Raw genomic sequence first — 108,018 nt, forward strand, 5'->3', positions numbered from 1 at the left:
CACGTGGGCGCAGGTCCATCCTAAAGGGGTGGTCCCACGTTTTGACGTGTACTGAGGGGCATGGGCTATCTTTCGCTTTCCAAGGCCATAGAGGGGGTTCTCCTCCGAAAGGCGGAGGCTCCGAGAAGGCAGGTCCTTCCCATCCCGGGAGGACAGTTCTTGGTGATGCCCGCCGCAGACCAGGAGGTGGTCCTGTGCAAGCTGGTCACGGTGGATGCCTCCCGAAGGGAACAACCTGGGCCTAACCGCCAGCCCGCGGTGCAGGCGGAGGTGTGGGCCAAGAGGCTGGATACCGGGGAGGTCTTTCACCTGCCGGGGGAGGAGATCACGAAAAGGCGCACTGCCGCCCTTTCCCTTCTGGCGGCCCGGCTCCTTGCCCCAAGGCAAGAAGGAGCCCTTCTCCTGGTGGGGCCTGGGGCTCAGGGAGAGGCCCACCTCGAGGCCTTCGCCGAGGGATTCAGCCTGGAGCGGGTGTGGATCCGGGGAAGGAGCAGGGAAAGAACCGAGGCCCTCTTGGCCAAGGCCAGGGGCATGGGCCTCGAGGCGGAGGAGTGGGCGTCCCCTGAGGTGCCAGAGGGGGTGGCCTTCATCGTCACAGCCACCTCGAGCCCCACCCCGGTTTTACCCGAAAGGGTGCCGGAGGGTGCCTTTATCGCCGCCGTGGGAGGCTTCCGCCCGGAAATGCGGGAGGTGCCAAGGGCCTTGGTGGAAAGGGCAGCGGTTTACTGCGATACGGAGGATGCCCTTGTGGAGGCGGGGGAACTTCAGGGCCTGTCTAAGCCCGTGGTAACCCTAAGGGAAGCCCTTTTGGGCAGGCGCTCGGAAGGGGACCCCGTGCTTTTCAAGAGCGTGGGCCACGCCCTTTTTGACCTGGCGGCGGTGCGGCACCTCCTGGGCTTGGACTAAAGGCGGATGACGACCTTGCCCACATGGCCTCGGTCCAGAAGGACTTGGAGGGCGGCCTTGGCCTCAGAGAAGAGGAAAATCCATCCCACCTCGGGCTTGAGCTCCTGGCCCAAGCGGGGCAGGAGAAACGTTAGGGCCGCCTGCACCAGGGCTTCTTCCCTGAGGAGGGGAGCCAGCCAAAAGCCCATTGCCGTAAGGTTCCTGTGCATGCGGCGGAAGGGATTCAGGGGCGCCATCTACCCCTGGGCGGCCCCGATAGAGACCAGCCTTCCCCAAGGGTTTAGAAGGGAAAGACGTCCCTCCAGGTGGCTACCGCGCGCATCCAGAAGGACCTCCACCCCGCCGAATGCTTTGACCTTTTCGGGGGCTCCGCATAGGTGGCGGAGGTATCCGCCAAGGCGTGTGAGGTAGTCGGCAAAGTTCAGGCCCTCCACTTCCAACAGCACCTCTGTCGGCCCCGGCGTGGAGGCGGGGATCTCCTTAAGGACCATGGGGCCTTAAAGGCATTTTTGTACCCAGGCGCGCATGGGAGGCGTCTACCCCTTCACCGAGCCAGCCAAGAGCCCCCGGAGGAAGTACCGGCCCAGGAAGATATAAACCAGAAGGGTGGGTAAAGCGGCGAGGATGGCCCCGGCCATGGGCAGGTTCCACTTCACCGCCTCGCCTCCTGCCAGTTGTGCCAGGGCCACGGTGATGGGCTGGCTTTCCGGCCGGGTAAGGGTTACAGCGAAGAGGAACTCGTTCCAGATCTGGGTAAACTGCCAAATGGCCACCACCACGAAGGCAGGGGCGGAAAGGGGCAGGATCACATGGCGGAAGATGCCGAAGAAGCCCGCACCGTCTATGCGGGCTGCCTCCACCAGCTCGTCAGGGATTTCGCTGTAGTAGTTCTTGAAGATAAGGGTGACGATGGGGATCCCGTAGACCACGTGGACCAGGATGAGGCCCCATAGGGTGCCGTAAAGGCCTATAGCCTTTACGAACTGGAAAAGGGGGATGAGGATGCTCTGGTAGGGAATAAACATGCCGAAGAGCATGAGGGCAAAGAGGAGGTTGGAGCCCCTGAAGGGCCACTTGGCCAGGACGTAGCCGTTTAGCGCCCCGATCAACGCCGAGAGCATGGTGGCGGAAAGAGCTAGGACCACGCTGTTTTGGAACTTGGGCCGGAAAGCATTCCAAGCGATGTTGAAGCTTTCCCAGTACAGTGGGTCTGGCCAGTGCCAGACCGTGTCCAAGGTAATCTTGGCGGGTTCCTTTAGAGCGGTAAGGATCACCAGGTAGACGGGGAGCAGGAAGAAGAGGGTGGCGAGGAGTAGGAAGGCGTACAGGAAGAACCGGCCCATTAGCGCCTGACCTCCTTTTTAAGCTGGCTGGCCAGGTAGGGGATGACCACTGCGGCCACCAGGAGGAGCAGGAGGATGCCGATGGCCGCTCCCTTGGCGAACTGGTTTCCACGGAAGGCCAGGAGGTACATGTAGATGGCGGGCACGTCGGTGGGGGCATAATCCAGTCCGGCCATGGCGAAGATGAGGTCAAAGATCTTCAGGGCGATGTGGCCCAACACGATCATGGCGGAAAGGGTGATGGGGGCGAGGAGGGGAAGAATGACGTACCGGTATATCTGCCACTCGCTGGCCCCGTCCACCTTGGCTGCTTCCAGCACCTCCACGGGGATTCCCCTTAGACCCGCCAGATAAAGGGCCATGGTGTAGCCGGACATCTGCCAGACCGCCGCCAGGATCACTCCTACCAGGGCCAGGCTGAAGCCGTGGAGCTCAGGGTAGGGGAGAAGGTGGGTAGTCCTGCCCAAGGTGAGGGCCCAAACTAGAAGGACCCCGCTGGAGAAGAGGCTCCAAAAAAGTCGCTTCCTTTCCCCTTCCCGGTGGGCTTTCCAAGCCACATACAAAAGGGTTAGGCCCACGGCTAAGGCGGTGTAAAAGGGCAGTTGGTTCCAGTCAAAGACCAGAACCTGTTGCCTGGTGGTGAGCCAGGGGAAGGAGAAGGGGGGTAGGCCGAACAGGGTGGGCAGGACGTTGACCCCGCCTTGGGGCTGGAGGAGCCAGCGCCAGATAGTGCCGGTGACCACGAAGGATAGGGCCATGGGGAAGAGGAAGACGGTGCGGAAAAAGCCTTCTCCCTTGGGTCCGCGGTCCAGGGCCATGGCCAGGAGGAGGCCTAGACCCAGGCTTCCCGCCATGAAAAAGAGGGTAAAGAAGATGAGGTTGACCACGCTTTGGCGGAAGCGCACATCCACGAATCCGGTGAAGAGCTCACGGTAGTTTTCTAGGCCCACGAAGTGGAGCTCTGGCCTTAGGGCCAGGGCCTGGGCAGGGTTTTTCCCCCAGTCGGTAAGGGAAACCCAGAGGTTTTGCCCGATGAAGCCATAAACGAAGATGGCCACCGCCGCCAAGGAGGGAAGGAGGACCAAAAAGGCCGTGATCCGATCGCGCATAAGGCCTCCGGGAAAAGCCCGTGGGGGCTTTTGCCCCCACGGGCCAGGGGGTTTTAGCGGCCCAAGCCCACCTGGTTGGCGATGGCCTGGGCGGCGTTGGCGGCTGCTTGCGGGTTCTTGCTTTGCAGGAAGATCTCCATCACCGTGCCAAACTGGCTCATGAAGCTTTCGGGTGCCACCGCCCCGTGCACCAAAGAGCCCACGATGCGGTTGGACTGCCAGTCCTTCATGGCCGACTGGCCGTAGGCGTTGTACTTGGCGGGGTCGGAGTCCAGCCGGGCGGCGATGGACCCCTTCAGGGGATTAAAGGTATCCTGTCCCTCCTTGGAACCCACCAGCCTGAGCCAGTTGATGGCGTTTTGCCGGTTCTTGGCTCCCTTGGGTAGGCCAAAGGAGTCGGAGAGCATCATGAAGATGCCGGAGGTACCGGGGGACGGGGCCCAGGCAAAGTCGGTGCCGGGCTTGAGTTTCAAGGTGGTGCTCATATAGCCGGCAGCCCAGTCGCCCATGATGTTGAAGGCAGCCTTGCCCTGGACTACTCGATCCACCGCCTGCTGCCAGGAAAGCCCCGCGGCATCCTTGTTAGCACAATCCAGCACCTTTCCGAAGGTTTCCCACACGGCCACCGCCTTGGGATCGGTGAACTTTAGCTTGCCGCTCCAGAGGTTGGCCCAGCCGTCGGCCCCCAGGGTGGCCAGGGCCACGCTTTCCCAGAGGTGTTGCTGGGTCCAGTTCTCGCCCAGAGCTAGGGGCGCCTCGAGGCCCTTTCGCTTCAAGGCCTGGCAGGTGGCGAGGAACTCCGCCCAGGTTTTGGGCGGGGCCACCCCCCATTCCTTCAGCTTGGCGGGGATGTACCACATGACGTTGGAGCGGTGGATGTTGACGGGCACGCTCCAGATGCCTCCCTTGTAGGAAAGGAGGTCGATAAGGCCCTTGGGGAAGGCTTGGAGCCAACCCTCCTGCCGGAAGAGGTTGGTGAGGTCCTCCATACGCTCGGCCACCACCCAGGTGCCGATGAGTTCTTGCCCGGCGTGCACCTGGAAGGTGTCGGGCGGGTCACCTCCCAGCATGCGGGTCTTCAAGACCGCCTTGGCGTTTACCCCTGCTCCGCCGGTAACCGTGGCGTTGATGACCTCCACGCCAGGATACTTTTGCTTATAGAGCCGGATAAGGGCCTCGAGGGCCGGGCCTTCGTCTCCCGCCCACCAGGAGAAGATCTCCAGCTTCCCCGTCTGGGCCAGGGCGCTAAGCCCCAAGGCCATGCCGATTGCCAAAAGCCACTTCCTCATACCTACCTCCATTGCGACGTGGGCTTTCCGCCCACAAGCCGCCCAGCTCAAAGAACTTCACCAGGAAGAGGCTGGCCCCGCCCACCGCTGGAGCCAGGTGACCGTAGACGGAAGGTTGTACGGGTAAGGAGCGGTGTGCCTCCAAAAAGGCATGGGCCACCAAGGACTGGCGCATGGGGCGCTCTAGGTAAGGGAAGAGCTCGGCTGCCTTGCCGCCTATGACCACCCGGGCCGGGTCGTAGGCCACCGCCAGGTTGGCCAGGAAGCGGCCCATGGCCTCGCCCAAGTGGCGGATGGCTTCCAAGGCCAAAGCCTTCCCTTGCTTGGCCTGCTGGAGCAGGGCCTCGAGGTCCCCCGCCTTCCCGCCCAGGGAGCGGTAATGCTCCAAAAGGGCACCGAGGCCTAGTTCGGTTTCCAAGCACCCCACCCGGCCGCAGGCGCAGGGCCTGTGTCCCTGGCCGAGCCAGTGGCCCAGTTCCCCAGCGGCCCCACCCGCTCCCCGCAGGATCCGGCTATCCGATACCACCCCGATGCCCAAGCCCGTGCTGAGCACCAGGAAGGCGAGATTGGCCTCCCCGTGAAAGAAGACCTCGGACAGGGCCGCGGCCTTGGCATCGTTTTCCAAAGCCGTGGGCAGGGGAAAGTGGGAAAGCAAGGGCCGTAGGTCCAGGTTTTTCCAGCCCAGATTGGGGGCCAGGAGAAGCCGGTCCTCCACCACCACCCCAGGCAGGGTGAACCCGAGGCCCAAAGGCCCGGGTACATGGGAAAAAACCTCCTGCAGAAGCCGTTCCAGGCGTTCCCTAGGGCCGGCCTCCCGGGGGTGGCTCCATTCCTTGGCCCATAGAACCTCCCCCCGCCAGTCCAAGGCCAAAAGGACGGTTTCCTCCACCCCCAGTTCCGCGCCCAGGGCAAAGCGGGCACCGGGGCGCAGGTGCAGGAGGGTGCCAGGCCGTCCCACGGGGGGAGAGGTAAAAGCCCCTTCCTCCAGAAGGCCCTCTTGTAAGAGCTCGTCCACCAGGCGACTGACCGCGCTTTTAGCCAAACCGGTAAGCCGGGAAAGGTCCGCACGGGTAAGGGGGCCCCGCCTCAGGTGGGCCAGGATGGCCCGGCGGTTGAGCCTGCGGATTTCCTGGGTGTCCCCTTTGCGCATCCTTGCTCCTTCCCCTTGCCCCTTTAGTTCGTTCTCGGGACTAAGTAAATCATCCCTCCCTGGACGTGTCAAGCCCTTGCCTTTTTGCCCCGTTGGGCTTAGCCTTGCCTTAAGGCCCGCTAGGGCCTCAAAGCCAGGTCCGTTGCCCTGGTGCCTGGGCGCGTAGTCCAGGCTTAAAGTGGGGAAGTCCGGTGCAAGTCCGGCGCTGTCCCGCAACGGTAACCGGCCACGCTATGGGCTTGAGCTTCGTAGGCCGGAAGCCCGAATACCTGCCAGGGCCGCCCGCCACACCCCGAGGCGGGCACCTCACGCGGATGGGGGAGCGATGGGGGTTTGCAAAGCCATTTGCGCCCCTGCCGCTTTCCGGCAGGGGTTTTCCCTACCTCCCCCGGGCCTGGCCCTAGCGGCCTTAGGGAGGTAGGCATGAGAAGAATGTTGGTCTTCCTTGCGGCTTTTTGGGCCTTGGCTTTGGCCTTCCCCTTGACGGTCACCGACGACCTAGGGCGCACGGTTACCGTCAAGGCACCGCCCAAACGGATCGTCACCATGTTGCCCTCGGTGACGGAAACGGTGTGCGCCCTTGGGGCTTGCGACCGCATCGTGGCCACCGACGACTACTCCGACTGGCCCGAAAGGGTGAAGGCCCTGCCTAAGGCGGGAGGGCTTTACAACCCCAATCCCGAGTTCATCGTTTCCTTGAAGCCGGACCTGGTTCTGGTTTCCAAGTATGGCCGGCTGTACGAGACCCTGGAGCGGGCAGGGCTGACGGTGTATGCGGTGCGCACGGAAACCTACGAGGACATCTTCCGCACCACCCGCACCCTGGGGAAACTCCTGGGCCTCGAGGCCCAGGCGGAGCGCCTGGTGGCCCAGATCCAGCAGGAGGTGTACGGAGAGGAGTCCCGTGCGGCCAAGGCCAAGGCCCGGCCCAGGGTCTACTACGAGATCGACCCCACCCCCTACACCGTGGGCCCGGAGAGCTTCATCGGGGTCTTGATCCAAAAGGCTAGGGGGGTGAACATCATCCCCAAGGAGCTGGGCCTTTTCCCCAAGATCGCCCCGGAGTTCGTGGTGGAAAAGAACCCCGAGGTGATCGTGGCCACCTACCCGGGGGCCCTGGAAACCATCCGGGCTAGGCCGGGATGGAGCCGGGTGAGCGCGGTGCAGACAGGGCGGATCTGCGTGTTTACCGGGGGTCAGGATAGCCTCCTCTCCCGCCCAGGTCCCCGGGTAGCCCAGGGGCTTAGGCTCCTGGTGGATTGCTTCCATGGGCGCTAGGCCATGACCCGGGCCCTCCCCCTGGCCCTCAAGCGGAGCCTGGTCTTTTTCTGGCTCCTCTTCCTCCTCTTCCTGGCCTTGGTGCTGGGGGTAGCCATGGGGGCGGTGAGCCTGCCGCCGGGCGAGGTGCTCCAAGCCCTTTTGGGTTTAAAGGAAAATCCCATCGTCACCGAGATGCGGCTTCCCCGGGTCCTGGGGGGCATGCTGGTGGGGGCGGCCTTGGGGGTGGCAGGGGCCAGCTTTCAGGGGCTTTTCCGTAACCCCCTGGCCGACCCCTACCTCATGGGCTCTGCCGCGGGAGCGGCCTTCGCGGTGACCCTTCTGGCCAGCTTGTTGGGGGGCCTAGCCCCCGCTTTTGCCCAGCACGCCATCTTCCCCAGCCTACCCCTTTCCGCCACCCTGTTTGGGTTTCTCGGGGCCCTCTTTGCCACCCTCCTCACCCTGGTCCTGGCAGGGGGAGCGGCGCGGACGGGGGAGCTGGTCCTGGCGGGGGTGGTGGTGGGGAGCGTCCTGACCGGGGCCACCACCTATCTGATGCTCCAGGATGCCGACCGGGTGCGGGCGGTCTTCGCCTACACCCTGGGCAACCTGGCCTTCATGGGCTGGCCTTCGGTGAGGGCCATGGCGCTTTTTTTCCTTCTGGCCCTTCCCCCGCTGTTGCTTTTGGGCCGGGTGTTGAACGCCCTTCAGCTGGGGGAGGAGGTGGCCCGGAGCATGGGGCTACCCCTCGAGGGCCTGAAGCTTCTCCTCCTCCTCGCCGCAAGCCTCCTGGTGGCGGCTGCCGTGTCCCAAGCGGGGATCATCGGCTTCGTGGGCCTGATTACCCCCCACCTCCTCCGGCGCCTCTTGGGTGAGGACTACCGCCTGCTGCTACCTGCTTCCGCCCTAGGGGGGGCGGCCCTTCTGGCGTTGGCGGATCTCCTGGCCCGCACCCTCACTCGGCCGGTGGAGCTTCCCGTGGGGGTGGTCACCACCCTCCTAGGGGGGCCCTTTTTCCTCTACCTCATGTGGAGGCGGCGTGGAAGGGCTTGAGGCCAAGGGGGTTCAAGGGCCTTTCGTCCTACAGGGGGTGGACCTGGCCCTAAGGCCTGGGGAGTGGGTGGCCCTTTTGGGTCCCAACGGTTCGGGAAAGACCACCCTTCTACGGGTCATGGCCGGCCTCCTGCGGCCTAGGAAAGGGGAGGTCTTCTTGGACGGAAGGCCCCTTCGGGCTTACGGCAGCTACGCCCGGGGCCGGCTCCTTGCCTACCTTCCCCAGGGGGGCCCTTACCCCGAGGGGCTTTTGGTGGAGGAGGTGGTGCGCCTGGGGAGGCTTCCCCACCTGGGCCTTTGGGGGCGGGAGGGACGGGAGGACGCGGAAGCGGTGGAGTGGGCTTTGGAGGCCACCGGGGCCGCCCGTTTCCGGGGCCGGTACCTGGGTAGCCTTTCCGGCGGGGAGCGCCAGCGGGTTCTTCTGGCCCGGGCCCTGGCGGCCAGGCCCCGTTACCTCCTCCTGGACGAGCCCACCACCTTCCTGGACCTGGAGTACCAGGGTGGGTTCCTTGCCCTCTTTCAAGGCCTGGCGGCCAAGGGAATGGGGATTCTTTCCGTCCTTCACGATCCTAACCAGGCCGCTTTGGCAAGGCGGGTGGCGGTTTTGAAAGGGGGGCGGCTCTTGGCGGAGGGGGGGCCGGAGGCGGTTTTCACGGAAACCCTTCTGCAAAACCTCTACGGCCCCAGGGTGCGGGTGGCTCACCTTATGGGGAGGCCCCATGTCTACCTGGACGGATAGGGCTAGGCTCTACATCCGGGGCCGGGCTTTCCTCTTGGACCTTGGGGAGGAGGTGGCCTTTTACACGGAATCCGGGCCCAAGAGGGCCCGTTACCTCCTGGTGGGCAGGCTTTCCCTGCCCGAGCGCTTGCGGCTAGGCCTGCCCCGGGAAGAGGTTCTCCACTACCCTTTGCCGGTGGACCCCTTGGCCTTTGAGTGGGAGGGGGAGACCCTGGTCCTTCCGGGGCTTAGGGTGTATCTGGGAGGGCCCCCAGCCTTTGTGGAAACCCCTTACTATGCCTGGCGGCTGGGGGCAGGGGATGGGTAAGGCCAGCGGGTCCTTGACGGGAAGTCCCGCAAGGGATAGGGTGAACTTACCGACCGTTCGGTCGCCAAGCGCGGGAGGTGGCGGATGCGGCTGAAGGACAAGGTGGTGTTGATCACGGGGGCGGCCCACGGGATCGGCCGGACTACCCTGGAGCTTTTTGCCCGGGAGGGGGCCAGGCTGGTGGCCTGCGATCTGGAGGAGGAGCCCCTGGGGGAGGCGGCGGCGGCCACCGGGGCCTTGGCCATCCCCATGGATGTGGCCGATCCCCTTTCGGTGGAAAGGGGGTTTGCGGAGGCCCTTCGGGCCATGGGCCGCCTGGACGGGGTGGTGCACTATGCGGGCATAACCCGGGACAACTTCCACTGGAGGATGCCCCTAGAGGACTGGGAGGCGGTGTTGCGGGTGAACCTTACGGGAAGCTTCCTGGTGGCCAGGGCGGCCTCCGAGGCCATGCGGGAGCGGAACCCTGGTTCCATCGTGCTCACCAGTTCCCGGGTGTACCTGGGTAACCTGGGGCAGGCCAACTATGCCGCTTCCAAGGCGGGGGTGGTGGGGCTTACCCGCACCTTGGCCCTGGAGCTGGGGCGGTATGGGATCCGGGTGAACGCCCTGGCCCCGGGGTTCATCGAGACCCGGATGACGGCCAAGGTGCCGGAGAAGGTGCGGGAGAAGGCCATCGCCGCTACACCCTTGGGCCGTGCGGGCCAGCCCATAGAGGTGGCCCATGCCGCCCTTTTCCTGGTTTCCGATGAGTCCAGCTTCATCACCGGCCAGGTCCTTTTCGTGGACGGGGGCAGGACGGTGGGGGCTGCTCCCGCCTGAGCATCGGGGCCGGGCCAGCAAGGGGGAACCATGGATTTTTCCCGGCTAGATGATTTTTTAAAGAGGCAGGTGGCTGAGGGCCTCCTCCCGGGTTATGTGGCCCTGGTGGCCCGGGGGGGAGAGGTGGCCTACCAGGGAGTGGGGGGGTATCTGGACCCGGATAAGGGCCTTCCCATGCGGGAAGATGCTCTTTTTCGCATCTACTCCATGACCAAACCCTGGGTTTCCGTCCTGGCCCTAACCTTTGTGGAGGAGGGCAGGCTCTCCCTCCTGGACCCTGTGGAAGGGTACCTGCCGGGGTTCGCCGGGATCAAGGTGGGGCGGGAAGTGGGGGAGGAGGTGGTCCTCGAGCCCCTGAGGCGGCCCCTCACCGTCTACGATCTCCTTCGCCACACCGCAGGCTTCACCTATGGGGTCTTTTTCCGCTCCCCCGTGAAGCGGCTCTACCTGGAGGCAGGGGTGGACCGGTTTGACCTCTCCCGGGAGGCCTTCTTGGAGCGGCTTGCCGCCTTGCCTCTCCGCTTCCAGCCTGGGGAAGCCTTTGAGTACGGGCTTTCCACCGATGTGCTTGGGCACCTTTTAGAGGCTCTTACAGGTAAAAGCCTGGCGGAGCTGTTGGAGAAGCGGGTGTTTGCTCCCTTGGATATGCGGAGCTCAGGCTTCTTGGCCCGGGACCCTACCAGTCTGGCCCAACCCTTTTCCCAGGACCCGGAGACGGGCCGGTCCATCCGCCTCATCCCCGTGGAAGCGGAGCCGCCCCGGTATGCGGGGGGCTTGGGTGGCGTGAGCACGGCCTTGGACTACCTGCGGTTCCTGGAGGCCCTGCGCACGGGCCGGGGGCTTTTGCATCCCCGCCTTTGCCGCTTCATGACCCAGGACCACCTGGGCCCCCTGTACGAGGCTGGGTTGCGGCGGGGCCTCGAGTACGCCCCTGGCCCGGGCTACGGCTTCGGCCTGGGGGTGGCGGTGCGTTTGGGCCATGGGGGTTTGGCCCCAGGAAGCCCCGGGGACTTTTACTGGTGGGGGTTTGCCGGCACCTACTTCCTGGTGGATCCCACCCAAGGGGTGAGCGCCCTGCTCCTCACCCAGGCCCCCAACCTCCTTTCCGTGCTGGAGCCGGAAAGGGCCCTTCATTCCCGGCTTGGGCAGAGGCTTGGCCTGGCCTTCCGCGCCCTGGTTTACGGAGCCCTTTCCTGAAGGGGCTCCACTCCCACCGCCTGGGCCAGCTCCTCGGGGAGGCGCAACACCTCCCCGGCGATATCGATGGCCACCCCGTCTCCCTTTTCCACCACCCTAAGGACCTTTCCGGGAACCAGGCCCAGCCTGGCCAGAAGGTTTAGGGTGCCCCTGTCCTGAGCCAGGGCCCGCACCACCCGGGCCTCCCCCAAGGGGGCCTGCGAGAGGGGAAGGGCGGGGGCTTCCGCAAGGGCCAGGTCCTTGGTGGGGATGGGGTCCCCGTGGGGGTCAAAGGGAGGGTGGCCTAAGAGCTCGGCGATCCTTTCCTCAAAGGCCTCGCTGATCACGTGTTCCAGCCTTTCCGCCTCCTGGTGGACCTCTTCCCAGCCGTAGCCCAGGGCCTGGTGCAGGTAGGCCTCGAGGAGCCGGTGGTGCCTTAGAACCTCCAGGGCGATCCGCCGTCCGGCCTCGGTGAGCCGGGCCCCCTGGTAGGGGGCATGCTCCACCAGGCCCAAGGCGGTGAGCTTCTTGAGCATCTCCGTCACCGAGGGGGGTTTTACCCCCAGGCGCTCGGCAAGCGCCTGGGTGGGTACCGGGCTTTGCCCCTTGGCCTCCAGGAGGAAAAGCTGCTTCAGGTAGTCCTCCTGGGCCTCGGATAGGGGAGGGCGCGCCATCCCCCTCAAGGTAGCATGAGAACGGGGGTTAAAGGAGCCGTTTGGCCCAGGGGGGAGGTCCTAAACCCAGGAGGCGTTTTAGCCCCAAGGCCGCCTCTACCCCTTGGGTGCCGAAGTTGTTGTTGAAGATGACGAAGACTGTATCCGCCCTCTCCGCCAGGGTGTGGGTGGCCTGGACCAGATCCAGAAGCTCCTCCTCCGAGTAACGCCAGTTGAAGCGCTCATAGGGCTTCCGGTGGGGGCCTTTCCAGGAGTTTGCGTTCCTTCCGTGGCATCTTAGCACCGCCACGGGGTGGGTGGGTTCCAGGACCCGGGGTGGGGCCTCGGGGTGGGGTGGGGCATCCACGCTCACGTGGATGAACCCAAGCCGCTCAAGCTCCCGCCGCACGAATCCCCAGGCCACGTACCACCTGGGGTTGCGGAACTCCACCGCCACCCAAAAGCCTTGGGTCCTTTCCGCCAGGTGCTCCAAGTACTGGAAGCTTCGGGGCTTGGGTTCGGTCCAAGGGGGCAGGCCAAAGTGGAGGTAGCCCAGCTTTTCTGCTTGCCTGAGGGGCTCGATGGCGGAGAGAAAACGGCTCCAGGCTTCCTCGATGACCTCCCTGGGCACTTCCCTCTGGGCCAGGTGGCCTTCCTGTCGGGGGAGGAGGGAGCGGAGGTCCTTGGGAAGGGCGGTGGCCTCGAGGCCATGCCCGGTGAAGGCGGAAAAGGCCTTCACGTGGAAGAGAAAGCCGGGCGGGGTCCTCTCCGCCCATCTCGCCACCACCTCCCGCCTGGGCAGGGCGTAGAAGGTGCTGTCCACCTCCACGGTGTCAAAGTGTTCCGCGTAGTAGCGGAGGCGCTTTTCCGGATGGTTTCGCACCTCAGGTGGGTACCAGCCCGAGGCAAGGAGGGTTTCATCCGTCCAGCTGGCGGTGCCCACCCGGATCTCTCCCATGCCCCCATGGTGGCAGGGAGGGAACCGTTAGGCAAGGGTTTAAACCGCTTTGGCCGCGGCCCTCTCCGCTTGGCGGGCCAGGTGAAGGAGCTCGTGGGCCAGGGCTTCTAAGGCCCCGGGCTTCAAGCGAAAATAGGTCCAGCGCCCCACCCGCACGCCCTCCACCAACCCCGCCTCGCGGAGGATCCTAAGGTGGTGGCTTACCGTGGGGCCCGAAAGCCCGGTCTTCTCCTTCAAGTGGCAAAAGCAGACCCCATAGGCGCTACCACAGCGCGGGTCAAAGGCGGTGTGCTCGTCGGGAAGCTCCGCCAGTAGCCGGACGATGGTGATCCGGGCAGGGTGGGCTAGGGCCTCGAGGCGGCCTTGCACCAGGTCGTGCCCCATGGCTCCCACTTTAGCAAACGAAAACGGGATGCGGTGAAAGACATCACATTTTTATGGGTTCATGGGGGTTTTGCTTATGCGTACAAGAGCCCTTGGGTAGGGGGTTTAGGCCCCGGTACCCCTAAGAGGTATTTGGAAGCCGTGCTAACGGGATTGACAAATGTCCCGGGAGTTTGATACGCTTCAAACGCACCCAAGGAGGTGTATGGCTATGACGCAAACCTTGTCCCGTAGGCGGTTTGTAAAGCTGACGGCGGCGGCCACCGCCCTCTTCACCGCGGGAGGGAAGGCCCAATGGGGCTATGCCCCCAGCCTCACCTACCCGGCGGTGAAGGTGGCCAACGTTGCCCAGGTGAAAACAGGCCAGCCCATCACCTTCAACTACCCCGATGCCTCCGCCCCGGCCATCCTGGTCAAGCTGGGCAAGCCGGCCATTGGGGGCGTGGGGCCTGGGCGGGACATCGTGGCCTTTTCGGCCCTTTGCACCCACATGGGCTGCCCCCTCCAGTACGAGGGGGGAAGGTTCATCTGCCGGTGCCACTACTCCATGTTTGACCCCTCCAAGGCTGGGCAGACTTACCAGGGCCTGGCCAGCTCCTGGCTTCCCCAGATTCCCCTCCGTATTGACGGGAAGGGCGATATCTATGCGGTGGCCGTGGCCGGCCTCATCTGGGGCCGCGTGAAGAACGTATAGGAGGTGGAGCGTATGGCGCTTATTCCTAGAAGGGACCAGCTTCCCATTCCCCCCAAGAACGCGCGGGTGCACAACACGGTGTGCCAGTACTGCAACGTGGGGTGCGGCTACAAGGTGTACGTTTGGCCTGTGGGCGAGCAGGGCGGCCTGAAGGCCAACCAGAACGCCTTTGGCGTGGATCTGTCTCAGCCTCAGCCTCCTTTGGCCGGGCAAAGCTACACGGAAACCATGCATGCCATCACCGTGGGCAAGGACGGCCGCCAGTACCACGTGGTGATCGTGCCCGCCAAGGACAGCCCCATAAACCGGGGCAACTATTCCATCCGCGGCGGTACCAACGCCCTCACCGTGTGGAGCCTGGACCGGGGTACCCAGGACCGCCTCCTCTACCCCCTCCTGCGGGTGGGGGATCTGTTCCAGGCCATCACCTGGCAGGATGCCCTCACCCTGGTGGCAGGGGTCATCAAGGGTATCCGCGACCGGGATGGCAACGACGACAACATTACCGTGAAGGCCTACGACCATGGGGGCTCGGGCCAAGGGTTTGAGGATAACTACGGAGCGGGCAAGCTGTTCTTCGCCGCGCTTTCCGTGAAGCACATCGCCATTCACAACCGGCCCGCCTACAACTCCGAGGTCTGGGGTAGCCGCGAGCGGGGGGTGCACGAGCTCAACTACACCTACGAGGACGCTCGGCTGGCTGACACCATCGTTCTCTGGGGAGCTAACACCTATGAAACCGCCACGGTGTTCTACGTGGAGCACATGCTTCCCAACATCCAGGGGAACACGGTGGCGGAGAAACAGCAGGTCTTCGACCGCGGTGAGCCTGCCGAACCTGGCTACCTAATCGTAATAGACCCGCGGAAGATCTCCTCCTACACCATTGCCGAAACCGTGGCCAAGGACCGCGTGCTCCTCCTGCGCCCCAACTTGGGCACGGACTACATCTTGGCCAACGCCATTGCCCGGGCAGTCTGGGAGCGGGGCTATTACGACATGGCTTACCTCGAGGCCCGCACCGACATGAAGCTTTTCGAGGAGTACAAGGAGAAGAGCCTCAAGCTTCGGGTGCCCTATGGGGAGTTCATGGCCCAGGTGGAGCGGATCACTGGGGTGCCCCGGGCCCAGATTGAGAAGGCCGCGGACTGGATCGCCAAGCCCAAGGCGGGCAGGTTCAAGCGCCGCACCCTCACCATCTACGAGAAGGGCATCATCTGGAACATGAAGAACTATGACCAGGTGGCGGCCATCGTGCAGCTGGCGGTCTTCACCCATAACATCGGCCGCCCCGGCACGGGCTGTGGCCGTCAAGGCGGGCACCAGGAGGGTTACGTGCGGCCTCCTGCTCCCACCCCGGGCTCCATCTACCGGGGCGGCCCTCCCGTAAACGTGGACAAGTTCCTCACCGATGGTAAGGGCAAGTTCTACTGGGTGATCGCCACGGACCCCTACCTTTCCACCCCTAACGCCCAGGTTTTCCGCAAGCGCATCCAGGAACGCACGGAGAAACTCACCAAGGCTCTGGGCGTGGGCGGGGAGCCTGGCTCCATCCAAGAACTGGTAAAGAAAATTTTGGACGTGCTCTACTCCGACCCGGATGCCCTCTTCATGGTGGTGCAGGACATCTACATGACGGAAACCGCCCGCGATGCCCACCTGATCCTGCCCGCTGCTGCCTGGGGTGAGGCCAACGACACCTCCATCAACTGCAATAGCCGCCTGCTTCGCCTCTACGAGAAGTTTATGGACCCGCCCGGCGAGGCTAAGCCCGATTGGGAGATCTTCAAGCTGGTGGGGCAGCGGATCGCCGAGCTCTACCGCGCCGAGGGCAAGGCCCAGGAGGCGGCCAAGTTCGAGTTCGGCAAGAACTGGAAGACGGACGAGGATGTCTTCCTGGCCGGGGCGGAGGAGTTCAAGGATAACCGGGTGAGCGAGGAGGACGAGGCCATCCTGGAGCCCGAGAACTACAAAGGGGTCACCTACAAGTTCCTCAAGGAGGTAGGGCAGCAGGGCATCCAAACCCCTGTGCGCCGGGACCCCAAGACCGGGAAGCTGGTGGGTACCGTGCGCCGCTACACCCACAAGTTCGGCACCCCCGACGGCAAGTTCAAGTGGTACGGCACCGACGACTGGGAGGGGTACCCCACTGAGGTGGCCAAGTACCTGGAAGGGGAGAAGGCCAAGCAGTATCCCTTCTGGGTCACCACAGGGCGGGCCCAGACCATCTGGCAAACCGCCTACCACGACCGCCACTTGCCGGAAAAGGTTACCGCCTTACCCCTGCCCTACGTGGAGGTCCACACCGAGGATGCCAAGAAGTTTGGCCTGCAGTCCGGGGACCTGGTGGAGGTTTACAACGAGGAGGGTAACGGCACCTTCCTGGTGTACGTGACCGATGCGGTAAAGCCTGGCATGCTCTTCCTGGTCATGTACCACTGGCGGGGTACTTCCAACTCCTTGGTCTCCGGCTACACCGACCCCAAGACCACCATCCCCTGGTACAAGGGGACCCGGGCCAATCTGCGCAAGCTGGCGGGAGCCATCCCCTCCGTGCAGCAGACGGCAAGCCTCCTGCAGCAGAACAAGTTTGACTAAGCCCTAACGCTCGCCTATCCCCGCCCCCTTTGGGGGCGGGGGCCTCCTATCTCGGCTGGAGGAGTGGTACCGCGGGGGAAGCCCCAGGGGGCCAAGGCGGGGCCCTTTTAGGGTTTAGGGAGGGGCTCTCCATGGTGGGGGCCACGTTTGGCCTGGGATGGCCGTGGAACAATGGGTCCATGGATGGGTTTTGGCCCCGCCCCAGGGTGGTGGTGAGCGCCTGTTTGGGTTTTGCCGCGGTGCGCTACTCGGGGGAGCTTATTCCGGATCGGCTGGTGGCGGCCTTGCGGGAGCATGTGGATTTCGTGCCCATCTGCCCGGAGGTGGAGATCGGCCTTGGGGTGCCGAGGCCCACCGTGCGCCTGGTGCGGACGGGAGGGGGGCTCCGCATGCTCCAGCCCCTAACGGGTGAGGACCTTACGGAAAGGATGGAGGTTTTCAGCCGAGGGTTTCTCTCTTCCTTGGGCGAGGTGGAGGGGTTTATCCTGAAAAACCGCTCCCCCTCCTGTGCCCTCAAGGACGCCAAGGTGTACGCCCATGCGGATCAGGGGGGAGCCGTGGCCCGGGGTCCTGGGCTTTTTGCCCGGGCGGTGGAGGAGGTCTTTCCCCTGTTGCCCAAGGAGGACGAGGGGCGTCTTACCAGCGCCCGCATCCGAGGCCATTTCCTCATGCGCATCTTTGCCCTGGCTCGGCTTCGGCGTGTGGACGATCTCCCTGGCCTCATGGACTTCCACGCCCGCTACAAGCTTCTCCTCCACGCCCACCATCAGGCGGCAACCAAGGCCTTGGGAAGGCTGCTGGCAGAGGCCAAGGGAAAGCCCTTTGGCCAGGTGCGCCAGGCCTATGAGGAGGGCTTCTTGCGGGCTACCCGAACCCTCTTCCGCTTGCCGGCCATGGCCGATGCCCTGCTCCATGCCTTTGGGTACTTCAAGAGGGGCCTATCCCCCAAGGAGAAGGCCCACTTCCTGGACCTCCTCGCCGGCTTTCGGGAGGAGAGGGTTCCCTTCGAGGCCCCCTTAGCCCTCCTCCAATCCTGGGCCAAGCGGTTTGGCGAGGAGTACCTGGAGGCCCAGGCGCTCTTTGAACCCTACCCGAGGGCCCTCATGGACCTGAAAAGCTCCTAGGCTCTATGCGGCCGCGGGCTTCCTTGGGGTTTGCGGCCCCGATGGCGAAGAGGGCGGTGCGCATCTCCTGGAGGTAGTCTTCCAGGTAGGCCTGCACGGCCCTTGGCCCCTCCAGGGCCGGCTTTAGGAGGGGCCTGGCCACCGCCACCAGGTCCGCCCCCAAGGCTAGGGCCTTCACGGCATCCGTACCCGTGTACACGCCCCCGGAGGCGATGAGGGGGATGTGGGGCATGACCTCCCGCACCTCGAGGATGGCCTGGGCGGTGGGGATGCCCACCTCGCAGAGCTCGGGGTGGCGCACCTCCCCAAAGCGCACCCACTCCTCCACCCGGGCCCAGCTGGTGCCCCCGGCCCCGGCCACGTCTAGGGCGGCCAGGGGCAGACCCTTAAGGGCCAAGGCAGCCTCCCGGCCAAGCCCGTGCCCCACCTCCTTCACCAGCACGGGGAAGGGGAGGGGCAACATCGCCTCCAGGATGCCAAGGAGCCCGCGAAAGTCCGTATCCCCCTTCTGCACGGCCTCCTGGAGGGGGTTCACGTGAAGGGCCAGGGCATCCGCCTCCAGGAGCTCCACCAGCCGGATCAGGTCCTCCCGGCGGTAGCGCCTTAGCTGGGCTAGGCCCAGGTTGGCGATGAGGAGCACCGAGGGGGCGATTGGCCTCACCCGAAAGCTCCTCAGGGCCTCGGGGTGTTCCAGCGCCACCCGGCTCGAGCCCAGCATCATCCCTACCCCCATGGCCTGGGCGGCCTCCGCCAGGGCCAGGTTGAGGCGCTCCCCCAGGGCCTCCCCTCCGGTCATGGCCCCGATGAGGAAGGGGGCTTTCAGGGTCTTGCCCAAAAAGGGGGTGGAGAGGTCAACCCCAAGGAGGCTAAGGCCGGCCAGGGCGTGGTAGCGGAGCCGGTAGTGCTCGAGGCCCGTGGTAACCCGCTGGTAGGCCACCTCCCCTTCCAGGCAGGCCTCCAGGTGCTTGCGCTTTCTCTCCAAGGTGTTCAAGGGGTGGCCTCCAGCAGGGCCTTGGGAACCCGTTCCAGCCCCAGGTCGTGGGCGATGAGGCGGGCCGTCATCTTGGCGGACATCATCACGCTGGGTAGCCCCGCTCCCGGTTGGTAGCTTTGCCCCACCAGGTATAGCCCCTTCACGTCCTCCGAGCGGTTGTGGGGGCGGAAGCTGGCCGTCTGCCACAGCACGGGCTCGGGGCCGAAGGCGTTGCCCAGGTGGCTATTCAGGGTCCACTGGAAGTAGTCGGGGGTGACGAAGTGGGCGTAGACCAGCCGGTCCATGAGGCCGGGCAGGTAGCCGGCCTCGTCCAGGTAGCGCAGGGCCTTTTCCAGGTACTTGGGCCCAAGGGTATCCCAGTCCAAGCCGCTTCCGTTGTGGGGCACGGGCACCAGGGTGTAGGCGGCGTGGTGGCCTTCGGGGGCCAGGCTGGGGTCAGTGAGGGTGGGTAGGTGCAGGTAATGGGCGAAGTCCTCAGGGAGCACCCTGTGGTGGAAGATGTCCCTGAGAAGCCCCTCGTAGCGCTCGGAAAGGAGCACGTTGTGATGGCGGAGATTTTCCCCCTCGTCCCCCCGAGCCCGAAAGCCAAAGTAGGCCACGAAGAGGCTCATGGAAAGCCGGGTGCGCCTAAGCCGCCAATCCCCATGCCAGCGCCGATCCTCGGGGGCCAGGAGCTCGGCGTAGGTGTGGATGTAGTCGGCGTTGGAGACCACCAGGTCCGCCTCCAGCTTTTCCCCGCTTTCCAAAACCACCCCCTTCACCCGGCCCTTGTGGGTAAGAATGCGGCGCACAGGGGCTTGGTAGCGAATCCTCCCCCCCAACTCCTCCAGCTTCCGCACCAGGCCCTGCACCAAGGCCCCGGTGCCCCCCATGGCGAAGTGCACCCCCCAGTTTCGCTCCACGAAGTGGATCATGGCGTAGATGGCGGGCACCGAGAGGGGGTTTCCCCCCACGAGGAGGCTTTCGAAGGAGAAGACCCGTTGCATCTTGGGGTTTTTAAAATACTTCCGCACGAAGGTGAAGAGGGGGCGGACCGCATCCAGGCGGATGAGGTCCGGGGCCACCCGGAGGAGGTCCAGGAGGCTTGCGAAGTGGGTGAATCCCAGCTCCAGAAAGCCCCTCTGAAAGATGGCCTTTGCGTCCCGCTCAAAGCGCTGGTAGCCCTCCAGGTCTTCTGGGGCCAGGCGGCGGATCTCGGAGATGAGGTGGTCCCGGTCGTCCTTGTAGTCAAAATGGGTGCCGTCTGGGAAGTGGATGCGGTAGAAGGGGTCCAGGGGGACCAGCTTCACGTAGCGGGAGGTGTGGGCGAGGTCATCCTCCTCTGGAAAGTCGGGGTAGAGCCTGGGGTCCCCCGGACGGGTGGCGAAGAGGTCCTCCAGGAAAGGGGGCACGGTGATCACCGTGGGCCCCATGTCGAAGGTGAAGCCCTCTGCCCGGTGCACCCGGGCCCTTCCCCCGGGGCTGTCCAGTTTCTCCAAGACCAGGACCTCGAGGCCCATGGCGGCCAGGCGGATGGCGGCGGAAAGGCCACCCACACCGCTTCCGATCACGAGGACACGCATAGGAAAGAGTCTATCCCGTTTCCCCTGGCAAACCTGGGTTTCCGCCTACACTATGGGCCTTCCCTTCCACCGTTTCCCGGGAAGGAGGGCCTGGAGGTAGATGGGGAGGAGGAGGACCGGCGCCAAGGGGGTGAGGAGGGCCGGCCACCAAGGCCCCCCCAGGGCCGCTTGCAGGAGAAGCCTTTCCCCAAGGCCCAGAAGCCCCAAATCCGGCCGTCCCAGGAGCCAAGGGAGGGTGTATAGGGCCAGATGGTAAAAGGCCGAACCCCACAGGATGGCAGGGTTTTTCAGGTGGATCTCCAGGAAGTTTTTGCCGAAGCCCTCCAGGGCTTCCCCATAGCTCCGGTACATGCGCACCCGGAATAGCCCCGTGCCCAAGGCCAGCCGGTAGCTGGGGGCCTTGCGGGCCAGGGCCACGTCCTCCAAAACCTCCCCCTTCACCGCCTCATGCCCCCCTAGGGCGAAGTAGGCTTCCCGGCGGAAGGCCAGGACTTGGCCGTTGGCCACCCGGAGGCGCTCGAGGAGGGGGTGGGGCAGGAAGGAGAAAAGCCCGCCCATCACAAAGGGGACCACGGCGCCCACGGAGGGGTTCTCCACCTCCTGCCGGGGCAGGGCCGAGAGGAGGGGGCTATCCCCTAGGCCGGCCAAAAGGGCCCCCAAGGCTCCCTCCTCCCAGACCACGTCCGCATCGGTGAAGATCAGAACCTCCCCCTTGGCCTCCTGGGCCAGTTGCCAGCAGGCCCAGTTCTTCCCCTTCCAGCCGGGGGGTGGAGGGGTGCCGGGGAGGAGGCGGAAGGCAGGTTGGCCCTGGCCTAGGGTCTGCGCCACCTGGGGGGTGCCGTCTTGGGAGAGGTCGTCTAGGACCAGGACCTCGAGGGCCCCCTGCCTAAGGAGGCTTGGGAGGCTACGGCGGAGGTTTTCCGCCTCGTTGCGGGCCGGAACCAGGATGGAGGCCGTGGGCCTTGGGGGGGTGGGGGAGGGCCTTAGGCGGGGGAAGCGGAGGAGATTGTAGAGGAGGGCCAGCCAGCGCAAGAGGAGGAAGAGGAGGACGCCAAAGAAAAAGTCAAACTGCGAAAAGGGGCTCATAGCCGTTTAAGGGCCTCCACCCACGGGCGTACCCTTTCCTCCAGGCTTTGCCTACCCCTCAGGGCCTGTTGGAATCCTGGGGGGAGGGCGCGGGGATGGGTGTCCTGCAAAAGCCCATCCAGCTGCCGCAGGAGCTCTGCCAAGGCCCCCTCGAGCCCAGCCCCGGGAGGAAGGGGTTCCCCCACCAGGAGAAAGGCCTCGGGATGGGAGAAGCCCCGCACCACCACCCGGGCGGCCACGGGGAGGAGGGGCACCCCGGCCCTTTGCGCCAGCCATGAGGCCCCAGGCCGCAAGGGGGCCAAGGGCCCGGGGTAGCGCAGGGCGCCTTCGGGAAAAACCGCCACCCACTCCCCTCGGCCAAGCCGCCGCAAGGCCTCCCGCAGCTGGCCCGTTCCCAGGGCCCCGGCCAAGGAGAGGACGGGAAAGGCCTTCAGGTTCTCCTCGGCCACCAGGAGGCTTGTGGGCCTTCCCGCCAACCGCCCCAGGAGCCAGACCAGGTGGCCGTCGTAAAAGCTATGGTGGTTCATGGCCAGGACCAAGGGAGTCTTGGGAAGCTCTCCCCTCAGGTAGACCCCCCGCAGGTTCCCCTTGAGGCTACCCAGGAGCAGGCCCTCCACCACCCCCTTGAGGAGGCGGGCAAAGGGGCCATGGGGTTCCCCGGTCATCGCAGGCGCCTTAAGGCCTCGGGGTGCCAGGCCAGCAGAAGCCCTTGGACCACGGCCAGGTTGGTGAAGAGGAAGAAGACCATCTCCTCCAGGGGCAGGCCCCAGGCCTTTAGCCCTAGGATATAGGCCTCGGAAATCCACCATATCCCTTCCTGGGCGATGGCGAAGTGGTCCGCTCCCCAAAGGTAAAGGGTGGGTAAGGCCACCCCAAGCCCAGAGGGTTTCCACCAAGCCACCAGGAGATCCCCTGCAAAGGCCCACTGCAGGAGGAAGACGGGGGAGAAGTAGGCCAAGATGAGGCCCAGATAGAGAAACTTCCCTCCCAAGGCCAGGAGGAGCACCCCTAAGGCGGTCACCAGGAGCCAGATCCCTCCGCCCACCACCCGGGCAAGCCCCGGCCCCGCCGGGGGGGGTGCCCCGGCCAGCCTGAGGAGCAGGGCCCCGGTCAGGAGGGGCTGGAGGAGGAAGAAGAGGTATTCCTCGAGGGGAACGTAGCCGATGCGCAGGAGGACCCGCCCCTCGGGGTACCCCCATACCCCCTTCCACACCAGGTAGTTGTCCCAAGGGGTGGTGTAGGCCAGGGCGATGAGGGGCATGAGGAGGTAGGCCCAAAGCCTGGGCGGCCTGGGCCTGGCCCACAGGAGCAGGGCGAGGAGGGGAGGAAGGAGGAAGAACAGGTGGAACTGGAGGTAGGTCATGCCCCTTCCAAGGTAACCCAAAGCCCCCCTTTGGGCCTAAGGGTAACCCCGGCCTGCACCTGGGCCTTGGGGAGGGGAGGGAGCCGGAAGCGCCGGAAGAAGGCCCTAAGGGCCACGGTCCCCTCCAAGAGAGCGAAGTCCCGCCCCAAGCAAAGCCGCCTTCCCAGGCCAAAGGGGAAGTACCGCCCGCTGGGCCGGCCGCTGTCTTCCAGGAAACGCTCCGGCAAGAAGGCCTCGCCGTGGGGAAAATGGAGGCGGTGGGTCACGTAGGGGGAGAGCACCACCGTGCTCCCTTTGGGGAGGACATCCTCCCCGAGCCTTAAGGGGGTTTCTGCCTTTCGGGTGAGGATCCAGGCCGGCGGGTACAGGCGCAGGGCCTCCAGGAAAGCCGCCCGGGCGTGGGCCTCGCCGTGGGCCACCGCCTCCTGCCATTGGGGCCTATGGGAGAGGAGGTAGAGGCTCCAGGTGAGGGCGCTGGCCGTGGTTTCGTGCCCCGCCACCAGGAGGGTGATGGCCTCGGCCAAGGCCCTATCCCTGGGAAGCGCGGAAAGGGGGGGAAGGGAGATCAGCCCTTCGGCCTCCTTCAGGAGGGCCCCCCGCACCCTTTGGAAACGCCACTCCGCCCAGGGGTTGAGGCGGGTGAGGGGGTGCTGCATGCGCGCCATGATCCGTTCCAGGGCCGCGAGGGCCAGGGTGGCGATCCTTTCCGGCAAGGGCCTTCCCCAAAGGGCCCTACCCAGAAAGCGCAGGGAGAGGGCCAGCATCTCGTGGTCCAGTTCCCGTCGTTCCCCGGACCGCCAGGAGGCGAAGAAGGCTTCCGCCTCCTCCTCCTCGAGGGCCTCCCGGTAACCCGCCACGCTCCTAGGGAGGAAGGGCTCCTTGAGGAGCTTGCGCGCCTTTTGGTACTCCTCCCCCCAGTCCGTGAGGAGGCCCCTTCCCGTCAGGCGGGCGAGCTCTTGGTACTGAAAGGTGGCCTTGTTGTCGGTGGTGTGGAGCACGAGTTCCACCCCTTCCGGGTCAAACACCAGGAATAGGGGCATCCCCGGCAGGGGGAGGTGCAGGCGGGAATGGGCCCGTCCCCAACGGAGGAGGGTGTCCAGGGGGTCATCCCGGAGCCCCTTGAGGTGGGGGAGGGCCTGCCGGAGGCCCAGGGTGGGGGTCATGGGCGCCGGACCAAGGGGCAATACCCCGTTCGGGCCATGAGGAAGGCGAAGAGGGCAAGGCCCAGGAAAAGCCAGGTTTCCGGCCTGACCACAGCGAGGACCAAAAACAGCAGGGACATTCCGTAACGCAGGAGGCGGACGGTCTTCAAGGCCCTGTCGGGATCCCTAACCCTGAACATGGGAAGAGGCTAGCATGGCCCAAGGCCCAGGGGTGTAGGCCCTGCTACCCTTATTGGCCCGCCACCAGGGCCAGGTACCTCCTTCGGGCTTCCCCCAGGTCCACCACGGGGTTTTGTGGCTCGTAACTTGGGTACTCTGGGGCAAAGCGCCTCCGCCAGCTGCCGTCGGGGTCGTGGCGCTTTCCCTGCTCCACCAGGTTGAAAACCCGGAAGTAGGGGGCGGCGTCCACCCCCAGGCCTCCCGCCCACTGCCAGCCTTGGAGGTTTTGCGGGGTATCCCCGTCCAGGAGGAGTTCCTTGAAGGCCTTTTCCGCCCGCTTCCAGGGGAGAAGCAGGTACTTCACGGCAAACTGGGCCACGCACATCCGGGCCCGGTTGGACAGGAAGCCTGTGGCCCAAAGCTCCCGCATGGCGGCGTCCACCAGGGGCACCCCGGTCTTTCCCAGAAGCCAGGCCTGGAAGAGTTCCTCATCCTCCCGCCAGGGAAAGGCGGCGAACCGGGGGTCTAGGGGGGTTTCCCGCATGTGGGGGAAGTGGTAGAGGAGATGGTAGGAGAAGTCTCGCCACAGGAGCTCAGAAACCCACTTTTTTGCCCCTTCCCCGCCCCTTTTCAGGGCCTCCCAGGCGGCCTGGCGGGGGGATAGGACCCCTAGGGTGAAGTAGGGGGAGAGCCTCGAGCCCCCCTCCCCATCCAGCCGGTCCCGCCTCAGGTGGTATTCCCCAAGGCCCGCCCGCAGGAAGTGTTGGAGCCTTTTCCAGGCGGCCTCCTCCCCGGCCTCGGGGAGGGGGATGCTTGCCACCTCCTGGGGAACCTCGCCTTCCTCCGGGCCCTGGGGCAGGGAGTCGGGGGCCGGCAGGGGGGGTTCCACCCCCTGGAAGTGGCGGCTAAAGGGGGTGTAGACCCGGTAGGGCCTGGGGAGGTCGGGGGGGATCAGGTGGGGGGCGGGGAGGAGGTAGAGGGGAACAGGGAGGGCTTCACGCACCCGCCCGTCCCGGTGGCGGCCATAGGGGGTGTAGGACCTGAGGGCGTACACCCCCTTGGCCCGAAGGCGTTTCGCCGCCTCTGGTACCTTCTCCCAGGGGTAGCCCTCTAGGACCCAAAGGCTTCCTCCGCGCCTGCGGTAGGCTTCCCTCAGGGCGCGAACGTTCTCCAAAAACCAGGCCCGGCGCCGGGGCGTGGTCCTCAGGTTGTTGGGGTCCAGCACCACCAGGCCAACCACCGGTCCCTGGGACAGGGCCTCGAGGAGGGCGGGGTGGTCGGCAAGCCTGAGATCGGCGCGGTGCCAGACCACGTACATGGGCCCGAGGTTAGCCTCCCTGGGCCTAGGCTTCCGTAGCCGGTATCCCACTCCGGGAAAGCCTCAGGGCCTGCGGCAGAAGCCCAAGCCGCTCCCAGGGCTTCAGGTGGGCCCTCTGGCTCAGGTTGTCGTAACCGGAACGGCGCAGCTTGTCCAAGATGGCCTGGTACTGCAGGGCAGCCAAAGCCACCGCGGCCCTGCCCACCCGGAGGTGATGGAGCCCCTTTAACCCTTCCCGGTAGAGGTGGCGGGCCCGATCTTCCAGATAGGCCATCAAGTTCCGGTACTCCGGCGTGATCCGGCCTTGCTGCAGGTGGGCTTGGGATACCCCGAAGCCTTCCAGGAGTTCCGCGGGCAGGTAGATGCGATCCCGCCTAAGATCCTCCCCCACGTCCCGCAAGATGTTGGTGAGCTGCATGGCCTGGCCCAGGAGGATGGCTCTTTCCTCCGCCTCCCTTCCCCCTCCGGCGATGGGGACCATCATCCGGCCCACGGTGCCGGCCACCTGGTAGCAGTACCCCATAAGCTCCTCCTCTGTCTTGAGCCGCACCCGGCCCAGGTCCAGGGCAAAGCCCTCCCGCATGTGCCAAAAGGCCTCTTGGGGGATGGGCCACCGCTCCAAGGCCCAGGCCAGGGCCTTCTCCCACTCCGCCACCGGCTTTCCCCCATATGCCCTCTCCACCCCTTGCCACCAGGCCGCCAAGGCCTCCTCCCCCGCCCCAGGTCCGTCCACGGCCTCGTCACCAAGGCGGCAGGCGGCGTACACGGCCCAGGCTCCCTTCCTTTCCTCCCGAGGGAAAAGCAGGCTTCCCCAGTAGAAGGTGGCGGAGTGGAGGCGCAAAAGGGTTCTGATACTGGGCCAGTTGGGTTCCATACCCCTTCAGGCTGACCCTCGAGGCCAATAGAGACTTTTGTCCTGACCACAGTCACAACTAGGACACATACTTGACATAGCTTGTACATCCCTTTAGACTAAGGCCATGACCCGCCCTGGGGTGTACACCATCGCCGAGGTGGAGGCCATGACCGGCCTTTCCGCCGAGGTGCTGAGGCAATGGGAGAGGCGGTACGGTTTTCCCAAGCCGGAAAGGACCCCCGGCGGCCACCGCCTTTACCGGCCCGAGGATGTGGAGGCCCTCCTGGTGGTCCGCCGTTTCCTGGAGGAGGGAGCCACCCCTCAGGCGGCCATCCGCCGGTACCTGACCCAAGAGTCCCGGCCCGAAGGGCTTCCCCAGGAGCTTCTTGCCGCCCTTCTGGAGGCGGACCTCCCCCGGGCTGAGGCCCTCTTTCGCCGGGGGGTCAAGCTCTTGGGTCCGGAAGGGGCCCTAAGGGGGCTTCTGGTGCCCGTGCTCAAGGAGGTGGGGGAGGGCTGGCACCGGGGGGAGGTGAATGTGGCCCAGGAGCACCTGGCCACCCAGTTCCTCCGTTCCCGGCTTCATGAGCTTTTGGACCTGGCGGGGTATCCCCGGGGTGCCCCCATCCTGGTCACCACTCCCCCGGGGGAACGGCACGAGCTTGGGGCCATGCTGGCCGCCTACTACCTGAGGCGGCGGGGGTTTCCCGCCCTGTACCTGGGCCCCGACACCCCCCTTCCCGACCTGGAGAACCTCTCCCGGGAGCTTGGGGCGAGGGCGGTGGTGCTTTCCGCTTCCCTCTCGGAAACCCTAAAGGCCCTTCCCCAAGGGGCGCTGGGGCGCCTAGCCCCAAAGGTGTTCCTGGGGGGCCAAGGAGCGGATGAGGCGATGGCTAAAGGTTTGGGGGCCACGTACGTGCCGGACCTGGAGGCCTTGCTCCAGGCGTTGGAGGAGGAAGCATGAAGAGGCTTAACCGTAAAGAGGTGGTGTTCCTGGCGGGCGACCGGGCGGATACCCTGTACCGGCTTCGGGAGGGCTTGGTGCGCATCGTGGAGCTTCTCCCCGATGGCCGGACCCTTACCCTGCGCCACGTCCTTCCCGGGGATTTCTTTGGGGAGGAGGCCCTGGAGGGCAAGCGCTACCGCTACGCGGCCGAGACCATGACCGAGGCGGTGGTGGAGGGGTTGGACCCCAAGGGGATGGACCACGAGGCCCTGCACCAGGTGGCCCGCAACCTGGCCCGGCAGATGCGGCGGGTGCAGGCCTATGAGGCCCACCTGCAGTCGGGGGAGCTTCGGGCCAGGATCGCCCGTTACCTGCTCTTCCTGGCCGACACCCCCGCCTCCTTCCGGGATGAACAGGGCCTTTTCGTGACCGCTTCCCATGAGGAGATCGCCGACGCCACGGCCTCCACCCGGGAGTCGGTGTCCAAGATCCTTTCCGATATGCGGTACCAGGGCCTGATCGCCACCGCCTACCGCAGGGTTTATCTCCTGAACTTGAAGGCCCTGGAGCAGGAAGCCCAAGGGATCCTCGAGGCGGCCTAGATGCGGGTCTTGGTGGTGGGGGGAACCGGGTTCGTGGGCCAGCACCTGGTCCTCCGCCTCCTGGAGGGGGGCCACACTCCCCTGGTCCTCTCCCGTTCGGCCAGGAGCCTGCCCCAGGGCGCGGTCCATATCCCCGGGGACATCACCCGGGAGGTACCGGACCTGGAGGGGGTGGAGGCCGCCATCTACCTGGCGGGGATCATCCGGGAGAGGGGCCAGACCTTCCGGCAGGTTCATGTGGAGGGGGTGGAAAACCTCCTCCGGGGCCTTCGGCAAGCTGGGGTAACCCGCGTCCTCCACATGTCCGCCCTGGGGGCAAGAAGGGGGACGGGTAGCCGCTACTACGAGACCAAGGCGGAAGGGGAGGAACTGGTGCGGGATAGCGGCCTGAGCTACGCCATCTTCCGCCCCAGCCTCATCTTTGGCCCGGGGGATGAGTTTTTTGGCCAGGTGCTTAGGGGCCTCGTCTGCGGGCCCTGGCCCTTCCTGCCCCTGATTGGGGATGGAAGCTTCCCCTTTCGCCCCGTCTACGTGGGGGATGTGGCCGAGGCCTTTGCTGGGGCTTTGGAAAGGGGCCTCGAGGGCACCTTTGACCTGGTGGGGCCCAAGGAGTACACCTTCCGGGAACTTCTCCAGCTTTGCCAGGAGGTCTTGGGCCGATGGAAGCCCTTTCTCTCCATCCCCCTCTTCCTCATGGACTGGACCATTCCCTTCCTTTCCCTCCTCCCCTTCGCCCCCATCACCCGGGACCAGTACCTCATGCTCAAGGAGGGGAACACCGCTCCCTTTCCCGAAGCCCTAAAGGACCTCCTCCCGGCGCCAAGGACCCTGGAGGAGGTCCTACCCGCCTACCTCAGGTGCTAGGCAGGCCCCTTCCCGCCCGGCCCTCGTTTTCCAGGCGGCAGGCAGGCCTAAGCCGCACCCCGAGGGCTGTGCCCAGGAGGGCGAAGACTCCCCAGAGAGGGCCGTGGAGGCTGAAGGAGGCGGTGCCCCCCAGGTAGGCCCCGATGTTGCAACCCCCTGCTAGCCGGGCGCCGTAGCCCATGAGCACCCCTCCCAGGAAGACCCCCAGGTGGGTGGTCCAGGGGATGCGGCGCAGGTCCTGAAGCCTAAAGGCCCCGCCCAGGGTGGCCCCCAGGAAAGCTCCCAGGAAGACCCCGAGGTTGGTCACGCTGGTGGGGTCTTTGAGGATGCTCTGCCCCAGCTTTTCGGCGAAGGCCGGGTTGTTGAAGAGGGCCCAGTCCATCACAGGTATCCCCAGAAGTTGGGCCAGCTTTCCTCCCCAAAGGGCGAAGGCCGCCGTTACCCCCCAGGGGCGGCCCAATAGGAGGAGGATAAGCAGGCTCCCCAGGGCTAGCACCGCGGCACCCCCCACCAGGCTCCAGGGGCCGAAGAGGGGATGGGTGGCTTCCCCTTGCCAGAGGGGTACCAGCTGGCCCGTCCGCCTTTTCTCCAGCCCGGAAACCAGGAGGTAGAGGAGGGCCAGAAGGCCCATCCAGAGGAAAAGGCCCAGGTAGGGGGAGGAGAACCAGGTGAGGGCGCTACCTGGGTTCCAGGCGGGAAGGGCCTGCCAGTAGGGAAGGTGGTACACCCCCAGCAAAGAGCCTGCCATGAAGCCCAAAAGAACCAGAATCCCTCGGGTGTCCCCGCCTCCCGTGTGGTAAAGGGTACCGGAGGCGCATCCGTCCCCAAGCTGCATGCCGATGCCGAAAAGGAAGGCCCCCACGGCGAGTGCGATCCCGATGGGTACCACAAATCCCTGCACCGCCTGGCCAAAGGCCTCCCCCTGGGCTAGGAAGGGGAAGAAAAGCAGGCTGGCGAGGGCAAAGAGGAGGAAGTGGGCTCGCAACAAACGGCTTTCCCCCGTGAGGAGAAAGCGTCGGAACCCCGAGGCGAAGCCAAACTTGGCGTGGAATAGGGCTAGGCCAAGGAGGATCGCCACCCAGAAGGCCAGGACCAGCCTGGTACCGGAAGCCAGCCATATGGCGTAGGAGAGGCCTAGGGCTCCCAGGAGAAAAAGGCCCAGATAAAGGGGTTGGATGGGCTGCGGCCGGTTCATGCCTTCTATAGTACCCATGAGCCTGTAAAAGTCAAGGGTATATTCTTCCTGATAGGGTAACGGGCCTGGAAAAGGCTTCCAGGCCCGAAGGGTAGAGCCCCTTAGAAGATGAAATCCTCGAGGTACCAGCGCTCGGTCTTCTTGTGCTCCTCCTTGGGGTCCATCTTCCCGGCATAGGCCAGCATGACGAGGATCTTCTTGCCGGGCACCATCTCCACGTCGGTGGCTTCCCCAGTCTTCAGCTTGCGGCTGAACTCCACCACCCAGGTGTCGTTCTCGTACGTGGCCGCGGCGGCCAGGATGGAGTTTTTCCCTCCCTCCTTCTCGTCGACCACCGGGGCACCCGTGCGCTTAACCTGGTACATGTCCAAGGCCACCAGCTTGCCCGCATCCATGTAGAAGAGGTACTGGTCAGCTCCCTTCTTCTTGTCGCCCTTTTCCGGCAGGAAACCGATGCCAATCCAACCCTTGCTCTTGCCCTCGAGGGCCAGATACAGGGTGTCCCCCACGATGCTCCAGTAGAGGGTGATGCCGCTCTTTTCGTGCCTATAGGTCTTGGCGTACTCCCCGGGCGCAATCCTGCCGTCCACCTTGGGAGCCTGGGCCCCCGCCACGCCTAAGGCCAACACCAGAAGCCAGATCCATCGTCTCATCTTTCCATCACCTCCCTAGTCCCTTATGGTGATCCCCACCACGAAGGCCACCGCGCCCACGTGGGTATGGGCCAAAGCCGCAAGTACCGGCCGGCTTCCCTTGAAGGCCTCCAGAAAACCGGCCAGGCTCCAGAGGCTAACCTCCGCATCCTGGGCGTTCCAGACCAGGTGGTAATAAGCCCCAAGAATCCCGGTGAGCACGCTTACCAGCATCCAGAGCAGGAAGGGGTAGCGCACCCACTTGCCCCGATGGAAAAACATGAGAAGGGTCAGGGGGAATCCCACCAAGGACACAAAGAAGGGGATCTTGCTCTGCCAGGTTTCCGTCCAGTGGTCCAGGATCCAGTGCTCCATGCCATAGAAGACAAAGCCCACCATGGCGATGAGGAGGAAGATGGAGCGCAGAAACTCTAAGAGCCTTTCCTCCTCGGTTTTGGCTTTGATCAGGGCTTCTACCATGCCTGTCTCCTATCTGGCCCGGTAGATGGCCAAGAGCCCGGTCACGCCCATGTGGGTGAAGGCCATGGCGGCCAGCACCGGGCGGCTTCCCGCCATGGCCTCCATGGCGGCCTCAAACTCCCAAGCCACCTCCCCCTCAAAGTTCCAGAGCAGGTGGAAGTATGCGCCCAAGACCCCCGTGAACACCGAGGCCCACATGGTGAGGATATAGGCCCAGCGCAACCAGGGGGTCTTGCGGTCAAAGAGCACCCAAAGGGTGAGGATAAACCCCGGGATGGCCACGAAGAAGGGAATCTTGCTCTGCCAGGTTTCCGTCCAGTGTTCTAGCAGGAGTAGCTCCACCGGGTACATCACCCATCCCACCAGGCAGAGGAGAAGCATGACCAGGCGGATAAACTCCAAGGCCCACTGGGTTGGGGTTTGTGCGCTTCTAAAGGCGGGTATCACGGTTCACCTCCCTACCCCTGTCAAAAGCCTAGCATGGGTATCGCAGGAAGGTTGTCCCCCGGGGGTGCCCCCGGGGGACATCCTTAAACGGGGATCAGATTGACCCGGGTTTCGTAGAAGACCACGCTCCCTCCCACCACGTCGGTGAGGGCCATGTCCTTGAGGTAGGGGTCCAGGCGCATGGCGGCGTTGGCGTGCACGCCCTTGGCCCGCCTGGGGTCACCTTTGATCACCTGGCCGTTGATGACCATGTCGCTGGCCCCATAGGCCCAGTGGCCAAAGCCCAAGGGGAAGGCCACGCAGCCTGGCCTGAGGCCCTGCACCACCTTGACCTTGCCCACCATGGGTTTTTTGCCGAAAGGCCCAAGGTCCCACTCCCCCTTGGGGTTGGTGGCGGAAACCACCTTGACCAGCTGGCCGTCCCGTAGGCCAAGCCGTGCCGCATCCTGGGCGTTCACCAGGATTTCGTTTTCGGGTTTTATGGCCAAGAGCCAGTAGTTGCTGATGGTGCGGCTCTTGGTCTGGAGGATATCCCGATGGGTGAGGAGGGTGAGGCCATACCCAGGGTCCCTAAGGAGGTTCCCCAGAACGTCCCGGTAGGGGAGGAAGTAGGCGGGCAGGGGCCAGTACGGTTTTCCCGTCATGGGGTGGAGGGAGAGGGCCTGTTTTTCCAGGAAGAGGTTGACCTGTTTCCCGTAGCGGTTAGCCACCAGGTCGCCCGGGGCGTAGGCCTTGTGGAACTCCTGGAAGCGCCCGCCCCTGTTCAGGAGGTACACGGTGCGGCGGAAAAGGCCTGGGTCGCCGATGGCCTTTTGCCAGCGTTCCTCGTCAAATACCGAGGGGGGAAGGTGGCGGCGGGCCTTGCGGAAGACCTCGAGCTCCTCCTCACTGGCCTCGGGAAGGGCATCCGATCCATCTGCTCTCTCCCCAAAGGCCAGGTTGGCGGCCAGTTTCAGGTAGAAGTGGTCGGGGTGGGTGAAGGGCATGCCGTTGGCGAACCCCTTTTCCCCGAAGCCCGGCAGGCCCAGGTGTTCCGCCAAGGCCAGGAGGAAGCTCTCCAACGAGATGGGCATCCTCTCGCCAAAGACCTCCACCTCTTCGGGAATAGGGGCGATGGCGGGTTGGCGAACGGGCTGGACCTTCCAGATGATGGAGGGATGGCTGCCGTGGAACTCCCAGCGCTCCAGATAGGTGAGATCAGGGATGATGTAGTCGGCGAAGAGGTAGGTGTCCCCCACCACGATGTCAAAGGCCACGATGAGGGGGATCTTGTCGGGGTCCAGCATGGCCTGGATCTGTTCGCCTCCCCCAGGCAGGGCATAGGCGGGGGAGCCCATGTAGTGGAAGAGGATCTTCACGGGGTACGGGTAGCCCTGGGCAGCCGAGGGCAGGATCTCCTGGTAGACGTCGGAGGCATGGGGGTACCAGGGGCGCTTGGCGGGGAAGCCCTCAAAGAGGGTGGTGTCCTCGTACTTCACCTCGTGGCGGATGATGCTGATGCCAAATGGAGCCAGGGGTTTGGGGTGGAGCCTGCTCATGGGGAAAGGACCTCCCGCCTTGCCCCCGGTGATGTCGTAGGTGCTGGCCTGTACGGATCCACCCTGGTGGTCAAAGTTGCCCAAGAGGGCGTTCACCGTAAACCAAGCGAAGGCGTTGTAGAAGCCGTTGGTGTGTTGGCTGGCCCCGCGGTGGACGTCCACCACCGCCTTTTTGCCGTATTGGGCTAGTTTTTCCGCCAGAAAGCGGATGTCTTCCTCCTGCACCCCAGCGAAGGCTGCCCAGGTCCGCACCTGGTGCCGGAAGGCTTCTTCCCTGATGAGCTGGAGGGCGCTCTTTACCGGGATGCCCTGCAAGGTGGTGTTTACCCAGAGATCACCGAAGACCGGCTGCTTCTCGTCATTGGGGTTAAGGGCTACAGGGCGGCCCTCCTGGAGGACTACAGGGGCGTCCAGCTCCACCTCCTTGTCCCCTACCTGGGCCTTGGGTTTGGGAAGGCCCAGGTCGCTGGCCCGAAGAAGCCTTTCCGGCCTGCCGTCCTTGAGCTTGACCAGCCAGGTGGCGTTGGTCCAACTGGATTCGCCCATGGCCTTGGCGGCGGCCTTGTTGGCGGCAGAGAGGAATCGGCTATCCACCTTGCCCCATTCCATCAGAAGCCGTATCACCCCCATGGCGATGGCGGCGTCGTGGCCGGGCTTGGGGGCGATCCAGCGGCTGGCGCCCTTCACCGCCTTTTGCGCCCGGGGGTCCACGATGGCGTACTCCAGCTCCCCCTTGCTGGCCCTTTCCGTGATCCAACCTACCCGGAGGGGAGGACCGTAGTTCCCTTCAAAGACGTTGGCCCCCACGAACACCACGAAGCGGGCCTTGGACAGATCCGCCTGCCAGTAGAACTTGGCCCCGCCCGACCAGGAAAGCTTGCCGGAAGCGTCAAAGGTGGGTTGTTCGCTCATGGCCTTGCCGGTGAAGTACAAGGAGCCCTGGCAGACGGTGGTGTGGCCGTGGAGGTTTAGGGTGCCGAAGCTTTGCGAGAAGAACCAGCGGATGAAGTCCGAGCGGCCCGCCTTGAGCCTGCCCCAGGCGAAGACCACCTGGTTGTTCTTGGGGCCGAGGTCGGGGTGGTCGGGGTCGATGAGGGTGTGGAGATGTTCCTTGAAGTCCTCCTTGAACTTCTCCACCAGAGCCCTTTTCTTCTCCCGGTCCTTTTCCGCCCAGATGGCCCTCACCGCCTGGGCCATCCGGCGCATGACCTCGGGGTCCCTAAGGGCCCAGAGGTCTTTAAGCCCGGGGTAGACCCTTTCGTCCCCCAGGTGGGCAAAGAGCTTGCCCCCCTCGGCAATCTCCTTCACCGCCTGATGGAAGGGAATCTCTTCCCACTTGCCGCTTCCCCGGGGGCCAGCCCGCTTCAGCACCTTGCGGATACGGTAGGGGTCGTAGGCGGTTTGGATCCCCGCCTGGCCCTTGGGGCAGAGGGCGCCGTCCACCTTGGCCAGGGTATGGAGGTCGGTGGTGAGGGGCAGGTGGGGGCGGAAGGTCCAGGGGGAAAGGGGGTTGCCGTCGATCTTGCTGGCCACGCCCTCGTAGAGCTTCACCTTGATGGGGCAGCCGGTGTTGCACTGGAGGCAGCTGGAGTAGATCGTGTTCTCAGGGAGCTGGATCTCGTAGGCCTCCATGCCATGGGCGCTTTCCTCCTGCAGGGCAAGACCCACAGGACCCAGCAGGGCGCCTGCACTGGAGAGCTTCAAAAGCTCGCGCCGGGAAATCTTTTCCATAGGTACCTCCTACACCAGGTAGTAGACCCGCGGCTTGGTGCCCGCTTCCTCCTTTAGGCGCATCACATTGGGTTGTTTGATGAGCTGCGAGACCAAGGAGGAGGGATCCTCGAGGTCCCCGAAATAGGTGGCCCGGCCGATGCAGGTGACCACGCACTGGGGCAAGAGGCCCCGCTCAATGCGGTGCAGGCAGAAGTGGCACTTGCGCACCTTGTCCATGGGCCCCGCCTCGTCGTCCCGGTTCACCTTCTTCCCCCACTCGTACACCGGGAGCTCCTCGTAGGGCATCTGCCCTTGGCCGGGGGTGTTTTCCGTCCAGAAGTACCCGTCGTCCTTGTGGCGGGAGTTGTAGGGGCAGGGGGGGATACACTTTTCGCATCCCACGCAACGCTCATAGTCGATCTCCACAATCCCGTCCTTCCGCTTCCAGGTGGCGTCGTAGGGACAGGCGGGAACGCAAGGGGGTTCATCGCACTGCATGCAGGGTTGGGGCACGAAACGGTAGGTGACCTTGGGGAAGACACCTATTTCCTGCTCGCTCACAGGCCGGTAAACCACCCCTGGGGGTAGGCGGTTTTCCGCCATGCAACTCACCGTACAGGCGTGGCAGCCCACGCACTTCCGGAGGTCGATCACCATTCCCCAGCGCCGGTTGGGGTTCTTGAGGGCCCGCTCCAACTCCTTATGCATCCGCAGAAGGACGTCCTCCTCCTCCGGGGTAGGGGGTGTGGCCGGGGCCTGGGGCAGGCCCTGGGCCAAGCCGGGTGCCACCATGGAGGCGAAGACAGCGCTGGCCATCTTGGTCAGAAAGCGCCGCCGCTCCACGGACGACTCCGGATTTGTCCGGATTTCCTGATCCATCCCTCACCTCCTCTCGTCCTTACGCTAAGGAGGCTTGGTGGGGCCAGGTAGCGGTGTGTGGACGGACATTCCTGTCGGATGAATTTCCGACAGCCCACGGGACATCTATACCCCTTAGCCCCGTTATTCTGGGAGTAATGGGATTAGGCTGGCTGGGACTTCTTCTCCTGGTGGGTTGCCGCGGCCTTCCGGGGGTGGCCCTGGTTCTGCCTTACGCCCTGAAGGTCCAGGAAGGCGAGGCGCGAGGGGTGGTGGCGGGGATGGGGTCGCCGGGGGGGCTAAAGCCCTATCGCACCTTTAACAGGGGTGGGGAAGGGCTTTGGGGATCAGGGTAGGGGTATTGGGACGGCGTACCTGGGAGGTCTTGCCATGAGGCTTGGCGTCCAGCTAATGCTTACCGTGCTCTTGGCTGCCACGGCCACTGGGGGAGTCCTGATCCTGGGAGGAGGTGCTTTCCTGTATGCCGAAGGGGAAAAGGCCTTATGGCAGGAGGTACGGCTCGGGGCCCGGGACCTGGCCACCCTGTTAACCGACGATGTTCTCTTGCGGGATTTCCTGGCGGTTCAGAGAAAACTGGATGCGATCCAGAAGCGGTACCCGGGCTTTGCCTACGCCTATGTCCTGGATCCTCAAGGCGGGGTGATAGCCCACACCTTCGAGGGCGGGGTTCCCCAGGCCTTGGTTGCCTTTGCGGGGGAAGGGGTGTTGAGGTTTGCAGGGAAGGTGGTGTACCAAGCGGAGGCCCCCATCCAAGGGGGTGAGGCGGGTTGGGTACGCTTGGGGTTTTACCAGGCTCCCTTGTGGGCGCAGTTGGGCCGGGTGGTGCGCACCGGATTTTTTGGCCTTCTATGGGCGGTGGGCCTGGGGGTGGGCCTGGGGTACTTCCTCCTCACCCGGACCCTCGAGCCCCTTTACCAGATGGCGGAAGGAGCGAGCCGACTGGGCCGGGGGGAGTGGGTCCGGTTCCCTGAGCCCAGGGGGGAACTGGGCCTTCTGGGCCGGGCCTTGAACCGGATGGTGGAGGAGGTGAAAAGGCGGCAAGGGGAACTCACCCTCCTCAACCGGATCCTGGCGGAAAGCCATGCCCTGCGAGTTGAGGAGCTCGTGGACCGGGTCCTGTCCCTGTTGGTACGTGAGCTGGCCTTTACCTGCGGGGAGTTCTGGTTGGAGGGTAGGGTGCTGAGGAGCCGGGGTTGCCAGGAGGCATGCCCTGCGGCTGAGGCCAGGGGTTTGGCGGAGGAGGCCCTGCGGCGGGGGCAGGTGGTGGGCCGAAAGGGGGCTTTGGCGGTGCCGGTTCCGCCTCGAGGGGCCTTGATTCTCTATGGAGACCCCCAGGTGGACCAAGCCTGGCTCCAGGGTCTTCTGACCGCGCTTTCTGGTCCCCTTGCCACCGCTTTGGAGAATGCCCGCCTGTATGAGCTTTTGGAGGAGAAGGACAGGCAACGGGCTGAGCTTTTGCGGGCGTGGCTTAGAACGCAGGAGGACGAGCGGAAGCGCATCGCCCGGGAACTGCACGACGAGGTGGGCCAGGCTCTTACCGGGCTCATTCTGGGCCTCGAGGGGCTTGCGGGCGAGAAGGCCTTGGCCTTAAAGGAGCTTGCCCGCCACACCCTATCCGAGGTGCGGCGGCTGGCTTTGGACCTCAGGCCCAGCGTTTTGGACCACCTGGGCCTCGAGGCGGCCTTGCGCCGCTATGTCCGCGAGTTCAGCGAGCGCACGGGTATTGAGGTGGATCTTTCCTTCCACCTGGGCCGGTCCCTTCCCCAGGAACTGGAGATGGTCATCTACCGGGTGGTGCAGGAGGCCCTCACCAACGTGGCCCGCCACTCCGGGAGCTTCAGGGCAGCGGTAGGGGTGTTGGAAATGGGAGGGGAGGTCCGGGTTTTCGTGGAGGACGAGGGGAAGGGTTTTGATCCCCAGGCGGTGGGTCTGGGGCACCAGGGCCTTCTGGGCATGCGGGAGCGGGTGGAGCTGGTGGGGGGTAGACTGATTTTGGAAAGCGCTCCTGGGGAGGGTACCCGCATCCAGGTACGGCTTCCCTTGGAGGTGGCAGCGTGATCCGGGTGGTGCTGGTGGAGGACCATGTGTTGGTGCGGTCAGGGCTACGGCATCTTCTGGAGGCTCGAGGACCCATCCGGGTGGTGGGGGAGGCGGGTACCGGGAAGGAGGCCTTGGCCCTTTTAGAGGAGGTGGAGGCGGATGTGGCCATCCTGGATATTTCCCTTCCCGACTGCACGGGCATTGAGCTTTGCCACACCCTTCGGGGACGCTTTCCTGGGCTTAAGCTTCTCGCCCTTTCCATGCACGAGGACCTGGAATACGTACGGGGCTTCCTTCAGGCGGGAGGCCAGGGTTACGTGAGCAAGGCAGCGGTGGATCAGGAGCTCTTGGATGCGGTTTTAGCCGTGGCCCGGGGGGAGCGGTACTTGAACCCTAGCCTGGCCATGCGCCTGGCCTTGGAGATGGTGCGGGAGGAAGAGGATGAGGAACCCCTTTCTCCCCGGGAGGAGGAGGTGCTCCGCCTCCTGGCCCAGGGGCTCTCCCACAAGGAGGTGGCGGAGGCGCTGGCCATTTCGGAGAAAACGGTGGCCACATACCGGGAGCGGGGCATGGAGAAACTGGGTTTGAAAAGCCGAAGCGAACTCCTAAGGTATGCGGTCAAGAGGGGTTGGTTGCGGGGTTAGGCCCAGGGGCTTCCCGAAGGAGAAAGGTTTGGGCCCCTAGGGGTAGGCCCCTTTCCTTACCCTTGGCCTCCACCATCACGTGGGCCGGACCGGGAAGGGCATGGAGAAGCCTCTCCCAGTCCTCCTCCCGCACCTGGAAGGCATGGGCTCCAGGGCGCCTGTGCGGGTCTTGGCTGGAGAGGTGCACCTTGGGAGTACCCTTCCAGGTGGTAAAGGCGAGGGTTAGGGCTTCCCTTAGGGATAGTCTTCCCGGATTGAGGTGGTGGTGTAGGGTGTCCACCACCACCCTGACCCCCAGGGCCTCGGCGGCCAGGAGGACGTCCTCTACCCGCCAAAGCCTCTCGTCGTTTTCCAGGGCCAGGTACCCAAGGACCTCCCCTTCCCCCCTCAGGTTTTCCACAAACCGGGCTAGCGTCCGCCTGGGGTTGCCGTAGCTCCCCCCAAGGTGTACCACCACCACCCCATCCTCTGCTCCGAGAAGGCTTAGAAGGCGGGCGGAGTAGCGGAGCTCCGCTAAAGAGCGCTCCACCACCTTGGGGTCTGGGCTTCCTGGGTTTGTGTACTGGCCGGGGTGGAGGGAGAGGCGTTGGCCCAGGGTTCTGGCCAGCTTCCCCAGGCGGGAAAGCTCCTCTTTGTGGGCCCTTTCCCAGTCGTAGGGGAAACGGGGGTGGGAGGCGAAGGGGATGAGGTGCTGGCCAAGGCGGAAGAGGCGGAAACCCTGCCGGTGGTTCCAATGGAGGATGCGCTCCAGGTCCTCGAGGTTTTGGGCCACCTTGTCCCGTACCCGGGCTTCCTCCAAGGAGGCCAGGCGCAGGGTATGGTTGGTGCTGGCCTTTAGGCTGAGGTTTTCGCAGGGGTAACCTAGGCCAATCATCGCCTTACCGCGGCCTCCACGAGGACGTCCACCTCGTCCCGCACCTCTAGGAAGAGGAAGCGGGGTCTCTCCAGGCCCCAGTCGGAAAAGCGGGTGCGGAAGGTGCCCTTAAACCTGCCCCTTTCCGGGCTTCCCTCCAAGACCCCCTCTAACCGAACGGGAAGCCTTCTGCCTGCCATTTCCAGCTCACCTTCCACCACGAAACGGGCCCCCTGGTAGCCCGCGCGTTTAGGGTAGAGGCAGGCCAGGGGAAAGGCCTCCGCCTTCAGGATCTCCCGGGCCTTTTTGTCCCTTTCCCCGTTGCCCGAATCCCAGGCCCTTTGCTCCAGGCAGACCTGGCCCTTGGCCTGGGCTCCATCCCAAAGCACCTCTCCCTTGGCGGTGGGGTTTCTCCCCTCCCAGCTTCCCAAGGGGTAGTATCCCCGGTAGCGCACCTCCCCCGTGATCCCATAGGGGGCCTGGGCCAGGGCCAGGAGCGGCAAAAGGAAGGGTAGCAGTCTTCTCACGGCCTAAACCTCCAGGTTTCCCCTAGGGTGGCGTAGTCGCGAAAGCCTAAGAAGAGGATGGGCCTCTCCTTGGCCCGGGGGCTTCCCTCCACGTGCACCACGTCCCCCAGGAAAAGGGCGTGATCCCCTTCTAAAGGCCACTCCGTGACCCTCATCTCGTAGACGGCCAAGGCCTTTTCCGGCACCCAGGTGTGCCCCAGGTTCCGGGTTTTCCGCAGGGTAACGCCAAGCCTCTCGGCCTTGCGCACCCTGCGGCCTGAGAGGTATCCGGCTCGCACCACCCATGCCCGCTCCTCCCAGGGGAGGAAGGAGAGGGCGGCCTCCCCCAGTTCCCGCAGGAGGGTGAGGGTGTGGTTTTCACGATCCATGGCGAAAAGGAGGCGGAAGGGTTTTTTGGATACCGGGGTCCACCAGGCTAGGGGCATGAAGTTTTCCCCCACGGAGAGAAGGGCCAGGCGCATGGGGTAGAAGTAGGCGCGGTAAGGGGCTTCGGCCATGGCCTATACCTCCAGGACCTCCGGAGGGGGCTCTTGGAAGACCCCTTCCAACACCCTGCGCACGGCCTCCTCGGGGGAAAGGGCCCCCTTGGGCGGTCCGCCCAGGGGGGCCCAAAGCCCCGTGGCCACGGCCGGGAGCCGGACCAAGACCAACCGGATGCCCTCCCGCCTCAGCTCCTTCCGCGCCGCCTCCAGATACCACTCCAAGGCTCCTTTGGCGGAGGCGTAGGGGGCAAACCCGGGAACCTGAACGTAGCGGGGATAGGCTCCGAAGAAGACCACGCGCGCCCCAGGGCGGAAGTGGGCGTACTTGAGGAGGAAGTGGGAGGTGAGGAGGTGAGTCTTGAGGAGGTTTTCCACGTGCTCCCGTTCCGCTTCCCGTATGGGGGCTTTGACCGCGTGTCCCACCGCGTGGAAGGCCATGTCCAGCCCACCTACCTCCTCCAGGAGGGCTTTGGCCTCGAGCTCGTCGGCCAGATCTGCGGGTACGGCCTGGCCTCCCACCTCCTTGGCCAGTTCCCCGAGGGCCCGTGCCCGGCGGCCCGAAAGGAAGAGGTCATGGCCCTTTAGGGCCCGTGCCAAGGCTCCTCCGAGTCCACCCGTGGCACCGAGGATGAGGATGCGCATGTCCTTCACCGTACTGACTTGAGGGAAGAGACTTTGTAGCGTGAGGGGCAATGGCAAGGGAGGGCTGGGAGCCTGCTTTGGCCCTGGGTTTGCGGCCTGGACTAAGATCCCGGACAGATGGCAAGGTTAGCGTTCTGGCTGTGAGGGCGGTGGTGGTGGGGGCAGGGATCGGCGGCCTGGTGGCGGCCCGGCTTCTCCGGAGGGCGGGCCTCGAGGTGGTGGTCCTCGAGGCCCACACCTACCCTGGGGGCCTTGCCGGAAGCTTCCACCACCGGGGCCACCGTTTTGAGGCGGGGGCCACCCTCCTTTCCGGCCTGGCCCCTGGGGCCCCCTTGGACCTGGTGGGGCGGCTTGTGGGGCTAAGGTGGCCGGCGGAGCCCCTGCCTCGGGGTTTTCCCCTCCTGGAGGTCCTTTTGCCCCAGGGAAGGGTGGTGCGCCCCGTGGGTCGGGAGGAGGAAAGGGCGGCCCAGACCGAGGCCTTTGGCCGGGAGGTGCTGGCCTTTTGGCGGTGGCAGGAGGACCGGGCGAGGAGGCTTCTCGCCCTTGCTCCTTGGCTCCCTTGGCCTCCGGAGCGGGAAGAGGTTCTGGCCTTGGCGGGGCGGATTCCTGAGCTTCTTCCCCTGCTTCCCGACCTCTTCCTAAGGGCATCCAGGCGGGCGCCCCACCACCCGGGTTTTCGGCGTTTCCTCGAGGCCCAGCTCCTCATCAGCGCCCAAGCCACCGATGCCTACGCCCTCTACGCCGCCATGGCCCTGGACCTACCCCACCTGGGCCCGGCCTTGGTTCCAGGGGGTTTGGGCCGGGTGGCGGAGGCCCTGGCGGAGGGCCTCGAGGTGCGCTACCGGGCCCGGGCGGAGAGGCTTTGCCTGGCCGGGGATAGGGTGGTGGGCGTGGAGGTGGCCTATGGGGGAAGGCGCAAGGGGGAAAGGGAGGTGCTTAAGGGGGAGGTCTTCCTCCTGGACGTCCCCCCAGAGCCCCTCCTGGGCCTAGCGGAGCCCGCCCCGCAGGACGGTTGGGGAGCCTTCGTGGTCTATGGGGTCCTTCCCTTCCGGGTGGAGCCCCCCCTCTACCGGCAAAACGCTCGGGAAAGGCCCTTTGCCTTTCTCTCCCTGCGCCCCGAAGGCGAAAAGACCGTGTTCTCCCTCTCCTTGCACACCCCCCTGGCCCTTTGGCAGGGGCTTTCCCGGGAGGAGTACCAAAGGCTTAAGGCCCAGTGGCAAGGGAGGGCCTTAGCCTTGGGGGAGGCCCTGCTGGAGGGGCTAGGGGAGGCTGAGCTCCTCTTTGCCGCCTCTCCCCTTACCTACCGCCGCTTTGCGGGGAGAGCCTGGGTGGGAGGGCATCCCCAGACCCATCCCTTCCGGTTTCCCCGGGTGCGGATTTTCCCGAATGCCTTTCGCTTGGGAGAGGGGGTGTTTCCGGGGCAGGGCATCCCTGGGGTAGCCCTTTCCGGGATGCGGGCAGCCCGCCTGGCCCTGGCCTACCTGGGCCTCAGGGAAGCCCAAGGCCTTGCAGGTAGGCCAGAAGGATCCTAGCCGTTCGTCCCTCCCGTTCCGTGAGGAGGTCCAGGTGGGTGAGCCCCTTGAGGATCTCCACCCGGGCTTGGGTGTCGGGGAAAAGGCTCTTCAGGCGAAAGGCCTGGGCTTCGGGGATGAGTCCCCTAGCCGCGCCTAGGGCAAGGACGGGGTAGGGCAGGGCCTTTGGCCCGAGGCCCAAGCCCGTGTGGGGATAGCCGGCCACCTCCAAGAGGAGCCGGTAAGGGAAGTACCACTCGGAGAATCCCATCTCGGGTAGGGCGAAGGTCCTGAGGAACTCCCGGGGGTCCGTGGCCTCGCCGGTATCCCGCCACTCCACCACCCTTCCCCTGGGTCCCCGTACCGTGTGGACCACCCTCCCCTGTAAAAGCCCCAGGAGGTTCAGGCCTTCCCGGGCCCAGGCCCGGCCTACGCTCACGCTGAAGACGGGGAGGAGGCTGTAATGGTCGTCCACCCGGAGAAGCGCCCTTGCCTCCCGGGTGGCCCGGTAAGGTCCGAAGGGGACGGGTTCCAGGGGGCGCCGGGCGGCCAGAAAGGCCTCGGCCTCCGCCAGGGCCAGGTCCCTGGGGGAGAGGAAAGGGGGGCGGAAGGCCGGGTCCCCTTGGCCCAAGAGGAGGGCCCTAAGGCCAGGCAGGGGGCCAAAGGGGGTGGTGGTTCCCTCCCAGAAGGCTTCCCGGGAAAGGGGAGGGTCGGGCAGGCTTCCATCCAGGAGCACCAGGCCGGCGAGCTTTTCCCCCTGGGCCCAGGCGTAAAGGGTGGCTAGGCTTGCTCCCAAGGAGTGGCCCACGAGGACCACGGGGGCCCGCCTTCGGGCCGCATCCACCGCCAGATCCAGGTCCTTCAGGTGGACCTCTAGTCCCCAGTGACGCAGGGGACTCAGGTCGGGCTCGGCCATGGACCGGTAGTAGGCCAAGGGGTCTTCCAGGAGGAAACCCCGACGGTCCTCCAGACCGTTGGCCCGCCGTTCCCAAGCCCAGACCTCGAGGTCCGGCCCAAGCCTCCCCAGGTGCTCGGCCAGGAGGGCAAAGTTGGTGCTTCCCCCAAGGAGGCCAGGTACCAAGAGGAGGACCGCCCGGGGCCTCTCTGCGGGGTAGATGAGGGCGTAGCTTCGGTCCAAGGGTCCCTGGCCCGTGTCGGCCCCGGGCAGGGGGATGTATTCCTGGGCCATGGCCAAGGAAGCGCTCAGGAGGAGGGCAAGGGCACGCATGGCCCCATTATCCCCTGCGGCCCACAGGGCTAAAGGACCTTGGGCCACAGGTTGGCGGGATGGCCTTAGGGGGCCTGGGCTAGGAGTATCCCCAAGGCGCCGTGGGTTTCCAGGTGGGCGCGAAACCCGAAGGTCCTTAGCAAGTTCACAAACTCCCCAGGGCCTGGCCGCCAGAGTCCCAAGGAGGGCCCCGGCCCCAGGAGGAGCATACCGAAAAGCCTTCCCCCAGAGCGGAGGACCCTTCGCGCCTCCCGCATGGCCCCTTCCGGATAAGTAAACTCATTCCAAGTGGGGCCGATGGCCACTCCACCCATGGAGCCTGTCCTAAAGGGAAGAGCCTCCCCATGCCCCAGCAGGTAGGGCCCGGGGCGCCTTTGCCGGGCCACCTGCAGGAAGGCGGGGGAAGGGTCCATGCCCACAGCCTTTTCGCCCAAGGTTTCCCGGTAAATGCCCGTCCCGGTGCCCACGTCCAGGAAGGGCCCCCCCGTGGGCAGGAACCAGCCTCTCATCAGCTCGAGCTCCTCCCCCAGGGAGAGCCTGCCCCGGGAAAGCAGGGCCGTGGACCGCATCCGCCACAGGTCATAGGTCTGGGCCACCGGTGGAAGCCGGTTGATGGCCCAAAGGTGGATCCTTTCTCGGCTAACCCTGAGGTCCACCAGACCGTTTCGCTCGGGGAACCGGGCGCCGCAGGTGGGGCAACGGGCCCCAGCATCCGTTTCCAGGGGCTCCTGACACCGGGGACAGGCAAGGAGGGGAAGTAGCCAGGGAGGTAGGGAAAGTGGTCTCATCCCAAAAGAAGCCACCCCTCCCCTAAGGAGAGGTGGCGGCGGGGGCGGTTCTACCGGTTTCCTCCCAGGGCAGCGGCGTCCACCACGGGCACCACGGTGAGGGTTCCATCCCTCACGCTGCCCACGGCAAACACGGTGTAGGTTTTCCCGCTCTCTAAGGTCACACCGGGAAGCTCCAAGGCCACGGTGGTGGTACCCGCTACCCGGACTTCTAGGTCATAGGTTCCCGCGGCCACCACCAGGTACTGGCTGGCCCTGGGGAAGGGAAGGTTCTGGAAGAGCACGGGACCCCCTTTCACCGCCACATCCACTGCCGGGGCGTCGGGGGAGGTGTGCACCACGCGTACCCGAGCGAAGCCGGCTCGCGGAAAGAGCCCGGCAAGGGCATCCGTGTAGACTTGGGGCCGAATGGAGGCTAGGAAGCCTGTGGCAGCCACGGTGTAATAAATGCCCTCCCTGAGGTCAAGCTCAGCATCGATCACCACAGGGGCGTCCTGGCCAGTGGGAACCACCTGGACCCGAACTCGGGCAGCGGGCAGGGGAATATAAGGGGTGATCTCTTTGAAGGCCAGGTTGGTGATGGCCCGCTGTCCATTCACCAGCACATCCACGGCCGGGGCGTCGGGGGAGAGATGGGCCACCCGCACCATGGCCCCTTGGGCCAAACCAAGGCTTCCTACCGCCAATGCCAAAGCCACGACACTCAGGAACCTTTTCATCGCTTACCTCCCACCTGGTATCTTTGCTCGGGACGCTGGAGGGGATGTTTGTCCTTGATACAAATCTCGCTGAGAATAGGATCCCCCTTGCCCCTGGCCTTCAGGGAGCCCTTGGCCCTAAAGGGCTTTGCTGGCCCCCATGCGGGCGTAAAAGGCGTGGGTCAGGGCGATGGCCAGGGCGTCCGCTAGGTGGCTGGGCTTAGGAGCCTCCGTAAGGCCCAGGATGTCCCGGACCATCAGGGCCACCTCCTCCTTGCCCGCATGCCCGTGCCCGGCCAGGGCCTGCTTCACCTGCATGGGGCCGTAGGCGTAAACGGGAACCCCAGCCTCATAGGCCGCCACCAACACCGCCCCCAGGGCCCAACCCACCTTGTAGGCCAGCTCGTTTTGCCGATAAAAGTACTGCTCCTCCACCGCCAGGGCCTGGGGGTGGAAGCGGGCAAGGGCCTCCTTTACCCGGGCGTGGATGCGCCCCACCCGTTCCTGGGCGGGTTCCCTGTGGGAGGTCCGCACCACCTCCCCGTGGAGGAGGCGGGCTTTGAGGGTCCCCTTGGGCTCCACCTCCACTACCCCCAGGCCCAGGTGGGTGATGCCGGGGTCTATGCCCAAAACCACCATGCCCCAGGGTTCCTAGTTGCCCTTTCTAGGGGGATAATCCGCATCCCCGTAACGGATAAAGGCGGGGATGTCGAAGTTGTAGGGGTCGGCGTGGGTGGGAAAGTCCACGGGGCGGAGGGGTTTTGGCACCACGGTGCTCTCGCCAAAGCCGGCGGCGATGAGGATTACCCGGAGTTCGTCCTGGGCCCGGTCGTCGTAGGTGACCCCGTAGAGGATGTCCACATCCTCATGGCCCGTGGCCTCCCGCACCCTCTCCACCACCTCCGCCGCCTCCATGAGGGACAGGTCCTCAGAGCCCACCACGTTCAGAAGAAGCCGCTTGGCACCCTCAATGGAGCGCTCCAGCAGGGGGCTGTGGGTGGCGGTCTTGGCGGCTTCCTCCACCCGGTTTTCCCCCCGTCCCGCCCCGATGCCCATGAGCACCTGGCCTGCTCCCTCCAGGAGGGTTTTCACGTCGGCGAAGTCCACGTTGATGAGGCCCGGGAGGTTGATGACGTCGGTGATGCCCTTGACCCCGTGGTAGAGGACGCGGTCGGCGATGAGAAAGGCATCCTTGAGGCTCACCTTTTTGTCCACGGCAGAGAGGAGGCGGTCGTTTTGCACCACCACCATGGCGTCCACCCGCTCCTTAAGGCGCCTGATACCTTCCTCCGCCGCCTTGAGGCGTTTGGGACCTTCAAAGCTGAAGGGGCGGGTCACCACGGCCACGGTGAGGGCCCCGAGCCGCTTGGCGATGTCTGCCACCACCGGGGCGCTTCCCGTACCGGTACCCCCTCCCATGCCGGCGGTGATAAAGACCAGGTCGGCCCCCTCCAGGGCCTCTGCGATCAGGTCCTGGGCCTCGAGGGCCGCCTTCTCCCCGATCTCGGGATTGGCCCCCGCCCCCAGGCCCCGGGTGAGCTTCTCCCCGAGCTGGATCCGCTGGTCGGCCAGGCTTTTGGCCAGGACCTGGGCATCGGTGTTGGCGGCGATGAACTCCACCCCCACGAGCCCTGCCTCAATCATGCGGTTCACCGCGTTGTTTCCTGCTCCCCCGAGACCGATGACCTTGATGACCGCTCCCTCCATCTCTGCCTCCTCTCCTCAACACAATGGCACTAAAATAGGTTGTTTAAAATCTCCTTAATCCGGGCCCAAAGGCCTTCAGCCTTCGCCTTTTCCTCGCGCCTTTCTTTTCTTTCCCTGGCCTTTCGGGGTTCGGGGGTGGAGACGGGTAGGGTGGTGGCGTATCTGACCAGGCCCACGGCGGTGGCGTGGGCAGGGGTGGCCACCACGTCGGTGAGGCCGGAGACCCCATGGGGTTTGCCCACCCGCACGGGAAGGCTGTACTGTTGCCTTGCCAGGAGGTCAAAGCCCTTGAGGAGGGCGGTCCCCCCGGTGAGGATGACCCGGTTCACCTTGATCTCCAAAGGCCCCAGGGCCTCGTCCACCGACTGGCGGGCCAGGTGCAGGATCTCCCGCAGGCGGGGGCGAATGATGCGGGCGAGCTCGGGAGCCGGCACTTCCCCCAAGGAGCCCCCTTCCTGGTTGATCTCCAGCACCAGCTCCGGATCCGCGAGTTCGGGTAGGGCGGCCCCGTACTTGCGCTTCACCCTCTCCGCCTCCTCAAAGGGAATCTTGAGAAGCTGGGCAATGTCCTGGGTCACGTGGTCCCCGCCCAAGGGCAAAACCGAGGAGTGGGCCAGGCGGCCTTCCCGGAAGACCGCTACCTCGGTGGTACCCCCGCCCACGTCCAGGAGGAGCACGGTCATATGCTCCTCCTCAGGACCCAGGGCCCCGAGGCCACTGGCCAGGGGCTGGGCCACCAAGGCCTCGATCTCCAGCCTCGCATCCTCTACCGCCCGGCGCAGGTTGGCTAAAGGCCCGCGGCCCGCGGCCACCAGGTGCACGTCCACCTCGAGGCGCACCCCCGCCATGCCCACGGGGTCGCGGATGCCCTCCTGGCCGTCCACCTTGAACTCCAGGGGCAGGGCGTGCAGGAGTTCCAGATCGGCATCAAAGGGGTAGGCCTTGGCCTGTTCTATGGCCCGCTCCACATCCGCCGCGCCGATGCTCTGGCCCCGACGGATGGCCGCCAGGCCATGGCTGGTCACGCTTTTGAGATGGGGTCCACCCACCCCCAGGATGACCCGCTCCACCTTGACCCCGGCCACCCTTTCCGCCTGGTGGACACTTTGGCGGATGGCCTCCGTGGTGCGCTCCAGGTTGACCACCACGCCCCGCTTCAACCCTTGTGAGGGCACGGTGCCCTCGCCGATGATGTCCAAGACGCCATCGGGGGCCAGCTCCCCGATCACGGTGGTGACCTTGCTGGTGCCGACGTCCAATCCAGCGATAATCATGGGCCTACACTCACCCCCCAAGAATACAGGTAAACCCTGCCCTTTGGTCCTCCTGCCTGGGCATACTTTACAAGAAGCCGGGCTTCCGGGGCAAAGGCCACGCCTTGGGGTGTTTCCACCCAAAACCCCGCGGGCGTGTAGCGGAGCCGGATGGCCTCAGGGTAGGCCCGGGCCAGGGCCAGGAGGTCGTGCACGGGCAGGGGGCCTTGCCCCTCCACCCGGGGGCCCTTGGCCAGGCGGGCCCCCCCGGGAAGCAGGGTTCCATCGGTGGCCAGGGCGTTGCCGTCCGCCAGGGGAAGGAAGGGTTCCCGTTCCCTAAGGACCAGGAGGACCTCTCCCACCCGGGGCTTTTCCAGCCGGGCCTCCGCCACCCAGGGGTCCTGCCGGAGGTCCTGGAGGCGGCCGGCGCCAATCCAAAGCCAGGGCTCCCCCACGTAGAGCCGGGTGCGGGCGAGGATCTCCTCGGTTTTCAGATGCTTGTTGCCCGCCACCGCGATATGTTCCACGGGGAAGAGCACCAGGCTGGCCACGTAGAGGGTGGCGGCGAGGAGCAAGGCCAGCAGAACCCTCATCCCTCCCATCTTAATCCCCCCCTGTGAAAGGGCTGCGAAACCTCAAGGCCACACCTCCCATTCCAACTCCAGGGGCAGTTCCTCCTGGATTCGCTTCAGGAGTTCCACCACGTCTTTGGCCGTGGCCTGTCCCAGGTTAACGATAAAGTTTCCGTGTTCCAGGGACACCATGGCGTCGCCCACCCTTAGGCCCTTGAGGCCCCTTTCGTCTATGAGCCTTCCCGCAGAGTGGCCCGGGGGGTTCTTGAAGGCGCAGCCGGCGCTTTTCCGCTTGGGCTGTCCCTTCCTGGCGGCGTCCACCTCCGCCATGCGCCGCCGGATCTCCTCGGGGGAGCGTTCCTGAAGCCTCAGTCGAACCCGGGTCACGATGCCCCCGGGGGGAAGGCGGCTTTGCCGGTAGCCGAAGCCCAGTTCCTGGGGGAGGTAGATGTGAAAGCGCCCCTCGTGGAAGATCTCCACCGCCTCGAGGGCATCCGCCATCTCCCCAAACCGGGTGCCCGCGTTCATCTTGACCGCCCCTCCCACCTGGGCGGGGATGCCCAGGAGGCCCTCGAGGCCGGAAAGCCCTTGGCGGGCCGCTTCCTGCACCAGGAGGGGAAGGAGAACCCCCGCCCCCACCCAGCCCCTCAGGTCATACGTGGCGAACTCCCCTGCAAGGCGGATCACCCTTTCGGGCACCCCCTCGTCCATTACCAGGAGGTTGGAGCCGTTGCCCAGGACCCGATAGGGGGCTTCCGTGGCCTTAAGGAGATCCTCCTGGGTTTCCACGGTCCAAAGCTCCGCCGGGCCTCCCACCCCAAGGGTGGTGTAGTCTTTGAGAAGCACCCGTTCAACCCTCATGGACGAGCCTCCAGGCGAGCTCCGTCACGTCCCCTGCCCCCAGGGTTAGCCAGAGGTCATGGGGTGTGGCGGTGGTCCTGGCGTAGGCCAAGGCCTCCTCCTTGTCCAGAAAACGGGCGGGCCTTCCCAGGGCCAAAAGCCGCTCCACGATCCTTCGGGAAAGGGCTTCTGGGGTAATCTCCCCCTTTTCCCCTGCGGTGTAGACGGGTAGAACCACCACCTCGTGGGCGGAGGAGAGGGCCTCGACAAACTCCTCCCAAAGCTCCTGGGTGCGGAGGAGGCGATGGGGCTGGAAGAGCACCCGCACCCGGCGTCCCAGGAGGTGGGCGGTGGCCAGGGTGGCCTTCACCTCCGTGGGGTGGTGGGCGTAGTCGTCCACCACCCACGCACCCCCCACCTCCCCGATCCTTTGGAACCGGCGCCCCACCCCCGGGAAACGGGCCAGGCCCTCGAGGATGGCCCCAGGCTCCAACCCGAAGCTCAGAGCGGCCAGGGAAGCGGCCAGGGCGTTTTGCACGTTGTGGGCGCCCGGAACCTGGAGCCTGGCCTCCCCCAGGGCCTGGCCTTGGTACACCAGCCGGAAGCGGCTTCCCCAGGGACCAAGCTGGGTTTCCTCGGCCCAAAGATCCCCTCCCCTCCCGAAAAGCCTCCTGGGGAGTCCCTGGGAAAGCCTGAGGAGCTTAGGGTCAAAGGCGGGCACCACCACCTGCTTGGCCCTGTGCAAAAACCCCCGCATGGCCCCTTCCAACTCCTCCAGGCTTGCGTGGTAGTTGGGGGCCCTCTGCCCGGCGGGGGCGACGTGGTCCGCCTCCAGGTTGGTGGCCACCGCCACCTCCACCTCCACCTCCTGGAAGAGGGGGTCGGACTCGTCCACCTCCGCCAGGCGAGGCCCACGGCCGAAGCGGGCGTTGCCGGGAAGGAGGGAGAGCTCGCCCCCGAGGAGCACCCAGGGGTCCAGGTCCGCGGCCAGGAGGATGCTGGCCAGCATTCCCGTGGTGGTGGTCTTGCCGTGGGTACCGGTGACCCCCAAGGAGGGCTTTTGCCTGAGGAGATGGGCGAGAAGCTCCATCCTCCTCAGCACCCGCATCCCCTTGCGCCTGGCCTCCTCCACCTCGGGGTGGTCCAGGGGAATGGGGGTGGGAACCACCAGGGTGTCCTCCTCCTGGAGGTGGGCGGGATCATGGCCCCTATGAACCGGTACCCCTAGGCTCTCTGCCCGCCGGCCAGGGGCCAGATCGCACCCGGTTACCCCTATTCCTTCTCCTAATAGGAGGCGGGCCAAGGCGCTCATGCCCACCCCCTCGAGGCCCATGATGTGCACCCGTTTCATAGGAACTCCTCCAGCCAATCCGCCAACCTGGCCGCGGCCCCTTCAGGGGAAAGCCGGGCCATACCCTCCCGGTAGGGCTCGGGGTGGGCCAGGATCCCTTCCACCTGCTTGGTGAGCCTGGTCAGATCCCCAAGCTCCGCCCCACCCGCCTGCCGGTAGGCTTGGGCGTTGGCCGCCTGGGCACCCCCATCCAGGCTTGGGGAAAGGGGAAACAGCACGGCGGGCAGGTGGTGGTAGGCGGCCTCCGCCAGGGTACCCGCCCCCGCCCGGGCGAGGAGGAGGTCCGCGGCGCTCATGGCCAAGGGAGCGTCCACGAAGCCGGCAATCCGGTAGCCTTCCTCTTCCAGATGGCGGTAGCGCTCCAGCCACCGTTCCCCCACCTGGTGAAGGACGGGGAGGCCCAGGGGCTTCAGCAGGGGAGGAAGCTTCTCGTTGAGCTCCAGGCTGCCCTGGCTTCCCCCGAGAACGAGGAGCAAGGGCCTATCCGGGGGAAAGCCCAGCCTGGCCTTGGCCTCCATCTTGGGGTAGCGCACCTCCCGTACGGGGTAGCCGGTGACCCGGGCCTTGCGGGCAAGCCCGGGGGAAAGCCTCACCGGCACGGAGAGGGCCAGGCCCCGGGCCATGGGGGCGAGGAGCCTTATGGCCAGACCCAGCTTGGCGTTTTGCTCGTGCAGGAGGACGGGAATCCCCTTGAGCTCCCCCACCATGGCCCCGGGAAAGCCGGCGTACCCTCCGGTGGAGAGGATGGCCCTGGGCCTTTTCCCCACCAGAAGCCGCCAGGCCGCCCTCAGGCCTAGGAGAAGTTTCTGGGCTTCCCTTGGCCTGAAGGCGCTCCGGTCCAGCTTGCCCGCGGGGATCAGGGCGTGGGGGATGGAGGTTGTGGGGAGGAGGCGGGCCTCGAGGCCCCCCTGGCTTCCCAGGTAGAAGACCTCCCTGCCCCGCCTCCTAAGCTCCTCCGCCACCGCCAAGGCGGGGAAGAGGTGCCCCCCGGTGCCGCCCCCGGTCAGGAGGACCACGGTTCCACCCCCTTCCTGGGCACTTCCCTGGCCAGGCGCATCAGGGCCCCCACGGCGAAGCCGGAGACCAAAAGGGAACTTCCCCCATAGGAAACCAGGGGCAGGGGCACCCCCGTGACCGGCAGGAACCCCACGGTAACCCCGATGTTCAGGGCAGCCTGCAGGGTGAGGTAAAGGGTAAGCCCCAGGGCCACCAACCCCAAGGGTCCGGGGAGCCTGAAGGCCAGGGAGAGCCCCCGGGCGAGGATCAGGAAGTAGAGGAGGATCACCATGAACCCTCCCAGCCAGCCGGTGGCGAAGACCACGCTGGCGAAAACCATGTCGTTGTGGGCCTCGGGCAGGTGGGGCAGGTTTCCCGAGGGACCCTGGCCCAGGGGGCCGGCCAGGATCAGGGCCTTCTGGGCCTGGAGGACCTGGTAGGCCGTCTGGGAGGGGCTGGCTTCACCCTGAAGGTAATCCAGGAAGCTAGTGAAGCGTTCGGACACATAGCGGAAACGGGCGAGGTAAAGGCCGGAGAAGGGGGCTAGGACCATGGCCCCCGCCAAGGTCACCATGATGAGCCGCCGCAAGGGAACCCCCGCCAGGATGAGGAGGAGGCCGGCTAGGGTCAGCAGGAAGAGGGCGGTGGCGAAGTCGGGTTCCACCAGCACCAGCCCTGCGGTAAGGCCCACCAGGGCCGCGGCTCCCACAATGGGGTAGTCGTTTCCCTTACGCCCCACGAAGGAGGCCAGGTAGTAGACCAGCACCACCTTGGCGAGTTCCGAGGGTTGAAAGGCTAAGGGCCCCAGGTAAAACCACCGCCGCACCCCCCCCGGGCCGCTTCCCACGACGAGGACCGCCACCAGGAGAAGGGAGGTGGCGGCGAGCAGGAGTCGGGCGTGGCGAAGAAGCCTTTCGGGGGGCAGGAGAAAGCCTAGGCCCATGGCCCCAAGCGCCACGCCGATGCGAAGGAGGTGGTTTGGGAGGAGGGTGGGCTCGGCCACCCCTACGCCCAGGAGGCCAAAGGCCATAAGGAGGAGGGCGCTCAGGAGGAGGATGGGGTCCACGGCTCACCTCCCAGGGCATAGACCGCATCCCGGAAGGCCTGGGCGCGGTCCTGGTAGTCCCTGAACTGGTCGAAGCTGGCCGCCAGGGGGGCCAGGAGGACGCTTCCCCGCTCCAGACGCCTTAGGGCTTCGGCCACCGCCTGGCGCAGGGCCTCCCGGCCGTCGGCGTGGGGGAGGACCACCACCTCCACCCCTCCCCCCAGGGCCTCGGCCATCTTGGGCCCGTCCCGGCCTATGGCCAAAACCACCCGTACCCGGGAAAGGAGGGGGCGCAGGGGCTTTAGGTCCGCCCCCTTGTCCTCCCCGCCTAGGATCCAGGCGATGGGCGCGGGGGCGGCCTCCAAGGCCGCGGCCACCGAGGGGGTGCGGGTGGCGATGGAGTCGTCGATGAAAATCACCCCTCCCTTCCTGGCAAAGATCTGAAAGCGGTGGGGCGGGGTGGGGACGGTTTTCAGGCTCTCTTGAAGAAGCTCCGTGTTCAAAGGGCGGCCCAGGAGGTCCAGGTAGGCCCGGGTGGCCTCGAGGGCCGCCCTTAGGTTGCTTTCCCTGGGGGAGTTCCCTGGGGTGAAGGGGTAAAGCCGGGCTGGGGAGGCCAGGGCAGCCCGCCGCACCCGGGGATCCGCTTGGTTGTAGACCAGGGCGTCCTCGGGGGTGAGGTTTTTTAGGAGGTTGAGCTTGGCCCCGTGGTAGGCCTCCAGGCTTCCATGCCGGTCTAGATGGTCCACCCCCAGGTTCAGGAGGACCGCCACCCGGGGGCGGAAGGTGTGGATCCGCTCCAGCTGGAAGCTGGAAAGCTCGGCCACCGCCACCTCGGCCTCGTCCACCACGCTCACCAAGGGAGGATCCACGTTGCCTCCCTCCAGGGCCCTAAGCCCCTGCCCCCTAAGGAGGTGGGCGGTGAAGAGGGTGGTGGAGGTCTTGCCGGCGGTGCCGGTGATGCCCACGATGGGGGTGGAAGAGAGGCGGTAGGCCAGCTCGGCTTCCCCCAGGATCAGGGCCCCGCGGGCCTTCAGGGCCTCGAGGCGGGGATGGGAGAGGGGTACCCCGGGGGCAGCCACCACCTCCCCGTAATCCCCCTCCAGCCGCCAGTCCGGGGTGAAGCCCAGGCTCGAGGCCTCCTGCACCTCCACTTCCTTGGGACGATCGTCAAAGAAGCGGGCGGAAAGCCCCCGCCTCTTCAAGAAGCGCAGCACCCCAAGCCCGCTTCGTCCCAGGCCATAGACCAGGATCATGCTCCTCCCCAAAGGCTAAAGGCCAAGGCGGTGGCCAAGGCGGTGAGGACGGCGAAGCGGAAGACGATCTTGCTCTCCTCCCATCCGGAAAGCTCCAGGTGGTGGTGCAGGGGGCTCATGCGCAGAAGGCGCCTCCCCGTCTTTCGGAAGTAGAGCACCTGAACCACCACGGAGAGCACCTCCAGCACGGGTATGATGCCTGCCAAGGGCAGAAGCCAAAGCTTTCCCGTAAGGGTGAAAAGCCCGGCCAGCATGGCCCCCAGGGCCTGGCTCCCCGTGTCTCCCATGAAGACCTTGGCCCGGGGGGCGTTGTGCCAGAGGAAGCCCAAGAGGGCACCCAGAAGGGTTTGCGCGAAGGGATACGGGTAAAAGGGGAGGAGGAGAAGGGCGGCGATGCTGGCCAAAAGACCGTCCAGGCCGTCCGTGAAGTTGAAGGCATTGGCCGCGCCCACCACCGCCAGGAGGATGAGGAGCACGTCCAGGATGGGCCAGGGGGTGTAGGCCACCTGCCGCACCGCCCAAAGGGCGAAGATCAGGGCCATGAGGGTTTGGAGGGCCAGTTTCTCCCGGGCCCTTAGAGGCCGGGCAAGGCTTCCTGCCAGGTCGTCCAATAGCCCCAGGAGGGCGAAGCCCAGGCCCAGGAGCCAAAGGCCTTGGAATCCGTCCCAGCCCACCAGGCCATAGGCCAGAAAGCCCGCCAGGAGGAAGGCCACCCCCCCCATGCTGGGGGTACCCTCCTTGGCCAGGTGGCTTTGGGGTCCGTCGGCACGGACCCTCTTGCCCAGGCCCAGGCTTTTCATGAGCACGATCCAGACCGCGGTGAGGAACCAGGAGAGGAAAAGGGCTAGGGCCATACCACCTCCTTGCAGGAGACCGCCCGCCTGCCCGGGGTAAGGTAGAGGGTTTCGCCCCAGGCGGCGAAGTCCTGGGCCTGGGCCACCGGTTTGGCTCCCTCGGGCCGCACCAGGTAGACCCAGCCCCCCATGAGGGCCACCACCCCGCAGGCCCCGGCCTGGGCCTTCTGGACACCCTGGGGCAGGGGAAGGCTTAGGCCTTCGGGGTAGAAGTAGGCTTCCCGGCCCAGGGCCACTACCCCCCTGTCCCAAGCCACCACCTGGGAGAAGGCCCCTGGGTGGAGTAGGGCGGTTTCCCGGTATAATCCCCCTTCTCCCACCCAGAAGAGCCCTTCTTTCCCCCAGGCGGCGTCGCGGGCGGGGTAGGGGAGAGGCCCTTCCTCGGTGTACACCCCATCGCCGAACCCCACCGCCACCTTCCCTGAAGAAGCCCTAAGGAATCTCGGGACGCCCGGTAAGGGGAGGCTTTGCAAATGGGCATCCCGGTAGATGAGAAGCTGGTATGGGTAGGCGGCGTAGAGGCTGTCCTGGTCCGCATCCAGATAGAGGGGGGGGCCTGGCAGGGCCACAAGGAAGCGGCCCGTCACCCAGCCTCCCTCGGCGAAGCCGCCGGGGTAGGGAAGCACGGGGGCGGTGGCCTGAAGGGGAGCACAGGCGCTGAGGAGGACCAGGAGGGGCAGGGCGTTCAGGCGTCCCATAGCTCCAGAATCCTTTCCAGGCCCACGCTCCTCGAGGCCTTGAGGTAGACCAGGTCCCCGGGCTGCACGCGCTCCTTGAGCCAGGCTATGGCCTCCTCGAGGCTCCCCACCGCTTCCCCCCCAAAGGAGGCCTGGGCCTTGGCGTAAGGGCCCAGGTACAGGGGCTTAAGGCCCAGCCGGGCTGCTTCCCCGGCCACCTCCAGGTGGAGCCTCAGGGCTTCCTCCCCCAGCTCCCGCATCTCCCCCAGGACCACCCACTTCCTGCCGGGTTGCAGGGCCAGCCAGGCCAGGCCCGCTTTCACCGAAAGGGGGTTGGCGTTGTAAGCGTCGTTCACGAACACCACCCCCTCCTTTTCCCAACGCTCCATCCGCCCCGGGGGAAGCGCCAGGTGGGCCAGCCGCTCGGCCACTTCCCTTGGGTTTAGGCCCAGCATCTCCGCCACCCCCAAGGCGGCCAGGGCGGCCAGGGCGGGGCCCATGCCGGGGTAGGGGATGCGCACCTCGAGGGCACCGTAGCGGAAGTGGCTTTCGTGAGGGAGAAGCCTGAGATCCTCCCCCCGGAAGGTGGCCTCCCCAAAGCCGTAGGTGGGTAGGCCCCGGCCCAGACCAAAGCGCCCCAACACCTCGGCTGCCTGCAGGCTTACCAGGGCCTGGGGGGCGGATAACAGGCCGGCCTCCTCCTCCACCACTCCCTGGAGGCTACCGAAGGCTTCCAGGTGCTCCTCCCCTAAGGCGGTGAGCACCGCAAGGTGGGGCCTGGCCAGGCCCATGAGCTCCGCCATCTCCCCCACCCGGTCCACCCCGAGCTCCACCACGCAGCCCAGGGCCTGGGGATCCAGCCTGAGGAAAAAGCGGGCAAGAGGCGGGGCCGTGTTCTGGTTGCCGGGAGGAGCCGGGAACCCCAGGCCTTGGGCCAGGGCTTCCTTGGTGGTGGTTTTGCCCGAGCTGCCCCCCACCGCCACCACCTGGCCGGGAAAGAGCTCCCGCAAGGCCCTTCCTAGGCGGAGGAGGGCTTGGGGAGTGTCCGCCACCTCCACCGTGGCGGGTCCGGGGCGGTCGGAGAGGACCAGGTGGGCCCCCTTGGCCCGGGCTTCCTCCGCATACTCCCGCCCATGGGCCCGTTTGCCCGGCAGGGCCACGAAGAGACTCCCGGGGGTGGTCTCGCGGCTATCCCAGTGGAGGTCGCGCACGGGTTTCCCCCCGGGGTGAAGCCTTCCCCCGATGGCCCTGGCCACCCACTCCGGCGTTACTTCCCTAACATGATGAAGATACACAAGCCACTCACCACCCTTCAGCATAGGGGGGTACGCCGCGGTACGCCAAGAGCCCGGCGGCCACCTCCCGGAAGATGGGGGCGGCCACCTGGCTGCCGTGGATCTCCCCTTTGGGATGGTGGACGGCCACCACCACGGTGTAAAGGGGCTCGTCCCCGGGCACGAAGCCGGCAAACCAAGCGGTGAACACCTCCTGGGAGTATCTCCCGTTCACCACCACCTGGGCGGTTCCCGTCTTGCCCGCCAAGGGGTACCCCGGCAGGGAGGCACGGGGAGCAAGGCCTTCTTGCAGGGCCTGGCGGATGGCCTTGGCGGTGGCGGGGGAGAAGACCCGCTTGGGCTCGCCTTCCTGCTGGACGAAGAGCCTGGGCGGGCGGTAGAGGCCATCCACCAGGGTGTGGAAGGCGGCGGTGAGGTGCAGGGGGGTGATGAGAAAACCTTGGCCGAAGGTATGGTTGGCGTAGGCGGCGCGGCTCCAGGTTTGGGGAGGGGTAACTATGGGGCTAGCCACCCTTACCCCAGGCAACGGGCTTTGGTCAGTGAGGTGTAGCCGTTCCATATACTGGTGGAACACCAGCTGGGGCAGTGCCTCAGCCAGCAGGCTGATGCCCACGTTGGAGGAGTAACGAAGCACCTCGGCCAGGGTGAGGACAGGGGGGTGGGGAAGGGCGTCCCGGATGGTCCATCCATCCACCACCCGGCGCATGGGGGCTTCCACGCGGGTGGAGAGGCTGGCTGCCCCTTCCTCCAGGAGCATGGCAGCGGTGAGGGCCTTCATGGTGGAGCCGGGCTCCAGGGGTACCAGAAAGGCGTGGTTCCGCCAGGAGATGTCGCGGTTGGGATCCCCCCTGGGGGCCAGGGGATCGAAGGCTGGCCCGTTGGCCACGGCCCTGAGGTTGCCTTCCCGGTCCATGACCAGCAGGGCGCCAAAGGCTCCCCGGCTACGGGCCAGGCCCTCCCAGAGTGCCTTCTCCGCCATGGCCTGGATCCAGGGGTCCAGGGTGAGGGTAAAGGAGCGGCCCGCCTCGAGGGCCCCGTTCAGATCCCGCTCCAGCCCCTCAAGCCCCTTCCCCGAGCCCCGTTCCCCAAAACCCAAGAGCTGGCTCGCGCTCTTTCCCAGGGGGTAGTAGCGCCCTCCCTTGAGATCCAGGGCCAAGGGGGTGCCGTCCTGGGCGTATAGGCTGCCTCGAGGGGGGGCAGGGGGAGGCGGAGGAGGGGCAAACCTCGGAGGGCGGTTGATCAGGCTGTAAAGCCCTAGGGCGAAGAGGAGCGCCCAGAGGGCGAAGCCTAGAAACACCCAGGAGACCCGGCTTACCCCTACGGTCAAGGCGCCCACCTCCCCTGGCTCATGGGCACGAAGCCCTGTTCCTTGGCCCAGGAAAGCACCCGGTGGGGCTGGGTGGCCTGCCAGCCTTCCTTGAGCAGGGCCTCCTCCTGGGCTTTTAACCTGGCGAGTTCCTCTCCCATCTCGGCCTGATGGGCCTTTTCCATCTGGTTGCGGTGGCCCACGGCAAAGACCAAAAGGAGGGCTAGGAGGTAGAGGAGGCCGAAGCGGAGGGCTGCCCTCAGACTTCCTTGGCGGTGCATCAGGCCACCTCCTTCTCCGCGGCCCTGAGCTTGGCGCTACGGGACCTGGGGTTCCTGGCCACCTCTCCCGGGCTTGGGGTAATGGGCTTCTTGGTGAGCACCCTTAGGCCACTTTCCTTCAGGAAACGCTTCACCACCCGGTCCTCCAGGGAATGGAAGGTGATGACCACAAGCCTCCCCCCAGGAGCCAGGACCTCCTCGGCTTGCCTGAGGAATTCCTCCAGGGCACCCAGCTCGTCGTTCACGTACATGCGGATGGCCTGGAAGGTCTTGCGGGCCGGGTGGCCCGCCTTGCGGAAGCCCACCGCCTGCCGCACCACCTCCGCCAGCTCGAGGGTGGTTCGGATGGGGGCCTTCTGCCTTCTCTCCACAATGGCCTTGGCGATGCGGTGGGCCTGTTTCTCTTCCCCCAGCTCCTTTAGGATGCGCCGGAGGTCTTCCAAGGGCAGGGTGTTCACCACCTCGTAGGCGGTGGGGCCCTCCTCCCCCATGCGCATGTCCAGAGGGCCTTCCCTCTGGTAGCTGAAGCCCCTCTTGGGGTCCTCCAGGTGAAAGCTACTTACCCCTAGATCCGCCAAGATGCCTGCCACCTGGCTAACCCCCGCCTCCCGGAGGACCTCCTTTAGATGGCGGAAGTTCCGCTGGAAGACCCTAAGCCCAGGGAGTTCCAGGGCCCTTGCCCGGGCCGCGGCCTCGGGGTCCTGGTCCAGGCCAATGACCAGGCCTCCCTGTTCCAGGATGCCCTTGGCGTGCCCGGCTCCTCCCAAGGTGGCGTCCACGTACACCTGCCCCGGGCGGATTTGGAGGAGGTGTAAAACCTCCTCGTAAAGAACGGGAATGTGCTGGATAATGGCGTCCATAATCTCCTATCCAATGAGCCCCTTGAGGGCCTCGGGGGCCGGGGGGTTTTGCATGATTTCCTCGATGGTCTTCCACCAGCGTTCCAGGCTCCAAATCTCCAGCCTTCCCGGGGCACCGGCGATCACCACTTCGCCGCCTTCCTGGAGGCCAGCGAACTGGCGGAGCGGCGGGGGAATCAGGACCCGGGAGGCGTTGTCCATGCGGGTTTTGTGGGCTCCGGAATAGAAGAAGCGCACAAAGGCCCGGGCTTGGGCGTCGGTGAGGGGGAGGTTCACCAGCTGTTCCTCAATCTTGCGCCAGCGGTCCGAGGGGAAGACATAGAGGCAGCCCTCCATTCCCCGGGTGAGCACCAGGCCGTCCTCGAGGAAGTCCCGGAAGGGGCCGGGGATCACCACCCGCCCCTTGTCGTCCAGGCTGTACTGGTACTCGCCGAAGGGCATTTCCCACCTGGTCCCACCCTCTGGGGCTGGCCGGGCTTGGGCGTCCGGTTAGGAGCCTTACCCACAGAGGGGTTCTTGCCAAGGAGTATATCACGGATTCCCCACAGTTTTCCACTAGCTCCCACTTATGTCCCACTTTCTTCCCACCCTCGAGGCAAAGAAAAACCCCAAGCCGAAGCTTGGGGAGCCCCAGGACAGGGCGTAAGCCGGGTTCTGTTTTCGGCGGTCATCTCTCTGGGACCGGCGTCGCCGCCGGCCTCAAGCGGCCCATCCCAGGGGTTGTGACGGGCCGGGCAAGCCCTTCCCCTCTACTGGGCCTTGCACCGGGTGGGGTTTGCCGTGCCGCCCCTGTTTCCAGGAGGCGCGGTGGGCTCTTACCCCACCGTTTCACCCTTGCCCGCACCAGGTCTCGCCTGGCCGCTGGCGGTCTTTTCTCTGTGGCACTTTCCGTCGGGTTACCCCGCCCAGCCGTTAGCTGGCACCCTGCCCTATGGTGCCCGGACTTTCCTCGCCTGGGAGGATCGGCCCCCGGGCGCGACCGCCCCCCTTTCCTGGGGCATCCTTTATTCTAGCTCAGCCAGGGGTTAAAGTGAAGGTGTGAAGCTTCCCTGGTATCTGCCCCTTCTCCTCCTCTTGTTGGCCCTGGTGGGGCTTGGGGTTTTGGGGATTCTCTGGCTCCTGGCGGTCTTAGGCCTGGGGATAGGGCTGTTCTGGGTGGCCTGGGAGCGGCTACGCCGCCGCCTCTTTGGTCCCAGGTGGCGCCGCTTACCCCCGCCTTGAGGTTGCGGGATGGCCCTAGGCCCTGGTAGAGTGGGAGATGGTTTTGCGCACGGCCAAGACCGTGCGAAAGGAGGCGAAACGTGAAGGAAGGCATCCATCCCAAGCTGGTTCCCGCCCGCATCATCTGCGGTTGCGGCAACGTCATCCACACCTATTCCACCCGTCCGGAGATCCACGTGGAAGTTTGCAGCAACTGCCACCCCTTCTACACGGGGCAGCAGCGCTTCGTGGACACGGAAGGCCGGGTGGAACGCTTCCAGCGCCGCTACGGAGACTCCTACCGCAAGGGGCGATAGGAGTCTAGGAGGTGGGGCGAGGCCGTGTGGGCCTCGCCTCTTCCTTTTGTGGCCACAGGAAAGGGGCTTTTCCTCCGTCTCACCTCCACGGGGAGGTGGGCTAGCGGGTTTTCTGGGGCCCCCTCTTCTCCCAAAGGGGCCAGGTGTTCCTCCAGCCCCAAGGCTTCGGCCGGGGTCTCGTCCCGGGACAAGGCCAGGTGGGGCCGGGCCTCCCCGCCAAAGCCCTTCTCCAGGTTTCCGGAACCCCCCTCCAGGGCTATTCCGGTTTGCGGCAGGCATAGGGCCCTTAGGTAGAATCCGGGGCAGGATGCCTCCGGTACTGCACCGCCAAGGTTGGATTGAGGTTATTACCGGGCCCATGTTCTCCGGCAAGAGCGAGGAGCTCATCCGCAGGGTCAAGCGGGCCCTCATCGCCCGGCAGCGGGTGTTGGTGTTTAAGCCCAGGCTGGACACCCGCTACCACGAAAGCCAGGTGGTGAGCCACGACGGCCAACAGGTGGAGGCGATTCCCATAGCCCACGCCCGGGAGATAGAGGCCCGCTTGCGCCCTTTGCCCCAGGTGGTGGCGGTGGACGAGGTCCAGTTTCTGGACACAGGCCTTCTGCCCTTGGCGGAAGGCTTAGCCCGCCAGGGGGTACGGGTGATCCTGGCGGGGCTGGATTTGGACTTCCGGGGTGAGCCCTTCGGCCTCATGCCCGAGCTCTTGGCCCGGGCGGAGTTCGTGGAGAAGCTTACCGCCATCTGCGCCCAGTGCGGAGCCCCCGCCACCCGCACCCAGCGCTTGGTAAACGGACAGCCTGCCCGTTACACGGACCCCATCATCCTGGTGGGGGCCAAGGAGCACTACGAGCCCCGCTGCCGGGCCTGCCACCAGGTTCTTTACTGAGATAGGGGTAAAGAGGTGCCCTTCCGCTTCTTGAAGCGCACCTCCAGCACCCCCTGGCGGAGGCTGGCCTGGGCGGTGCCCTCCTCTATGGGGCCGGGTAGGTCCAGGGTGCGACGAAAGGTGCCCATGGGCCGTTCCTCCAGAAGATAGACCCCGGGCAAGGGGTGGCGCACCCCGGCCAAGGTGATGCGGCTTCCCTCCTCCAAAAGCTCCAGGTCCTCGGGGCGCACCCCGGGAAGGTCCACCAGGAGGACGTAGTGATCCTCGTCCTCGAGGAGGTCCACCTTGGGGGTCCAGGCGGCGGGTTCCTCCCCCGTGAGCTGGTAGGCCAGCTCGGCGATGCGCTCCTGTAGCTCTTTCAGCTTGCGCAGGGTCTCCAGGCGGTCTAGGCGCTCCAGCATGCCCTTAGCATAAAGGATGTGGAGGCGATCCCGGTCCTGGCGGGCCCCACGGGGAGCGGAAAGACCCTCCTGGCCTTGAGGCTTGGGGAGGAGCTTCCCCTCGAGGTGGTTTCCGCCGATGCCACCATGGTCTACCGGGGCCTGGACATAGGCACCGACAAGCCCAGCCCAGAGGAGAGGCAGAGGGTTCCCCACCACCTGGTGGACGTCCTGGAGCCCTCGGAGGCCTTGAGCGTGGTGCGCTGGGTGGAGCTGGCGGAGGCGGCCATCGCCGATACCCTGGCCCGGGGAAGGGTACCCTTGGTGGTGGGGGGGACAGGGTACTACATCCGGGCTCTTTCCCAGGGGCTTCCCACCCTGCCCCCGCCTGATCCGAGGGTCCAAGAGGCGCTTTGGCGGGAGCTTGCGGAAAGGGGTATTGAGGCCTTGGTGGCGGAGCTTTCCCGGGTTAGCCCGGAGGATGCCCTGCGGGTGGATGGGAACCCGAGGCGGCTGGTGCGCGCCTTGGAGGTTCTCCGGCGCACCGGCCTGCCCCCTGCCCGCTTTCCCCCACGCCCGCCCCGCTTCGCCTTCAAGAAGCTGGTCCTCTGGCCCGAGCGCAGTTGGCTTTTCCCCAAGCTGGAGGAAAGGGCAAAGCGCCAGTTCGCCCGGGGTCTGGTGGAGGAGGTGAGGGCCCTGGTGGCCCGGTACCCCGCCATGCCCACGGCGCTTCAGGCTATTGGTTACAAGGAGGTGGTGGGGTACTTGCAAGGAGCCTACAGCCTGGAGGAAGCCCTGGCCCGGGACATCCGGGCGGTTAAGGCCTACGCCAAGCGACAGTACACCTGGTTTCGCCACGAGCCGGGGGACGTCACCTATTTGCCCAGGGGAGGGGAGGAGGGTTACCTGGGCTTTCGGGACTGGCTTAGCCTTCACTTCGGGCTATAGTAGGGGCATGTTGGCCCACGAGATCCGCGCCAAGGTGGCGCAAGGGGAGGTATCTCCCCTGGAGGTGGTCCAGATTTATCTGGAGCGGATCCGCTCCTTGGACCCAGGCCTCGGAGCCTTTCTCACGGTAAACCCAAGGGTGCTGGAGGAGGCCAGGTCCTTGGACCCTTCCCTCCCCCTTGCCGGCCTTCCCGTGGCCGTTAAGGACAACATTGTCACCAAGGGAATCCCTACCACGGCGGGCAGCCGTCTTTTAGAAGGATTCCTGCCCCCTTATGAGGCCACGGCGGTGGCCCGGCTAAAGGCCCTGGGCGCCCTGGTCATAGGCAAGACCAACCTGGACGAGTTCGGGATGGGTTCCTCCACCGAGCACTCCGCCTTTTTTCCCAGCCGCAATCCCTTTGACCCCGCCCGGGTCCCCGGGGGGTCCAGCGGGGGAAGCGCGGTGGCGGTGGCGGCGGACCTGGCCCCTTTGGCCCTGGGCTCGGATACCGGGGGTAGCGTGCGCCAGCCTGCGGCCTTTTGTGGCATTTACGGCCTTAAGCCCACCTACGGCCGGGTAAGCCGGTTTGGCCTCATCGCCTACGCCTCGAGCCTGGACCAAATCGGCCCCATGGCCCGCTCGGTGCGGGACCTGGCCCTTCTCATGGACGCCATCTCCGGCCCCGACCCCTCCGACGCCACCAGCCTGGACCTGAGGCCCCGGTTCCAGGAGGCCTTGGAAGCCCCCCTGCCCTCCTTGCGGCTTGGGGTGGTGCGGGAGGCCCTTTCCGGGAATAGCCCTGGGGTGGAGGGGGCTTTGCAGGGGGCCCTGGAGACTTTCCAGAGGCTTGGTCTTGGGGTGAAGGAGGTGTCCTGGCCTTCCCTGCCCCTGGCCCTGAACGCCTACTACATCCTGGCCCCCGCGGAGGCCAGCTCCAACCTGGCCCGCTACGACGGGACCCTTTTCGGCTACCGGGCCGAGGGGGAGGAGCTATGGCGGGTGGTGGAGGAGACGCGGGCCCGGTTTGGTCTCGAGGTGAAGCGCCGCATCCTGGTGGGTACCTTCGTGCTCTCCAGCGGGTACTACGAGGCCTACTACGGCCGGGCCCAGGCCTTCCGCAGGCGGCTTAGGGCAGAGGCCCAAGCCCTCTTCCAGGAAGTGGACCTTCTCCTCCTCCCCACCACCCCTCATCCCGCCTTTCCCCTGGGAGGCAGGCCCGATCCCTTGGCCATGTACCGGGAGGACCTTTACACCGTGGGGGCAAACCTCACGGGCCTTCCCGCCTTATCCTTCCCCGCGGGTTTTGAGGATGGTCTTCCCGTGGGCCTTCAGCTTTTCGCTCCCTGGGGGAGGGATGAACTCCTCCTGCAGGCGGCTTTGGCCTTTGAGGAGGCTACGGACCGGGCTTTCCTTCGCACCCCCTTGGGCGAGGCGCTATAGTGGACGCCCTCTTCCGCCACCGCCTGGCCACCCGCCTGGCCCGAAGGCTTAGGGCCGAGGGCAGGCCCTTGCCCCTTCCCGCCCTGGGGGAGGCCCTGGGGCTGAGGGGGCCGGTGGAGCCCGTGGTGCGGCCCCTGCTGGACGGGCGTTTCCGCCTGGGGGAGGAGGTGGAGCTTTGGGAGTGGTACTATCCCTTCCCCCATCCCGGGGAGGCGGTGGTGGTGTTGGACCTGGAAACCACCGGGCTTTCCCCTGGTCTCAACGAGGTGATCGAGCTGGGCTTGGTGCGGCTGGAAGAGGGGGAGCGGCGGAGCTTTCAAAGCCTGGTGCGCCCAAGCCGCCCTCCCAGCCCATTCATTGAAAAGCTTACAGGGATTTCCGCTTGGGAGCTGGAGGAGGCTCCTCCCCTCGAGGAGGTTCTGGAGAAGGCCTACCCCCTCTTGCGGGGGGCCACCTTGGTGATCCAAAACGCCAGCTTTGACCTGGGGTTCCTGCGGCCTGCCCTGGAGGGCATGGGTTACTTCCTGGAGAACCCGGTGGTGGACACCATCCGCCTGGCCAAAAGGGCCATGCCGGGGCTAAGGCGCTACGGCTTGGACGCCCTTTCCCAGGTCCTGGAACTTCCTCCTCGGGAAGCCCACCGGGCCCTTGGGGATGTGGAGCGCACCCTTGCCCTGGCCTATGAGATGTATTATATGCTCACTGCAGGGATTCCCCGTCCCTTGGTGGACCTCGGGAGGTGATATGACCGCGCGCTATGTGCTGACCAGCACCTGTATTCAAACGGGCACCATGGCCTTAACCGTCTCCCTCCGCCAGCACCTCCTCGGCAAGGAGCGGGCGCGCTTTGTGGATGAGGATGGGGAGGTGTACGAGGTGGAGGTGGACTGGAAGCAAGGGGTGGTGCGGGGGCTTCTGCCCTACTACCACAAGCGCCGCCTGGCTGTGAACGAGACCATCCTCCTCCACTTTCGCGGGGAGGAGGTGGAGCTTAAAGCTGCCCCTAGGGGTGGGCCCCGGCTGGGGCAGGCCGAGCCCAAGGAAGTCGGCCCTGCCGAGAGGTGGGAGGCCAAGCCCCTTCCTTCCCAAAAGGACCCGGAGGAGGCCGGGGATCCCCGGCCGGAGAAGAAGCGGGTTCGGGTCACCCCTTATCCCAAGGAGGTGCTTTTTCCCAATGAACCCCTAAGGGCTTTGAACCCCCCAGGGGTGACCGAGGACTTAAGGCGACTTGGCTTCCTTCTGGAGGAGGGCCCACCTTGGGTGTATAAGGCCTCCTTGGGGCGCCGCCAGGTGCGTTTGGTCTTGTTGCGCCCGGGGGAGGGGGATCCGGGCCTCCTCAAGGCCTACCGCCAGCAAGGGGCTTACGTGGCCATCCTGGCGCCGGAATCCCAAAAGGAAGGGGTGCCGGAGGGGGTGGGCTACCTTTCCCCGGAGGCGGTGAGCCGCCTGGTGCGCCTAAAGGCCCGCTTTCCCCTTTCCCCCTTGGACCTGGAGGACCTCCTTCGGGAAGGCTTGGTGGACCTCGAGGCGGTGGAGTCCCTGGAGGACCGGTTGGTGGCCGAGCTTTCCGAACGCGGGGCCTTCGCCGCCTTCCTCCTGTTGCTTTCCCGCAAGCCCATGGGAGAGGTGTTTCTGTTGGCGGATCTGGAGGCGGAGGCCTTGGAGGAAGGCCTCGTCCCCGAGGTGGTGCGCCAAGGGGTGGAGGTACTCTCCCAACCCCCCTTTCTCGTGCTTAAGCGCCTTTCCCCAGGGGAGTTCCTGCTAAGGCAGGGGGTGGAGGAAGCCCTTGCCGACCTCGAGGCCTTCGCCCAGGGGCTTAGGAGCCGCTTGAGCCGCGTCCGTGGGTCTTTTTGACCAGGCTGGCCTCTCCCAGGGCCAGGTCAAAGCTCTGCCGAGCCCTTTCCTTCAAGGCCGCCACCTTTTCCCAGTCGGGGTAGCGGCCGTACATGGCGGCCTTGGAAAGCTTGATGGGGTCGCCGGGAAACTCCTGGTAGTAGGCCCCGGTTTCCTTGGCGAAGGCGGCCACCTTGGGGTCGTAGGAAAGGGCGGCGAAGGGGGTGCCGGCGGCCGCGGCCAGGATGAGGCCATGGAGACGCATGGAGATCACATACCCCGCCTGGGCTGCCAGGTAGAGGACCCGCCTGGGGTCCGAGGTGGCTTCTATACGGTGCAGGCGGAACACCTTGGCCACCTCGTCGTCGTATCCGGGCTGGAGAAGGAGGACCAGCACCCTTCTCCCCTCGTGCACCAGGTGGTTGGCGGTGATGTAGAGGTTGGTGAGGGCTTCCTGGTCCACCCCAGCCCGGGGGATGACGAGGACCAAGTCCTCTTCCCGCTTTACTGGGGGCGGGGAAAGGAGGAGGGCGGGGTCGGCGCCCAAGGAGGGGGATAGGCCTAGTGTTCTGGCGTATTCCCAGGAATCTTGGTCGCGAAGGATTATGGGTACCCCCCGCAAAGCCCGTTTTACCTGCTTTTCCCCCCAAGGGGTAAGGGGGCCCAGGGACTGGTTGAAGACCACCACCTTTTTGCGGAAGAAGCGGATAGCCCGCAGCACGGACAGGTAGTAGAGAAGGCTTAGGGAGCTGGTAGCGTCCTGCAAAAGCCCTCCGCCCCCCAAAAGCCACAGGTCCGCCTGGAGAAGGGCCAAGGGGTTTAGGCGATGGGCAGCCCGGATCCCATGGTCCTTGGCGGTCTGCCTGGGATCGCCGGAAAGGGCTAGAACCTGGTGCCCCCGGGCCCTCAGCTCCCGGGCCATGGCCTCGAGGATGGCCTCGTCCCCGGCGTTTTTAAACCCGTAGTACCCCGCTACCCCAACCACCATGCCCGAAGCCTCCTTACCAGCATAACCCCAAGAAGCCCCAGGGAAAGGCCCAAGAGTGCCCCATTCACCACCCGGAAGAAGGAGATGGGAAGGGGGGTGTGAAAGTGGCTGAAGGTGTTCAGGATGGAGGCCACCCCTAGGGCGGCGAGGAAGAGGAGGCCGTTTTGTACCCACTTGGGCCAGGGAAGGAGGAGGGCCAAAGGGAAGAGGGCGTGGCCGAAGACCTCCTTGAAGCGAGGGCGCACCATGAGGTCCTGGAGGAGGCTTCTAAGCCTCAGCTCCAGATCCGGGACCAAGGGGGCCTCGTTGCCCCGGCGCAGGAGGGCCAAGGCCAAGAGGAAAAGGGCAAGCCCGGCCAAGGCCACCTCTCCCAGGCGCAAGGGGTGCAGGAAAAGCCGGGTTAGGCTGTCCTTGAAGTCCCTATCCAGGAAGCTGAAGCCCACCAGGAGGGGAGGCACCAGGAGGGTAAGGGAGACCCCCCTAAAGGCTTGGATCCCCAACACGGTTTCCGGGGTGGAGCCCAAGGCCGACAGGAAAACCGTCCCGGCCAGGGCGTAGCCCAGGGCGCGAAGCCACATCCAGAGGCCATTCCTGGGTCCCAAAAAGCCCAGCACGGGGAAGACCAAGGCGGCGAGGAGGGCGCCCGCTTGGCTTCCCGCATACCCCAAGGCCAGGAGGAGGAGGAGGAAGGCCACCCACGGCCCGTACACGGGTAGCCCCAGGGCCAATAGCCCTAGCCCCGACGCCACCCCCACCCAGGCGGCAAGACGGAGGGGGCTTGGGGCGAACTGCCGGACCACGGGGTAGCCCCGGGGGATGTGGCTGGCCTTCAGGCCCTCCTGGATCCGCATAAGGAGGCGCTCCGTGTCCTGGCGGTAGGGATAGGGCCGCAGGTAAAGGATCTGGTGGCCCCGTTCCCGGGCCGCCAGCACATACTTGTCCGCGGCCTCCTCGGGGGTTAGGTTGAGCTGCCACTCGTACCGCAGGCTGAAGAGCCTCAGGATGCCCTTTTCCCGGTAAGTGGCAAGCCCGGGTTGCGGAGTGCCCTCAATGAGGGCCACGGGTACCGGCACCAGCTTCTTGGCTTCCCCCAGGCGGTAGGGGTAGCCCAGGGCCTCGAGGCCGGCGAAGACCACGGCATCCGCCTCATTGGGCACGATGGGCAGGGAGGGGTCCAGGCGGCGGAAGCGCTGGTTGATGGGGCGGACCGCTACGAAAAACCCTGCTTCCTTGGCGGCCCGGACCTCCTCCAGGGGGTAAAAGGCAGGGAAGGCCTGGACATCCAGGGGAAAGCCCAGCCAGGGACCCACCCATTCATGGGGAAGGTCATAAGCCCCTTGTAATAGCTCTAGAAGCTTTCCGTCGCCCCGGAGGTAGTACCAGCTGGGTTTGGCGGGTAATCCTGCTTCCAAGAGCTCCCTTCCGGTCCGGTAGAGAAGTGCCCCCTGGCCCACCCAGTCCTTCACAAACCGTTCCGGGAAGGCCACCCCTGTGACCCCCAAGGGACGATAGGCCTCCAGCGCCTCTAAGAGGCTTAGCCCTTGGCTTCGGGCCTCCTCCCTAAGGGCCTCCGCATCCAGGAGGAGGGCCACGGGACCGGGCCGCTCCGCCCGTAACCGCGGCAGAAGGGCCAGAAGGGAGGGCACCAAGGCCAGAAGGAGGAGGAGGTGGAGGATCCTTTTCATGCCAGCTCCATCCCTGCCAGGCGGGCCAAGGCCTTGGCCTTGAGCATCTCCAAGGCCACTGGGTTCTGCCCGCCACCGGGCAGGATCACGTCCGCATGCCGCTTGGTGGGTTCCACAAAGGCCAGGTGCATGGGCTTTACCTTCTCCAGGTACTGGCGCACCACGCCTTCTAGGCTACGCCCTCGTTCCCTCACGTCCCTTTCCAACCGCCGGATAAAACGCTCGTCGGCGTCGGCATCCACGAAGACCTTGAGGTCCATAAGGGCCCTGAGGGGCTCGGGGTAGAGGACCAGGATGCCCTCGAGGATCACCACGGGAGCGGGCAGGACTCTTTCCGTCCTCGGGCTTCGGGTATAGGCCCGAAAGTCGTACAAGGGCATCTCCACCGCCTGCCAGGAAAGCAAGGCCTGCACGTGCTTAAGGTAGAGGGGAAGGTCAAAGGCCTCCGGGTGGTCGTAGTTGGCTTGGAGGCGCTCCGGAAAGGCCAGGTGGGAAAGATCCCGGTAGTAGTGGTCCATGGGTAGCAGGGCCACCCGCTCCCCCAGGGCCTGGGCCAGGGAGCGGGCCAGGGTGGTTTTGCCGCTGGCGCTACCGCCAGCAATGCCTATGATGAAGGGCTTATGCCGCAGGCTCACCCTTCCATGATAAGGGCGGGGGAGGTCCTCCCCCACCCGGAAGCCTCATCCTACCGGGCCACCGCTTCCCGCTCCTGGGCGTGGCCGATGGTCATGTCGCTCTCCACGTCAAAGGCATGGAGGCGGGAGGTGTCCGCCAGAAGCTCCACCTTGTCCCCGGGCTTCACCGGGGCGTGGCCGTCCACCTTGGCCACCAGAACCGTGCCGTCCACGCTCACGTGGATCTCGGTTTCCGCCCCCAGGGGTTCGGCCACCTCCACCTCGCCCCGGATGACGTTTTCCCCCTCGGGGATCACCGTGAAGCCCTTTAGACCCAGGTGCTCGGGGCGGATGCCCATCCAAACCTCCTTGCCCCCGTAGGGCCTCAAGGCTTGGGCCAGGATGGGGTTAGCCCGGACCCGGAAGCCCGGGGCCGCCAGGTATACCCTTTCCCCTTGCACCTCTACCCCGGCCCGGATGAAGTTCATGGAGGGGCTACCGATGAAACCCGCCACGAAGCGGTTGGCGGGGAAGTCGTAGAGGTTTAAGGGGGTGTCCACCTGTTGGATCTCCCCGTCCTTCATGACCACGATGCGGTGGCCCAGGGTCATGGCCTCCACCTGGTCGTGGGTCACGTAGATGGTGGTGACCCCAAGCCGCCTTTGCAGCTTGGCGATTTCGGCTCGCATCTCCACCCGGAGCTTGGCGTCCAGGTTGGAAAGGGGCTCGTCCATGAGGAAGACCTTGGGTTCCCGCACGATGGCCCGGCCCATGGCCACCCGCTGGCGCTGGCCGCCGGAAAGCTCCCGGGGTTTGCGGCTTAAGAGGTGCTCGATCTTGAGGATCCGGGCGGCCTCCTTCACCCGGCGGTCAATCTCGTCCTTGGGGTAGCGCCTCAGGCGCAGGCCGAAGGCCATGTTCTCGTAGACGTTCATGTGGGGGTAAAGGGCGTAGTTCTGGAAGACCATGGCGATGTCCCGGTCCTTGGGAGGCACGTCGTTCACCAGGCGATCGCCGATGTAGATACGGCCCTCGGAGACCTCCTCGAGGCCAGCGATCATCCGCAAGGTGGTGGTCTTGCCGCATCCTGAAGGCCCCACGAAGACCACGAACTCCCCGTCCTCGGTTTCCAGGTTGAAGTCCTTGACCGCCACCACCTTGCCGAAGCGCTTCCAAACGTGCTCCAGCCTAACCTTGGCCATGCTTTACCTCCTAAGCCCCACGCTTTGAGCCTGCAAGGTAGCCCTTCGGGCTAACCTTGGCCCATCGGGGGTTCAAAGGCATTATATACCGCCTGGGCCTCTTCCTTTGGCAAGGGTATTTCCAAACGCGGGCCAGGTGTGGAATGCAGGGTAAGGGCGGGAGGGACCCTTCGGGCGGGGGTTCTTTTCACGGGATTTTCAAGGGGGGTGCGTAACATGGATAATGGTCCGGAATTCGGACCGGGTTTTACATCAAGGAACGCGTAGGGAGGTACGTATGTTGAAGGGTTTTAGGGATTTCATCCTGCGGGGCAACGTGGTGGACCTGGCGGTGGCCGTGATCATCGGCGGGGCCTTCGGCCAGGTGGTGAACTCCTTGGTGGCGGATGTCATCACCCCCTTGATCGGGGCTTTGGGAGGGGCGCCGGATTTTTCTGCCATCAAACTGGGGCCCATCGCCTTGGGGAAGTTTATCAACGCCGTGGTCAACCTCCTGGTGGTGGGAGCCGCCGTTTACTTCCTGGTGGTGGTGCCCATGCAGGAGCTGGAGAAACGGCGTAAGAAGGCGGAGGAAGCGGCCCCACCTCCGCCCCCTGAACCCCCGGAGGAGGTCAAGCTTCTGAGGGAGATCCTGGCGGAGCTGAAGCGGAAGGCCTAAGGCGATTCCAAATAAAAAGGGCCAGATACCCCAGGCCGAGTTCAGGCCTGGGGTTGCCCGTCACGCTGAGGGCGAAGGCGTGGAACAAAAGGCTTTCCAGGGCGTGGCGCGGGGAGTGCAGGAAAAGCGCCTTTAGGGCCGGGCCTTGCCGCCAGGCAAGAAGGCCCAGGTAGGGGAGGTAGGGCCAGGGCCCTGTGGGGAATCCCAGGGCGGAAAGGCCTAAAGCGGTAAAGGCCAGGCCCCGGAGGAATGGCAGGGGATCTGGGGATACAGGATGGAGCTCATCCCAGGGAAGGGTTTCGTCCCCTGGCCAGGGAGCCTTGAGGATTAGAAGCCTCTTTCCCTCGTGCCCGCCCAGGTAGATAAGGGGGTGGGGGGCCACGCCCAGGGGAAGGAGACGGCTTGGGTCTTCCTGAAGGGCTTGGTACATGAGGGGGTCCAGGGGAAGCCCGTCCACCAGGTACCAGGCGTGGGGCTGGCCAGAGAGGAGAAAGCCAAGGGCCCTTTCCACCTTATGCCCCTTGTGGGCCAGGATACCGGGCCAGGCCTCGGGGGGTTCAGGGAGAAGGGCTTTTCCCCAAGGGGGCAAGTGCTTCAGGGCCTCGGTCTTTAGCGAAAAGCGCACCTCGAGGACCTCCCCCTCCTGTAGGGAAAAGCGGGCCAGGATGTTGCCCTGGGCCTCGTACACCTCCTCGGGACGCTGGGAGAGGAATAGGTCGCCCACCTTTTGCCCGGGAAGGCTTTGGGGTAGGGGAAGCAGGAGGGTTTCCCCCCCTGGGCTTCGGCGGCGAAGGCGAAACAGGGGGTCTGGCATAATGGGGCCACCGGCGGGACATGATACCACGTGGGGGTGTTGACAGGAGGGAGAGATAGGCCTAAGGTTGAAAATATGCGACTTTATTCATATAGCCAAAGGAGGATGTATGCCTAGCGCCCTCCACCGCTATAAGGCGGAGTTCTTCAAGGCCCTGGGTCATCCTCTGCGCCTGGCTATCCTGGATGCCCTGCGGAGGGGAGAGCGGTCGGTTTCCGCCCTGCAACGGGAGCTCGGGGTGGAACAGTCGGTGCTTTCAAGGCAGCTTTCCTTACTGCGGGAACGAGGGTTGGTGGAAGCCAGGAGGGAAGGGCAGATGGTCTACTACCGCACCCGGGATCCCGAGGTCTATGCCTTTTTGGACCTGGGGCGGCGGATCTTCGAACGCCACCTCGAGGCGGAGCGGGAGCGCTTGGACGCCCTTAGGGAGGAGGAATGAGCCCCCTTTGGACCTTCTTGCCCCTGGGTTTGGCCGTGGTGTCCGCTGGGACTCCCTGGCGTTTCCGGGGGCTTTCCCTCTCCGTGGGTTTGGCGGGCCTTGCGTGGGTGGCGTTGGGGGGGATGGGTTGGGCTTCGGGATGGGGCGCTCCCTACCTCTACCTGCTCCTCCTCGGGGCTTTGACCTTGGGCCTTGCCCCCTACCTTCCTGCCTACTTGGCCCTTCACCCCCGTGAGGCGCACCTCTATGCCCTTCTCATTCCCCTTTTCTTGGCTAGCATGGCGGGGGTGGCCTTGACCTCCCCCGGGTTTGGCTTCCTCTTTTTGTGGGAGGGCATGGCCCTTTTGGGCTATTTTCTGATCGCCCTCGAGGGGCCAAACGCCCTGGCAGGGGCCCGGGCCTTTTTCCTGGCGAGCCGCCTTTCGGGGGCTGGGCTTTACCTGGCCTTTCTGGGACACGCGCACCTTGGGGCCGATTGGGTGTGGGCTGGGCTTCTTTTGGGCTTTGGGGTGAAGGCGGCCCTCTTCCCCTTCCACACCTGGTTGCCCCAGGCCCACCCGGTGGCCATCAGCCCGGTTTCGGCCCTGCTTTCTGGGGCCATGACCAAGCTGGGCCTTCTCGGCTTGTACCAGTCCCAGCACTGGTTCGGCCCACCCCCACCTTGGGTGGGGTGGGTTTTGCTCCTCCTGGGCCTTTCAGGTGCGGTGTATGCCTTGGTGCGGGGCCTGGGGGAGGAGGATCTTAAGGGGGCATTGGCCTACTCCAGCGTGGAAAACCTGGGCCTCATGCTTTCCGCCTTGGGGGCCTATTTTCTGAAACCCATACCCCTGCTCCTGGGGGCCTTCTTCCTTCACCAGGTGGCCCACGCCCTGTTCAAAGGGCTCCTTTTCCTGGGGGCAGGTACCTTGGCAGAGCGGCGGATTTCCCATCTGGGCGGGCTTTTCCGCAAGGCCCCTGAGCTTGGAGCCCTTGCCTTGTGGGGGATGGTGGCAGGGGCAGGCCTCCCTCCTGGCCCGGTTTTTCTTGCGGAGTGGCAGCTTTACCAAGGCTTGCTGCAAGGGCCTTTCCTTGTTCCCTTGGCCGCCGGAGCCTTGGCCTTGGTGGGGGCCTTGGCCCTGTATTTTTACGTGCGCCTTTTCGGGTTGGCCTTTTTGGGCCTGCCTCGAGGCGAGGTGGAAGTGTACCGGAGCCAGGGTATGCACCTGGGTCTTGGGGTTTTGGCGGGGCTCCTCCTCCTATTAGCCTTGGCGCCCGGACTGGTCCTGGAGCCCCTTGGGGTTCGCACCTACCCTAACTGGGTTCTCCTTACTCTTCTTGGGGTTCTGGCTGGGGCGTTTTACCGGGGCCTTCTCCGGAGGCCCATGCGGGTATACGGAACCTGGGACTGCGGTTTCCACCCCCTCACCCCTAGAATGCAACCTAACGGCCTGGGCTTCGCCGAACCGGCCCTTCGCCTTTTCCCGTTCCTTCGCCTCCAGGTGGGGGAGCGTCCCCATCTGGAGGAACCCTTGGCCGAGGTATATCCCGGAATGGGGCACCTCTACGCCCGCCTTGCAGCCTTGGTGCAAACCCTGCAGTCGGGAAGCCTGCACCTTTACCTTCTCCTGCAGCTCCTCACCTTAGTGGTGGTTCTGGGGGTGGTCTTGCTATGACAGCGGCCTTGGCCTTATTGTTGGCTCCGCTTTTTTCGGGAAGCGTCAAGTGGTTAAAGGCGCGGCTTACCCAACGGCAGGGGCTTAGCCCTTTAATGGAGTACCGGAACCTGGCCAAGCTTTGGCGCAAGGTCTGGATAAGGCCCCATACCACCACCCCCGTTTTCCTCCTCGGGCCCATCCTGGCCCTTTTGGGAACCGTGGGGGCTTTGGTCCTGTTGCCTGTCCTCCCCGGGCCGGCCTTCAAGGGGGACTTCCTCCTCGCCCTTTACCTCCTTGGCCTCGGGCGTTTTTTTCAAATGCTGGCGGCCCTAGATGCGGGCAGCAGTTTTGGAGCCCAGGGAAGTTACCGGGAAGGTGTGGTCACGGTGTTGGCGGAGCCTGGGACCCTTATGGCCATAGCGGGGGCAATCCTCTTGGGGGACGGGTTTTCCCTTAGCGGTTTACCCGAGCTTGGGGTGGAAAACAGCTTGGTGCTGTTGCTGGCCCTGGCTTCCCTTGCCCTGGCCCTCCTGGCTGAGGGAGCCAGGATGCCGGTGGATGATCCCACCACCCACCTGGAGCTCACCATGGTCCACGAGGCGCAGGTGCTGGACCACAGCGGGCCTCTTTTGGCCCTGTATGAGCTTGCAGGGTCGCTCAAGATGCTGTTCTATGCGGGCCTGATGGCCTTGTTGCTGCCGGGGTTCAAGCCCCTGGTCTTCCTGGGGGTGGTGGTGGCCTGGGTCTTGGCGTTGGCCTACCTGGAGACCTACGGGGTAAAGCTCCGCTATCTGAGGCTTCCCGACTTCCTTTCGTACAATACCCTTTTCGGGGTGCTGGCGCTTCTGGGGGCGGTATGGCGCTTCTAAACACCTTGGTCCTGGCGATCCTGTCCACAGGTTTCTTGATGGTGAGCCGCCGTAGCCTGGACGCCATCATTCGGCTCTACGCCCTGCAGAACATCCTCTTGGCCCTGGTTTCCTTTGGGCTTGCTGGGGGAGAGCTGCACTTCGTGTTGGCCGGTCTGGCCCTCTTCGCGGTTAAGGGGGTGCTCATACCCTGGTATCTGTTTTGGCTTATAGATCGCCTCGAGGTGAGCCACGAGGTGGAGGGGTACCTGTCCGTTTCCCTCTCCCTCCTTTTGGCGGGGCTTCTGACCGCCTTAGCCTTCCGGGTGGGGGAGGCCTTTGTCCTTCCCGAGGCTCCCTTGCCCCAAGGGGTGCCCGTGGCCCTGTCCTTGGTGCTTCTGGGAGTCCTTTCCATGGTGAGCCGCAAGAAGGCGATAAGCCAGGTTCTGGGCTTCCTAGCGCTGGAGAACGGGGTTTTCCTCATGGCCCTTTCCGAAAGCCACGGCTTGCCCCTCTTCGTGGAGTTGGGGGTGGCCTTGGATGCCTTCGCCGCCGTGTTCCTGGCGGGGATCCTCATCTTCCGCATCAAGGGGGAAATGGGGCATGTGGATACCGCGCGGATGCGCTCACTAAGGGGGTAATGGTGCTGTATCTTCTCGTCCTCTTACCCTTGGGGGTCTTCCTGGCCCGCAAGGAGGCCAGCCTGTTGGTGCGGCTTTCCGTTTTCGTGCCCCTCCTCAGCTTCCTTCTGGCCCCTTTCCTCCTGGGTGCGGCAGCCGGGCCTTTCCGGCTGGATGGGGTGGGGCTCTTCTATCTCCTTCTGACCGACCTGATCTACGCCCTGGTGGCGCTTTTTGCCCGGGGCTACTTTGCCCGGGAGGAGGCCTGGCGGTTCTACTGGGCGGGTGCCCTTTTCCTGGCCTCGGCCCATGGGGCGTACCTGGCCCACAATCTGGGCATGCTCTGGGTTTTCGTGGAGGGTAGCACCCTGGCCTCGGCCCTTCTGGTCTACCACAAAGGGGGGGCCCGGCCCCTCGAGGCCACCTGGAAATACCTCATGCTGGGCAGCGTGGGGATCGCCATGGGGCTCATCGGGGTCATCCTGGTCTACGCCCTGGTGGGCGGGGCCACCCTGGACTGGGGGGAGGTCCGGTCCCTGGTGGGAGAGGCCAACCCTGAGGGGCTCAAGGTGGCCTTCGCCCTCCTCTTGGTGGGCTTTGGGACCAAGGTGGGGCTTTTCCCCTTGCAGGCGTGGCTCCCTGATGCCCACGCCGAGGCCCCGGGGCCGGCCTCGGCTTTGCTTTCGGGAACCCTCCTCAACGTGGCCTTTTACGCCCTTCTCCGCTACGCCGCCATCATGCAGGCGGCGGGGCTCTTCCCCTTTTCTTCGAGCCTTTTCCTAACCTTCGGCCTGCTTACCCTTTTGTTTGCGGCTCTTTTCCTCTTTGGACAAAAAGAGTACAAGAGACTTCTCGCCTACTCCAGCATGGAGCACATGGGCCTAGCGGTCTTCGCCTTGGGTTTGGGACTGCCCTGGCTGGCCCTTTTCCATACCCTGGCGCACTCCGTGGCCAAGACCTTGGCCTTTCTGGCGGCCAGCGGTATCCTGTCTGTCACGCACGCCAAGGAGGTGGGGCGGGTAGGCGGGCTGGTCTTCCACCTCCCGGCTTTGGGGATCCCCTACGTCCTAGCCTTGGCGGCCTTGGGGGGCCTGCCTCCTTTTCCCCTCTTCTTCGCCGAGTTCAAGGCGGTGGAGGCGGCCATGCGCTGGCCTGGGCTGGCGGGGCTCTACCTTTTTGGCCTGGGTATGGCGTTTGCTGGCCTCCTTTCTCCCATGGCCCAGATGGGCTTCGGTAAGGGGAAGCCCCTTAGGGGACAGGGCCTGGACCTCTGGATTCTGTGGTTGCTCTTGGGCATCCTGGTGATCCTCGGCGTGTTCCCGGGGATGGAGGTGTTTAAGGGATTGGAGGTGGTGCTGTGGGGAAAGTGAGGGAGGCCCTGCGCGAGGGAAGGCCTGTGGCGCTTTTCCCTTATGGGGACCGGGTGGTTTTGTGGGTGGAGTACCCGGGGGGCGAGAAGGGGGTTTTAGGCCCCACCCAGGCCTTTTTCTTGGGAGAGAGGAGGCGCTTTCCCAGTCTGGCCGCCGAGTTTCCCGCTCTGGATTGGTTTGAGCGGGCCCTTTGGGAGAGGGGTTTTGAGCCGGTGGGGCACCCCGGGTTGAAACCCCTCAGGCGGCACGATCTTCCCCACACCTTCCGGGAGTTTCCCCACCTCCACGAGGTGCCTGTGGGACCGGTGCACGCGGGGATCATCGAACCCGGGCACTTCCGGTTTAGCGTTTTGGGCGAGCGGATCGTGAACCTGGAAATCCGCCTGGGTTACCAGCACCGGGGCCTGCTTTCCCTCATGCCGGGCAAAGGGGCTGAGGCCGCGCTCCTTCTGGTGGAGCGGGCGGGGATTGAGCCCGTAGCCCACGCCATGGCCTTTGCCGAGGCCTGGGAAAGGGCCTTGGGGTGGGGGGCTCCTCCTAGGGCGCAGTACCTTCGCCGGGCAGCCCTGGAGTTGGAGCGGGCCTTTGGTCATCTGGGACACCTGGCTGGGCTCTTCACCGACATCGGCTACGCCTACGGGGCCACCCAGGTGGGGCGGATCCGGGCTCTTTTGCAGGGGGAACTGGACCGGCTAACCGGCCACCGCTACGGGAGAAACTTCATAAGGGTTGGGGGGGTGTGGCGGGAGGGCCAGCCGGACCTCGAGGTCATCGCCGCCCATCGGGAGGAGCTGGCCCGCCTATTGCCCAGGCTTCTCAAAAATCCCCAGGTACTGGACCGTATGCGTTATGTGGGGGAGGTGCGCCGGGCTGAGGCCTTGGCCTTGGGTTTTGTGGGCCCGACGGCCCGGGCCAGCGGGGTGGGGAGGGACCTCAGGCAGGACGACCCCCTTTACCCCGGGTTTACTCCCGTGGTGCGCCAGGGGGGGGATGTGCTGTCCCGGGCGCAGGTGTATGCCGAGGAGGGCCTTAAGGCCCTGGAGTATGCTCTTTTCTTCCTTCGCCATCTTCCCGCAGGGCCTTTGGCCCTGGATCCCCCACCGGGAGAGGGCGAGGCCTTGGCCCGGGTGGAGGCAGGAAGGGGTGAGGTGGTGTGGTTTGTCCGGGTGGAGGCTGGGAGGGTGGTCGTGGCCGAAGGGGTGGACCCAAGCTTCAAGAACTGGCGGGCTTTGGAGCTTGCGGTCCGGGGGGAGGGTTTGCCAGACTTCCCCCTTTGCAACAAGTCCTTTGACCTCGCCTATGCGGGAAGTGACCTTTAGGGGATGCCATGAGCTTGCTGTACACGCTTAAGGTGGGAAATTTGGCCCGCAAGCTGGAGGATATCCTTAAAGTTCCCCAGCACGCTTTCGGCTACCCTTTGCTGAAGCCGGAGGGCTTGACCCCGGGGGTTCGAGAGGGGCTAATGCGACTTTGCCCGAGCGGGGCTTTTGCGGAGGCAGAAGGGATTTTCAGCCTGGACCTCGCCCGGTGCGTGGGGTGTGGGCGGTGCGCCTTGGCGTACCCTCTAGGGGTGGGGGAGATGAGGTCCCTCGAGGTGGCCGTAACCCGCAAGGAGGACCTGGTTCAGCAGGTCGATCTAGAAAGGGGAGGGTTTTTGGACCCAGGCCCTGCCCCCGCTCCCCGGCGAGAGCTTCGCTTACCCACCCTAGCCTTTCGCGAGGTGAGCGCCGGGGACACGGGCCTTACCGATTCGGAGATTGCCCTTCTTAACAACCCATTTAACGACATGGGCCGCTTTGGGTTCCAGGTGGTGGCTTCGCCCCGGCACGCCGACGCTCTTCTGGTCACGGGTCCGGTGAGCCGCAACATGGCCGAGGCCCTAAGGCGCACTTACGAGGCCATGCCAGAGCCGAAAGGGGTGGTAGCGGTGGGCAACGAGGCCATCTCGGGTGGGGTGTTTGCAGGAAGTTCCCAGGTTTTGGCCGGCGTGGACAAGGTGGTGCCTGTGGACGTGTACGTGCCTGGGGATCCACCAAGGCCCGGAGCCATCCTCCACGCCTTGATGCTTTTGGTGGGCCGCATGACCCAGCGGCTGGTAGGGGGGGTTTTGCGTTAAGCTCTTGCCATGGACTGGCTCCTCACCCCGGGTCCTGTGCGGCTTCATCCCAAGGCGCTGGAAGCCCTTTCCCATCCGCAGCTTCACCATCGGACCGAGCCCGCCAAGGCGCTTTTCCTCAAGGCCCGAGGCCTTCTTCGGGAAGCCTTCCGCACACAAGGCGAGGTCCTCATCCTCACGGGAAGCGGCACCCTGGCCATGGAAGCCTTGGTGTGGAATCTCTTCTCCCCTGGGGAAAGGGTGTTGGTACCGGTCTACGGCAAGTTTTCCGAGCGCTTCGCCGAGATTGCGGAAAGCGCGGGCCTCCAGGTGGACCGGCTGGAGCTTCCCTACGGGGAGGTGCCAAGCCCGGACCAGGTGGCCAGGCCCGGTTACCATGGGTTGCTTTTGGTTCACTCGGAGACCTCCACGGGGGCCATGGTGGATCTTCCCAGCCTGGCGCGGGCCTTCAAGGAGGTAAACCCCGGGGGGCTGGTGGGAGCCGACATGGTGACGAGCCTTTTGGTGCGGGAGGTGGCCCTCGAGGCCTGGGGTGTGGACGCCGCCGTTTCCGGTAGCCAAAAGGGGCTCATGTGCCCCCCGGGGCTGGGCTTCGTGGCCCTAAGCCCCGGAGCCCTGGAACGCCTGCGGCCCCGAGGCTACTACCTGAACCTTTCCCGGGAGCTCAAGGCCCAGCGGGAAGGGGAAAGCGCCTGGACCCCGGCCATCAACCTGGTGGGGGCGGTGGCGGCGGTGCTGGAGGAGGTGTTGCCCAAGCTTCCCCAACACCTGGCCCTCAAGGCCTGGCAGAACGACCTTCTGTATCGGGTGGGAGCGGAGCTTTGGCTAGGTCCTGTGCCCAAGGTCCCAAGTCCGGCGGTGGCGGCCTTTTACCTGCCCGAGGGGGTTTCCTACCGGGCGGTGAAGGAGGCCTTTGCCCGCAGGCAGGCGGTGATCGCCGGGGGTCAGGGGCCTTTGAAGGGCAGGGTGTTCCGGCTTTCCCTCATGGGTTATTACGACCGCTACGAGGCCCTGGGGGTGGCGGCCCTTTTCAGGGAAGCTTTTGCCGATATTCTTCCAGCCTCCTGAGCATCTCTTCCCGGGTGTAGACTGCCCTGGCCCCGCCCACCAGTTTGGGGCGGGTCTTGGCGGCGATGAGCACCGCCTCGCCGATCCTGCGTAGGGAAAGCCTAAGGGGCACGGCCACGGGGCGCAGGTGCATGCCGATGAGAACCCCCCCGATGTCCATTCCCCCATGGGCCTGGGCCCTCAAGGACTCCACCATCACGGGGTCCTGGAAGCGGAGGAAGGCGGCCGTGGCCAGGCTTCCTCCCGCCTTGGGATGGGGGAAGACGCTGACCTCCTCCAGGCCGTAGGTAAGGGCTGCTTCCCTTTCCACCACCAGGGCCCGGTTCAGGTGCTCGCACCCCTGGACGGCCACCCATATCCCCCGTTCCAGTAGAGGGGGCAGAAGCCCCTCGAGGAGGGACTCGGCCACCTCGAGGCTGGGTTTCGTTCCCACCTTCTCCCCCAGGACCTCACTGGTGGAGCCCCCCAGGACGAAGAGGCTTCCCCTGGGCATGGGGAAGAGGTCCAAGAATTCCAAAATGGCCCCCTCTGCTGCCTTGCGGATACCTTCCATGCTAGGCCTCCACCTACATTCTAGACCCCAGGCCTTAGAGCCAGAGATCCAACACGATGGCGAGAAACATCCCCAGGCTCACCCCCACGTTGGCCTGGAAGAAGGCCAGGTCCACCCGGCCTAGGTCCTCGGGGCTCACCAGCTGGTGTTCGTAAAGGAGAAGCCCTCCCACCAAGACGAGGCCAAGGAAGTAGGGGCTTCCAGCCCCATAGCTGAGCCCGGCCAGGAGGAAGGCCATCCAGGCCAAAAGGTGGGTGCCCCGGGCTATCCAAAGGGCCTGGGGGATGCCAAAGCGGGCTGGGATGCTCTTGATCCCATGGGCGCGGTCAAAGGTGTAGTCCTGCGTGGCGTAGAGGATGTCGAACCCAGCGATCCAAAGCCCTACGGCTGCCCAGAGCCAGTAGGCGGTGGGGTGGAAGCTCCCGGTGACGGCGATCCAGCCACCTGCGGCGGCAGCCCCGATGGTGAGCCCCAGCACGTAGTGGCAAAGCCAGGTGAAGCGCTTGGTGTAGCTGTAGATGGTCAGGAAGAAGACGGCCACCGGAAGAAGATGGGCGGTAAGGGGGTTGAGGGATAGCCCGGCGAGGGTCAAAAGGAGGAGGCCCACCAGGGCCAAAAGGAGGGTTTCCCAGGGCTTGACCAACCCTTTGGGCAGATGCCGGTCCTGGGTCCTAGGGTTCAGGGCATCGATCCGCCAGTCTATGAGGCGGTTTAAGGCCATGGCCATGGTCCGGGCCCCCACCATGGCCAGGGTAACCAGGAGGAAGGTGCGAAAGCCTGGCCAGCCTCCCGCTGCCAGGAGCATCCCCCCGTAGGCAAAGGGTAGGGCGAAAAGGGTGTGCTCGAAGCGGATTAGCTCCAGATAAAGCCGAAGCCGCCCCATGCCTTCACGCCCCAGTGCTTCCCGAAGAAAACACCTTTAGGATCCGGTTTTTCTCGTCCACCAGGACCACGGTGGGTTTGAGGTTCCGTGCCTCCTCCTCCTCGAAAACCCCGTAGGCCACCAGGATCACCAGGTCCCCAGGGCGCACCAGGTGGGCGGCGGCGCCGTTGACCCCCACCACCCCCGACCCCCTTGCCCCGGGTAGGGCGTAGGTGGTGAGGCGGGCCCCGTTGGTGATATCGTAGATGTCCACCTGCTCGTGGGGCAGAATCCCGGCAGCGTCCAAAAGGTCCTGATCCACGGTGACCGAGCCCACATAGTTTGGGTCCGCGTGGGTCACCGTGGCCCGGTGGATTTTGGCGTGGAACATGACCCTTTTCACAAAGGGGAAGTTTACCCTTCGCCCGCTTCCAGGGGAAGCACCCCTTCCACGAAGAGGGTCTTGGCGTGGGTGTAGAGCACCTGGCCGGGTGCCGCTTTTCTGGGTCGCCACACGTGCTTTTTGCGGGTGTAGTCCACGGGGACCTGGGTTTCCCCCCTGGCCTTGGAATGGTAGGCGGCTAGCCTGGCGGCAAAAAGGAGGTCCTCCAGGGGGGGATTTTTCCCCTCCGCCTTGAGGATCACGTGGCTGCCCGGTACCCCTTGGGCGTGGAACCATAAGTCCTCGGAGTGGGCCATGCGGGTGAGGAGGTCGTTCTCCTTGGCGTTTCTGCCCACCAGGACGGGATAGCCCGAGGGAGAGGTGTACCGTAGGCCAAGCCTTGGCCCTTTCCCCTCCTTAGGTTTTCGGGATAGGTCCAAGAGCTCCTGGAGGTCCGCCTGCTTTATCCGCTCCATTTCCCTTTCCAGGGACCTAAGCTTCTCCTCCGTTTGCGGGATGAGCTCTAGGGCCCTTTCTGCCAACTCCTCCAGGCGGCGGGCCCGGTGGTAGAGCTTTTGGGCGTTTTCCTGTGGGGGCAGGGTGGGGTCCAGGGGGATCTCCACCGGCTTGCCATCAAACCCCTCCAGGATGGCTTTTTCCGCACCCCGGGGCACGTCCTTGAGCCGGGCCAGGAGGAGATCGGCCATATGCCGCAAGCCTTCCGCTTCCTCCAGGCGCTTTAGGGCCCGGTGGTAGTCGGCAAGCCGGGCCAGAAGGGTCTTTTGCTCTTGCCTTAGAGCCTCGAGAAGGGGTTTCCGCAGGGCCTCTTTCTCTTCCTCCGCCCACTTTTCCCGAAGCTCCCCCGAGAGAACGGTGCCCAGGGAGGGATCTTCCGCAAGCTCCTTTAGCACCCCAAAAACCCGGGTTAGGCTGGCCTCGTCCAAGGGGGTTTCCGGGGTGAGGGAGGTCCTTCTGGCCAGCTCCCGCATGAGTTCCAGCCCTATCCCGTCCACGTAGCGCACCACTTCCTTGAGGGGTTTTCCCAGGAGGACCCGGAGATTTTCCAGGGTAAGGGTCCTGGGGTCCAGCTTCTCGTAAGGGGGCGGGGGCACGTAAGGCAGCCCGGGCTTCACCTGGCGGTAGCGGTTCACCGCCTGGGTGATGGGGCGGTCCACCCCCAGGATCAGGCCTTCCTCATCCAAGAGGATGAGGTTGGCGTTCCGCCCGGTGGCCTCGAGGACCAAGGTGGCGGGTGGGGAGTCCACGAACCCCTTTTCCCCGGCAAAGCGGAGGAGGACCACCCGGTCCAACTTGATCTGCTCTGCCTCCAGCAAGGGGCCCTTTACCCGGGCCTGGAGCTGCCTTTGGAAAGGGGTCTTGGGCTCTCCCACCAGGGTTCCCTCCTCCAGGGCCAGGCTGGGGGAGGGGGGGCGGTAGCGGGCCACCAGGTTGAAGATGCGGCCCGACTGCCCCTTGAGGAGGACTGCCAGGCTTCCCTCCTCGGGGAAGGCCAGGCCCAGGTTCAGGGCGGGAAGCTCCCTCCTTAGCCCCCGCAGGAAGGCATGGATCAGGAGACCTTCCATTTCCTAAGGACCACCAGAAAGGCAGTATGCCCCACCTGCTGGAAGCGGGGGTGGGCCACGGGAAGCTGGATATCCCACTCCCGCCAGGCTACCTCCAAGACCCGCTCCAGCCGAAGGGGTATCCCCTCTGTCCTTTGTACCAGCTCCACCACCTGGGTGATGTTGGGGAGGTAGGCCACCAGAAAACGATCGGGCATAAGAGCCTCGGTAGCCTTGGCCAGGACCTTCCAGGGTTCCATGAGGTCCAGGGCCACCCCGTGAAAGCTTTCCGGCTCCAGGGAGGCTTCCTCCAGGCTACCCAGGTGGAAGCGCACGTTTTCCACCTGCCAGAAGGCCTTCACGTTGGCTTCCGCCTGGGCCAGGTGTTGGGGCCGTTTCTCGTAGCTTTCCACAAGCCCCATGGGCCCCACCGCCCGGGCCAGGAAGAGGGTGAGCCCCCCGGAGCCCGTGCCCGCCTCGAGGACCCGCATCCCCGGGGCCAGGTCCAAGAGGGTCACCATGGCGCTGGCGTCCTTGGGGTAGGTGGGGGTGGCGCTTCGCCGCATGTGGAGGAGGTACTCCTCCAGGGTGGGCCGGTGGACGGAGAGTTCCTCCCCCAGGTGGGTCCGCACCTTGCCCCCTGGGCCAGCCTTGCGGATTTCCTCGTGAGGTACGGTGCCCCGGTGGTGGTGGAAGACGCCGCCCTCCTTTAGGCGGATGAGAAAGGCTCGGCCTTTGGCGTCCCTTAGAAGGAAGAGCTCACCTCCCATCCCGACCACTTTAGCGGGCCAAGGCCAGATAGTCCAGAAGCCTTTCCAGGTCAAAGGGATTGGGAACCCGGTAGGGGCCCGCAAACAAAGAGGGGGTTCCCCGCAGGCCCAGGCGCAGGGCCAGGGCCCTTTCGGCCTCCACCCTCGAGGCCACATGGGGGTCCTTGAGGCAGGTGGCAAAGGCCTTCAGGTCCAGGGAAAGGACGCGGGCCAGGCCCAGATAGTCTCCAAGCCGGCCCCCCATCAGGAGGTCGTGGTAGGGCCAGAAGCTCCCTTGGGCCCCGGCGCACTCCGCGGCTATGGCCGCGGGTAGGGCCTCGGGGTGGATTTCCTTGAGGGGGAAGTGCCGGTAGCTGAGCCGTAGTTCCCCCTTAAGGGCCCGGGGCTTCAGCTGGGGAAGCACCTCACGGGCCAGGCGTTGGCAGAAGGGGCATTGGAAGTCGGAGAAAATGCGAAGCCAAGGGCCCTTATCCCCCAGTACCCATCGGTCCTGGCCCCAGGCGGTTTCGGGTACCTCATTAGGGCGGATGCGGGCCTGTATGGGCTCGGTTAAGGCCAGGTCCAGAAGGAAGGCCTCTTCCAAGCGGAGGCTTAACCGCTGCCCCTTTAGGCTGCCCCCGTTCTTGGCCAGCCATTCCTTCAAGGGGGCTCCAAAGGCCATGCCGGTGGCCCGGTCCACCATCTGGGCCAGGAAGCTGGGCTCCAGGGGTCCCGTGTAGGCCACGGCAAGAAGACGGCCGTTCCTCTGTTCCAGCCTCACCTCACCTCCGGGAGGAGGGGTTAGGACCTGGCCGAGCCCCTCCAGGGGCTTGCCAATCTGGGCCAGGGCTGAGCCAAGGAGGAAGAGAGCCCAAGCCCTCATACCTTGAAGAAGCCCTCCACCGGCAGGACAAAGACCACAGCCCCGCCCACCTGCACCTCCACCGGCTGGGCCAGGAACGGATCGGGGGCCTCGGAGAGGGGAAAGCCCCGGGTGACCAGGCGGGTGCGGGTGCGGCATTTTTCCTGGATCAGCTCCAGAACTTCTTGGACCCTTTCGTCCCCCACCCCGATCAGTAAGGTGGTGTTCCCCTCCCGCAGGAAGCCGCCAGTGGAGGCCAGCTTGGTGGACTGCAAGCCCCGCTCCAGAAGGGCTTTGGTGAGCCCGGGGGCATCGGTATCCTGCACGATGGCCACGATGAGCTTCATTGGCCTCCATTGTACACCCTTGGGCCCTATGCCCTCAGGCCTTCTGCAGGATGCCGTGCCATTCCTGGAGGCTCTTCACCTCCAGGCCCTTTTCCCGGGCCCTCAGGATGGCCTTTAAGCTCCACCAGGCACCCTCCAGGGTGGTGATGAAGGGAAGGCCCTTTTCCACCGCCCGCCTCAGCTCGGGGTGGGTGACAGGGCTGATGAGGAGGTCATACTCCCCCTCGGAGGGGATGAAGCCCGCCTCCAGGTAGGCTTGGCGGAGCGCTTCCAAGCGGACGGCCTCCCCTTCGGGAAGCCCTTCTTGGATGAAGCGCACCCGTCCCTCTAGGGGAAGCCTTTGGCCCGCGCCCAGCTGCGCCTTGTAGTAGGCCAGGTAAGGGTCCTGGTCCAGGCCCATGCTTTCCCCAGTGGAGCGCATCTCCGGACCCAAAACCGGGATGACCCCGGGAAACTTAAGCCAGGGGATGACCACCTCCTTCACCGCGTGGTAGGGGGGTATGGGGTCCAGGTCCCGGATCCCCAGGTCCCTAAGGGTTTTCCCCACAGCGATGAGGGCAGCCAGCTTGGCCAGGGGCACGCCGATGGCCTTGGAGACAAAGGGGATGGTGCGGCTTGCCCGAGGGTTGGCCTCGAGGATGTACACCTCCTCCCCCAAGACGGCATACTGCACGTTCAGAAGTCCCTTAACCCCCAGGGCCAGGGCCAGCTTTCGGGTGTAGACCCTCACCTTTTCCAAGGCACTGGGGGAAAGGTGCACCGGGGGCAACACCGTGGCGGAGTCCCCGGAGTGCACCCCAGCCCGCTCCACGTGCTCCATCACCCCGGCGATCATCACCTCCTCCCCGTCGGAAAGGGCGTCCACGTCCAGCTCCAAGGCCCCTTCCAGGTAACGGTCCAGGAGGATGGAGGGCTTGTCCTGGAGGGGTTCGTAGACCTCCTCCAGGTAGCGCCCCAGTTCCTCAGGGCTGTGGAGCACCCGCATGGCCCTGCCCCCCAGCACGTAGCTGGGCCGCGCCAGGAGGGGGTAGCCCACCTCCTCAGCGAGTCGCACGGCCTCCTCAGGGGTGGCCGCCACCCGGCCCTCGGGCTGGGGGATCCCGAGCTCCCGGCAGATCCGGTGGAACTCGTGGCGGTCCTCCGCCTTGTGGATGGCGGCGAAGGGGGTGCCGAGGAGCTTTACCCCGGCCTCCTCCAGGCCCTTGGCCAGCTTCAAGGGGGTCTGGCCACCCAAGGTAGCGATGACCCCTATGGGTTTTTCGTGCTCCACCAGGTTCAGGACGTCCTCGAGGGTCAAGGGTTCAAAGTAGAGGCGGTCCGCGGTGTCGTAATCGGTGGACACCGTTTCGGGGTTGGAGTTCACCATGATGGTCTCGTACCCTGCCTCCCTTAGGGCCCAGACCGCATGCACCGTGGCGTAGTCGAACTCCACTCCCTGGCCGATCCTTATGGGCCCTGAGCCCAGGATCACCACCTTGGGTTTACTGGAGGGCCAGACCTCGTCCTCCACCTCGTAGGTGGAGTAGTGGTAGGGGGTATAGGCCTCAAACTCCGCGGCGCAGGTGTCCACGGTCTTGTACACGGGCACCACCCCCAGGGCCTTCCGCTCCAGGCGGACCTCCTTTTCCCCCTTGCCCAGGAGCTCGCCCATGCGGGCATCGGTGAGGCCCAAACCCTTGTAGAAGCGCCAGTCCTCCCGGTCCTTGGGGGGGTGGGATTGGAGCCACGCCTCGGCCTGGACAATTTCCTGTATTTGGTACAGAAACCATGGGTCAATGCGGGTGGCTCCGTAAAGGTCCTCTATGGGCATCCCCCGCCGCAGGAGCTCCATGACCGCATAGATGCGGTCGGGGTTGGGGTAGAGCTTCTTCTCTAGGTCTTCCGTGCGCACCTGGGCCAGGGCCCTCACGTCCCGCTCCAGGCCCCTAAGGGCCTTCATCAAGGCCTCCTTGAAGGTGCGGCCGATGGCCATCACCTCCCCCACGGACTTCATCTGGGTGCCGAGTTCGTCCCTCAGCTCCCCCAGGGTGTTGGGGAGGTCTTTGAACTTCTCAAAGGCGAAGCGGGGGAGTTTCACCACCACGTAGTCGATGGTGGGCTCAAAGGAGGCTGGGGTTTTGCGGGTGATGTCGTTGGGAAGCTCGTCCAAGCGGTAGCCCACCGCCAAAAGGGCCGCGATCTTGGCGATGGGGAAGCCCGTGGCCTTGGAGGCGAGGGCGCTGGAACGGGAGACCCGGGGGTTCATCTCGATGACCACCTGGCGGCCCGTCTTGGGGTCCACGGCGAACTGGATGTTGGAGCCCCCGGTGTCCACCCCGATCTCCCGGATCACCGCCTTGGCGGCATCCCGCATCCTTTGGTACTCCGTGTCGGAAAGGGTTTGGGCGGGAGCCACGGTGATGGAGTCCCCGGTGTGGACTCCCATGGGATCCACGTTTTCGATGCTGGTGATGATGACCACCGTGTCCGCGTGGTCCCGCATCACCTCCAGCTCAAACTCCTTCCACCCCAAAACCGATTCCTCCACCAAGGCGGTGTGCACCGGGGAAAGAAGGAGGCCTCGCCCCAGGACCTCCCTTAGTTCGGCCTCGTCTCGGGCGATGCCGCCCCCGGTGCCCCCCAGGGTAAAGGAGGGACGGACCACCACGGGATAGCCCACCTGGCGGGCGAAGTGGAGGCCCTCCTCCACGCTGGACACCATCTGCCCTCGAGGCACCTCAAGGCCGATCCTGCGCATGGCCCTTTGGAATTCCTCCCGGTCCTCCCCCTTTTTTATGGCCGCGGCCTTGGCCCCGATGAGCTCCACCCCATAGCGGGCAAGCACCCCTTCCTCGTGGAGGGCCATGGAGAGGTTCAAGGCCGTCTGCCCCCCCAAGGTGGGCAGAAGGGCGTCCGGGCGCTCCTTGGCCAGCACCTTTTCCAGGGACTCCAGGGTGAGGGGTTCCAGGTAGGTGCGTTCGGCCAGCTCGGGGTCGGTCATGATGGTGGCGGGGTTGGAGTTCACCAGGATGGCCTCGTACCCCGCCCCCCTGAGGGCCTTTACCGCCTGGGTGCCCGAGTAGTCGAACTCCGCAGCCTGGCCGATGGTGATGGGCCCGGAACCGATGATGAGGATTTTCTTGAGGTCTCTTCTCGGCGGCATCGCGTACCCAATGGGCGAGGATAACATACTTGGCCCGGGTTGTCCAAGGAGAAGGCCACCTCTTATGCAAGGTTCCCGGGTTTAGTTGCATAACTTTGCGCAGGGCCCCCCCTTCGGCCTGGTACAATCAAGGGTATGCGCAGGGTCAGACCCGAGGAGCTCCCGGCCCTTCTAGACCAGGGGGTTAAGGTGGTGGACGTCCGTCCCGCGGACAGGCGCCATACCCCCTTGCCCTTTCCCGCGGAGTGGGTGCCTTTGGAGAAAATCCAGGCGGGCGAGCACCGCCTGCCCAAGGTGCCCTTGCTTTTGGTGTGCGAAAAGGGGCTGATCAGCCAGGTGGCGGCCCTGTATCTGGAGGCGGAAGGGTACGAGGCCATGAGCCTGGAGGGCGGGCTACAGGCCTTGACGGGGGGCAGTTAGGCCCTTAGAATGGCGGATGCTGAGCGTGGTGAGCGTAGCTCAGCTGGTTAGAGCACCGGACTGTGGATCCGGGGGTCGTGGGTTCAAGTCCCATCGCTCACCCCAATCCCGCCACCCCGCAAGGGGTGGTATTTTAAAGGGGGGCCTCGCCCTCCCGCGCGAGGATGGCGGAACCGGTAGACGCGCCGGACTTAGGATCCGGTGGGGTAACCCGTGCGGGTTCAAGTCCCGCTCCTCGCACCACCTGGGCGAGGCCCCTTTATTAGCGAGGTGAGGTGTGGCGGAGATCCTGGAGCGTTCGGGCTATCTGGTGAAGGTCCGGGTGGAGGTGCCTAGGGAGAAGGTGGAGGAGAAGTACCAGGCCCTCCTTAGGGACGTGGCCAAGCGGGTAAAGATCCCGGGGTTCCGCCCGGGGAAGGCTCCCTTGAAGGTGGTGGAGGCCCGCATCGGTCGGGAGGAGCTTCTAGCTGACCTCAAGGAGCGCTTGGTGGAGGAAACCTATCCCCAGGCGGTGCAGGAGCTGGGCCTCCTGCCCGTGGCGGCGAGGGTGGTGGAGGAGGAGCTAAGGGAGGAGGAGGGTTTTCGCTACGTGGCCGAGGTGGAGAACTACCCGGAGGTGAAGCTTCCCGACTGGCGGAGCTTCGACCTCCAGGTAGGGCAGGAGGAGGTCACGGAAGAGATGGTGGACAAGGCCTTGGAGGAGCTCCGCCATCGCTATGCCGAGCTGGTGCCTGTGGACCGGGAGGCCCAGGAGAAGGACCACGTTTTCGTGCGCACCGAGGAGGGGGCGGAGTTTCCCATTGACCTTTCCAAGGCCCTCCCTCACGTGCGGGAGGCCCTTTTGGGCAGGCGGGCGGGGGAGGTGGTCATGGTTCCCGTCTTGAACGAGAAGGGGGAGAAGGTGCGGGAGGTGCGCACGGAGATCCTGGAGGTGAAGACCCTCGAGCTTCCCGAGCTGGATGAGGAGTTCGCCAAGACCCTCGAGGCGGAGAGCCTGGAGGAACTGAGGGAAAAGGTGCGCGCGAGCCTAAAGCGCCAAGCGGAGGCCCGCTACCAGGAGGCCCGGGAGCAGGCCTTCTTGGAGAGGTTGGCCGAGGGGCTAGAGGCGGAGATCCCCCCCTCCATGCTGGAGGCGGAGGAGCGCCACCTCCTGGAGCACCTGGCGGAGGACCTGGCCCGGCAGGGGATTCCCCTCGAGGCCTACCTCAAGGCCCTGGAGGAGAAGGGGGAGTTTGAGAAGTTCCGGGAGGAGCTAAGGCAGGAGGCCTCCAAGCGGGTTAAGCGTTCCCTGGCCAAGGAGCGCCTGGCGGAGGAGCTCAAGCCCGAGGTGAGCGAGGAGGAGTGGCAGGCCTACCTGCAGGCGGTGGCCCGCTCCTACGGCGTCTCCGTGCAGGAGCTCAGGCGGGAGTTTGGGGAGAGGGGCCTTGCCCGCCTGAGGGCAGCCTACATCCAGGACAAGGCGGTCAAGGAGGCCTTGGCCAAGCTCCTGTAAGGGTGCCATGGTGGCCCAGGGGGCTTTTCCCCCTGGGCTTGCCGCTACAATGGGGACTGGTATGGTCATACCCTACGTCATAGAGCAGACCGCCCGCGGCGAGCGGGTCTACGACATCTACTCCCGGCTTCTCAAGGATCGCATCATCTTCCTGGGCACCCCCATAGACTCCCAGGTGGCCAACATCATCGTGGCCCAGCTACTTTTCCTGGATGCCCAGAATCCCAATCAGGAGATCCGCCTCTACATCAACTCCCCCGGGGGCGAGGTGGATGCCGGGCTGGCCATCTACGACACCATGCAGTTCGTCCGGGCCCCGGTTTCCACCATCGTGATCGGCATGGCGGCCAGCATGGCCGCGGTGATCCTGGCCGCCGGGGAGAAGGGCCGGCGCTACGCCCTACCCCATTCCAAGGTGATGATCCACCAGCCCTGGGGCGGGGTGCGGGGCACGGCCAGCGACATCGCCATCCAGGCCCAGGAGATCCTGAAGGCCAAAAAGCTTCTGAACGAGATCCTGGCCCGGCACACCGGCCAGCCCCTGGAGAAGGTGGAGAAGGATACCGACCGGGACTACTACCTCTCCGCCCAGGAGGCCTTGGAGTACGGCTTGATCGACCAGGTGGTGACCCGTGAGGAAGCCTAGACCCTACTGCAGCTTTTGCGGCCTGCGCCCTCCGGAAACGGGGCGCCTTTTGGAAAGCCCCATCGCCGAGGTCTACATCTGCGAGGACTGCGTGGAGCGGGCCCAGGAGCTTTTGCGCCAGGAAAAGCGGGGGCCCAAGGGGCCAGCGCGCCTCCCCAAGCCCCAGGAGATCAAGGCCCACCTGGACCAGTACGTGGTGGGGCAGGAGGCGGCCAAGAGGGCTTTAAGCGTGGCCGTGTACAACCACTACAAGCGCCTCCTTCACCCCGAGGCGGAGATCGGCAAGGCCAACATCCTCCTCATCGGGCCCACGGGTACGGGCAAGACCCTCCTGGCCGAAACCCTGGCCCGCTTTTTGGACGTTCCCTTCGCCATCGCCGACGCCACCACCCTGACCGAGGCGGGGTATGTGGGGGAGGACGTGGAGAACGTCATCCTCCGCCTTCTGCAGAACGCCGACTTTGATGTGGAGCGGGCGGAGATGGGCATCGTCTACATCGACGAGATAGACAAGATCGCCCGCAAGTCGGAAAACCCCTCCTTGACCCGGGATGTTTCCGGGGAAGGGGTGCAGCAGGCCCTTTTGAAGATCATCGAGGGGACCATCGCCAACGTGCCTCCTCAGGGAGGCCGCAAACACCCGCACCAGGAGTTCATTCCCGTGAACACCAAGAACATCCTCTTCATCCTGGGCGGGGCCTTTGAGGGGTTGGAGAACATCGTCAAAGCCCGCACCGAGCGCACCACCATCGGCTTCACCCGCACCAAGGCCAAGGAGGAGCCTTGGGAGATCCTTCCCGAGGACCTGGTGAAGTTCGGCATGATCCCCGAGTTCGTGGGGAGGGCTCCCCTCATCGTCCAGCTTCATCCCCTTACGGAAGACGACCTGGTGCGTATCCTCACCGAGCCGAAAAACGCTTTGGTGAGGCAGTACCAGGAACTCATGCGCATGGAGGGGATCGAGCTGCGCTTTACCCAGGCGGCCCTAAAGGAGATCGCCCGCCGGGCCCTCAAACGGGGCACGGGAGCCCGGGGCCTTAGGGCCATCCTGGAGAAGACCATGGTGGACCTCATGTTTGAAGCCCCGGGAAGCGGAATTCGGGAGCTGGTGATCGACCTTCCCCACCTGGACCAGCCCCTGAAGGCCCTCGAGGAGGCCAAACTCCGCCAGGCTTCCTAGGCGGTTATCCCTGGGCCAGTCGGGCCACCAGCTCCTCCTTCAAGGCGAAGAGCCGTTCGCTGAGGGACACGTGGTAGATATGGGGGTTCACCAGGCGCCGCACCCCGGGGTCCAGGCGCTCCACATCCCTTCGCCGCCTCTCCTGCAGCACCTCCAGGGGTAGGGGCGGGAAGAGGCGCTTTCCCCGGTAGGCTTCCTCCAATAGGGGCTCGAGGGTGAACTCCCCAGGACGGAGGGTGCGGCGCTTGGTGGGGTCCGTGGGGTGGCGCAGGCAGAGGGCCTCACCCTCCCGTACCTCCTCATCGTGGGTGGTCAAAAGGTCGGCGGTGGCCAGGCCCCGGCGGTCATATACCCGGTAGACCTTTTTGTGCCCTGGGTTCAGCACCTTTTCCAGGGAATCCGAGATCTTTATGGCTGGGGCCCAGGTGCCGTTTTCCCGAATGGCCACCAGCTTGTAGACCCCTCCCAGGGCCGGATAGCCCCAGGAAACCACCATCCGGGTCCCCACCCCGTAGACCAGGCGCTTAAGGAGGCGGTCCGGATCCACCCCGTAACGGGGGGCCTCCTCCTGGATCTGGCTTTTGATCTGCCAGATGACCAGCTCGTCCAGGTCCCCGGAAAGGACGATGAGGGTGTCGGGGAAGCCTGCCTTATCCAGCTCCTTGGCCACCTGTATGGCCAGGTAGGCCAGGTCCCCGGAGTCTATGCGCACCCCCACGGGTTTGTGCCCCTTGCGGCGCAACCGCTCGAAGACCCGGATGGCGTTGGGAAGACCCGAGCCCAAGGTGTCCACGGTGTCCAAAAGGAGGATGGTGTCGTCGGGGAAGACCTCGGCAAAGGCCTGGAAGGCCTCCTCCTCGGAGTGGCCCAGGGCCAAAAAGGCCTGGACCATGCTGTGGGCGTGGGTGCCTGAGGAGGGAAGCCCGAGGAGGTGGGAAAGGCTCACGGCGCTACTGCGGTTGGCCCCCCCGATGAGGCTTGCCCGGGTGGCGGCCTCCCCTCCCTTGGCGGGGGCGCGGCGGAGGCCGAACTCCAGCACTGCTGCTTCGCCCGCCGCTTCCCTTACCCGGCTCGCCTTGGTGGCGATGAGGGTCTCGTAGTTGATGCGGTTTAAGAGGGCGGTCTCCAGGAGCTGGGCTTGCAGGAGGGGGCCTTCCACGCTGATGAGGGGCACCTGGGGGTGGGCAACCCGGCCCTCGGGAAGGGCCCTAAGGATGAGGCCCTGGAAACCCCCTATTCCCCTTAGGTAGCGCAGGTAGTCCTCCGCGAAAAGGGGTTTTCCGCTCCGGCCCTTCAAGGCGCTGAGGGCGGTGAGCTCCTCCTCGCCAAAGCGGGCTTCCTCCATCCAGGTGAGAAGGGGATCTAGCCCGGCGAAGACGGTGTACCCCGCCTGGTGAGCCCCGTAGTCGGGGTTCTTGCGGTAGAAGGCTTCAAAGAGAGCCTCTTTTTCGTGAAGGCCGAGCCTAAAGTAAACCTGGCCCATGGTGAGCTGGTAAAGGTCCGTGTAGAGGATGCCGAAGGGGTCCATGGGCCTAGCATAGCCCGCCCTTTTTCGCTACACTAGCGGGATATGGTGGAGGTCCACACCTGCAGCCCTGGTTGCCGCCACCACCTGGGAGGGGCGGGGTTTGGGGATGCCCCCTTGGTGCGGCTGGGTTACAACAAGGAGGCCCGGGCAGAGAAGTTCCCTTACCTCAAGGCCCTCTTGCAGAGACCCCTGGTCTTTGACGGGGCCATGGGCACTGAGCTGCAAAAAAGGGACCTCACCCCGGAGGACTACGGCGGGGAAGCGTACTTTGGTTGCCCGGAGGTGCTGAACCTAACCCGTCCCGAGGTCATCCGGGAGATCCACCGGGCTTACCTCGAGGCCGGGGCGGAGGTGATCGAGACCAACACCTTCGGTGCCCTGCGCCATGTGCTGGCCGAGTACGGTCTGGCCGAGAAGGCGGAGGAGCTGGCCTACCTGGGGGCCAGGATAGCCAAGGAGGTGGCCGATCCCTACGGGGCCTTCGTGGCGGGGGCCTTGGGGCCGGGCACCAAGCTCATCTCCCTGGGGCAGATCTCCTGGGATGAACTCTTTGCCGCCTACAAGGAGGCCGTGCGGGGGTTGCTTAGGGGTGGGGTGGACTTGATCCTTCTGGAAACCGCCCAGGACATCTTGCAGGTGCGCTGTGCGGTCCTGGCGGCCCGGGAGGCCATGGCCGAGGTGGGCAGGGAGGTGCCCTTGCAGGTACAGGTGACCATGGAAGCCACGGGCACCATGCTGGTGGGCACGGACGAGCAGGCGGCCCTGGCGGCCTTGGAGAGCCTGCCCATCGATGTGGTGGGCATGAACTGCGCCACGGGCCCTGACCTCATGGACTCCAAGATCCGCTATTTTGCGGAGAACGCCACCCGCTTCGTGAGCTGTCTGCCCAACGCCGGCTTGCCCCGGAACGAGGGGGGAAAGGTGGTCTACGACCTCACCCCGGAGGAGCTGGCCCAGTGGCACCTCAAGTTCGTCACCGAGTACGGGGTGAACGCGGTGGGGGGGTGTTGCGGCACGGGGCCCGAGCATATCCGCAAGGTGGCGGAGGTGGTGAAGGGGAAGCCTGCCCCCAAGCGCAAGGAGACCTTCCCCCCCCAGGTGGCCTCCCTTTACCAGGCGGTTCCCCTGCGCCAGGAGGCCAGCGTTTTCCTGGTGGGGGAGCGTTTAAACGCCACGGGGAGCAAGCGGTTTAGGGAGATGCTTTTTGCCCGGGACCTCGAGGGTATCCTGGCCCTCGCCCGGGAGCAGGTGGAGGAGGGAGCCCACGCCCTGGACCTCTCGGTGGCCTGGACGGGAAGGGATGAGCTAGGGGACCTGGCCTGGCTCCTCCCCCATTTGGCCCCCGCGGTCACCGTGCCCTTCATGGTGGACTCCACCTCTCCCGAGGCCATGGAGTTGGCCCTCAAGCACCTTCCGGGCCGGGTCCTCTTGAACTCCGCCAACCTCGAGGATGGCCTAGAGAAGTTTGACCGGGTGGCCTCCCTGGCCAAGGCCCATGGTGCGGCCTTGGTGGTCCTCACCATAGACGAGAAGGGTATGGCCAAAACCCGAGAGGAGAAGGTGCGGGTGGCCTTGCGCATGTACGAGCGCCTTACCGAGCACCACGGCTTCCGCCCGGAGGACCTCCTCTTTGACCTCCTCACCTTCCCCATCACCCAAGGGGACGAGGAAAGCCGGCCTTTGGCCAAGGAAACCCTTTTGGCCATGGAGGAGTTACGGGAGAGGCTTCCTGGGGTGGGATTCATCCTGGGGGTATCCAACGTCTCCTTCGGCCTTAAGCCCAGGGCCAGGCGGGTCCTTAACTCGGTATTCCTGGACGAAGCCCGAAAAAGGGGCCTCACCGCCGCCATCGTGGATGCGGGAAAGATCCTCCCCATCAGCCAGATTCCCGAGGAGGCCTATGCCCTGGCCCTGGACCTGATCCATGACCGGAGGCGGGAGGGGTTTGACCCCCTCCTGGCCTTCATGGGCTACTTCGAGACCCACCGGGAGGACCCTGCCCTCAAGGAGGATGCCTTCCAGGCCCTTCCCCTGCTGGAGAGGTTGAAGCGCCGGGTGGTGGAGGGAAGGAAGGGGGGCCTCGAGGCGGACCTGGACGAGGCCTTGCGGCAGGGGCATAAACCCCTGGACCTCATCAATGGCCCCCTCCTTTCGGGCATGAAGGAGGTGGGGGAGCTCTTTGGGGCGGGGAAGATGCAGCTCCCCTTCGTGCTCCAGGCCGCGGAGGTGATGAAGCGGGCGGTGGCCCACCTCGAGCCCCACATGGAACGCCGGGGCGAGGGCCGGGGCAAGATGGTGCTGGCCACGGTGAAGGGGGATGTTCACGACATCGGCAAGAACCTGGTGGATATCATCCTCACCAACAACGGCTACCAGGTGATCAACCTGGGCATCAAGGTCCCCATTGAGGAGATCCTGAAGGCGCTGGAGGAGCACAAGCCCCATGCGGTGGGGATGTCCGGACTCCTGGTCAAAAGCACCGTGGTCATGAAGGAGAACCTGGAGTACATGCGGGATAGGGGGTATACCCTGCCGGTGATCCTGGGGGGGGCGGCCCTCACCCGCTCCTACGTGGAGGAGCTAAAGGCCATCTATCCCAACGTCTACTACGCGGAGGACGCCTTTGAAGGCCTTAGGCTCATGGAGGCCCTCACCGGCGGGGAGGCCACCTTGGTGAAGCAGCAAGCTCCAAAGCCCAAGGTGGAGGCTCCCAGGGCGGTACCCAGGGCCAAGCCTGTGGGGGAGGCCCCTTTCGTTCCCCGCCCCCCCTTCTTTGGGGTGCGGGTGGAGGAGAACCTGGACCTGGCCACCATCGCCCACTATGTGAACAAGCTGGCCCTTTTCCGCGGCCAGTGGGGGTATAGCCGTAAGGGCCTCACCCGGGAGGAGTGGCAGGCCCTGGTGGAACGGGAGGCGGAGCCCGTTTTCCGAAGGCTTCTTCGGGAAGCCAAGGAGGAGGGGTGGCTTAGGCCCAAGGTTCTCTACGGTTTCTTCCCTGTGGCCCGGGAAGGGGAGGAGGTTCTGGTGTTCTCCCCGGAAACCGGCCAGGTGCTGGAGCGCTTCGCCTTTCCCCGGCAGAAGGGCGGGGGCCTTAGCCTGGTGGACTACTTCCGCCCCCGCTTCGCCCCCCCTTTGGCGGATGAGGCGGAGTGGCTCCCCGCCTATGGGGCAGGGGCCAGGGATGTTCTGGGGGTGCAGCTCGTAACCATGGGGGAGGAGCCTGCCCGGAAGGCGAAGGCGCTTTTCCAGGCCGGGGCTTACCAGGATTACCTCTTCGTGCACGGCTTCAGCGTGGAGATGACCGAGGCTTTGGCGGAGTACTGGCACAAGAGGATGCGCCAGATGTGGGGTATTGCCGGGAAGGACGCCACCGAGATCCGCAGGCTCTTCCAGCAGGGGTACCAAGGAGCCCGCTACTCCTTTGGCTACCCCGCTTGCCCGGATTTGGCGGACCAGGCCAAGCTGGACCGGCTCATGGGCTTCGGCAGGGTTGGGGTACGCCTCACGGAGAACTTCCAGCTGGACCCCGAGCACAGCACCAGCGCCCTCGTGGTCCATCACCCCGAGGCGCGGTATTTCAACGTGGACTGAAGGTGAGAAGGGTTCCGCAATTCCCCGCGATCACAAACAACCCATTGCCAAAGGTAATGGCTTCGGGCTCCATCCCGAGCCAAAGGTACTCTTCCCAGGTGAAGCCGTCTGGGGAGAAGGCGACTAGGCCCTCGCCGGGTCGGGCGTGTCCCACCAAGGCAAAGCGTTCCTGGCCGAAGGTAATGCTAGGAAGGTACTTGGGTAGGTGCCTGGTGTTGGCCTCCTCCCAGTCCCAACCCCTTTTGGAAACCAGAACCTGTCCGTAGCCGGTTACCACGAAGCGGTCCCGGGCATACACCACGCCTTTGAACCAGAAAGAGCCATCTCCAAGTATTTCCTCCCAAGTTCGCCCATCATGGGACGCCAGGAGGGTGCCCTTTTCTCCCGCTGCCACAAAGGTTCCGTTGCCGTAGGCCACACCTAGAAGGGTTTTTCCTCCAGGTACCGGCAAGGGTTGCCACTCAAGACCATCTCGGGAAAGGAGGAGGGCTTCTCCCACTGCCACAAAACGGTCTTTGCCAAATGCAACCCCGTAAAGCCATTGGGAGAAGGGGGTGGGAGCCACTTCCCAATGGTAACCATCCCGGGAAACCAGAATTAGGCCCTTTTCCCCCACCGCCACGAAACGATCCCGGCCCCAGGTCACACCCGTGAGCCATCCTGGCACGCGGGCTAGGAGGCGCCATCTCGACCCGTTGAGAGAGGCTAGGATTATTCCCTTCCACCCCTCGTATCCCACCGCTACGAAGCTTTTATCGCCGTATCCCACGTCCAAAAGTTGTTGCCCCGTACCTTGATACACGGGTTGCCAAAGGATGCCATCGGAGGAGGCATATAGGGCAAGGCCCCACCCCGAAGCGATGAACTGGGTTCCATTCCAAGCTACCCCGGTGAGGAAGGGCATGCCGTCGAGATGCCCGGGTTGCCAGCGGATCCCATCCGGTGAGGTGAGTACGGTGCCGTGTTCGCCCACCACCACCCATCGCCCCTTTCCCCAGGTAACCCCAAAGAGCCCCTTCCAGACACCTGAGGACTGTCGGTTCCACTCTCTCCCGTCCCGGGAGGTAAGGATGAGACCTCCCCAGCCTACAGCTACCCATAACCCATCGGCAAAGGCTACCGCGTTGAGGATGCCAGGGAGGGACCCTGACTCAAAGTGAATCCCGTCCTGGGAGACCAAGAAGGTATGATCTCCTACGACTACGAAACGGTCCTGGGCAAAAGCGACTCCCCAAAGGTTGGCTTCTATCCCCAGGTCCAAGGGATGCCATGACGCACCATCTTGGGAGGTCAGGGCCAGGCCAGCCATTCCTACGGCCAAAAAGCGCCCTTTGCCATAGGCAACTCCCCAAAGCCCACGTTGGTCCTTTCCTTGGTGAACCTGTTGAAAGCCCTCGCCATCCTTGGCTAAGAGAACGGTGCCCTTGGCGCCAACGGCTACTTGAATTCCCCTTCCTTGGGTGCAAGAGGTCAGGGTGATGGGAGAGGGCACAGGCCTGGGATACCAATTCAGACCGTCTGGGCTTTCCAGACACAGGCCGTGCCATCCCAAGGTCAGAAAGCGGTTGTCTAACCAGACAATGTCTAGGAGAGGGGTGGCTTCAACGTTTAGGGGAGGTATCGCGGTTCTTGGAAGAAAACGGTGCCCGTCCATCGTTGGCCCCTGAATAGATATATACCAAATAAGCCAGGCGGAGTCAACGGAAAGGCTTTGGGGGAGAGGGGAGTTCTCTGTACGTTCTTGCTGCTTACGGAATACCTGTCCTCCTCGTGAAATCCTGATTCTTCCCGATATACTTGGCTCCGTGCTGGGCCTTTACCACGCTGCCCGTGCCTTGGGGCTAAAGCCCTTTCTCCTGGAATCCTTGGGAGTTAGGACCCCTTTCTCCCGGCTTTCCCTCCTGGGAGTGCGGCCTAAGCACCGCCTCGAGGTGTGGGAGGGCCGGCTTTACCTGGACGGGAAGCGGGTGGGGGAGGCCCTGGACATCTTCGCCCACCTGGAGAAGGGGCTGGGAAGGGGGCATTTTCCCGCCTGGATTGGGTTTTTCGCCTACGAGTTTGCCCGGCATCTGGGCCTGGCCACCCATGGGCCCCTTCCGGGTCTTCCCGAGGCCGCTTTCCACTATTACCCCGAGGGCTTTGCCCTCCTCGAGGGGCGGTTGGTGGAAGCCCCTTCCTTCCCCCTCAGGCCCCTTCCCTACAACCCCTCTCCCTTACCCCACCACCCCCTGGTGTCCGACTTCCCCAAGGGGGCTTTCCTGGAGGGGGTGGCCTCGGTCCAGGAGAGGATCCGGGCCGGGGTGGTCTACCAGGTGAACCTCTCCCACCGGTTCCGCCTCCTGGGGGATGTGGACCCCCTCCTCCTCTACGCCCGTCTCCGCTCCCTAAACCCATCCCCCTTTATGGGGCTCTTGGAGGGGGAAGGTTGGGCGGTGGTCTCGGGAAGCCCGGAGAGGCTCTTTAAAAAGGTGGGCACCCGGGTCCTGGCCCGGCCCATTGCGGGAACCCGGCCTAGGGGGCGGACGGAGGCGGAAGATTTGGCTTTGGAAAAGGACCTCCTTGCCTCCCCCAAGGAACGGGCCGAGCACGCCATGCTGGTGGACCTTTTGCGCAACGACCTGGCCCGGGTGGCCCTGCCGGGTACGGTGAGGGTACAAGAGCTCTTTACGGTGGAGCGCTACGCCCACGTGATGCACCTGGTTTCCCAGGTGGAGGGCTACACCCGGGCCTCCTTGGGTCAGGTCTTTGCCAGCCTCTTCCCAGGAGGCACCATCACCGGGGCCCCTAAGGGAACGGTGATGGAGGCCATTGGGGAGCTGGAGCCTGTGCCGAGGGGGGCCTATACGGGAAGCCTGGGGTACGTGTCGGGCCGGGGGGCGGACTTCAACATCCTCATCCGCTCCTTCCAGAGGGTGGGGGAGGAGGTGTACTTCTCTACGGGAGCGGGGATTGTCATCGCCTCGGAGGCAGAGGCGGAATACCGGGAAACCCTCCACAAAGCGGAAAGCCTCCTTCTGGCCCTGGACCGGGGCCGGCCCGGGGTCAGACCCCTGCCTCCCAAGCCCACGGCCTCCTGGGTCCCGCCACCCCCTCCGAGGAGGGTAGGGGCCCGGGTGCTTTTCTTGGAAAACCGCGATTCCTTCAGCTACAACCTGGTGGACTACCTGCGGGCCCTGGGAGCGGAGGTGGCGGTGGTGGACCAGGAGGAGGCTCCGCGCCTCCAGGGTTTCAGCCACCTGGTGGTGGGGCCGGGGCCCAAAGATCCCTTTACGGCGGGAAGGGTGTTGGAGTGGACCCGAAAGGCCCTGGAGGAGGGCATTCCCTTCCTCGGCGTCTGCCTGGGCCACCAGGCCCTGGGGGTGGCCCTGGGGGCCGAGCTTTACCAGGAAAGGCCGGTCCACGGGGAGGCCCACCCCATCTTCCATAGCGGGGAAGGGCTCTTTGCTGGCCTGCCCAACCCCCTCCCCTTTGCCCGCTACCACTCCCTGGCCCTGAGAAACCTTCCGAGGGGGGTGCGCCTCCTGGCCTGGACGGGGGATGGGGTGCCCATGGCCATTTGGGATGGGAGGCGGGCCTATGGCGTGCAGTTCCATCCCGAGAGTATCCTTTCCCCGTGGGGGATGGAGCTCCTGGTGCGGTTTTTGGAGGAGGCATGAGGCGGGTGCTCCTTAAGGGGGAGCCCTTTCGCGAGCCCTTGCCCGAGGGTTTTTTGTACCATGGGGTGAGCGTCTTCACCACCTTGCGGGTGGAAAGGGGCCATGCCCTTTGGCTGGAGGCGCATCTCTTTCGCCTGCGCCGGCACGCCTTGGCCCTAGGGCTTCCTTACCCGGGGGATGGGGTGTTCTTGGAGGACCTAAGGGCCCTGGCCAAGGAGTTCGCCCACCTGCCTTGTTTTCGTCTCCGCTTCACCGTGGGGGAAGGGGTGTGGCTTTCCGAGGCCCGTCCCTACTCCCCGCCCCCCCTGGCCGCGTACGAGGGGGGGGTCCGGGTTCTCCTTACCCCTTACCGGGTGCATCCGGATCTTTACCGCTTCAAGACCGGGAACTACCTGCCCTACCGCCTGGCCCAGAAGGAGGCGGAAGGGCAGGGGGCCTTTGAGGGGCTTCTGCAGGATGGCGAGGGGTACGTGGTGGATGGGAGCCGTACCAGCCCCCTTCTTTACCGGGAGGGGGTGCTGTTCCTCCTGGAGGGGGGCCTCGAGGGCATTACCCGGGAAAAGGTGGCGGAGGCGGCCAGGGAGCTGGGCCTCAGGGTGGAGCGGGCCCGGTTTTACCCGTGGGAGCTTCCCTTGGCGGAGCCCCCACCTTTGCCTCCCCGGCTTGCCTTGCGCCGCCGGGGAGGGGAGCGGGAGGCTGTGAAGGGGGTGTTGCTCCTGGCGGGAAGCGGGGTGGGGCTTCTGCCCGTGGGAGAAGCCCCCAAGGAGCTCCTTCCCCTGGTGGAGCGCTTCCTTCCCGCCTGCTATACTGAATAGCGGTACCTCCAGCCCATGGCCATGGGCTGGTGCCCTTTTTACCTGGAGGGAAGGGATGAAGAAGCCGGTTTACCTCACCCCAGAAGGCTTTAGGCGCCTTCAGGAGGAGCTCTATCACCTGAAGACCACCAAGCGGCAGGAGATTTCCGCTGGCTTTGAACAGGCCTTGGAGGAAGGGGATCTAAGGGAGAACGCCGGTTATGACGAGGCGCGCCGGGCCATGTGGCAGAACGAGGCCCGCATCGCCCAGTTGGAGGACCTCTTGTCCCGGGCGGTGGTGGTGGAGGGGAACGGCTCCTACGACCAGGTGGCCTTGGGCTGCCAGGTGGAGCTGGAAACCGAGTCTGGAGAACGGCTCTCTTTGGCCATTGTGGGCAGCCACGAGGCGGATATCTTTAGCGGCAAGATCTCCGACGAGTCACCCCTGGGCCAGGCGCTTCTGGGCAAAAAGGTGGGGGACGTGGTGGAGATTAGGGGCAAGAAGGGAGCCCAGGTCTACACCATCCTGGAGATCAAACCCCTATAGGCCTGTGGCCACTAAAGTGGCCTTAAGGGGGCCTAGGGCCTCCTCCGCATGGTGTTTCAGGGCGAGGAATAACCTTTCCAATGGGGCTTCTTCCAGGTAGGGAAGGGCTTCGCTGCCTGGGAGGTGCAGGATAGCCCGCAAGGCCTCCACGCCCCTTTCCCCCAGGTAGAGGCCCTGATCCTCGAGGCGCCCCGCCTTCAGGTACAGGCCAGACCCCCGCAGGTTTGGGCCCAGGCCCCCCGCCTTCAGCACCCGCCATCCCGCCCATACCAGGGGCAGGAGGGGCCTGGGATGCTTGGCGATGCCCCTTAGGCCGGAGATGAAGACCGGGTAGATCCTGGGGGCGGCCTCCGGGGAGGCCAGACGGTAGGAGAGTTCCGCGAGAAAAGAGGCCATGAGGAAGCGCTGGGGCTCCTCCAGGCCGTGGAGCCTTCCGAGGAGCTCTGCCTGGGTGAGGGTGGGAAGGCCTTCCCCCTTGGCGTAGAGTTGGAAGCGCACGTGGTGGAACAAGGAGAGCCTGCCCGAGCGCCCCGAAGGGCGCATCCCCTTACGGGCCACGGCCTCGAGGCTTCCCTTGGGGGTGAGAAACCGAAGGAGGAGGTCTCCCTGGGGCAGGGCTCTCCTCCCCACCACGATGCCTTCCTCTAGCCGGTAGCGCTCCACCTTTCCAGTGTATGCTTAGGGCATGGAACGGAGCCTGCGCAACATCCTGGAGTGGGTGGTTTTGGGTCTCTTGGTGGTGGTGGGGGTACTTTTGGCCCTCTGGGTGGGGGGATGGGTTTTCACCTTCTTGGGCCGGGTGCTTCTGGCCCTTTCCGGCCTAATCTGGGAGCTTTTGCGGTTCGCTATCCCCTTGCTGATCCTGGCAGCCATCGGCTACGGGGTGGTTTACCTATTGCAGAAGCGGACTGCCTAGGGTAGCGGCACTAAGGAAAGTCCGGAAACCACCTGGTATACGAGCCCAGCCTCCTTCAAGCGGCTGGGCTTACCCTTGGTGGGCTATACCCTTGACGAAGGAGATGTGGGGGGTGTACGCTTCCCCCCAAGAGGGGGGAGGAAGAATGGACCGTAGGTTTTTGCTGAGGATAGGGGCCTTTCTGGGAGCGGGTTCCCTGCTGGGGGCCCGGGCCAACGAGCGGGTGGCCTACAAGGACTTCAAGAAGGAAACCCCGGTGGCGGTGGTTTACCACCTGGACTTCGGGGACCCCAACCGCTTTGGACAAATGCTGACCAACATCAGCAACCACCTGTCTGTGTACGATAACGATCCCTTTAAGATCAAGATCGTAGTGGTAGCCCATGGAGCTGGGGTGCAGTTTTTCCTGAAGGATCTGGAAGGAACGCCTTGGGCCTCGGCTCAGTACGACCGGGAGGCCCTGTTCAGCCGGGTGAAGCAGCTGGCCCTACTGGGGGTGGAATACTACCTCTGCGAGATCACCTTTAGCCGGAACAATATCCCTAAGGACAAACTTCGTTCGGATGAGTTCCTCAAGTGGGTACCTTCCGGGGTGGGGGCTTTAGGGGAACTCCAGGCCAAGGGGTATGCGTACATCAAGGTAGGCTGAACCCAAAAGGACCCGCAGGGGTGCGTATAATGCCCCCATGCGGGTTCTCTTCATCGGCGACGTGATGGCCGAACCCGGCCTAAGGGCGGTGAGTCTCCACCTGCCTGACATCCGGGACCGGTACGACCTGGTCATTGCCAACGGGGAAAACGCCGCCAAGGGCAAGGGTCTGGACCGCCGTTCCTATCGCATCCTGCGTGAGGCGGGGGTGGACCTGGTTTCCCTGGGAAACCACGCTTGGGACCACAAGGAGGTCTATGACCTTTTGGAGAAGGAACCGGTGGTGCGGGCCCTCAACTACCCTCCGGGTACCCCAGGGCGGGGGTGGTGGCGGCTTAGCGCGGGTGGGGAGAGCCTCCTCTTTGTACAGGTGATGGGCCGGATCTTCATGGACCCCCTGGACGATCCCTTCCGCACCGTGGATGCCCTTTTGGCCCAGGAGAGGGCGGATTACATCCTGGTGGAGGTGCATGCCGAGGCCACCAGCGAGAAGATGGCCCTGGCCCACCACCTGGATGGACGGGTTACGGCGGTGCTGGGTACCCACACCCACGTGCCCACCTTGGATGCCATGCGCCTGCCGAGGGGCACCCTGTACCAGACCGACGTGGGCATGACCGGCACCTACGCCTCCATCATCGGCGGAGAGGTGGAGACCTTCCTGGCCCGCTTCCTTACCGGAAGGCCCCAACCCTTCCGGGCTGCCCAGGGAAGGGCTCGTTTCCACGCCACCGAGCTGGTGATGGAGGGGGGCAAGGGGGTTTCCATAGGCCCTTACGTGTGGGAGGAGCCTTGAAGCCGGCCAGGGAGGATACCTTTGACCTTTTGCGGGCGGAGGTGGACCTTTTGGGGCGCCTTCTTGGGGAGGCTATCCGGGCGGTCTCGGGGGAGCGGTTTTTCGCTTTGGTGGAGGAGGTACGCCTCCTTTCCAAATCCCGGCGGCAAGGGGATGAGGAAGCCCGGGCCACCCTTTTGCAACGGGTGGAGGGGCTTTCCCTGGAGGAGGCCGAGGCCTTGGTGCGGGCCTTCACCCACTACTTCCACCTGGTGAACCTAGCGGAGGAAAGGCACCGGGTGCGGGTGAACCGCCTTAGGGCGCAGGCGGAGACCCAGGAGAACCCGAGGCCTGAGGGTTTCCTGGCCTTGGCCAAGGCCTTAAGGGAGAGGGGGCTTTCCCTGGAGGAAGCGGAGGCACATCTGAACCGCCTGGAGCTATGGCTCACCTTTACTGCTCACCCCACGGAGACCCGCAGGCGCACCCTGCGGCATCATCTGGAAAGGTTGCAGGAGGAGTTGGAAACGGGGGATCTGGGCCGCCTGGCCGCCAGGGTCGCCCTTCTTTATGCCACCGAGGAGGTGCGCAAGGCCCGGCCCACGGTGGAGGACGAGATCAAGGGAGGGCTTTACTACCTGCCCACCACCCTTTGGCAGGCGGTGCCCCGGGTGGTGGAGGGCCTCGAGGCGGCCCTGGAGAAACTCTACGGCAAGCGGCCCCGCCTGAAAAGCCCGGTGCGCTTCAGGAGCTGGATCGGGGGAGACCGGGATGGCAATCCCTTCGTGACCCCTGAGGTGACCGCCTTCGCCGCCCGGTATGCCCGCCAGGTGGCCCGGGAGCGGTTTTTGTCGGAGCTGGAAAACCTGGTGCGGGACCTTTCCCTTTCCCAAACCAAGGTTCCCGTGCCCAGGGGGGTACGGGAAGGAGGGGAGGGAACGGAGCGCTTTCCCGGGGAGCCCTACCGGCGGTTCTTCGCCAGGCTCTACGCCCGTCTGGAGAAGGGGGAGGCCAGCACGGAGGAGCTTTTGCGGGCTGTGAGGGTGGCGGAGGAGGGCCTGGCCTCTGTGGGTCTGGAAAAGGTGGCCGCCTCCTTCCTCCGTCCCCTCGAGGCCCGCCTTTTCGCCTTCGGCCTGGAGCTTGCTCCTTTGGACCTCAGGGAGGAGTCCGGGAAGCTTTTGGAGGCGGCGGCGGAACTCCTGAGGGTTGGGATGGTCCACCCGGATCTCCTCTCCTTGCCCCCAGAGGCGCAAGAGGCCCTCCTCACCGAAGAGCTGAGAAGCGCCCGTCCCCTTCTGCCCGTGGGCCATGAGCCCGAGGGGGAGGCTTTGCGGGTGGCCCTGGGGGCTATGCGGGCCTGGCGGGATAAGGGGGCCCATGTGGTATCCATGACCCACCATCCCGCGGACATCCTGGCGGTGTTCCTCCTGGCCCGGGAGGTGGGGCTTTACCGGCCGGGCGCGGCCTTGCCCTTTGACGTGGTCCCCCTTTTTGAGACCCTCGAGGACCTCCAGCGGGCCCCCCAGGTGCTGGCCCGTCTCCTCTCCAACCCCGTCTTCCTAGCCCATGCCCGGGGCCGGGGTGGGGTAGAGGTGATGATCGGCTACTCCGACTCCAACAAGGATGCCGGCTTCCTGGCTGCCAACCTGGCCCTATACGAGGCCCAGGAGGCCTTGGCTAAGGTGGGGGAAGGTCTCGGCCTGCCGGTTTTCTTCTTCCACGGCCGGGGTACCTCCACCGCCCGGGGCGGGGGGCCTGCGGGCCGGGCCATCGCCAGCCTGCCTCCCAGGAGCGTGGGGCACCGCATCCGCCTCACGGAGCAAGGGGAGGCCTTGGCGGACCGGTACAGCCACCCCGAACTGGCCGTGCGCCACCTGGAGCAGCTTCTGTTCCACTTTGCCCAGGCGGCCCTGGGCGAGGGGGTGGAGCCTAGGCCTGAGTGGCGGGAGGCCCTGTGGCAGGCGGGGGAGGAGAGCATGCGCCGCTACCGCGCCCTCTTGGCCCAGGAGGGTTTCTTTCCCTTTTTCGAGGCCTTTACCCCCATTCGGGAGATCGGGGAACTTCCCATCGCCAGCCGCCCCGTGTACCGTCACGGCCGGGTGCGGGAGATCCGCGACCTCAGGGCCATTCCCTGGGTGATGGCCTGGACCCAGGTGCGCCTGCTTCTGCCCGGCTGGTACGGGCTTACGGCCTTGGAAGCCTTGCCGCTGGCCCTTCTCAGACGCATGTACCGGGAGTGGCCCTTCTTCGCCACCACCTTGGAGAGCGCGGCCATGGCCTTGGCCAAGGCGGACCTGGGGGTGGCGGAGCTTTACCTGCGCCTGGTGCCGGAAAGGCTGCACCCCCTTTTCCACGGCCTTGCCCAGGAGTACCGGAAGACCGTGGTCCTTCTGGAGGCCATTTTCCAAGCCCCTCTTCTGCACAACCAAAGGACCCTGGAAAGGCAGATCGCCTTGCGCAACCCCTACGTGGACCCCATCAACTTCGTGCAGGTGGAGCTTCTCCGCCGCTACCGTGCTCCTGGGGGCCGGGAGGACGAAGCCTTGAGGAAAGCCCTTCTCCTCTCCCTCCTGGGGGTGGCCGCGGGACTTAGAAATGCGGGTTAAGATGGAGGCCGATGGAGCTTGGCCAGCATCCTGACCAGCGGGTGGGCGTTTTCGTGGACACCCAGAACCTTTACCACTCCGCTCGGGACTTCTACGAGCGCAACGTGAACTTTGAAAGCCTCCTGCGCTTTGCCGTGGGGGGTAGGCGCCTTGTGCGGGCCACCGCCTACGTGGTGGAAAAGGAGGGGGATACCTCTGCCTGGCCTTTCATCTACAAGCTTTCCACCATCGGCTACCGGGTGCGGCGCATGTACCTCACGGTGAAGGAACTGGGCGAGGGGGGCAAACCCATCTACGAGGGGAACTGGGACATGGGCATTGCCGCGGACATGGTGAGGCTTATGCCTTACCTGGATGTGGTGGTCCTGGGAAGCGGGGATGGGGACTTTGTGGAGATCCTCGAGGTCCTCATGGAACGGGGCATCCGGGTGGAGGTGATCGCCTTCCGGGAGACCACCGCCCAGAAGCTCATCGACGCCGTGGACCGTTTCGTGCACCTTCCCGATATCCCCAACGCCTTCATGGAGCCCAAGAATGCCGAGCGATGAGCCTCGAGGCCTACGACTACCACCTGCCCCCGGAACTCATCGCCCAGGAGGGAGTGGAGCCCAGGGATAGGGCGCGGATGCTGGTGGTCTGGCGGGAAGGGCCTTTTCGGGC

111 protein-coding genes, 2 tRNA genes, 1 other RNA gene and 1 riboswitch (1 of these 115 only partly in view) are annotated in these 108,018 nt (G+C 65.1%); of the genes, 49 read left to right on the forward strand and 65 right to left on the reverse strand.

Annotated features, from left to right (window positions below; translation table 11 throughout):
* Positions 1 to 60: 60 nt before the first annotated feature.
* Positions 61 to 906 (forward strand): Rossmann-fold NAD(P)-binding domain-containing protein, encoded by an 846-nt coding sequence (locus tag L0C59_RS03210; protein ID WP_243089777.1) that lies wholly within the window; start codon positions 61 to 63, stop codon positions 904 to 906.
* Here L0C59_RS03210 and L0C59_RS03215 read toward each other — a convergent pair.
* Genes L0C59_RS03215 through L0C59_RS03240 form a run of 6 tightly spaced genes read right to left on the reverse strand, consistent with a single transcriptional unit; the run spans position 903 to position 5,797 of the window.
* A complete protein-coding gene (locus L0C59_RS03215; RefSeq protein WP_243089778.1) occupies positions 903 to 1,142 on the reverse strand; it encodes an MDR/zinc-dependent alcohol dehydrogenase-like family protein in 240 nt (79 codons plus the stop codon). The genes L0C59_RS03210 and L0C59_RS03215 overlap by 4 nt on opposite strands.
* A complete protein-coding gene (locus L0C59_RS03220; RefSeq protein WP_243089779.1) occupies positions 1,143 to 1,397 on the reverse strand; it encodes a hypothetical protein in 255 nt (84 codons plus the stop codon).
* Positions 1,398 to 1,442: 45 nt separating this feature from the next.
* Entirely contained in the window at positions 1,443 to 2,249 is an 807-nt protein-coding gene (locus L0C59_RS03225; protein ID WP_243089780.1) for a carbohydrate ABC transporter permease, read from the reverse strand.
* Positions 2,249 to 3,358 (reverse strand): carbohydrate ABC transporter permease, encoded by a 1,110-nt coding sequence (locus tag L0C59_RS03230; RefSeq protein ID WP_243089781.1) that lies wholly within the window; start codon positions 3,356 to 3,358, stop codon positions 2,249 to 2,251. The genes L0C59_RS03225 and L0C59_RS03230 overlap by 1 nt, the downstream gene beginning before the upstream one ends.
* A 53-nt stretch (positions 3,359 to 3,411) precedes the next feature.
* Positions 3,412 to 4,647 carry an ABC transporter substrate-binding protein gene (locus L0C59_RS03235; protein WP_243089782.1) on the reverse strand — a complete coding sequence of 412 codons (1,236 nt, stop codon included), beginning with the start codon at positions 4,645 to 4,647 and terminating at the stop codon, positions 3,412 to 3,414.
* Positions 4,604 to 5,797, reverse strand: a complete 1,194-nt coding sequence (locus L0C59_RS03240) for an ROK family transcriptional regulator (RefSeq protein ID WP_243089783.1) — start codon at positions 5,795 to 5,797, stop codon at positions 4,604 to 4,606. Before L0C59_RS03240 ends, L0C59_RS03235 begins: the two co-directional genes overlap by 44 nt.
* A gap of 131 nt (positions 5,798 to 5,928) precedes the next feature.
* Positions 5,929 to 6,088, forward strand: a riboswitch (cobalamin riboswitch).
* A gap of 132 nt (positions 6,089 to 6,220) precedes the next feature.
* Here L0C59_RS03240 and L0C59_RS03245 point away from each other — a divergent pair.
* From L0C59_RS03245 to L0C59_RS03270, 6 genes are all read left to right on the forward strand, one after another.
* A complete protein-coding gene (locus tag L0C59_RS03245; RefSeq protein WP_243089784.1) occupies positions 6,221 to 7,075 on the forward strand; it encodes an ABC transporter substrate-binding protein in 855 nt (284 codons plus the stop codon).
* A 3-nt stretch (positions 7,076 to 7,078) separates the two neighbouring features.
* Positions 7,079 to 8,107, forward strand: coding sequence for a FecCD family ABC transporter permease (locus L0C59_RS03250; protein ID WP_243089785.1), 1,029 nt, complete (start codon positions 7,079 to 7,081; stop codon positions 8,105 to 8,107).
* A complete protein-coding gene (locus L0C59_RS03255; RefSeq protein ID WP_243089786.1) occupies positions 8,094 to 8,846 on the forward strand; it encodes an ABC transporter ATP-binding protein in 753 nt (250 codons plus the stop codon). The genes L0C59_RS03250 and L0C59_RS03255 overlap by 14 nt, the downstream gene beginning before the upstream one ends.
* Positions 8,827 to 9,153 (forward strand): hypothetical protein, encoded by a 327-nt coding sequence (locus L0C59_RS03260; protein WP_243089787.1) that lies wholly within the window; start codon positions 8,827 to 8,829, stop codon positions 9,151 to 9,153. The genes L0C59_RS03255 and L0C59_RS03260 overlap by 20 nt, the downstream gene beginning before the upstream one ends.
* A gap of 84 nt (positions 9,154 to 9,237) precedes the next feature.
* Positions 9,238 to 9,975, forward strand: coding sequence for an SDR family oxidoreductase (locus L0C59_RS03265; protein ID WP_243089788.1), 738 nt, complete (start codon positions 9,238 to 9,240; stop codon positions 9,973 to 9,975).
* 30 nt (positions 9,976 to 10,005) lie between these two features.
* Entirely contained in the window at positions 10,006 to 11,172 is a 1,167-nt protein-coding gene (locus L0C59_RS03270; RefSeq protein ID WP_243089789.1) for a serine hydrolase domain-containing protein, read from the forward strand.
* Here L0C59_RS03270 and mntR read toward each other — a convergent pair.
* From mntR to L0C59_RS03285, 3 genes are read right to left on the reverse strand one after another with little or no spacing between them, the layout of a single operon-like run.
* Positions 11,154 to 11,825 (reverse strand): manganese-dependent transcriptional regulator MntR, encoded by a 672-nt coding sequence (mntR, locus tag L0C59_RS03275; protein WP_243089790.1) that lies wholly within the window; start codon positions 11,823 to 11,825, stop codon positions 11,154 to 11,156. The two genes, L0C59_RS03270 and mntR, sit on opposite strands and share 19 nt — an antisense overlap.
* Positions 11,826 to 11,853: 28 nt before the next feature.
* Positions 11,854 to 12,762 (reverse strand): DUF72 domain-containing protein, encoded by a 909-nt coding sequence (locus L0C59_RS03280; protein WP_243089791.1) that lies wholly within the window; start codon positions 12,760 to 12,762, stop codon positions 11,854 to 11,856.
* A gap of 39 nt (positions 12,763 to 12,801) precedes the next feature.
* Positions 12,802 to 13,146 (reverse strand): ArsR/SmtB family transcription factor, encoded by a 345-nt coding sequence (locus L0C59_RS03285; protein WP_243089792.1) that lies wholly within the window; start codon positions 13,144 to 13,146, stop codon positions 12,802 to 12,804.
* 211 nt (positions 13,147 to 13,357) lie between these two features.
* Between L0C59_RS03285 and L0C59_RS03290 the strand changes: the two genes are divergently transcribed.
* From L0C59_RS03290 to L0C59_RS03300, 3 genes are all read left to right on the forward strand, one after another.
* Positions 13,358 to 13,840, forward strand: a complete 483-nt coding sequence (locus L0C59_RS03290; protein WP_243089793.1) for an arsenate reductase (azurin) small subunit — start codon at positions 13,358 to 13,360, stop codon at positions 13,838 to 13,840.
* Positions 13,841 to 13,852: 12 nt separating this feature from the next.
* The gene (locus L0C59_RS03295) at positions 13,853 to 16,438 is read left to right on the forward strand and encodes an arsenate reductase (azurin) large subunit (RefSeq protein WP_243089794.1); all 2,586 of its coding nucleotides are present in this window, start codon (positions 13,853 to 13,855) and stop codon (positions 16,436 to 16,438) included.
* 179 nt (positions 16,439 to 16,617) lie between these two features.
* Positions 16,618 to 17,562 (forward strand): YbgA family protein, encoded by a 945-nt coding sequence (locus L0C59_RS03300; protein ID WP_243089795.1) that lies wholly within the window; start codon positions 16,618 to 16,620, stop codon positions 17,560 to 17,562.
* Here L0C59_RS03300 and fni read toward each other — a convergent pair.
* Genes fni through L0C59_RS03345 form a run of 9 tightly spaced genes read right to left on the reverse strand, consistent with a single transcriptional unit; the run spans position 17,540 to position 26,081 of the window.
* Positions 17,540 to 18,553: a type 2 isopentenyl-diphosphate Delta-isomerase gene (gene fni, locus L0C59_RS03305; protein WP_243089796.1), complete on the reverse strand. Its 1,014-nt coding sequence runs from the start codon at positions 18,551 to 18,553 to the stop codon at positions 17,540 to 17,542. The genes L0C59_RS03300 and fni overlap by 23 nt on opposite strands.
* Complete coding sequence (crtI, locus tag L0C59_RS03310) at positions 18,550 to 20,118, reverse strand: phytoene desaturase family protein (RefSeq protein ID WP_243089797.1); 1,569 nt, start codon at positions 20,116 to 20,118, stop codon at positions 18,550 to 18,552. Before crtI ends, fni begins: the two co-directional genes overlap by 4 nt.
* A 45-nt stretch (positions 20,119 to 20,163) precedes the next feature.
* Positions 20,164 to 21,204, reverse strand: a complete 1,041-nt coding sequence (locus tag L0C59_RS03315; RefSeq protein WP_243089798.1) for a glycosyltransferase family 2 protein — start codon at positions 21,202 to 21,204, stop codon at positions 20,164 to 20,166.
* Positions 21,201 to 21,869 carry a lysophospholipid acyltransferase family protein gene (locus L0C59_RS03320; protein WP_243089799.1) on the reverse strand — a complete coding sequence of 223 codons (669 nt, stop codon included), beginning with the start codon at positions 21,867 to 21,869 and terminating at the stop codon, positions 21,201 to 21,203. The genes L0C59_RS03315 and L0C59_RS03320 overlap by 4 nt, the downstream gene beginning before the upstream one ends.
* Positions 21,866 to 22,567, reverse strand: a complete 702-nt coding sequence (locus tag L0C59_RS03325) for a lycopene cyclase domain-containing protein (protein ID WP_243089800.1) — start codon at positions 22,565 to 22,567, stop codon at positions 21,866 to 21,868. Before L0C59_RS03325 ends, L0C59_RS03320 begins: the two co-directional genes overlap by 4 nt.
* The gene (locus tag L0C59_RS03330) at positions 22,564 to 23,730 is read right to left on the reverse strand and encodes a cytochrome P450 (protein ID WP_243089801.1); all 1,167 of its coding nucleotides are present in this window, start codon (positions 23,728 to 23,730) and stop codon (positions 22,564 to 22,566) included. The genes L0C59_RS03325 and L0C59_RS03330 overlap by 4 nt, the downstream gene beginning before the upstream one ends.
* Positions 23,727 to 23,909, reverse strand: a complete 183-nt coding sequence (locus L0C59_RS03335) for a hypothetical protein (RefSeq protein WP_243089802.1) — start codon at positions 23,907 to 23,909, stop codon at positions 23,727 to 23,729. Before L0C59_RS03335 ends, L0C59_RS03330 begins: the two co-directional genes overlap by 4 nt.
* A 50-nt stretch (positions 23,910 to 23,959) precedes the next feature.
* Positions 23,960 to 25,207, reverse strand: a complete 1,248-nt coding sequence (locus tag L0C59_RS03340) for a cryptochrome/photolyase family protein (RefSeq protein ID WP_243089803.1) — start codon at positions 25,205 to 25,207, stop codon at positions 23,960 to 23,962.
* A gap of 25 nt (positions 25,208 to 25,232) precedes the next feature.
* Entirely contained in the window at positions 25,233 to 26,081 is an 849-nt protein-coding gene (locus L0C59_RS03345; RefSeq protein WP_243089804.1) for a phytoene/squalene synthase family protein, read from the reverse strand.
* Positions 26,082 to 26,187: 106 nt separating this feature from the next.
* Here L0C59_RS03345 and carH point away from each other — a divergent pair, with 106 nt between their 5' ends.
* The 3 genes from carH to L0C59_RS03360 are packed head-to-tail and all read left to right on the forward strand — an operon-like array spanning position 26,188 to position 28,472.
* Positions 26,188 to 27,024, forward strand: a complete 837-nt coding sequence (carH, locus tag L0C59_RS03350) for an HTH-type transcriptional repressor CarH (RefSeq protein ID WP_243089805.1) — start codon at positions 26,188 to 26,190, stop codon at positions 27,022 to 27,024.
* A complete protein-coding gene (gene ldrP / locus L0C59_RS03355; RefSeq protein ID WP_243089806.1) occupies positions 27,021 to 27,608 on the forward strand; it encodes a transcriptional regulator LdrP in 588 nt (195 codons plus the stop codon). The genes carH and ldrP overlap by 4 nt, the downstream gene beginning before the upstream one ends.
* Entirely contained in the window at positions 27,609 to 28,472 is an 864-nt protein-coding gene (locus tag L0C59_RS03360) for a complex I NDUFA9 subunit family protein (RefSeq protein ID WP_243089807.1), read from the forward strand.
* Here L0C59_RS03360 and L0C59_RS03365 read toward each other — a convergent pair.
* From L0C59_RS03365 to L0C59_RS03390, 6 genes are all read right to left on the reverse strand, one after another.
* Positions 28,462 to 29,667 carry a YeeE/YedE family protein gene (locus L0C59_RS03365; protein WP_243089808.1) on the reverse strand — a complete coding sequence of 402 codons (1,206 nt, stop codon included), beginning with the start codon at positions 29,665 to 29,667 and terminating at the stop codon, positions 28,462 to 28,464. The genes L0C59_RS03360 and L0C59_RS03365 overlap by 11 nt on opposite strands.
* 101 nt (positions 29,668 to 29,768) lie before the next feature.
* The gene (locus tag L0C59_RS03370; protein WP_243089809.1) at positions 29,769 to 30,320 is read right to left on the reverse strand and encodes a DOMON domain-containing protein; all 552 of its coding nucleotides are present in this window, start codon (positions 30,318 to 30,320) and stop codon (positions 29,769 to 29,771) included.
* 15 nt (positions 30,321 to 30,335) lie between these two features.
* Positions 30,336 to 30,779, reverse strand: a complete 444-nt coding sequence (locus L0C59_RS03375) for a hypothetical protein (protein ID WP_243089810.1) — start codon at positions 30,777 to 30,779, stop codon at positions 30,336 to 30,338.
* 9 nt (positions 30,780 to 30,788) lie between these two features.
* Complete coding sequence (locus tag L0C59_RS03380) at positions 30,789 to 31,181, reverse strand: hypothetical protein (protein WP_243089811.1); 393 nt, start codon at positions 31,179 to 31,181, stop codon at positions 30,789 to 30,791.
* A gap of 128 nt (positions 31,182 to 31,309) precedes the next feature.
* Entirely contained in the window at positions 31,310 to 34,495 is a 3,186-nt protein-coding gene (locus tag L0C59_RS03385) for a molybdopterin-dependent oxidoreductase (RefSeq protein ID WP_243089812.1), read from the reverse strand.
* Between the two features lie 9 nt (positions 34,496 to 34,504).
* Positions 34,505 to 35,356 carry a 4Fe-4S dicluster domain-containing protein gene (locus L0C59_RS03390; protein ID WP_243089813.1) on the reverse strand — a complete coding sequence of 284 codons (852 nt, stop codon included), beginning with the start codon at positions 35,354 to 35,356 and terminating at the stop codon, positions 34,505 to 34,507.
* A gap of 137 nt (positions 35,357 to 35,493) precedes the next feature.
* On the opposite strand from L0C59_RS03390, the gene L0C59_RS03395 reads away from it, so the two are divergent.
* Genes L0C59_RS03395 through L0C59_RS03405 form a run of 3 tightly spaced genes read left to right on the forward strand, consistent with a single transcriptional unit; the run spans position 35,494 to position 38,040 of the window.
* Positions 35,494 to 35,691, forward strand: coding sequence for a hypothetical protein (locus L0C59_RS03395; protein WP_243089814.1), 198 nt, complete (start codon positions 35,494 to 35,496; stop codon positions 35,689 to 35,691).
* Between the two features lie 34 nt (positions 35,692 to 35,725).
* The gene (locus L0C59_RS03400) at positions 35,726 to 37,414 is read left to right on the forward strand and encodes a histidine kinase (RefSeq protein ID WP_243089815.1); all 1,689 of its coding nucleotides are present in this window, start codon (positions 35,726 to 35,728) and stop codon (positions 37,412 to 37,414) included.
* A complete protein-coding gene (locus L0C59_RS03405) occupies positions 37,411 to 38,040 on the forward strand; it encodes a response regulator transcription factor (protein ID WP_243089816.1) in 630 nt (209 codons plus the stop codon). Before L0C59_RS03400 ends, L0C59_RS03405 begins: the two co-directional genes overlap by 4 nt.
* Here L0C59_RS03405 and uvsE read toward each other — a convergent pair.
* Genes uvsE through L0C59_RS03425 form a run of 4 tightly spaced genes read right to left on the reverse strand, consistent with a single transcriptional unit; the run spans position 38,015 to position 40,544 of the window.
* Positions 38,015 to 38,914, reverse strand: coding sequence for a UV DNA damage repair endonuclease UvsE (uvsE, locus tag L0C59_RS03410; protein ID WP_243089817.1), 900 nt, complete (start codon positions 38,912 to 38,914; stop codon positions 38,015 to 38,017). The two genes, L0C59_RS03405 and uvsE, sit on opposite strands and share 26 nt — an antisense overlap.
* A complete protein-coding gene (locus L0C59_RS03415) occupies positions 38,911 to 39,420 on the reverse strand; it encodes a YceI family protein (protein ID WP_243089818.1) in 510 nt (169 codons plus the stop codon). The genes uvsE and L0C59_RS03415 overlap by 4 nt, the downstream gene beginning before the upstream one ends.
* The gene (locus L0C59_RS03420; RefSeq protein WP_243089819.1) at positions 39,417 to 39,917 is read right to left on the reverse strand and encodes a flavin reductase family protein; all 501 of its coding nucleotides are present in this window, start codon (positions 39,915 to 39,917) and stop codon (positions 39,417 to 39,419) included. The genes L0C59_RS03415 and L0C59_RS03420 overlap by 4 nt, the downstream gene beginning before the upstream one ends.
* A gap of 3 nt (positions 39,918 to 39,920) precedes the next feature.
* Positions 39,921 to 40,544 (reverse strand): SDR family NAD(P)-dependent oxidoreductase, encoded by a 624-nt coding sequence (locus L0C59_RS03425; protein ID WP_243089820.1) that lies wholly within the window; start codon positions 40,542 to 40,544, stop codon positions 39,921 to 39,923.
* A 140-nt stretch (positions 40,545 to 40,684) separates the two neighbouring features.
* Between L0C59_RS03425 and L0C59_RS03430 the strand changes: the two genes are divergently transcribed.
* Entirely contained in the window at positions 40,685 to 42,076 is a 1,392-nt protein-coding gene (locus L0C59_RS03430) for a phytoene desaturase family protein (RefSeq protein ID WP_243089821.1), read from the forward strand.
* Here the strand turns inward: L0C59_RS03430 and L0C59_RS03435 are convergent.
* The 20 genes from L0C59_RS03435 to rnpB all read right to left on the reverse strand — a co-directional run bounded on the left by L0C59_RS03435 (position 42,033) and on the right by rnpB (position 60,054).
* Positions 42,033 to 43,283: an alpha/beta fold hydrolase gene (locus L0C59_RS03435; RefSeq protein ID WP_243089822.1), complete on the reverse strand. Its 1,251-nt coding sequence runs from the start codon at positions 43,281 to 43,283 to the stop codon at positions 42,033 to 42,035. The genes L0C59_RS03430 and L0C59_RS03435 overlap by 44 nt on opposite strands.
* Positions 43,284 to 43,348: 65 nt before the next feature.
* Positions 43,349 to 44,071, reverse strand: coding sequence for a class I SAM-dependent methyltransferase (locus L0C59_RS03440; RefSeq protein WP_243089823.1), 723 nt, complete (start codon positions 44,069 to 44,071; stop codon positions 43,349 to 43,351).
* A gap of 50 nt (positions 44,072 to 44,121) precedes the next feature.
* Positions 44,122 to 44,790 carry a DUF4397 domain-containing protein gene (locus L0C59_RS03445; protein WP_243089824.1) on the reverse strand — a complete coding sequence of 223 codons (669 nt, stop codon included), beginning with the start codon at positions 44,788 to 44,790 and terminating at the stop codon, positions 44,122 to 44,124.
* Positions 44,791 to 44,907: 117 nt separating this feature from the next.
* The gene (gene ruvC / locus L0C59_RS03450; RefSeq protein WP_243089825.1) at positions 44,908 to 45,408 is read right to left on the reverse strand and encodes a crossover junction endodeoxyribonuclease RuvC; all 501 of its coding nucleotides are present in this window, start codon (positions 45,406 to 45,408) and stop codon (positions 44,908 to 44,910) included.
* Positions 45,409 to 45,420: 12 nt separating this feature from the next.
* Positions 45,421 to 46,476 (reverse strand): cell division protein FtsZ, encoded by a 1,056-nt coding sequence (ftsZ, locus tag L0C59_RS03455; protein ID WP_243089826.1) that lies wholly within the window; start codon positions 46,474 to 46,476, stop codon positions 45,421 to 45,423.
* Between the two features lie 29 nt (positions 46,477 to 46,505).
* Complete coding sequence (ftsA, locus tag L0C59_RS03460) at positions 46,506 to 47,750, reverse strand: cell division protein FtsA (protein WP_243089827.1); 1,245 nt, start codon at positions 47,748 to 47,750, stop codon at positions 46,506 to 46,508.
* Positions 47,747 to 48,331, reverse strand: a complete 585-nt coding sequence (locus L0C59_RS03465; protein ID WP_243089828.1) for an FtsQ-type POTRA domain-containing protein — start codon at positions 48,329 to 48,331, stop codon at positions 47,747 to 47,749. The genes ftsA and L0C59_RS03465 overlap by 4 nt, the downstream gene beginning before the upstream one ends.
* A gap of 33 nt (positions 48,332 to 48,364) precedes the next feature.
* Complete coding sequence (locus L0C59_RS03470; RefSeq protein WP_243089829.1) at positions 48,365 to 49,162, reverse strand: UDP-N-acetylmuramate dehydrogenase; 798 nt, start codon at positions 49,160 to 49,162, stop codon at positions 48,365 to 48,367.
* Positions 49,152 to 50,492, reverse strand: a complete 1,341-nt coding sequence (murC, locus tag L0C59_RS03475) for a UDP-N-acetylmuramate--L-alanine ligase (RefSeq protein ID WP_243089830.1) — start codon at positions 50,490 to 50,492, stop codon at positions 49,152 to 49,154. Before murC ends, L0C59_RS03470 begins: the two co-directional genes overlap by 11 nt.
* Positions 50,489 to 51,508, reverse strand: coding sequence for a UDP-N-acetylglucosamine--N-acetylmuramyl-(pentapeptide) pyrophosphoryl-undecaprenol N-acetylglucosamine transferase (locus L0C59_RS03480; RefSeq protein WP_243089831.1), 1,020 nt, complete (start codon positions 51,506 to 51,508; stop codon positions 50,489 to 50,491). Before L0C59_RS03480 ends, murC begins: the two co-directional genes overlap by 4 nt.
* Complete coding sequence (locus L0C59_RS03485) at positions 51,496 to 52,554, reverse strand: FtsW/RodA/SpoVE family cell cycle protein (protein WP_243089832.1); 1,059 nt, start codon at positions 52,552 to 52,554, stop codon at positions 51,496 to 51,498. Before L0C59_RS03485 ends, L0C59_RS03480 begins: the two co-directional genes overlap by 13 nt.
* Positions 52,533 to 53,786, reverse strand: a complete 1,254-nt coding sequence (locus tag L0C59_RS03490) for a Mur ligase family protein (RefSeq protein WP_243089833.1) — start codon at positions 53,784 to 53,786, stop codon at positions 52,533 to 52,535. Before L0C59_RS03490 ends, L0C59_RS03485 begins: the two co-directional genes overlap by 22 nt.
* On the reverse strand, positions 53,783 to 54,640 hold the full coding sequence (locus tag L0C59_RS03495) for a phospho-N-acetylmuramoyl-pentapeptide-transferase (RefSeq protein WP_243089834.1): 858 nt from the start codon (positions 54,638 to 54,640) through the stop codon (positions 53,783 to 53,785). Before L0C59_RS03495 ends, L0C59_RS03490 begins: the two co-directional genes overlap by 4 nt.
* A complete protein-coding gene (locus L0C59_RS03500) occupies positions 54,631 to 55,338 on the reverse strand; it encodes a hypothetical protein (RefSeq protein WP_243089835.1) in 708 nt (235 codons plus the stop codon). Before L0C59_RS03500 ends, L0C59_RS03495 begins: the two co-directional genes overlap by 10 nt.
* Positions 55,326 to 56,636 carry a UDP-N-acetylmuramoyl-tripeptide--D-alanyl-D-alanine ligase gene (locus tag L0C59_RS03505; protein ID WP_243089836.1) on the reverse strand — a complete coding sequence of 437 codons (1,311 nt, stop codon included), beginning with the start codon at positions 56,634 to 56,636 and terminating at the stop codon, positions 55,326 to 55,328. The genes L0C59_RS03500 and L0C59_RS03505 overlap by 13 nt, the downstream gene beginning before the upstream one ends.
* Positions 56,620 to 57,939 carry a peptidoglycan D,D-transpeptidase FtsI family protein gene (locus L0C59_RS03510; RefSeq protein WP_243089916.1) on the reverse strand — a complete coding sequence of 440 codons (1,320 nt, stop codon included), beginning with the start codon at positions 57,937 to 57,939 and terminating at the stop codon, positions 56,620 to 56,622. Before L0C59_RS03510 ends, L0C59_RS03505 begins: the two co-directional genes overlap by 17 nt.
* A complete protein-coding gene (locus tag L0C59_RS03515; protein ID WP_243089837.1) occupies positions 57,936 to 58,199 on the reverse strand; it encodes a hypothetical protein in 264 nt (87 codons plus the stop codon). The genes L0C59_RS03510 and L0C59_RS03515 overlap by 4 nt, the downstream gene beginning before the upstream one ends.
* Complete coding sequence (gene rsmH, locus L0C59_RS03520) at positions 58,199 to 59,059, reverse strand: 16S rRNA (cytosine(1402)-N(4))-methyltransferase RsmH (RefSeq protein ID WP_243089838.1); 861 nt, start codon at positions 59,057 to 59,059, stop codon at positions 58,199 to 58,201. The genes L0C59_RS03515 and rsmH overlap by 1 nt, the downstream gene beginning before the upstream one ends.
* Before the next feature lie 6 nt (positions 59,060 to 59,065).
* Positions 59,066 to 59,500 (reverse strand): division/cell wall cluster transcriptional repressor MraZ, encoded by a 435-nt coding sequence (gene mraZ / locus L0C59_RS03525; RefSeq protein ID WP_243089839.1) that lies wholly within the window; start codon positions 59,498 to 59,500, stop codon positions 59,066 to 59,068.
* A gap of 186 nt (positions 59,501 to 59,686) precedes the next feature.
* Positions 59,687 to 60,054, reverse strand: an RNA gene (rnpB, locus tag L0C59_RS03530) — RNase P RNA component class A.
* 43 nt (positions 60,055 to 60,097) lie between these two features.
* On the opposite strand from rnpB, the gene L0C59_RS03535 reads away from it, so the two are divergent.
* The 3 genes from L0C59_RS03535 (at position 60,098) to L0C59_RS03545 (ending at position 61,462) form a co-directional block, all read left to right on the forward strand.
* Complete coding sequence (locus L0C59_RS03535) at positions 60,098 to 60,280, forward strand: hypothetical protein (protein WP_243089840.1); 183 nt, start codon at positions 60,098 to 60,100, stop codon at positions 60,278 to 60,280.
* Positions 60,281 to 60,360: 80 nt separating this feature from the next.
* Positions 60,361 to 60,576 (forward strand): 50S ribosomal protein L31, encoded by a 216-nt coding sequence (rpmE, locus tag L0C59_RS03540; protein WP_015717326.1) that lies wholly within the window; start codon positions 60,361 to 60,363, stop codon positions 60,574 to 60,576.
* A 307-nt stretch (positions 60,577 to 60,883) separates the two neighbouring features.
* The gene (locus tag L0C59_RS03545) at positions 60,884 to 61,462 is read left to right on the forward strand and encodes a thymidine kinase (protein WP_243089841.1); all 579 of its coding nucleotides are present in this window, start codon (positions 60,884 to 60,886) and stop codon (positions 61,460 to 61,462) included.
* Here L0C59_RS03545 and L0C59_RS03550 read toward each other — a convergent pair.
* Positions 61,456 to 61,863: an Hsp20/alpha crystallin family protein gene (locus tag L0C59_RS03550; RefSeq protein ID WP_243089842.1), complete on the reverse strand. Its 408-nt coding sequence runs from the start codon at positions 61,861 to 61,863 to the stop codon at positions 61,456 to 61,458. The two genes, L0C59_RS03545 and L0C59_RS03550, sit on opposite strands and share 7 nt — an antisense overlap.
* Positions 61,864 to 61,881: 18 nt before the next feature.
* Between L0C59_RS03550 and miaA the strand changes: the two genes are divergently transcribed.
* The 4 genes from miaA to L0C59_RS03570 are packed head-to-tail and all read left to right on the forward strand — an operon-like array spanning position 61,882 to position 66,067.
* A complete protein-coding gene (gene miaA / locus L0C59_RS03555; protein WP_243089843.1) occupies positions 61,882 to 62,790 on the forward strand; it encodes a tRNA (adenosine(37)-N6)-dimethylallyltransferase MiaA in 909 nt (302 codons plus the stop codon).
* Between the two features lie 7 nt (positions 62,791 to 62,797).
* Positions 62,798 to 64,213, forward strand: coding sequence for an Asp-tRNA(Asn)/Glu-tRNA(Gln) amidotransferase subunit GatA (gatA, locus tag L0C59_RS03560; protein WP_243089844.1), 1,416 nt, complete (start codon positions 62,798 to 62,800; stop codon positions 64,211 to 64,213).
* Positions 64,213 to 64,956: a 3'-5' exonuclease gene (locus tag L0C59_RS03565; protein WP_243089845.1), complete on the forward strand. Its 744-nt coding sequence runs from the start codon at positions 64,213 to 64,215 to the stop codon at positions 64,954 to 64,956. The genes gatA and L0C59_RS03565 overlap by 1 nt, the downstream gene beginning before the upstream one ends.
* Position 64,957: 1 nt before the next feature.
* Positions 64,958 to 66,067, forward strand: coding sequence for a hypothetical protein (locus L0C59_RS03570; RefSeq protein ID WP_243089846.1), 1,110 nt, complete (start codon positions 64,958 to 64,960; stop codon positions 66,065 to 66,067).
* Here L0C59_RS03570 and csaB read toward each other — a convergent pair.
* From csaB to L0C59_RS03590, 4 genes are read right to left on the reverse strand one after another with little or no spacing between them, the layout of a single operon-like run.
* A complete protein-coding gene (csaB, locus tag L0C59_RS03575; protein WP_243089847.1) occupies positions 66,030 to 67,034 on the reverse strand; it encodes a polysaccharide pyruvyl transferase CsaB in 1,005 nt (334 codons plus the stop codon). The genes L0C59_RS03570 and csaB overlap by 38 nt on opposite strands.
* Positions 67,019 to 68,719, reverse strand: coding sequence for a DUF5693 family protein (locus tag L0C59_RS03580; protein ID WP_243089848.1), 1,701 nt, complete (start codon positions 68,717 to 68,719; stop codon positions 67,019 to 67,021). The genes csaB and L0C59_RS03580 overlap by 16 nt, the downstream gene beginning before the upstream one ends.
* Entirely contained in the window at positions 68,716 to 69,348 is a 633-nt protein-coding gene (gene udk, locus L0C59_RS03585) for a uridine kinase (RefSeq protein ID WP_279232487.1), read from the reverse strand. The genes L0C59_RS03580 and udk overlap by 4 nt, the downstream gene beginning before the upstream one ends.
* A gap of 56 nt (positions 69,349 to 69,404) precedes the next feature.
* Positions 69,405 to 70,535 carry an ABC transporter ATP-binding protein gene (locus L0C59_RS03590; protein WP_243089850.1) on the reverse strand — a complete coding sequence of 377 codons (1,131 nt, stop codon included), beginning with the start codon at positions 70,533 to 70,535 and terminating at the stop codon, positions 69,405 to 69,407.
* Between the two features lie 277 nt (positions 70,536 to 70,812).
* Between L0C59_RS03590 and mscL the strand changes: the two genes are divergently transcribed.
* Positions 70,813 to 71,193 carry a large conductance mechanosensitive channel protein MscL gene (mscL, locus tag L0C59_RS03595; protein WP_243089851.1) on the forward strand — a complete coding sequence of 127 codons (381 nt, stop codon included), beginning with the start codon at positions 70,813 to 70,815 and terminating at the stop codon, positions 71,191 to 71,193.
* Here the strand turns inward: mscL and L0C59_RS03600 are convergent.
* Positions 71,147 to 72,007: a hypothetical protein gene (locus L0C59_RS03600; RefSeq protein WP_243089852.1), complete on the reverse strand. Its 861-nt coding sequence runs from the start codon at positions 72,005 to 72,007 to the stop codon at positions 71,147 to 71,149. The genes mscL and L0C59_RS03600 overlap by 47 nt on opposite strands.
* Positions 72,008 to 72,116: 109 nt before the next feature.
* On the opposite strand from L0C59_RS03600, the gene L0C59_RS03605 reads away from it, so the two are divergent.
* Genes L0C59_RS03605 through L0C59_RS03640 form a run of 8 tightly spaced genes read left to right on the forward strand, consistent with a single transcriptional unit; the run spans position 72,117 to position 80,102 of the window.
* On the forward strand, positions 72,117 to 72,446 hold the full coding sequence (locus L0C59_RS03605; protein WP_243089853.1) for an ArsR/SmtB family transcription factor: 330 nt from the start codon (positions 72,117 to 72,119) through the stop codon (positions 72,444 to 72,446).
* Positions 72,443 to 74,098 (forward strand): proton-conducting transporter transmembrane domain-containing protein, encoded by a 1,656-nt coding sequence (locus L0C59_RS03610; protein WP_243089854.1) that lies wholly within the window; start codon positions 72,443 to 72,445, stop codon positions 74,096 to 74,098. The genes L0C59_RS03605 and L0C59_RS03610 overlap by 4 nt, the downstream gene beginning before the upstream one ends.
* Positions 74,095 to 74,949: a respiratory chain complex I subunit 1 family protein gene (locus tag L0C59_RS03615; protein ID WP_243089855.1), complete on the forward strand. Its 855-nt coding sequence runs from the start codon at positions 74,095 to 74,097 to the stop codon at positions 74,947 to 74,949. Before L0C59_RS03610 ends, L0C59_RS03615 begins: the two co-directional genes overlap by 4 nt.
* A complete protein-coding gene (locus L0C59_RS03620; RefSeq protein ID WP_243089856.1) occupies positions 74,937 to 75,569 on the forward strand; it encodes a hypothetical protein in 633 nt (210 codons plus the stop codon). The genes L0C59_RS03615 and L0C59_RS03620 overlap by 13 nt, the downstream gene beginning before the upstream one ends.
* Positions 75,569 to 76,918, forward strand: a complete 1,350-nt coding sequence (locus tag L0C59_RS03625) for a proton-conducting transporter transmembrane domain-containing protein (protein ID WP_243089857.1) — start codon at positions 75,569 to 75,571, stop codon at positions 76,916 to 76,918. The genes L0C59_RS03620 and L0C59_RS03625 overlap by 1 nt, the downstream gene beginning before the upstream one ends.
* Positions 76,906 to 78,237 carry a hydrogenase large subunit gene (locus L0C59_RS03630; protein WP_243089858.1) on the forward strand — a complete coding sequence of 444 codons (1,332 nt, stop codon included), beginning with the start codon at positions 76,906 to 76,908 and terminating at the stop codon, positions 78,235 to 78,237. The genes L0C59_RS03625 and L0C59_RS03630 overlap by 13 nt, the downstream gene beginning before the upstream one ends.
* Positions 78,238 to 78,245: 8 nt before the next feature.
* On the forward strand, positions 78,246 to 79,034 hold the full coding sequence (locus tag L0C59_RS03635) for an NADH-quinone oxidoreductase subunit B family protein (protein ID WP_243089859.1): 789 nt from the start codon (positions 78,246 to 78,248) through the stop codon (positions 79,032 to 79,034).
* A 9-nt stretch (positions 79,035 to 79,043) separates the two neighbouring features.
* Entirely contained in the window at positions 79,044 to 80,102 is a 1,059-nt protein-coding gene (locus L0C59_RS03640; protein ID WP_243089860.1) for a pyridoxal-phosphate-dependent aminotransferase family protein, read from the forward strand.
* Here L0C59_RS03640 and L0C59_RS03645 read toward each other — a convergent pair.
* The 8 genes from L0C59_RS03645 to carB are packed head-to-tail and all read right to left on the reverse strand — an operon-like array spanning position 80,065 to position 88,561.
* Positions 80,065 to 80,655 carry a TIGR01440 family protein gene (locus L0C59_RS03645; protein ID WP_243089861.1) on the reverse strand — a complete coding sequence of 197 codons (591 nt, stop codon included), beginning with the start codon at positions 80,653 to 80,655 and terminating at the stop codon, positions 80,065 to 80,067. The genes L0C59_RS03640 and L0C59_RS03645 overlap by 38 nt on opposite strands.
* 34 nt (positions 80,656 to 80,689) lie before the next feature.
* Entirely contained in the window at positions 80,690 to 81,538 is an 849-nt protein-coding gene (gene mqnP / locus L0C59_RS03650) for a menaquinone biosynthesis prenyltransferase MqnP (RefSeq protein WP_243089862.1), read from the reverse strand.
* A gap of 4 nt (positions 81,539 to 81,542) precedes the next feature.
* Entirely contained in the window at positions 81,543 to 81,908 is a 366-nt protein-coding gene (panD, locus tag L0C59_RS03655) for an aspartate 1-decarboxylase (protein WP_243089917.1), read from the reverse strand.
* Between the two features lie 23 nt (positions 81,909 to 81,931).
* A complete protein-coding gene (locus tag L0C59_RS03660) occupies positions 81,932 to 83,482 on the reverse strand; it encodes an Rqc2 family fibronectin-binding protein (RefSeq protein WP_243089863.1) in 1,551 nt (516 codons plus the stop codon).
* Complete coding sequence (locus tag L0C59_RS03665; protein ID WP_243089864.1) at positions 83,467 to 84,231, reverse strand: tRNA (adenine-N1)-methyltransferase; 765 nt, start codon at positions 84,229 to 84,231, stop codon at positions 83,467 to 83,469. Before L0C59_RS03665 ends, L0C59_RS03660 begins: the two co-directional genes overlap by 16 nt.
* 10 nt (positions 84,232 to 84,241) lie before the next feature.
* Entirely contained in the window at positions 84,242 to 85,093 is an 852-nt protein-coding gene (locus L0C59_RS03670; RefSeq protein WP_243089865.1) for a DsbA family protein, read from the reverse strand.
* Positions 85,090 to 85,419: a cyclic-di-AMP receptor gene (locus L0C59_RS03675; protein WP_243089866.1), complete on the reverse strand. Its 330-nt coding sequence runs from the start codon at positions 85,417 to 85,419 to the stop codon at positions 85,090 to 85,092. The genes L0C59_RS03670 and L0C59_RS03675 overlap by 4 nt, the downstream gene beginning before the upstream one ends.
* Before the next feature lie 34 nt (positions 85,420 to 85,453).
* Positions 85,454 to 88,561 carry a carbamoyl-phosphate synthase large subunit gene (gene carB / locus L0C59_RS03680; protein WP_243089867.1) on the reverse strand — a complete coding sequence of 1,036 codons (3,108 nt, stop codon included), beginning with the start codon at positions 88,559 to 88,561 and terminating at the stop codon, positions 85,454 to 85,456.
* A 135-nt stretch (positions 88,562 to 88,696) separates the two neighbouring features.
* Between carB and L0C59_RS03685 the strand changes: the two genes are divergently transcribed.
* The 6 genes from L0C59_RS03685 to clpX all read left to right on the forward strand — a co-directional run bounded on the left by L0C59_RS03685 (position 88,697) and on the right by clpX (position 92,299).
* A complete protein-coding gene (locus tag L0C59_RS03685; protein WP_243089868.1) occupies positions 88,697 to 88,981 on the forward strand; it encodes a rhodanese-like domain-containing protein in 285 nt (94 codons plus the stop codon).
* A 28-nt stretch (positions 88,982 to 89,009) separates the two neighbouring features.
* Positions 89,010 to 89,086: transfer RNA gene (locus L0C59_RS03690), tRNA-His, on the forward strand.
* Between the two features lie 53 nt (positions 89,087 to 89,139).
* Positions 89,140 to 89,224 (forward strand) — tRNA-Leu (locus L0C59_RS03695).
* 34 nt (positions 89,225 to 89,258) lie between these two features.
* Complete coding sequence (tig, locus tag L0C59_RS03700; protein WP_243089869.1) at positions 89,259 to 90,473, forward strand: trigger factor; 1,215 nt, start codon at positions 89,259 to 89,261, stop codon at positions 90,471 to 90,473.
* Positions 90,474 to 90,534: 61 nt separating this feature from the next.
* Entirely contained in the window at positions 90,535 to 91,119 is a 585-nt protein-coding gene (gene clpP, locus L0C59_RS03705; RefSeq protein WP_243089870.1) for an ATP-dependent Clp endopeptidase proteolytic subunit ClpP, read from the forward strand.
* Entirely contained in the window at positions 91,106 to 92,299 is a 1,194-nt protein-coding gene (gene clpX / locus L0C59_RS03710; protein WP_243089871.1) for an ATP-dependent Clp protease ATP-binding subunit ClpX, read from the forward strand. Before clpP ends, clpX begins: the two co-directional genes overlap by 14 nt.
* A 4-nt stretch (positions 92,300 to 92,303) precedes the next feature.
* Here the strand turns inward: clpX and L0C59_RS03715 are convergent, their stop codons facing one another.
* Positions 92,304 to 93,827 (reverse strand): nicotinate phosphoribosyltransferase, encoded by a 1,524-nt coding sequence (locus tag L0C59_RS03715; RefSeq protein WP_243089872.1) that lies wholly within the window; start codon positions 93,825 to 93,827, stop codon positions 92,304 to 92,306.
* Between the two features lie 42 nt (positions 93,828 to 93,869).
* Here L0C59_RS03715 and metH point away from each other — a divergent pair, with 42 nt between their 5' ends.
* Positions 93,870 to 97,418 (forward strand): methionine synthase, encoded by a 3,549-nt coding sequence (metH, locus tag L0C59_RS03720; protein WP_243089873.1) that lies wholly within the window; start codon positions 93,870 to 93,872, stop codon positions 97,416 to 97,418.
* Here the strand turns inward: metH and L0C59_RS03725 are convergent.
* Positions 97,405 to 98,598 carry a sialidase family protein gene (locus L0C59_RS03725; RefSeq protein WP_243089874.1) on the reverse strand — a complete coding sequence of 398 codons (1,194 nt, stop codon included), beginning with the start codon at positions 98,596 to 98,598 and terminating at the stop codon, positions 97,405 to 97,407. The two genes, metH and L0C59_RS03725, sit on opposite strands and share 14 nt — an antisense overlap.
* Positions 98,599 to 99,223: 625 nt before the next feature.
* On the opposite strand from L0C59_RS03725, the gene L0C59_RS03730 reads away from it, so the two are divergent.
* The 3 genes from L0C59_RS03730 to greA are packed head-to-tail and all read left to right on the forward strand — an operon-like array spanning position 99,224 to position 102,415.
* Positions 99,224 to 101,074, forward strand: coding sequence for a chorismate-binding protein (locus L0C59_RS03730; protein ID WP_243089875.1), 1,851 nt, complete (start codon positions 99,224 to 99,226; stop codon positions 101,072 to 101,074).
* A complete protein-coding gene (locus L0C59_RS03735) occupies positions 101,071 to 101,889 on the forward strand; it encodes an aminotransferase class IV (RefSeq protein ID WP_243089876.1) in 819 nt (272 codons plus the stop codon). The genes L0C59_RS03730 and L0C59_RS03735 overlap by 4 nt, the downstream gene beginning before the upstream one ends.
* Before the next feature lie 55 nt (positions 101,890 to 101,944).
* The gene (greA, locus tag L0C59_RS03740) at positions 101,945 to 102,415 is read left to right on the forward strand and encodes a transcription elongation factor GreA (protein WP_243089877.1); all 471 of its coding nucleotides are present in this window, start codon (positions 101,945 to 101,947) and stop codon (positions 102,413 to 102,415) included.
* Here greA and recO read toward each other — a convergent pair.
* Positions 102,410 to 103,078, reverse strand: coding sequence for a DNA repair protein RecO (recO, locus tag L0C59_RS03745; protein ID WP_243089878.1), 669 nt, complete (start codon positions 103,076 to 103,078; stop codon positions 102,410 to 102,412). The genes greA and recO overlap by 6 nt on opposite strands.
* A gap of 22 nt (positions 103,079 to 103,100) precedes the next feature.
* On the opposite strand from recO, the gene L0C59_RS03750 reads away from it, so the two are divergent.
* The 6 genes from L0C59_RS03750 to queA all read left to right on the forward strand — a co-directional run.
* The gene (locus L0C59_RS03750) at positions 103,101 to 103,331 is read left to right on the forward strand and encodes a hypothetical protein (RefSeq protein ID WP_243089879.1); all 231 of its coding nucleotides are present in this window, start codon (positions 103,101 to 103,103) and stop codon (positions 103,329 to 103,331) included.
* A gap of 145 nt (positions 103,332 to 103,476) precedes the next feature.
* Positions 103,477 to 103,980 (forward strand): DsrE family protein, encoded by a 504-nt coding sequence (locus tag L0C59_RS03755; protein ID WP_243089880.1) that lies wholly within the window; start codon positions 103,477 to 103,479, stop codon positions 103,978 to 103,980.
* A 37-nt stretch (positions 103,981 to 104,017) separates the two neighbouring features.
* A complete protein-coding gene (locus L0C59_RS03760) occupies positions 104,018 to 104,776 on the forward strand; it encodes a TIGR00282 family metallophosphoesterase (protein WP_243089881.1) in 759 nt (252 codons plus the stop codon).
* Positions 104,773 to 107,358 carry a phosphoenolpyruvate carboxylase gene (locus tag L0C59_RS03765; RefSeq protein WP_243089882.1) on the forward strand — a complete coding sequence of 862 codons (2,586 nt, stop codon included), beginning with the start codon at positions 104,773 to 104,775 and terminating at the stop codon, positions 107,356 to 107,358. The genes L0C59_RS03760 and L0C59_RS03765 overlap by 4 nt, the downstream gene beginning before the upstream one ends.
* 11 nt (positions 107,359 to 107,369) lie before the next feature.
* The gene (locus L0C59_RS03770; protein ID WP_243089883.1) at positions 107,370 to 107,906 is read left to right on the forward strand and encodes a LabA-like NYN domain-containing protein; all 537 of its coding nucleotides are present in this window, start codon (positions 107,370 to 107,372) and stop codon (positions 107,904 to 107,906) included.
* Positions 107,903 to 108,018, forward strand: the beginning of a protein-coding gene (queA, locus tag L0C59_RS03775; protein WP_243089884.1) for a tRNA preQ1(34) S-adenosylmethionine ribosyltransferase-isomerase QueA. It continues 919 nt past the right edge of the window; 116 of the gene's 1,035 nt are visible here — the first part of the coding sequence; the start codon lies at positions 107,903 to 107,905; the stop codon falls past the right edge of the window. The genes L0C59_RS03770 and queA overlap by 4 nt, the downstream gene beginning before the upstream one ends.

This window comes from Thermus neutrinimicus (assembly GCF_022760955.1).
Classification (GTDB): domain Bacteria; phylum Deinococcota; class Deinococci; order Deinococcales; family Thermaceae; genus Thermus; species Thermus neutrinimicus.

Bases quoted from the DNA above. Each gene is read 5' to 3' on its own strand.
- L0C59_RS03210 (WP_243089777.1), top strand. From the start codon at position 61: ATGGGCTATCTTTCGCTTTCCAAGGCCATAGAGGGGGTTCTCCTCCGA.
- L0C59_RS03215 (WP_243089778.1), bottom strand. From the start codon at position 1,142: ATGGCGCCCCTGAATCCCTTCCGCCGCATGCACAGGAACCTTACGGCA.
- L0C59_RS03220 (WP_243089779.1), bottom strand. From the start codon at position 1,397: ATGGTCCTTAAGGAGATCCCCGCCTCCACGCCGGGGCCGACAGAGGTG.
- L0C59_RS03225 (WP_243089780.1), bottom strand. From the start codon at position 2,249: ATGGGCCGGTTCTTCCTGTACGCCTTCCTACTCCTCGCCACCCTCTTC.
- L0C59_RS03230 (WP_243089781.1), bottom strand. From the start codon at position 3,358: ATGCGCGATCGGATCACGGCCTTTTTGGTCCTCCTTCCCTCCTTGGCG.
- L0C59_RS03235 (WP_243089782.1), bottom strand. From the start codon at position 4,647: ATGAGGAAGTGGCTTTTGGCAATCGGCATGGCCTTGGGGCTTAGCGCC.
- L0C59_RS03240 (WP_243089783.1), bottom strand. From the start codon at position 5,797: ATGCGCAAAGGGGACACCCAGGAAATCCGCAGGCTCAACCGCCGGGCC.
- L0C59_RS03245 (WP_243089784.1), top strand. From the start codon at position 6,221: ATGAGAAGAATGTTGGTCTTCCTTGCGGCTTTTTGGGCCTTGGCTTTG.
- L0C59_RS03250 (WP_243089785.1), top strand. From the start codon at position 7,079: ATGACCCGGGCCCTCCCCCTGGCCCTCAAGCGGAGCCTGGTCTTTTTC.
- L0C59_RS03260 (WP_243089787.1), top strand. From the start codon at position 8,827: ATGTCTACCTGGACGGATAGGGCTAGGCTCTACATCCGGGGCCGGGCT.
- L0C59_RS03265 (WP_243089788.1), top strand. From the start codon at position 9,238: ATGCGGCTGAAGGACAAGGTGGTGTTGATCACGGGGGCGGCCCACGGG.
- L0C59_RS03270 (WP_243089789.1), top strand. From the start codon at position 10,006: ATGGATTTTTCCCGGCTAGATGATTTTTTAAAGAGGCAGGTGGCTGAG.
- mntR (WP_243089790.1), bottom strand. From the start codon at position 11,825: ATGGCGCGCCCTCCCCTATCCGAGGCCCAGGAGGACTACCTGAAGCAG.
- L0C59_RS03280 (WP_243089791.1), bottom strand. From the start codon at position 12,762: ATGGGAGAGATCCGGGTGGGCACCGCCAGCTGGACGGATGAAACCCTC.
- L0C59_RS03285 (WP_243089792.1), bottom strand. From the start codon at position 13,146: ATGGGGCACGACCTGGTGCAAGGCCGCCTCGAGGCCCTAGCCCACCCT.
- L0C59_RS03290 (WP_243089793.1), top strand. From the start codon at position 13,358: ATGACGCAAACCTTGTCCCGTAGGCGGTTTGTAAAGCTGACGGCGGCG.
- L0C59_RS03295 (WP_243089794.1), top strand. From the start codon at position 13,853: ATGGCGCTTATTCCTAGAAGGGACCAGCTTCCCATTCCCCCCAAGAAC.
- L0C59_RS03300 (WP_243089795.1), top strand. From the start codon at position 16,618: ATGGATGGGTTTTGGCCCCGCCCCAGGGTGGTGGTGAGCGCCTGTTTG.
- crtI (WP_243089797.1), bottom strand. From the start codon at position 20,118: ATGCGTGTCCTCGTGATCGGAAGCGGTGTGGGTGGCCTTTCCGCCGCC.
- L0C59_RS03315 (WP_243089798.1), bottom strand. From the start codon at position 21,204: ATGAGCCCCTTTTCGCAGTTTGACTTTTTCTTTGGCGTCCTCCTCTTC.
- L0C59_RS03320 (WP_243089799.1), bottom strand. From the start codon at position 21,869: ATGACCGGGGAACCCCATGGCCCCTTTGCCCGCCTCCTCAAGGGGGTG.
- L0C59_RS03325 (WP_243089800.1), bottom strand. From the start codon at position 22,567: ATGACCTACCTCCAGTTCCACCTGTTCTTCCTCCTTCCTCCCCTCCTC.
- L0C59_RS03330 (WP_243089801.1), bottom strand. From the start codon at position 23,730: ATGACCCCCACCCTGGGCCTCCGGCAGGCCCTCCCCCACCTCAAGGGG.
- L0C59_RS03335 (WP_243089802.1), bottom strand. From the start codon at position 23,909: ATGTTCAGGGTTAGGGATCCCGACAGGGCCTTGAAGACCGTCCGCCTC.
- L0C59_RS03340 (WP_243089803.1), bottom strand. From the start codon at position 25,207: ATGTACGTGGTCTGGCACCGCGCCGATCTCAGGCTTGCCGACCACCCC.
- L0C59_RS03345 (WP_243089804.1), bottom strand. From the start codon at position 26,081: ATGGAACCCAACTGGCCCAGTATCAGAACCCTTTTGCGCCTCCACTCC.
- carH (WP_243089805.1), top strand. From the start codon at position 26,188: ATGACCCGCCCTGGGGTGTACACCATCGCCGAGGTGGAGGCCATGACC.
- ldrP (WP_243089806.1), top strand. From the start codon at position 27,021: ATGAAGAGGCTTAACCGTAAAGAGGTGGTGTTCCTGGCGGGCGACCGG.
- L0C59_RS03360 (WP_243089807.1), top strand. From the start codon at position 27,609: ATGCGGGTCTTGGTGGTGGGGGGAACCGGGTTCGTGGGCCAGCACCTG.
- L0C59_RS03365 (WP_243089808.1), bottom strand. From the start codon at position 29,667: ATGAACCGGCCGCAGCCCATCCAACCCCTTTATCTGGGCCTTTTTCTC.
- L0C59_RS03370 (WP_243089809.1), bottom strand. From the start codon at position 30,320: ATGAGACGATGGATCTGGCTTCTGGTGTTGGCCTTAGGCGTGGCGGGG.
- L0C59_RS03375 (WP_243089810.1), bottom strand. From the start codon at position 30,779: ATGGTAGAAGCCCTGATCAAAGCCAAAACCGAGGAGGAAAGGCTCTTA.
- L0C59_RS03385 (WP_243089812.1), bottom strand. From the start codon at position 34,495: ATGGAAAAGATTTCCCGGCGCGAGCTTTTGAAGCTCTCCAGTGCAGGC.
- L0C59_RS03390 (WP_243089813.1), bottom strand. From the start codon at position 35,356: ATGGATCAGGAAATCCGGACAAATCCGGAGTCGTCCGTGGAGCGGCGG.
- L0C59_RS03395 (WP_243089814.1), top strand. From the start codon at position 35,494: ATGGGATTAGGCTGGCTGGGACTTCTTCTCCTGGTGGGTTGCCGCGGC.
- L0C59_RS03400 (WP_243089815.1), top strand. From the start codon at position 35,726: ATGAGGCTTGGCGTCCAGCTAATGCTTACCGTGCTCTTGGCTGCCACG.
- uvsE (WP_243089817.1), bottom strand. From the start codon at position 38,914: ATGATTGGCCTAGGTTACCCCTGCGAAAACCTCAGCCTAAAGGCCAGC.
- L0C59_RS03420 (WP_243089819.1), bottom strand. From the start codon at position 39,917: ATGGCCGAAGCCCCTTACCGCGCCTACTTCTACCCCATGCGCCTGGCC.
- L0C59_RS03425 (WP_243089820.1), bottom strand. From the start codon at position 40,544: ATGCGCATCCTCATCCTCGGTGCCACGGGTGGACTCGGAGGAGCCTTG.
- L0C59_RS03435 (WP_243089822.1), bottom strand. From the start codon at position 43,283: ATGCGTGCCCTTGCCCTCCTCCTGAGCGCTTCCTTGGCCATGGCCCAG.
- L0C59_RS03440 (WP_243089823.1), bottom strand. From the start codon at position 44,071: ATGAGACCACTTTCCCTACCTCCCTGGCTACTTCCCCTCCTTGCCTGT.
- L0C59_RS03445 (WP_243089824.1), bottom strand. From the start codon at position 44,790: ATGAAAAGGTTCCTGAGTGTCGTGGCTTTGGCATTGGCGGTAGGAAGC.
- ruvC (WP_243089825.1), bottom strand. From the start codon at position 45,408: ATGGTGGTTTTGGGCATAGACCCCGGCATCACCCACCTGGGCCTGGGG.
- ftsZ (WP_243089826.1), bottom strand. From the start codon at position 46,476: ATGGAGGGAGCGGTCATCAAGGTCATCGGTCTCGGGGGAGCAGGAAAC.
- ftsA (WP_243089827.1), bottom strand. From the start codon at position 47,750: ATGATTATCGCTGGATTGGACGTCGGCACCAGCAAGGTCACCACCGTG.
- L0C59_RS03465 (WP_243089828.1), bottom strand. From the start codon at position 48,331: ATGGGAGGGATGAGGGTTCTGCTGGCCTTGCTCCTCGCCGCCACCCTC.
- L0C59_RS03470 (WP_243089829.1), bottom strand. From the start codon at position 49,162: ATGAGGGTTGAACGGGTGCTTCTCAAAGACTACACCACCCTTGGGGTG.
- murC (WP_243089830.1), bottom strand. From the start codon at position 50,492: ATGAAACGGGTGCACATCATGGGCCTCGAGGGGGTGGGCATGAGCGCC.
- L0C59_RS03490 (WP_243089833.1), bottom strand. From the start codon at position 53,786: ATGATCCTGGTCTATGGCCTGGGACGAAGCGGGCTTGGGGTGCTGCGC.
- L0C59_RS03495 (WP_243089834.1), bottom strand. From the start codon at position 54,640: ATGGCCCTAGCCCTTTTCCTCTCCTGGTTCCTCACCGCGGTCTGGATC.
- L0C59_RS03500 (WP_243089835.1), bottom strand. From the start codon at position 55,338: ATGGGACGCCTGAACGCCCTGCCCCTCCTGGTCCTCCTCAGCGCCTGT.
- L0C59_RS03505 (WP_243089836.1), bottom strand. From the start codon at position 56,636: ATGCTGAAGGGTGGTGAGTGGCTTGTGTATCTTCATCATGTTAGGGAA.
- L0C59_RS03515 (WP_243089837.1), bottom strand. From the start codon at position 58,199: ATGCACCGCCAAGGAAGTCTGAGGGCAGCCCTCCGCTTCGGCCTCCTC.
- rsmH (WP_243089838.1), bottom strand. From the start codon at position 59,059: ATGGACGCCATTATCCAGCACATTCCCGTTCTTTACGAGGAGGTTTTA.
- mraZ (WP_243089839.1), bottom strand. From the start codon at position 59,500: ATGCCCTTCGGCGAGTACCAGTACAGCCTGGACGACAAGGGGCGGGTG.
- L0C59_RS03545 (WP_243089841.1), top strand. From the start codon at position 60,884: ATGCCTCCGGTACTGCACCGCCAAGGTTGGATTGAGGTTATTACCGGG.
- L0C59_RS03550 (WP_243089842.1), bottom strand. From the start codon at position 61,863: ATGCTGGAGCGCCTAGACCGCCTGGAGACCCTGCGCAAGCTGAAAGAG.
- gatA (WP_243089844.1), top strand. From the start codon at position 62,798: ATGTTGGCCCACGAGATCCGCGCCAAGGTGGCGCAAGGGGAGGTATCT.
- L0C59_RS03570 (WP_243089846.1), top strand. From the start codon at position 64,958: ATGACCGCGCGCTATGTGCTGACCAGCACCTGTATTCAAACGGGCACC.
- csaB (WP_243089847.1), bottom strand. From the start codon at position 67,034: ATGGTGGTTGGGGTAGCGGGGTACTACGGGTTTAAAAACGCCGGGGAC.
- L0C59_RS03580 (WP_243089848.1), bottom strand. From the start codon at position 68,719: ATGAAAAGGATCCTCCACCTCCTCCTCCTTCTGGCCTTGGTGCCCTCC.
- L0C59_RS03590 (WP_243089850.1), bottom strand. From the start codon at position 70,535: ATGGCCAAGGTTAGGCTGGAGCACGTTTGGAAGCGCTTCGGCAAGGTG.
- mscL (WP_243089851.1), top strand. From the start codon at position 70,813: ATGTTGAAGGGTTTTAGGGATTTCATCCTGCGGGGCAACGTGGTGGAC.
- L0C59_RS03600 (WP_243089852.1), bottom strand. From the start codon at position 72,007: ATGCCAGACCCCCTGTTTCGCCTTCGCCGCCGAAGCCCAGGGGGGGAA.
- L0C59_RS03605 (WP_243089853.1), top strand. From the start codon at position 72,117: ATGCCTAGCGCCCTCCACCGCTATAAGGCGGAGTTCTTCAAGGCCCTG.
- L0C59_RS03610 (WP_243089854.1), top strand. From the start codon at position 72,443: ATGAGCCCCCTTTGGACCTTCTTGCCCCTGGGTTTGGCCGTGGTGTCC.
- L0C59_RS03615 (WP_243089855.1), top strand. From the start codon at position 74,095: ATGACAGCGGCCTTGGCCTTATTGTTGGCTCCGCTTTTTTCGGGAAGC.
- L0C59_RS03620 (WP_243089856.1), top strand. From the start codon at position 74,937: ATGGCGCTTCTAAACACCTTGGTCCTGGCGATCCTGTCCACAGGTTTC.
- L0C59_RS03625 (WP_243089857.1), top strand. From the start codon at position 75,569: ATGGTGCTGTATCTTCTCGTCCTCTTACCCTTGGGGGTCTTCCTGGCC.
- L0C59_RS03635 (WP_243089859.1), top strand. From the start codon at position 78,246: ATGAGCTTGCTGTACACGCTTAAGGTGGGAAATTTGGCCCGCAAGCTG.
- L0C59_RS03640 (WP_243089860.1), top strand. From the start codon at position 79,044: ATGGACTGGCTCCTCACCCCGGGTCCTGTGCGGCTTCATCCCAAGGCG.
- L0C59_RS03645 (WP_243089861.1), bottom strand. From the start codon at position 80,655: ATGGAAGGTATCCGCAAGGCAGCAGAGGGGGCCATTTTGGAATTCTTG.
- mqnP (WP_243089862.1), bottom strand. From the start codon at position 81,538: ATGGGGCGGCTTCGGCTTTATCTGGAGCTAATCCGCTTCGAGCACACC.
- panD (WP_243089917.1), bottom strand. From the start codon at position 81,908: ATGTTCCACGCCAAAATCCACCGGGCCACGGTGACCCACGCGGACCCA.
- L0C59_RS03660 (WP_243089863.1), bottom strand. From the start codon at position 83,482: ATGGAAGGTCTCCTGATCCATGCCTTCCTGCGGGGGCTAAGGAGGGAG.
- L0C59_RS03665 (WP_243089864.1), bottom strand. From the start codon at position 84,231: ATGGGAGGTGAGCTCTTCCTTCTAAGGGACGCCAAAGGCCGAGCCTTT.
- L0C59_RS03670 (WP_243089865.1), bottom strand. From the start codon at position 85,093: ATGAGGGCTTGGGCTCTCTTCCTCCTTGGCTCAGCCCTGGCCCAGATT.
- L0C59_RS03675 (WP_243089866.1), bottom strand. From the start codon at position 85,419: ATGAAGCTCATCGTGGCCATCGTGCAGGATACCGATGCCCCCGGGCTC.
- carB (WP_243089867.1), bottom strand. From the start codon at position 88,561: ATGCCGCCGAGAAGAGACCTCAAGAAAATCCTCATCATCGGTTCCGGG.
- L0C59_RS03685 (WP_243089868.1), top strand. From the start codon at position 88,697: ATGCGCAGGGTCAGACCCGAGGAGCTCCCGGCCCTTCTAGACCAGGGG.
- clpP (WP_243089870.1), top strand. From the start codon at position 90,535: ATGGTCATACCCTACGTCATAGAGCAGACCGCCCGCGGCGAGCGGGTC.
- L0C59_RS03715 (WP_243089872.1), bottom strand. From the start codon at position 93,827: ATGGACCCCTTCGGCATCCTCTACACGGACCTTTACCAGCTCACCATG.
- metH (WP_243089873.1), top strand. From the start codon at position 93,870: ATGGTGGAGGTCCACACCTGCAGCCCTGGTTGCCGCCACCACCTGGGA.
- L0C59_RS03735 (WP_243089876.1), top strand. From the start codon at position 101,071: ATGAGGCGGGTGCTCCTTAAGGGGGAGCCCTTTCGCGAGCCCTTGCCC.
- greA (WP_243089877.1), top strand. From the start codon at position 101,945: ATGAAGAAGCCGGTTTACCTCACCCCAGAAGGCTTTAGGCGCCTTCAG.
- L0C59_RS03750 (WP_243089879.1), top strand. From the start codon at position 103,101: ATGGAACGGAGCCTGCGCAACATCCTGGAGTGGGTGGTTTTGGGTCTC.
- L0C59_RS03755 (WP_243089880.1), top strand. From the start codon at position 103,477: ATGGACCGTAGGTTTTTGCTGAGGATAGGGGCCTTTCTGGGAGCGGGT.
- L0C59_RS03760 (WP_243089881.1), top strand. From the start codon at position 104,018: ATGCGGGTTCTCTTCATCGGCGACGTGATGGCCGAACCCGGCCTAAGG.
- L0C59_RS03770 (WP_243089883.1), top strand. From the start codon at position 107,370: ATGGAGCTTGGCCAGCATCCTGACCAGCGGGTGGGCGTTTTCGTGGAC.